Genomic DNA, 112,315 nt, shown 5'->3' with positions numbered 1-112,315 from the left:
CAACACAGAATCATCTGTGTTGCTCTGAGGTTTTAGAAGAAGCCCAGCGGATTGATGTCGTAGCTCACCAGCAGGTTTTTGGTCTGCTGGTAGTGGTCGAGCATCATCTTGTGGGTTTCACGGCCGACGCCGGACTTCTTGTACCCGCCGAACGCGGCGTGCGCCGGGTACAGGTGGTAGCAGTTGGTCCACACACGACCGGCCTTGATGGCGCGGCCCATGCGATAGGCGCGGTTGATGTCGCGGGTCCAGAGGCCGGCGCCCAGGCCGAACTCGGTGTCGTTGGCAATCGCCAGGGCTTCGGCTTCGTCCTTGAACGTGGTGATGCTCACCACCGGGCCGAAGATTTCTTCCTGGAACACACGCATCTTGTTGGTGCCCTTGAGCAGGGTAGGCTGGATGTAATAACCGGAGGCCAGATTGCCTTCGAGTTTTTCCACCTTGCCGCCAGTCAGCAGTTCGGCACCTTCGCCCTTGGCGATTTCCAGGTACGAAAGAATCTTGTCGAATTGCTGCTCGGACGCCTGGGCGCCGACCATGGTGTCGGCGTCGAGCGGGTCGCCACGTTTGATCTGGCTGACTTTCTTCATCACCGCTTCCATGAACTGCGGATAGATCGATTCCTGAACCAGTGCGCGGGACGGGCAGGTGCAGACTTCGCCCTGGTTGAAGAACGCCAGCACCAGGCCTTCGGCAGCCTTTTCAATGAAGCTTGGCTCGGCCTGCATGATGTCTTCGAAGAAGATGTTCGGCGATTTGCCGCCCAGTTCCACGGTGGATGGAATGATGTTTTCGGCGGCGCATTTCATGATGTGCGAGCCGACCGGCGTCGAGCCGGTGAAGGCGATCTTGGCGATGCGCTTGCTGGTGGCCAGGGCTTCGCCGGCTTCTTTGCCGAACCCTTGCACCACGTTGAGCACGCCCGGCGGCAGCAGGTCGCCGATGATTTCCAGCAGCACGCTGATGCCCAGCGGGGTTTGCTCGGCAGGTTTGAGCACCACGCAGTTGCCGGCGGCCAGGGCCGGGGCAAGTTTCCACGCGGCCATCAGGATCGGGAAGTTCCACGGGATAATCTGGCCGACCACGCCCAGTGGTTCATGGATGTGATAGGCCACGGTATTGCCGTCGATCTCGGCGGCGCTGCCTTCCTGGGCGCGCAGGCACCCGGCGAAATAGCGGAAGTGGTCGGCGGCCAGCGGGATGTCGGCGTTGAGGGTTTCGCGGATGGCCTTGCCGTTGTCCCAGGTTTCGGTGATCGCCAGCGTTTCGAGGTTCTGTTCGATGCGGTCGGCGATTTTCAGCAGGATCAGCGAACGTGCCTGGGCGGAAGTGGAACCCCAGGCATCGGCGGCAGCGTGGGCGGCGTCCAGGGCTTTTTCGATGTCTTCGGCCGTGGAACGCGGGAATTCGGCAATCGGTTGGCCATTCACAGGCGAGGTGTTGGTGAAGTACTGACCTTTGACAGGCGCGACGAACTCGCCGCCGATGTAGTTACCGTACTTGCTCTTGAACGAGACTTTGGCGCCGTCAGTACCGGGGTGAGCGTAACGCATGATGTTCTCCTTGGCTGTTGTATTTATCAGAGAGACGCGCATGAGCGCTTGCTATAAGCGTAGAGCAAAGGTCGGGCCATTGCCGTTCAGGTCAGGCAAATCAAGGCCTTGCGTGATTTCTGTCGGACAAGTGGCAAGCGTCTGTGACGGTATCGGTACAGGTCGAGTGACAGTTTGTACCGTTTCTGGCACACCCCGTGACCGGGCGGTCTTGCCAGCATTGCAAAGACCGGTTGGCTGGAGGATGCTGGGCACCACTTCACGCATGGGCCGATGAGCCTCGGGGAGAATAATAAGAAATGCACGACAACCATTTGAGTCGCCATGCCCAACAGGTTCTCACCGTCACCCAGGGCAAGCCGCACCTGCATGGCCCCGGTGCCGACCCGTCGATCGCCCGCTCGTGGCTGCGTTGTCTTGAGGACTATCACCTCGACCCGGCCCTGACCATGGCGCCGACCGTACTCGAACACGGTCGAGTCCTTGAAAGTCGCGAACGGCTGCAACAGGTGTTGCAGATCGCCGGCAATGAAATGAGCAGCCTGCATCAGCAACTCTCCGGCGCCGGCCACGCGGTGCTGCTGACCGACGCGCGCGGGGTGATCCTCAACTGCGTCACCGCTCCCGCCGAACGTAAGATCTTCGAACGCGCCGGCCTGTGGCTGGGTTCCGACTGGAGCGAGGCCTGCGAGGGCACCAACGGCATCGGCACCTGCCTTGTCGAGCGTCAGGCCCTGACGATTCATCAAGATGAACACTTTCGCGGCCGCCATACCGGCCTGACCTGCTCGGCGAGCCCGGTGTTCGACCCGCACGGCGAACTGCTGGCAGTGCTCGACGTTTCCTCCGCGCGGCATGATGTCTCGCGCCAGAGCCAGTTCCACACCATGGCGCTGGTCAATCTGTCGGCGAAGATGATCGAGAGCTGCTATTTCCTGCGCTGTTTCGATAATCAATGGTTGTTGCGATTCCATCTCCAGGCTGAGTCCGTCGGGTTGTTCAGCGAAGGGCTGCTGGCGTTTGACGGGGAAGGGCGGATCAGTGCGGTCAATCAGAGTGCCTTGAACCTGCTCGGCCATATTCGCGGTGGTTTGCTGGGCAAACCGGTGGAGGCGTTTTTCGATTGTTCGCTGGATGAGTTGCTGGGGCGTGCGAGTGCCAATGCCAGCGCCAGTTGGCCGTTGCGCACCCGCGATGGGCGGCATCTGTTTGCGGTGTTGCGCGGCGAAACTCGTCGGCCGCTGCCGGTAGCGCCGGTTCCCGCGCCTGTCGAAGCGCCGCGCCTTGCAGGTATTTGCCTCGGTGATGCGGCGTTGCAGGCGGATTTCCGCAAGTCGCTGCGGGTGTTCGAACGCGACGTGCCACTGCTGATCAACGGCGAAACCGGTTCCGGCAAAGAGGCGTTCGCCAAGGCTGTGCATAACGCCAGTCAGCGCGCCGGCAAAGCGTTCGTCGCCCTCAACTGCGCGGCGATTCCCGAAAGCCTGATCGAGAGCGAACTGTTCGGCTATCGCGGCGGCAGTTTCACCGGCGCACGCAAGGACGGCATGCGCGGCAAGTTACAGCAGGCCGATGGTGGCACGTTGTTCCTCGATGAAATCGGTGACATGCCCCTGGCCTTGCAGACCCGACTGCTGCGGGTGCTGGAAGACCGGCAAGTAGTGCCGATCGGAGGCGAGCCGGAAGCGGTCAACGTGCGGATCATCAGTGCCACCCACCGCAACTTGCTGGAGCGGGTGGGTGATGGCAGTTTCCGGGAAGACCTGTATTACCGGCTCAACGGGTTGGAAGTTGCGTTGCCGCCGTTGCGCGAGCGCAGCGACAAGTCGCAGTTGCTGGATTTCCTGTTGGCCGAAGAGGCGGGCGGGGAAACGATCCTGATCGAAGAGCCAGCGCGGCAGGCATTGCTCGGGTTCAACTGGCCGGGCAATGTGCGGCAGATGCGCAATGTGCTGCGCACGCTGGCGGCGTTGTGCGATGAGGGGCGGATCGGGCTGGATGATCTGCCCGCGATGTTCCGGCAGGTGCAGCCGCTGTTGGTCAAAACCGATGAAGCGTCATCCGGGCAGCCGCTTGAGGATGCCGAGCGGCTGGCGTTGCTCAATGCGCTGGAACACACGCGCTGGCACATGACCCACACGGCGCAGCAACTGGGCGTCAGTCGCAATACGCTCTATAGAAAGCTGCGCAAGCACGGGATCGCCCGAACCGCCTGAATCCCCTCCTGATCATTCCCACGCTCTGTGTGGGAATGCCTCCCCCGGACGCTCCGCGCCCGCTTTTGGACGCAGAGCGTTCTGCGCTGCATTCCCACGCGGAGCGCGGGAACGATCAAGGTCGGGTGATCAGCTAAAGAGTGCGATTTCCCCCTCCCTGCGCTAACCTGCGGCCATGTTTTACGAGGTCGACTATGCACATTCATATTCTGGGTATCTGCGGGACTTTCATGGGCTCGATGGCGGTTCTGGCCAAAGAGCTGGGCCATCACGTGACCGGCTCCGATGCCAACGTTTATCCGCCGATGAGCACCCAGCTCGAAGCCCAGGGCATTCAGTTGACCCAGGGTTACGACCCGGCGCAGCTTGATCCGGCACCGGATCTGGTGGTGATCGGCAACGCCATGTCCCGCGGCAATCCGGCAGTGGAATATGTGCTTAACAAGGGCCTGCCGTACGTGTCCGGCCCGCAATGGCTGGCCGACCATGTGCTGCAAGGTCGCTGGGTGCTGGCGGTTGCCGGTACGCACGGCAAGACCACCACCAGCAGCATGCTCGCCTGGGTGCTGGAACATGCCGGCATGAGCCCGGGCTTCCTGATCGGCGGCGTGCCGCAGAATTTCTCGGTGTCGGCGCGTCTGGGCGGCACGCCGTTCTTCGTGATCGAGGCCGACGAATACGACAGCGCGTTCTTCGACAAGCGTTCGAAGTTCGTCCACTACCGTCCGCGCACCGCGATCCTCAACAACCTTGAGTTCGATCACGCCGACATCTTCCCCGATCTGCCAGCCATCGAGCGGCAGTTCCATCACTTGGTGCGGACCATTCCGAGCGAAGGCCTGGTGATTCACCCGACCACCGAGCCGGCCTTGCAGCGCGTGATCGAGATGGGCTGCTGGACCCCGGTGCAAACCACCGGTGCCGGCGGTCAGTGGCAGGTCAAGTTGCTGAAAGACGACGGCTCGGCGTTCGAAGTGATGTTCGAAGGCGTGTCCCAAGGCGTGGTCGAGTGGGAGTTGACCGGTCAGCACAACGTCGCCAACGCCCTGGCGACGTTGGCCGCCGCGCGTCACGTCGGTGTTGTACCGTCAATGGGCATCGCCGGGTTGAGCGCGTTCAAGAGCGTCAAACGCCGGATGGAAAAAGTCGCTGAAGTGCGCGGCATCACCATCTACGACGACTTCGCCCACCACCCGACCGCGATCGCCACCACCCTCGACGGCCTGCGCAAACGCATCGGCGATGCGCCGCTGATCGCGATCATCGAACCGCGCTCCAACTCGATGAAGCTCGGCGCCCACCGTGACGGTCTGCCGGACAGCGTGGTCGATGCCGACCAAGTGATTTGGTACGCCCCGGCCAATCTCGGTTGGGATCTGGCGGGCACCGCTGCACTGTGCACCGTGCCGTCGATTGTCAGCGATTCGCTGGAAGGCATCATTGAACGCGTGAAGAGCCAGGCCCAGCCCGGCACTCACGTGGTGATCATGAGCAACGGCGGCTTCGGCGGCCTGCACGGCAAACTCGCCGAGGCGCTGAAATGAACACTCGTCTGGCGAGCAATGGCCCGGAACGCATCACGCTGGCGATGACCGGCGCGTCCGGCGCCCAGTACGGCTTGCGCCTGCTGGATTGTCTGGTGCGCGAGGATCGCGAGGTGCACTTCCTGATCTCCAAGGCCGCGCAACTGGTGATGGCCACCGAGACGGACGTGTCGCTGCCGGCCAAGCCGCAAATGATGCAGGCGTTTCTCACCGAATACACCGGCGCGTCCGCCGGGCAAATCCGCGTGTACGGCAAGGAAGACTGGATGTCGCCGGTGGCCTCGGGCTCCGGCGCTCCGGCCGCCATGGTGGTCGTGCCGTGCTCGACCGGCACCTTGTCGGCTATTGCCACCGGCGCCTGCAACAACCTGATCGAACGGGCGGCGGACGTCACCTTGAAGGAACGTCGCCAGTTGATTCTGGTGCCGCGCGAAGCGCCGTATTCGAGCATTCACCTGGAGCACATGCTCAAGCTGTCGAACATGGGCGTGACCATCCTGCCGGCCTCGCCGGGTTTCTATCACCAGCCGCAGACCATCGATGACCTGATTGATTTCGTGGTGGCGCGGATTCTCAATCTGTTGGGCATTCCCCAGGATATGCTGCCGCGCTGGGGCGAACATCACCTGAGCAGCGATGAATAAGCTGCTGGCTTCTGTGCTGCTGATGGCGCTGGCGCTGCAACTGACTGGCTGCGCCACGGCGCGAACGCTTGATGCGGCCAAGCCTGGCGCGCCGGTGGTGTATTCCGGCACGCGGTTGGATCTGTATGCGATGAATGGCGGATGTTGCGCGATGGACCGATTCGGCGCCGAGGCGCCGGGTTACCCCAGTGTGGATCTGCCGGCCAGCGCATTGCTCGATACGCTGCTGTTGCCGTTGTCGTTGCTGACGGTGATCGGCGTGGGATTCCAGGCAACTGGCGGACTCTAAAAAGATCGCAGCCAATGGCTGCGATCTTTTGTTTTTACTTGCCGAGTTTTCTCAATTCATCCGACTCGACGATCCGCACGCCATCCTGTTCTTCCAGTGCCAAGCGCCACATGGCGCGGGCCAGTTGGCAGGCTTCGATGCCGCGGTATTTTCCGGGAATCAGTTTCGAGAGCGGTGCGGCAAGTTGTTCGCCAAGACGGGGCTCGCTGCGCTCCCCGAGCAACAAGGATGGCCGGCAGATGGTCAGTTGCGGCCAGTCCTGCGCGCGCAATGCGTATTCCATCTCGCCTTTGACCCGGTTATAGAACACCGAGGATCGGCGATCGGCCCCCAATGCGCTGATCACGATCAGATGCCGTGCGCCCATTTCCCTTGCACGTTTGGCGAACGCCACCACCATGTCCAGATCCACGGCGCGAAAAGCTTCTTCGGAGCCGGCCTGTTTGATGGTGGTGCCGAGGCAGCAATAGGCGATGTCGACCCGACCGGCCAGTTGCGGCAGGAAGGTCTGTGGGTCGCCGACCGGGTTTTCCAGATGCGGATGCTCGGCCAGCGGCCGGCGTGAGGGGGCAAGGACGCGGCTGATCGTCGGCTCGTTGAGCAGGCGGTCGAGCAGATGTTCACCGGTCAACCCGGTGGCTCCGGCAAGCAAGACATGCTGAGGCGTCAAGTACATAGTGTCTCTCCCTTGATACTGTTCAGCTTAGTTGCTCTTTATCGCTCCGTCGTTCAACGCAGCACTTTGCAATGCTTTTCTCGCTTGCTGTTTACGTAGCAGTTGCCAATGGGCCAGCACGGTTTTCGGGGCCCAGATCTGCGGTTCAGAGGCTTCGAAGTTGTCCGCCAGTTCACGTTCGGCGACCGTAGCCTTGGCCAGCTTGAAGGCTTGCTCCAGGTCGTCGGTCTGGTTCAGCGCCTGTGCAAACAGGGCATCGCCGAAGTAAGTGAAGTTGGCCTCCTCGGAGCAACCGAACGACACGCGATCGGCGCGCGAGGCGGTCATGATCAGCGTGCGTTCATCCTTCAACGCCGGAATGAAGCCACCGGAATAGCACGAAGAGATGACAATGATCTTGTCGCGATTCTTCAGCGGTGCGAGCACGGCGGCGAGTTCGTCGGCGGGCAGGTCGGCCAGTTCCATGCGCGGCTGGTCGAGCACCAGTTCGTGCTCGGCAGTGCCATGGCTGGTCAGGTAGATGAAGACCAGGTCTTCCGGGCCGCTGCGTTCGGCCAGGGTCAGCGCTGCGCGGCGCAGGTTTTCGCGGGTGGCCATCGGCCGGTCGCCGAGGTGGTCGCGATGGTTGACCAGACGAATCTGGCCGAAGGCGCCGAAACGGCTGGTGAGCATATTGGCCACGTAGTCGGATTCGCGCAGGAACACGCTCTGCTTGCCATCGCCGCCGAGGGTCAGGGTGTACAGTTCCACCGCCGGGGTCGAGGCCGGCACATTGGCCAGCGCCTCGTCGAGCAGGCGACCCTGGGCCAGCAGGCCGAGTTCGAGGGTGTCCGGCAGCAACTTGCCGTCGGCATCGCGCACGCGCTGGCCGTTGATCCAGGTGCCGCTGAGCACGCTGCCATCGGTGAGCACCAGGGTGCCGCGTCCGGAATAGCTGTCGCTGTCGAATCCACCGACGTAGAAACTGCCATCGGACAGGTTCAGCCGGCCCTGACCGCTGAAGCGCCAGTCATTGAAGTAACCGATGTAGTGGCTGCCGTCGGCGCCGATCAGTTCGCCCTTGCCGGTCAGTGCACCTTCCTTGAACTGCCCGAGCCAGACATCGCCATCGGCGTTTTCGTAGCGGCCCTTGCCGTGCAGTTGATTGTTCTTGAAGCCGCCGACGTAGATGTCGCCGTCGGCACTGTTGAACGTGCCGTTGCCTTCGAGCTGGCCGTTGACGAAATGGCCAGTGAACTGATTGCCGCTGGCATCGCCGCGCTGGCCTTCGCCGTTGGGTTTGCCGTGGGCGAACTGGCCTTGATAGGAACTGCCGTCATCCAGCTCGAGGCGACCGAGCCCGGAATATTGGTCGGCCTTGAATTCGCCGCGATAGGTCATCGCGTTTTCTTTGAGGGTGCCTTCGCCGTCGCGTCGGCCCAGTTTGAAACCGCCAGTGTAGCTGCCGGCCGCGGTGGTCAGCGTGCCCTGGCCGTCGAACAGTCCTTGCTGGAAGTTGCCGCGATAGACCTCGCCATTGCTGCCGTGCCATTCGCCCTGACCATGCCATTGCCCCTTGTCGAACGCCCCGGCGTACCAGCTGCCGTTGGGATAGTCGACCCGGCCCTGGCCTTGCAGCAAGCCATCGACCAGTTCACCGCGATAGCGGCCGCCGTCGGGCAGGCGCGCATCCGGCGGCAACAGCGATTCGCCGTCGCCACACGCGGCCAGCAACAGGGTCAAGGCAATGGGAGCAAGAGGAGCGAATGAGCGCATAGCGGGATCCGGGCAATTAGGCGACCGAGTATGCCGCAGCTATGTGACCTTATACAGCCGGCAGGGAGGAGCGGATGCGAAACAGCGTGAGCCGCTTCGCATCCAGGCGCTTAAACGAAGCAGAGCGACAGCGGTTCGGCGATGTAGGCCGGTTTGTCCGAGCCTTCGATCTCCAGGGTGGCGGTGGCCTTGAGCAGCCACTGGCCAGGTTTTTTCTCGGTCACTTCACCGAGGTCGACCTTGAGCCGGACCTTGGAATTGACCTTGACCGGCTGGATGAAACGCACGCTGTCCAGGCCGTAGTTGACCACCATCTTCACGCCTTGCGGCAGGATCAGGATGTCTTCCATCAGTTTGGGGATCAGCGACAACGACAGGAAACCGTGTGCAATGGTGCTGCCAAATGGCGTTTGCGCGGCTTTGACCGGGTCGACATGGATGAACTGGTAATCCCCGGTGGCTTCGGCGAACAGGTTGATGCGCTCCTGATCGATGGTGAGCCATTCGGAACGTCCGAGTTCCTTGCCGACATAATCTTTGAGCTCTGCAACTGGAACATAGGGCATTGAGACTCTCCTTGGGTTCATCGGTTTTATAGTTTTTCAGGTGGGGGATTTGACCGCCCTGCGAACCACTGTAGATCATCATGGCGATTTGCTCAGGTCAACCGACCATGCTTTTGGCGAATGCCGATCCATAGCGCAGGCGTGCTTATAATGCCGGCGACTTGCGGGTTGGAAAGTAAGACGGAGATGACGGATGTTGCTACGTGGCCTTACCATGCTGGTGCTGTTTCAATTGCTCGGCACGGCCCTCAATCACTTGCTGTTGCCGGTGCTGCCGGGGCCGATCATCGGCCTTTTGCTGCTGCTGGTATTCCTGGTCGTGCGCGGTGAAGTCGGCGAGCCGCTGAACCTCGCCGCCGGCAGTCTGCTGCGTTATCTGCCATTGCTGCTGGTGCCGCCGGCGGTGGGCGTGATGGTGTATGCCACGGCGATTGCCGCGGATTTCTGGGCCATCGTCGGTGCGCTGGTGGTCTCGTTGATTCTGTCGACGGCCTTCGCCGGGGTGCTGATGCAACGGCTGGTCAAGCGTCACGGGCCGCATTCGGAGGAGTCCTGATGCTCTTCGATTGGCAAGGTGCCTGGGCGTCGGTGATTCACCATCCCCTGTTCGGCATCGGCATCACCCTCGGTGCTTATCAACTGGTGCTGGCGGCGTTCGAGAAGACCCGCTGGATCTTTCTGCAACCGGTGCTGGTCTCGATGCTGTTGGTGATTGGCGTACTGGTTGGTTGCGGCCTGACTTACGCCGAGTACCGCAAGAGCACGGAAATCCTCAGTATTCTGCTGGGCCCGGCAACCGTCGCGCTGGCGGTGCCGCTGTATCTGAATCTGCGGCGCATCCGCCAATTGTTCTGGCCGATTTTTACTACGCTGGTGATAGGCGGCGTGGTCGCCACGGGCATGGGCGTGGCGCTGGGCTGGTGGTTCGGTGCCGATCACATGATCCTGATGACCATGGCGCCCAAATCGGTGACCTCACCGATCGCCATGCTGGTGGCCGAGCAAATCGGCGGTGTCGCCGCGCTGGCGGCAGTATTCGTATTGATCACCGGGGTGATCGGCGCGATCTTCGGGCCGGCGCTTTTGACCCGCCTCGGCGTGCACAGCCCGGAAGCGCGCGGCATGGCGCTGGGCATGACGGCGCATGCGGTCGGCACGTCGGTGGCGTTGCAGGAAAGCGATGAGTGCGGCGCCTTCGCGGCGCTGGCGATGAGTCTGATGGGCGTGGCCACGGCGGTGTTCCTGCCGCTGGCGGTGTCGATGGTGGTGTAAGGAAATGTCTATGAGTCTGCCGCTTTTTCCGCTGAACACGGTGCTGTTTCCCGGCTGCAATCTGGATTTGCAGATCTTCGAGGCGCGCTATCTGGACATGATCGGCCGCTGCATGAAACAGGGCGGCGGGTTCGGCGTGGTGTGCATCCTGGAAGGCAGCGAAGTCGGCGTCGCGCCGGAAGGTTTCGCCATGGTCGGCTGCGAAGCGCGCATCACCGATTTCCAGCAGCAGGACAACGGACTGCTGGGCATCCGTGTGCAGGGCGGGCGCCGCTTCATCGTGCAGCGCACCGAAGTGCAACGCGATCAATTGATCATGGCCGAGGTCGAGTGGCTGGACGAAGAGCCCGAGCAACCGTTGCAGGATGAGGACGCCGATCTTGTTGCGCTGCTCAAGGCCCTGGCCGAACACCCGATGGTCGAGGCGCTGAACATGGGCGTCGAAGCGGCAGGGCAGCAATCGCTGGCCAATCAGTTGGCGTACCTGTTGCCGTTCGCCGAGGAAGACAAGATCGACCTGCTACAACTCGACGACCCGCAGCAGCGACTGGATGCGATCCAGGCGCTGCTCGACGAGTTGCAGGGAGAGTTGTTCGCCTAGAGGGGCTTATTCGGGCCAGACGATATCGTTGGCGAACCACTCCTTGCCCGTGTCCAGTGTCAGGATCGGCTTGCCTGCCCGGGCAACCTTGTCTATCAAAGCGTCATATTGATATCGGTTGTCGGCGCCATGGTGGGTCCGTTCCTCGATGTCTATTCGTGATTGATAGCCTGCTTCGTAGGCGACGTCGTCGACTTTCGCGGCGCGGGAGAGGGTTGAGTCGAGCAGCCAGAGACGCTCCGATTCGATGCCCCGTTTTGATGTTGAAATCAGCGCTTCGAGTTCATCTTCGGGAAACCACGCTCCCTTGTCTCGAGCGGCGGTATTGAGGAGGTGATTCTCCTCTCCCAGGACGATTTCCATTTTTCGCGTGTCGATGATGTAGGTGAATATGACCTGCTGATCGTGCCGGATGGTGTCGTAATTGCGCTCGGAATCCAGTTCCACGTCGGATACATCAGACCATTCGTTGTCGGACGTTCCCGACTCATTGTCCGATTCGCCGGGCTTGCGTCCGGGGTACTTGTTTTTCTGGTTGTTGTAGCGCAGGTATTCGGGATCGGGTGAATCGGTGCCTCTGCCGGCATATTGATGAACCAATTTGAGGCTGACTGTGGCACTGATCGGTTTTTCGGTCGTTGCCCCGCGTGGATGTTTCAGGCGCGGCAACATCCGGCCATCGTTGTAGAACTCGAACGGCGTGCGCTCATCGGCCCTGAACAGGGCCGGGATGTCTGTCCGGTACAAATAGTCGCTGGCGTTGCGCAGATAACCCAGGTTTGCCAGGAATCCGTCCAGAAATACGCGACTGACGCTCTCGCTGAAATCGCCATAGTCGCCGAGGCGACTGATCAACAACTTGCCGTTCCTCAGGGGGAGGAGTAAAGGTTCTATTTCCTCATGCAGAGCGTCGAAGCGTGAAGGGTTACTGGCATCGGGGGAGCTTGTCCTGTGCTGCGTTGCCCATTCGGGAAGTGCCGAAGGATTGTCGATCAGGTCGTCGCGCAACCGAATGTGTTGAAGGGGCGACAGGTTGCATGAGCGCAATTCCATGACTCGCTCACCGTGAGTCATCTGTGGATACAGCTGGGCGAAATACGTACTCAGCAATTCCGACGTGGCCACCTTCAAGTGCGCGGGCATCGATGTGATTCGCGGCTGTCTTGCGGGCACCGCCGATGCTCCGGCAGAGTTATCTGCATTCGGCCGTTTAAGCGGACTGTGTGTACCGCTCTGTCGAGCAGGGCTCCAGGTCGATTCATCGGCATTTCTGAAAAGCGCAGGCCCCGGCGCAAGCTTTTTGTACAGATCCATTGCCCGATAGGTGCCCAGGCTCGTATCGAACTCGACGTACACCGTGCCGACCTCTTTCACATCGACGAACTTGCGTCCGACCACATAACGCAAGCCCTCCTCATTGGCCGGTTGCATATTGCGCAGCAAACCGGGGTTCAACAGATAGCTGATCAGCGCGGTTGCCGAATCACGCGGCAGGCCGAGCAAGTCCGTGACTTCGATTCTTGAGGGGCCGGGTATTGTTGTGGGTGTCTGGCTGTGGCCCGGGTTTCGGGGCGCCGGGGAGGGAAGCGATTGATGTGTCTGCGGATCCTGGATCTGCGGTCGCAATCGGGGAGGCAGGGCCGATGGTCCGGCAGGCGTGTCGACCCGGGGCAGGGTTGGCATTGAGGGCGTTTTGGGACGCATGGTGTCATTCCTTGACGATGGTCAGGTGTTCGATCGATATCGAACGGGACGGGGCGTTTTCGAGTCTCCAGCTGTTGTTGAGGACGTTGTAGAGAATCCTCCCGGGAGCGGCGTCGAGCAGACGAGTGTTCAGAACCGGCACATCACTGGTTTCCAGCGCTCCACGTTGCTGGTGATCACGGATGTCCAGAATCAATGCCTGGATCGTTGGATAGCCCCGTGCATCGACGACATGGAGCCCGATCATTTCAAACAGGGAATTGACCCGGTAACGGTTTCCTGAATAGAGCACGACATCGATGGTTTCCAGCGGCAGCTGTAGATCGTTGCTGTCTGGCAGATGAACATGGATGCTGCCGATTTTGAGCAGATCGTCCTTGATGGAGAGATCGTCAAGGCTGATCTGCTCTTGCAGGTGTCGGGTGTGAATGAGCCAGGTAGAGGAACCCGAAACGATGGCGTCCGTTTGAGCGGTAGATAGCCGCATGGAAATTGCTCTGGCGGGATACAGCTCATAGGTCGCGGATCGCCCCTCCAGCCAGTAGCTGGTGTTGTGCTGGTCAGCCTGAAAGTCGACTCGCTGGGGAGTTGCCTTAAGGGTGCGCTTCGTGATGCCGGGCTTGAGGAATGTGTATCGTCCTGCACGCTCGCGCAGCGAGGCTCGGCTTTGAATAACGGTATAGCCGGCCTTTTTTGCATCATCGATATACGAGTTGCGTGGAAAATCGAGGTGGTAGGAAACACCGTCGCGCATTACCAGAACGATCGGATGAGTTACCGTCCAGCCGGAGGCCATGATGCCGCCCCCCCTGTCGGTTTTCTTGCCGGGCCGTTCTTTAATGACCCCGTGAAATGAAAGCAGGCCTGGCGGGTGAGTGAACGTGAGGGTGAAGTGGACGTCCGTGTAGCCAAGAAACGTGAATGCATCTGTCTCGGTTTTTGAAACTGTGTAAATGGCCCTGACTTCGCTGATTTCGGTGCTGTCATGTTCAACGTAGATCGTACTGGAGGCGGGCACTCCGTTTTGCGTGGCTATCAGCGTCGAATGACGGATCCGGCGGGAAATGAAGTAGGACGAATGTGCGCTTTTCGAAATCCTGCAGGGATAGTCATTGACCGGGATCGGGGGAGTCCTGCTCATGCCGGCTGTCAGGACAGAGACGCTGAGCGTCAGCTCGCCGGTTCCCACGATGTTGGCAGGCCATATCGGTTTCAGGTGGAAACCGTCCTGGGTAATGAACACCCATTTGTCATTGTGCAGCGAGCGTTTGCGACCGACGGTCCGGTAGACCCCTTCAAGCACCAGTTCCCGTCGCGGCGTTCCGGGCGAATCATCGCGCAGCGATTCGATCACCAGCGCATCATCGCGCAAGTACCAGCGCTGGATGGCTTCAAGCGTGACACCCAGATAGACCGTGCTCGGCTCTGCACCGTCTTCGGTGATGGACACGCTACGGCACATCGGGTCGAGAATATAGGTGTCGCTGCCGGGGCCCCCGACGACTGATCCGTGGATGCCGCGAACGGAAATCCGGTCATCTCCCGCACCTGCGTCAATGTGATCATCACCGTTGGCTGAAATGATGTCCGCCCGGTCGGAACCCGTCACGCGATTCGCCGCGCCGGCGAGCGTCTCGACCTTTTCGATGGACTTGAGCGTCGAGTGCAGCACAGGTTCAAGCGTCGGATTCGCGGGGCGCAAGATCAGCGTGCCTTTCTTCAGGTCAATGTCATAACCGAGATGGCGCGGTGGGTCGGGAATGTGATCGAGATGCCTGTGCGTGCCCTGCAGCCATAGCAGATCGATACCGTCCCCTCCCGACAGTTCGCTTGGCTTGATTGGATCGTATGAAAGTGCCTCTGAGGCTGACTGAAAGATAAAGGAGTCATCCTTGTCGCCGCCATGCAACACTTTTCGGCCCGTGCCATAGCTGAAGAAATTGGCTTTATCCCGCACGCCCTGTACGTTGTCATGGCCGCCGCCGAGACTCCAGAGCGTGCCCTTGGTCGAATCGCTCTTGGCGTTGGAAAGAACGGAGTCCGATGCAGGCAGACCACCCCTTGCGTCGTAAACGTCATCGGTGTCAACGATAACCGGCAGGTTTTCGGCCTTGTACGGCGACTCGCCCTTGGTCCACTCGTAGTAAGAGAAACGAGTGGGCTGCAGCCGGACCTCGAACCGGCCATTGACGATCACGTCGACGCTCTCTTTGAATTCATTGTCCAGCCAGCTGAGGCTGCGGGTTTTCAGAGCTTTGGCGTAGTCAGCAGTGGTCTTGGCAACCAGGTAGCGATCCATCAGCGCCTTGTCCTGGTCCTGACCGGTGAACGCAAACCAGCCGGCACGCCAGCGTTCGTTCACCGTCAGCTCTATGTAATCGTCGATGTCGTCGACGGCACGCACGGCACCATAGATTTTTGCCCCGACGATCATGATTGCGGCGGCGGCAATCCCTACCGGACCTGCGGCCTGGAAGCCCGCCAACGCTGCACAGCCGAGAGCCAGTGACAGCGCACCGCTGAATACACTCAATCCACCAGTGACATACAGATCCTGTGCTGCCTTGCCTTGAACCTTTGCAGCGTCATTGAAGGACTTGATGGCGGTATGGATATCGAAGGGGAGCGTCAGCACGCTGGCGATCAATCCGGCCCCGCGACACAGCCATTTGCCCATGGAGGTCTTGCCGAATTGTTCGAAGGCCATGGAACCCTGGCGGATCATTTGCTCGCCGGTTTTGCTCAGGGCGTAGTCGATCCCCAGTGAAGTTATTTCTGCGACGCCCCCGCCAACGTTGACGAATGCCTCACCGGTGTTGCCTTTCTTCAATGCGTCGATCGCACCGATGTACGCGCTGTAGAGCCCATATGCCTGCATCCCGACGCCCATGCTGCTCATTCCGCGGCTTTTGGCCTTGTCGATCCAGTCCGGCAAGTGGTCGGGCAACGGGTCTCGACGAATGTCCAGGCGTTGGGTGGCGTTCAGCAAGTGGTTGATCTTGTTCATGGCCTCAGCGAATTCACCGGCGGGCATTTCGCGCATGAGCGGCGCCGCTTCGGGAGAGCGTTGGGTGACGATTTCGTACAGAAGGGGCGGGATCTGCAGGTTTTCCGGCGAAGGGGCGGCTCTCATGCGCTGTTCCACCTGCGCGGTGTCGAACTCAAGCGCATCGATGAACGATTGATCAGGTTCGGAAAAGTAGGTGTTGGACGTCGAAATGGCTTGCTCATCGATGTGGCCGCCCAAGGCTTGTAGCGTCTGGCGACTGACACTGAATTCACCGATGCGCAAAGGGCCGAACAGAGTGTCCAGGTCTGCAAGCCCGGTTTTTTGGCCCGTGGGTTGGAGGGGCGTCTGCGGGGAGATGTTCAGGTCGGATATTTTGATCGGCGCTGACGGTCGGTCAGTCCGGGAAAGATTGTTCGGTTGATTCATCAAAGTCATTGCTCTTTTCACAAGTCCGTTTGTGGTGCAGCTGCCGGAATGTGGCATGGGGCACGGACTTGTTCATGAGCTTTTGCTTTGCCAGATATTTACCGGCGCTCACCGCACGACGTGCGCACCGGTGAGCGTTGGCCGCAGGCTTAATAGGCGTATCGCAACAAGGTGTGTGGCAAATGTCGCAATACAAAAAAACCGAACAGAGCGACCAGTGCCGGCAATATCAGCCACCAGACTTTCTGCGGCATCGCACCAAGGGGGGCATGGCGTTGACTCAGCCACAGGCCCGCTGCGCAGACGCAGGCGGCGAGCATGGCTCCGGCCAGAACATCGGTTGGCCAGTGCGCTCCCAGATAGACCCGTGACAGGGCAATTGCCAGCGCCGGTATGCAGCCGAGCAACAGCCAGGTCAGTCGCAGCCTCGGCGGCTGACCGCGTCCGGCTAGTACGGCAAGCGCCAGGAACAGAGCAAACGATCCGGATGCATGGCCGCTGGGCATGCTGTAGCTGGTGAGCGGATCGGTCAGCACTTCCGGGCGTACCCGGGCGAAGAACATTTTGGTCCCGGTGTTGGCCAATGCCGTGACGAGCAGGGTGCCGCCTACGAAGATAGCGTGTCGCCACTGACGGCACAGCAACAGCAGCGCTGTGAGGAGAGCGCTGAACAGCAGCATGTTGCGGAATTCGCCGATCAGGGTGAAAACGACCGCTACCTCATCCAGCGCGGGGCTGCGGTGTTCCTGCACCAGGGTCATGACGCCCTGATCGAGGGCGGTCAGGTACGGGTAACCGATGAACAGGCCGATCAGGATCAACAGGCTCATGCTGCTGATCCAGATGGTCGCCCGGCGATGACGGCGCAGGCTGCTGTTGGCGCTCAGGCCGACCATCACCGCGATGCTGCCGGCAACAATCCCGGCCTGCAGCCAGAAGCCTTCCGGCAACGGCAGACGAATCGCTGCCCCGGTGGCCCAGCCCGGAAGCAGGTACGCGAGGCTCCAGCCGGCCGCTGCCAGCAGACTCACAGCGGCGAAGCGCGGGAAGGGCATGTCGCACATGCCGGCGACCATCGGCAGCATCGGCCGCAGCGGGCCGATGAAGCGCCCGACCAGCAGGCTGGCGATGCCGTAACGCTGGAAATAGGTTTCCGCACCGGCCATCCATTCCGGGTGATGGCGCAGACCCGGCAGGCGCCGGATGTTCTGGTGGAAGTGGCGACCGAGGAAATACGAAATCACATCGCCGAGAATCCCGCCGAGGAAGCCCAGCAACAGGGTTTCACTCAACGACAGCGCTCCGCTGCCGGCCAGCACCGCCACGGCAAACAGCAACACCGTTCCGGGAACAATCAGGCCGGCAATTGCCAGACACTCCACAAACGCCACAATGAGCACGGCGGCCGCCAGCCACTGCGGATTGGCGGCCAGCCACCCGGTCACGCTATCGAGCCATGGGCCCATACAAACCACTCCATTTCATTGATGTCCCTGATCGGCGAGCCGAAGGGTGTGCATTCACAGCAGAAAATAATCGCGACCTTCGACCTGACCCCGGCGCAGCGGGTTCCGCGTGCACCACTGGGCATAAGCGGCATCGACGAAGCGATACATCAAGTGTTCGTCACGGCCATGGGGAATGCCCAGGCGGGTGGTCTGAATCACATGAGTTGGCGCAGGGCCGGTGTCTTCCACCAGCAGGATTTCGTGGTCGAAGCGCTTGGCATCCCACACCGGCACTTTCAGCCCCAGCGCCTTGCACAGCAGCGTCTGCCCGGCACAGAGTTTCTGCGACGGGCGCGGTCGGCCCTGGGCGTCGGGGTTGTTCAACAGCATCTGCGCCAGACTGGCCGGGCCGCTGATCTCGTCGACCCATGGATAGGCCGATTTGATCAGCACCGCATTGCCCGGACCCTGCGCGCTGAAGTTCAGCGAATCGCCACCACGGGCGTAGTACATATAGATGTGGCCGCCATCCAGAAACAAAGCCTTACGCTTTTCTGTGTAGCCGAGGGACGCATGGCTGCCTTTTTCCTCGCAGTAATACGCTTCGGTTTCGATGATTCGGGCGCTCAGCCACAAATCGCCAACGCGGTGGCGGATGACTTTGCCGAGCAGATCACGGGCTAGCGTCTGGGCGTCACGGTCGAAAAAGGCATCCGCAAGGCCGACAGGCTGGCGCGCGGAGGTGGCGCGAACGGTCAGGTTGGACATGGCAAACAGGGTTTATCCAGGCGGAGGAGGCCGTGATGATAACAATTCGCGGCTTAATCTCTGCTGAACGTCGGCAAATCGCAGTCCATTTCGACCATCCGCCCGTCACCGCTGTTAGTCCCGGGACGCGACAGCTATAATCTGCCGCTTTCCTCTTTGCCAAGACCCCAGCAGACCATGACTGAGTCCGTTCTTGACTACATGACCCGATTGGGTCGCGCCGCCCGCGAAGCTTCCCGCGTCATCGGCCGTGCCAATACCGCGCAGAAAAACCGCGCCCTGCTGGCTGCCGCCAATGCCCTGGACGCCGCCCGCGTCGAGCTTGCGGCAGCCAATGAACAGGATCTGGCCGCCGGTCGCGCCAACGGTCTGGAGCCGGCGCTGCTGGAACGTCTGGAACTGACCCCGGCGCGCATCGACGGCATGATCGTCGGCCTGCGTCAGGTCGCAGCGCTGCCGGATCCGGTTGGTGCTATCCGTGATATGAGCTTCCGTCCGTCGGGCATTCAGGTCGGCAAGATGCGCGTGCCGCTGGGCGTGATCGGGATCATCTACGAATCCCGTCCCAACGTGACCATTGACGCTGCGAGCCTGTGCTTGAAGTCTGGCAACGCGACCATCCTGCGCGGCGGTTCCGAAGCGATTCATTCCAACCGCGCGATTGCCGCCTGCATCCAGCGCGGTCTGGCCGAAGCCGAACTGCCGGCTGCCGTGGTGCAAGTGGTGGAAACCACCGACCGTGCCGCTGTTGGCGCGCTGATCACCATGCCGGAGTACGTCGATGTGATCGTACCGCGCGGTGGCCGTGGCCTGATCGAACGCATCAGCCGTGACGCCCGGGTGCCGGTGATCAAGCACCTGGACGGCATCTGCCACGTCTATGTCAGCGAACACGCCGACCTGCCGAAAGCCCAGCGCATCGCCTTCAATGCCAAGACCTATCGCTATGGCATCTGCGGTGCGATGGAGACCTTGCTGGTCGATCAAAGTGTTGCGAAGGATTTCCTGCCGCCGATGGCGAAGCAGTTCCGCGAAAAGGGCGTCGAACTGCGCGGTTGCGAACGCACCCGGGCGATCATCGAGGCCGTAGCTGCGACCGAAGAAGACTGGAGCACCGAGTACCTGGCGCCAATTCTGTCGATCCGCGTGGTGGATGGCCTGGATCAGGCCATCGAACACATCAACCATTACGGCTCCCACCATACCGACTCGATCGTCAGCGAAAACCTCGCCGACACCCGGCAGTTCGTGGCTCAGGTCGACTCGGCGTCGGTGATGATCAACACCCCGACCTGCTTCGCGGACGGATTCGAATACGGATTGGGTGCCGAGATCGGCATTTCTACTGATAAGCTGCACGCCCGTGGCCCGGTGGGCCTCGAAGGACTGACCTGCGAGAAGTACATCGTGGTCGGTGATGGCCAGTTGCGCGGCCAGGCGACGGTCTGACTTGTCCGACCTTGATCTGAAAGCGCCAAGAACCGGCAAGAAATCCCGTCCCCGGCGCATTGGCGTACTGGGCGGGACGTTCGATCCGGTGCACGTCGGCCATTTGCGTGGCGCGCTGGAAGTCGCCGAAGCGCTGGTGCTCGATGAGCTGCGCATGATGCCCAGCGCCCGGCCGCCGCACCGCGATACGCCGCAAGTGTCGGCGCAGGACCGGCTGGCAATGGTTGAATGTGCGGTAGCCGGTGTGCCGCCGCTGGTGGTGGACGCCCGCGAATTGCAGCGGGACAAACCGTCCTGGACCATCGATACCCTGGAGTCGCTGCGCGCCGAAATGGCCGCCGAGACCCAGGTTTTTCTGCTTCTGGGCTGGGACGCATTTTGCGGCCTGCCCACTTGGCACCGCTGGGAAGAGTTGCTCCAGCATTGCCACATCCTGGTGCTACAGCGCCCGGACGCCGACAGCGAACCGCCGGATGCCTTGCGCAACCTGCTGGCAGCGCGTTCGGTGAGCGACCCGCTGGCCCTGAAGGGGCCGAGCGGACAGATTGCATTCGTCTGGCAGACACCGCTCGCGGTTTCCGCCACCCAGATCCGTCAACTGCTGGCCAGCGGTAAGTCGGTACGTTTCCTGGTGCCCGACGCGGTCCTGGCCTACATCGATGCGCACGGTCTGTACCGTGCGTCGAACTGAACAAGGCGTGCTTCACTGATACGAATCCACGTGTCGCCAAGCCGCCGAATATATGAGCAAAACGAGTTTTATATGACTGACAAAGACCAAACCAAAGTAAAGCGCAAAGGCACATTCAAGAGCGCCCCGCTGCCAGAGCCGGTCAACACCAATGAACCGCTGAAGGGCGACGAGCTGGTCAAGGTGGCCGTTGCAGCCCTGGAAGACGTCAAGGCCCAGGACATCCAGATCATTGATGTGCGCGACAAGCAGAGCATCACCGACTACATGATCATCGCCACCGGTACTTCCAACCGCCAGATCAACGCGATGCTGGACAAGGTTCGCGAAGAGGTCAAAAAGAACGGCGCCAAGCCGCTGGGCGAAGAAGGCAAGGGCGACAGCGACTGGGTGCTGCTGGACCTGGACCTGGTGATCGTTCACATGATGACCGCCTCGGCTCGTCAGTTCTACGACCTGGAGCGCCTGTGGGCCGGTGCCGAGCAAAGCCGTGCGGCGGACGCCAAGCACCACAGCCCGGAAAACACCCACGAGCACTTCACCAAGCTCAACAAAGACCAGCTGTAAGGGATTGCTGTGCGACTGCGACTGATCGCCGTCGGTTCACGCATGCCCAAGTGGGTGGAAGAAGGCTGGCATGAATATGCCAAGCGTCTTCCGTCCGAGCTGGCGCTGGAACTGGTGGAAATTCCGCTCAATACCCGTGGCAAGAACGCCGACGTGGCCCGCTTCATCCGTCAGGAAGGCGAAGCCATGCTGGCCAAGGTCGGGCCGAACGAGCGGATCGTCACCCTCGAAGTTCATGGCAAGCCGTGGAGCACCGAGCAACTGGCGGTCGAGCTCGATCGCTGGCGCCTGGACTCGCGCACGGTCAACTTCATGGTCGGTGGCCCGGAAGGGCTGGCGCCGGAAGTCTGTGCCCGCGCGGATCAGCGCTGGTCGTTGTCGCCGCTGACGCTGCCGCACCCGCTGGTGCGGATCCTCATCGGCGAGCAGTTGTATCGTGCCTGGACCGTGCTGTCCGGCCACCCTTACCACAAGTAATCTGCCCTCATGTCTCAGCCGATCCGCATCAAGGACCACGAAAAAGACGCCCGTCTGGTGCGTGGTCGCGTCGTGTTCGGCGCAATTGCGGTGGTGGCGCTGATCTGCGTGCTGATTGCGCGGCTGTATTACCTGCAGGTGATTCAGTACGACTATCACTCGACCCTGTCGGAAAACAACCGGGTTCACGTTCAGCCGATCCCGCCGACCCGTGGCCTGATTTTCGACCGCAACGGCGTGGTGGTGGCGGACAACCGTCCGAGCTTCAGCCTGAGCATGACCCGCGAGCGCTCCGGCGACTGGCAGCAGGTGCTCGACGTTATCGTCGAGGTGCTGGAACTGACGCCGGAAGACCGGGTGATCTTCGAGAAGCGCATGCGCCAGGGCCGTCGGCCGTTCGAACCGGTGCCGATCCTGTTCGAACTGACCGAAGAACAGATCGCCCGGATCGCGGTGAACCAGTTCCGCCTGCCGGGCGTTGAAGTGGTCGCGCAACTGGTCCGTCACTACCCGCAGGGCGCGCATTTCGCGCACTCTGTGGGTTACATGGGGCGGATCAACGAGAAAGAGCTGAAGACCCTCGATCCGGTCAACTACAGCGGCACCCACCACATCGGCAAGACCGGCATCGAGCGCTTTTATGAGGCCGAGCTGCACGGTCAGGTGGGTTACGAAGAAGTCGAGACCAACGCCCGTGGCCGTGTCCTGCGCGTGCTCAAGCGTACCGATCCGGTGCCGGGCAAGGACATCGTCCTGAGCCTCGACATCAAATTGCAGGAAGCCGCCGAGGCCGCGCTGGGCGGTCGGCGTGGCGCGGTGGTGGCGCTCGATCCGAAAACCGGCGAAGTGCTGGCGATGGTCAGCCAGCCGAGCTTCGACCCGAACCTGTTCGTCACCGGCATCAGCTTCAAGGCATACGCCGAGCTGCGCGATTCGATCGACCGGCCGCTGTTCAACCGCGTGCTGCGCGGTCTGTACCCGCCGGGCTCGACGATCAAGCCGGCTGTGGCGATTGCCGGTCTCGATGCGGGCGTGGTGACGGCGTCGAGCCGGGTGTTCGACCCCGGCTATTACATGCTGCCCAACTACGATCACAAGTACCGCAACTGGAACCGTACCGGGGACGGCTTCGTCGACCTCGACACGGCGATCATGCGGTCCAACGACACCTACTTCTATGACCTGGCGCACAAGCTGGGCATCGACCGGTTGTCGGCCTACATGAACAAGTTCGGCATCGGCCAGAAGGTCTCGCTGGACATGTTCGAAGAATCCCCCGGCCTGATGCCGTCCCGCGAGTGGAAACGCGCGACCCGGCGTCAGGCGTGGTTCCCCGGCGAAACCCTGATTCTCGGGATCGGCCAGGGCTACATGCAATCGACCCCGCTGCAACTGGCCCAGGCCACGGCGCTGGTGGCCAACAAGGGCGTATGGAATCGCCCGCATCTGGCCAAGACCATCGAAGGCGAGAAGCCGAAGGATGAAAATCCGATGCCGGACATCATCCTGCGCGACCCGTCGGACTGGAACAAGGTCAACCACGGCATGCAGCAGGTGATGCACGGTGCCCGAGGCACCGCGCGCAAGGCCTCGATCGGCGCGCAATACCGGATCGCCGGCAAGTCGGGTACGGCCCAGGTCGTGGCGATCAAGCAGGGTGAGAAATACGACCGCTCCAAGGTCCAGGAGCGCCACCGCGACCACGCCCTGTTCGTCGGTTTCGCGCCGGCGGATGACCCGAAAATCGTGGTGTCGGTGATGGTCGAGAACGGTGAGTCCGGTTCCGGCGTCGCGGCACCGGTGGTGCGGCAGGTCATGGATGCCTGGCTGCTGGATCAGGACGGACGGTTGAAAGCCGAATACGCCAGCCCTATCAGTGCGGAGGCTACGGCCCGTGATGAATAATTTCGATCGCATGCTCTCCAGCGAGGATGTGATGCGTCGCCGGGCGACGCTGTTGCAACGTTTGCATATCGACGGCCCGTTGCTGGTGCTGTTGTTGATCCTGGCGGCCGGCAGCCTGTTCGTGCTGTATTCGGCCAGCGGCAAGAGCTGGGATCTGCTGGCCAAACAGGCTACGTCGTTCGGCATCGGTCTGGTGTCGATGATCATCATTGCCCAGTTCGAGCCGCGGTTCATGGCGCGCTGGGTGCCGCTCGGCTATGTGATCGGGGTGGTGCTGCTGCTGGTGGTGGACATCATGGGTCACAACGCCATGGGCGCGACCCGCTGGATCAACATCCCCGGGGTGATCCGCTTCCAGCCCTCGGAATTCATGAAGATCCTGATGCCGGCAACTATCGCCTGGTACCTGTCCAAGCGCACGCTGCCGCCGCAGCTCAAGCATGTCGGCATCAGCCTGTTGTTGATCGGTGTGCCGTTCGCCCTGATCGTGCGTCAGCCGGACCTCGGCACTTCGCTGCTGATTCTGGCTGGCGGCGCCTTCGTACTCTTCATGGGCGGGTTGCGCTGGCGCTGGATTCTCAGCGTATTGGCGGCGGCGATTCCGGTGTCGGTCGCGATGTGGTTCTTCATCATGCACGACTACCAGAAGCAACGGATCCTGACGTTCCTCGACCCGGAAAGCGATCCGCTGGGCACCGGCTGGAACATCATCCAGTCGAAAGCCGCCATTGGTTCCGGCGGTGTATTCGGCAAGGGCTGGCTGTTGGGCACCCAGTCGCACCTGGACTTCCTGCCGGAAAGCCACACCGACTTCATCATCGCCGTGCTCGGTGAAGAGTTCGGGCTGGTGGGTATCTGCGCACTGTTGTTGATCTATCTGTTGCTGATCGGTCGTGGCCTGGTGATTACCGCCCAGGCGCAGACGCTGTTCGGCAAATTGCTGGCCGGCGCTTTGACCATGACGTTTTTTGTTTACGTTTTCGTCAACATCGGTATGGTCAGTGGCCTATTGCCGGTGGTGGGGGTGCCGTTGCCGTTCATTAGCTATGGCGGAACTTCGCTGGTGACGCTGCTGTCAGCGTTTGGGGTTTTGATGTCGATCCATACCCATCGCAAGTGGATCGCACAGGTTTGAATAAGGTGAAGAGTTCAATGCAAGTAATGCGTGACTGGGCGACACGATACGCACCGTGGCTCGGCCTGGTAGGCATCCTTGGCAGCGCGCAGGAAGCGTTGGCCGGCGATTACGAAGGCTCGCCCCAGGTGGCCGAATTCGTCGGTGAAATGACCCGCGACTACGGTTTCGCCGGCGAACAGCTGATGGCCGTGTTCCGCGAAGCCCAACGCAAGCAGGCGATTCTCGACGCCATTTCCAAACCCGCCGAACGGGTCAAACAGTGGAAAGAATACCGGCCGATGTTCATCACCGACGCGCGCATTGCCCGCGGTGTGGACTTCTGGCGTCAGCACGAGGCCGCCCTGGCCCGCGCCGAGCAGGAATACGGCGTTCCGGCCCAGGTAATTGTGTCGATCATCGGTGTTGAGACCTTTTTCGGACGTAATACCGGCAATTACCGGGTGATTGATGCCTTGTCCACGCTGGGATTCGACTATCCTCCCCGTGCCGAATTTTTCCGCAAGGAGCTGCGTGAGTTCCTGCTGCTGGCACGCGAAGAGCAGGTCGACCCGCTGACCCTCAAGGGGTCCTACGCCGGGGCGATGGGTCTGCCGCAGTTCATGCCGAGCAGTTTCCGCGCCTACGCGGTAGATTTCGACGGCGACGGCCACATCAATATCTGGAACAACCCGGATGATGCGATCGGTAGCGTCGCCAGCTATTTCAAACGTCACGGCTGGGTCGCCGGCGAGCCGGTGGTCAGTCGCGCAGATGTACGGGGAGAGCAGGTGGATGAAGGCCTGACCACCGGTATCGAGCCGACGAAAACCGTCGGGGAGTTGCGAGCGCTGGGCTGGTCGAGTCATGATGCGCTGCGCGATGACATGCCGGTCACCGCATTCCGCCTCGAAGGCGACAATGGCCCGGAATACTGGATGGGCCTGAAGAATTTCTACGCGATCACGCGTTATAACCGCAGCGTGATGTACGCCATGGCCGTACATCAACTGTCTGAACAGCTGGTACAAGCACGGGGCGTCAAGTAATGCGGGCATTGCCTATCAATAAACCCCTGAAGCTGGTGGCTTTCGCTGCGTTGGCGGTGCTGGTCGCCAGTTGTTCGACCAGCCGTTCACCGAGCCAGAAGCCGACCACTGCCGTTCGTTCGCAGCCGGGCCTGGACATAAACCGGGCCCACAAGGATGGCGCGCCGTGGTGGGATGTCGACGTATCGCGGATTCCGGACGCGACGCCGACCCTGCACACCGGCCCGTACAAGGCCAACCCGTACACCGTGCTGGGCAAGACCTACTTCCCGTTGCAGGAATCCAAGACTTACGTGGCCTCCGGCACCGCGTCCTGGTACGGCACCAAGTTCCACGGTCAGAACACCGCCAACGGCGAGGTCTACGACCTGTACGGCATGAGTGCCGCCCACAAGACATTACCGCTGCCGAGTTATGTTCGGGTGACCAACCTGGACAACAACAAGAGCGTGATCCTGCGGGTCAATGACCGCGGGCCGTTCTATTCGGACCGGATCATCGACCTGTCCTACGCCGCTGCGAAAAAACTCGGTTATGCCGAAATCGGCACCGCACGGGTCAAGGTCGAGGGTATCGACCCGCAGCAATGGTGGGCCGCCAAGGGCCGTCCGGCGCCTTTGATGCTCAACGAGCCGCAAGTCGCGCAGAATAGCGCCCCGGTGATCACGGCCTCGGCCGGCACCGTGGAGCAATGGACTCCGCCGCCGCAGCAGCACGCCGCGGCCGTCGTGCCGGTTCAGCTCGATGCAAAAAAAAACGCTTCTGCACCAGCGTCTGGCCAGTATCTGCAGGTGGGCGCGTTCGCCAACCCGGACGCTGCAGAACTCCTGAGGTCGAAGCTCAGCGGGATGGTGAGCGCTCCGGTGTTCATCAGCTCGATCGTGCGCAATCAGCAGACCCTGCACCGGGTTCGCCTGGGACCGATCGGTTCGCCGGGTGAAATTGCCCAGGTACAGAACAGCGTGCGCCTGGCCAACCTGGGTTCGCCAAGTGTGGTCACCGAGTAAACGTAGGACTTGATTGACGGTTCACCAGCGATTGGGGGGTGAACCAGGTTGTTGGCTCGTCGAAGAACAAAAGCCCGGCAAGGGTGCCTGGAGTGAGCAACTGAACACGCGATGCTCGTAGGGTTCGCTCGAAAGCTCGCCGAGCGGCGATCAGGCAAGGCAAAAACAGGTGAGGAAGCGGAGTGTAGGGGACCTACATGAGCATTCCGAATCTGTTTTTAACGCAGCATGATCGTCGCGCAGGCAGGTTTCGGGCAAAGCCTGAAAGACATCTGATTAAATTTTGTCCGCCAGGACAGTTTCCATTAGCGATTTCGAGAGACGGATGAACATCACCACCTTTGCCAAACGCCTGTGTCTGCTAGTCCCGCTGCTCCTCTCGCCTGCCGCGTTCGCGGCCGAGATGATGCCGTCGCCACCACAACTGGCCGCCAAATCCTACGTGCTCATGGATGCCAACAGCGGCAACGTGCTGGTGGAGAACAACGGTGATCAGCGCCTGCCACCGGCCAGCCTGACCAAACTGATGACCGCGTACATCGCCACGCTGGAAATCCGTCGTGGCCAGATCGGTGAAAATGACCCGGTGACCGTCAGCGAAAACGCCTGGCGCACCGGCGGTTCGCGGATGTTCATCAAGGTCGGCTCGCAAGTCACTGTCAGCGACCTGCTGCACGGCATCATCATCCAGTCCGGCAACGACGCCAGCGTCGCGGTGGCTGAACACATCGCCGGCAGCGAAGACGCCTTCGCCGACCTGATGAACAAGACCGTCGCCGATCTGGGCATGACCAATACCCACTTCATGAACCCGACCGGTCTGCCGAACCCTGAGCACTACTCGTCGGCTCACGACATGGCGATCCTGGCGCGCGCGATCATCCACGAAGACCCGGCTCACTACGCGATCTACTCGCAGAAAGAGTTCTTCTGGAACGGCATCAAACAGCCTAACCGCAACCTGCTGCTGTGGCGCGACAAGACCGTTGACGGTCTGAAAACCGGTCACACCGACGAAGCCGGCTACTGCATGGTGTCCTCGGCCGTACGTGACGGCATGCGCCTGATCGCCGTGGTGTTCGGCACCAACAGCGAAGTGGCCCGCGCCGCCGAGACCCAGAAGCTGCTGACCTACGGTTTCCGCTTCTTCGAAACCCAGACCTTCTACCAGAAGGGCACCGAACTGGCTCAGGCCCCAGTGTGGAAAGGCACTACCAGTCAAGTCAAGGCCGGCCTGGCACAAGACCTGACCATGACCCTGCCTAAAGGCCAGCTGAAGAAGCTCGCTGCCAGCATGACCATGAACCCGCAACTGACCGCGCCAATCGCCAAGGGCGACGTGATCGGTAAAGTCGAAGTGAAACTGGACGACAAGGTGGTGCACAGCGCCGACCTGATCGCCCTGGACGCTGTCGAGGAGGGTGGTATCTTCCGCCGCATGTGGGATAGCATCCGTCTATTCTTCTACGGCTTGTTCAACTGATTTGAGTTGACCCGCATGGCCCCGCACCCATCCGGTGCGGGGCCTTGTTCGTTACCGGGCTTACGCTTACGAGGCCGTTACGCCATGACCGATACCGAAGTAAAGGCGCCAAAGATCGAATTTCCCCAGGTTGATTATCCGGTTAAGGTGATCAGCGATACGGGCGTCGGCAACAAAGACAAGATCATCGACATCGTCAAGAAACACGCCAGGATCAACGATGAGCGTGTGGACGAGCGTCAAAGCAGCAACGGCAAGTACACCACCATCCAGTTGCACATCGTCGCGACCGACCAGGATCAGCTGTACAACATCAACAGCGAACTGCGGGCTACCGGTTTCGTGCACATGGTGCTGTGATGCCGGGCACGCTGGGCTTTCGCGAGCTTGGCCAGATGGCTTACGAGCCGGTCTGGCAGGCCATGCAGCGTTTTACCAACGAGCGTGGCACCACGGCCCCGGACGAAATCTGGCTGGTCGAACACCCGCCGGTGTTCACCCAGGGTCAGGCCGGCAAGGCCGAGCACCTGTTGCTGCCGGGGGATATTCCGGTGGTACAGGTCGACCGCGGCGGTCAGGTGACCTACCATGGCCCCGGCCAACTGGTGGCGTACCTGCTGCTGGATGTGCGCCGACTCGGTTTCGGCGTGCGCGATCTGGTCAGCCGCATGGAGCGCTGCCTGATCGAACTGCTGGCCAGCTACGGCGTGACCGCCGTGGCCAAGCCGGATGCTCCCGGCGTCTACGTCGACGGAGCGAAGATCGCTTCTCTGGGTTTGCGGATTCGCCACGGCTGTTCATTTCATGGCCTGGCCCTGAACGTGGACATGGACCTGGAGCCGTTTCGACGGATTAATCCCTGCGGCTATGCCGGGCTGGCGATGACCCAGCTGAGCGAGCACGCAGGATCGATTGAATTTGCCGAGGTAAGTGCCCGGCTGCGCGCGCAGCTCGTCAAACACCTCGACTATGCTGAGCAGACGACCCTGACGGGCGGAATCGACTGATATGACAACTGATGCAGTGCAAACCATGATCCCGACGCTCGACGTGACCGAGCGCCCGGCCCCGCGTCCCAAGGTTGAAGCCGGCGTCAAGCTGCGTGGCGCCGAGAAGGTTGCACGCATCCCGGTGAAGATCATTCCGACCACCGAACTGCCGAAGAAACCCGACTGGATCCGCGTGCGCATCCCGGTTTCGCCGGAAGTCGACCGCATCAAGAGCCTGCTGCGCAAACACAAACTGCACAGCGTCTGCGAAGAGGCATCCTGCCCGAACCTGGGCGAGTGCTTCTCCGGCGGCACCGCGACCTTCATGATCATGGGTGACATCTGCACCCGTCGTTGCCCGTTCTGCGACGTTGGCCACGGTCGTCCGAAGCCACTGGACGTCAACGAGCCGGAAAGCCTGGCCATCGCCATCGCCGACCTGAAACTCAAGTACGTAGTGATCACCTCGGTTGACCGCGATGACCTGCGCGACGGCGGTGCCCAGCACTTTGCCGACTGCATCCGCGAAATCCGCAAACTGTCGCCGAACGTGCAGCTCGAGACCTTGGTCCCGGACTACCGTGGCCGCATGGACATCGCCCTGGAAATCACTGCGGCCGAGCCGCCGGATGTGTTCAACCACAACCTGGAAACCGTACCGCGCCTGTACAAGGCTGCGCGTCCGGGTTCGGATTACCAGTGGTCGCTGACCCTGCTGCAACGCTTCAAGCAGATGATGCCGCACATCCCGACCAAATCCGGCCTGATGCTGGGCCTGGGCGAGACCGACGACGAAGTCATCGAAGTCATGAAGCGCATGCGCGAACACGACATCGACATGCTGACCCTGGGCCAGTACCTGCAACCGTCCCGCAGCCACTTGCCGGTGCAGCGTTTCGTGCACCCGGACACCTTCGCCTGGTTCGCCGAGGAAGGTTACAAGATGGGCTTCAAGAACGTCGCGTCCGGCCCGTTGGTACGTTCTTCGTACCACGCCGACGAACAGGCGAAACTGGTCAAGGCCGAGCTGCTCGGTTCCTGATTCAGCGCTGAATGAGAAAATGCCCGCCGGGGTTTGCCGCCCGGCGGGCATTTTTTTGCCCGGCCTACACTCGTTACTGACTTTTCCTGCAACCTGCGGCGAGGCTGAGCCCCTTCTGTTTGTCGCCGTTCCTGACTACTGTGTGTGCATGACTTCACACAGGGAGATCCATGGATGACCGTTCGACCGACCCACACCCTTTTTCCGCACAAGCCTGTGCCGGCGCTGCCGTCGGAAGGGCTGATAGGTGTCATTGCACCTGCCGGCCCCGGCACGCTGGATACTGAAAAGGCTGTTCAGTGGATGCGCGCCCGGGGTTACGGTTTGCGAGTGTTCCCTGGCGTCTACGAGAAGGATGGCTATCTGGCCGGTAGCGACGAGGTGCGGCTTAATGACCTGCACGCTGCGTTCGCTGACGAAGAGGTCGATGCGATCATTTGCCTGCGGGGTGGATACGGCACGCCAAGGTTGCTCGACCGGATCGACTACGACTTGCTGAGCCGCCATGCCAAGCCCTTCGTCGGTTACAGCGACATCACCGCACTGCATCTGGCCATCAGCCGCTACGCCGGGTTCGTGACCTTTCACGGGCCACTGTTGAATGCCGATCTGCTGGGGGACAAGGAGCCACCAACGGTGACGTCGTTCTTCGCAATGCTGCGTGGTCATTTGAAGGCCGGAAGTGTGCTGAGTCATCCGGCGGCTTATCCATTGACCACTGTGGAGCCCGGGATTGCCCACGGGCGTTTGCAGGGCGGCAATCTTGCGATGATCGCCTCGACCTTGGGCACGCCTTACGAAATCGACGTCGAAGGGGTGATTCTGCTCATCGAGGACATCAACGAGCCGCTTTATCGGATTGACCGCTTGCTGACCCAGATGCGTCTGGCGGGCAAACTGGCCAGATTGCGTGGTGTGCTGGTCGGTGATGTGGCGGGTGTGGATGTCGAGGCCTTGAACCGCTTGCTCAAGCAGACCTTCGAACCACTGCGGATTCCGGTGCTGTCCGGCTGGCGCAGCGGGCACTGCGATCCGAACCTGACGTTGCCGCTGGGGGCGCTGGTTCGACTGGACGCAGGGAAGAAGGAGTTGATGCTGGAGCAGGATGTGGTGATCAAAGCGTAAAGCCTGATCGCCTGATAGTCAGTCATCGCGGGCAAGCCCGCTCCCGCAGTTTTCAGGTTGTACGCAGAACTGCGAACACCTCGAAACCTGTGGGAGCGGGCTTGCCCGCGATGCTTTTACTGGTTACGCAGGCTTTCCAGCAGCTTGTGTGTCGGATAACCGTCCGCCGGCCAGCCAAATGACTGCTGCGCAGCGCGAATCGCCTTGCGCGTATTGGCGCCGATGATCCCGTCTGCCGCACCGGCGTCGTAGTTGCGCGCGGTGAGCAGGTTTTGCAGTTCGATCCGCTCGGTGCGGCTCAGCGGCAGGTCATCCTTTGGCCAGGAGCCATTGATCAGGCCGCCACCGTTGAAGCGCTCGGACAACAGGCTGACGGCCAGTGCGTAGGACGACGAGTTGTTGTACTTGAGGATCGCCCGGAAGTTATCGAGGATCAGGAACGCCGGGCCACGGTAGCCAGCCGGCAGCAACAGGGCGGCGGACAGTTGCTCGGAGCCGGCCGGCACCTGGCCGCCGTTCGGCAGGATCACGCCCAATTGCCGCCATTCGGCGACGCTTTTACGAATCGCGCCGTCGGCCAGGGTGTAGTTGAAACCGCTCGGCAGTTGCACTTCGAAGCCCCACGGTTGGCCACGCTGCCAGCCAGAGCTTTGCAGGTAATGCGCGGTGGAGGCCAATGCGTCAGCCGGACTGCCCCAGATGTCGCGGCGACCGTCACCGTCGAAATCCACGGCATGGGTGTTGTAGGTGGTCGGGATGAACTGGGTCTGGCCCATCGCGCCGGCCCAGGAACCGAGCATTTTCTCTGGCGTGATGTCGCCCTGTTGCAGGATCTGCAGCGCCGCGATCAGCTGAGCATGGGCAAAGCCCGGCCGGCGACCTTCATAGGCCAGGGTGGCCAGCGAGTTGATGACTGACTTGGTGCCCTGGAACTGGCCGAAGTTGCTTTCCATCCCCCACACCGACACCAGTGCCTGGCGATCAACGCCGTAACGCTGTTCGATGCTTTGCAGGATGTCGGCGTACTGGCTGATCAGGGCCTGGCCTTTGCGCACGCGCAAGGGTGAAAGGGCACCGTCCAGGTATTCCCAGACCGGCCGGGCGAATTCCGGCTGGCTGCGGTCGGCGCGAATCACGCTGGCATCGAAGCTGACATTGGCGAACGCGCGGTCGAACAGGTCGGCACGGATGCCGGCAGCCAGAGCGTCCTTGCGAAAACCCGCCTGCCATTCGGCAAAGGTCTGGGTCGGTTGCAGGTCGAGGTTGTCACCGGACGGCACTACCGGCGGGATGACCGCTGGGGCTGTGGCAACGGGAACGGTCTGAAGCGGTTGAGCGTCGGCGGCGGTGGGTTTTTCCGCGCAGGCGACGAGCAGTACGAAGCTGGAGGCAGCGATCAGTTGGCGGAAGGGCCAACGGCGGGAAAGACTGAGGGGCATGCACAGGTCCAGGGAATACGAATCAGGTGCAGACCTTAACATGAGGAAGGGGTGCTGCGCTTCAAGCGGCCAGAAAGTAAGAAGCCTCCCAGCTGTCAGACTGGAAGGCTTCGCGGCGGTAGCTGCCTTTCCCCTTGGTTGGTCGTTCCTGGCGGCTGCGGAACAGGGGTTGGGCGACGATGGACTTGGCCTTGTTGTGGCCATGTTTCGATGGCTTTTTGCTCATGAGGATTCTCTCGATTGAGTGAGGTTTTGCGCGGCAGATAATCTGCCGATCTCGAGCGTCTGTCTATAGGACCGAGGGCGGGATGTTGTGTAGGAAATGGACTTGATAAAAAACGGGATCGCAGTGCGCGATCCCGGATTTCATTCGGCAGGCAATGTCAGACGCTGACCGGCCATCAGCAGCGCCAACCGGCTGAGGCTCATCCACGGCGAACCGGCCGCCTGGCCCTTGATCTGCGCATCGATGCGCTGGGCCTCTAGCAGCAACTGCGCCCAGCGTTGCGCCGAGTAGCGTTGCAGGGCCTTGCTCATCAGCGGTTTGCGCTTGTCCCAGACCGGCGGTTTGGCCTGACTGAAACACTTGTCCAGCGGCGTGCCCTGACTGTATTGCAGCGAGATATTGGCCAGCAGCCGCAGCTCCCGGGCCAGGGCCCAGAGGATCACCGGCGGCTCGACCCCTTCACCACGCAGCCCTTCGAGCATGCGCAGGGCGTGGGCCGGTTCACCGTTGAGCACCGCGTCGGTCAGGCCGAACACGTCGAAGCGCGCACTGTCGGCCACGGCCGCCTGTACGGTTTCGACGGTGATCTGCCCGCCCTCGGCCATCAGCTTGAGTTTTTCGATCTCTTGCGCAGCAGCCAGCAGGTTGCCTTCGACCCGCGCGGAAATCAGCTCGACCGCGTCCTGGCTGGCTGACAGGCCGGCCTGGGACAGACGCTGACGAATCCAGCTCGGCAACTGGTTGGCGTCCACCGGCCAGATCTGCACGAACTGGGTCTGCTGACCTTCGACCAGCGCCTTGCCCCACTTGGTCTTCTGCGCGCTGCCGTCCAGCTTCGGCAGGCTGATCAACAGCACCGTGTCTTCTGCCGGACGCGAGCAGTACTCGATGAGTGCGGCAGCGCCCTTGTCACCGGGCTTGCCCGACGGCAGGCGCAGTTCCAGCAGGCGCTTTTCGGCGAACAGCGACATGCTGGCACTGGCCTGCAGCAACGTCCCCCAATCGAAATTGGCGTCGGCGGCGAAGACCTGGCGTTCGTCGAATCCTTGCTGTCGGGCAGCGGAGCGAATGGCGTCGGCAGCTTCCTGGCACAGCAGCGGGTCATCGCCGCTGATGATGTAGACCGGCGCAAGAGCGCCTTGCAGGTGTTTGCCGAGTTGGGCGGGAGCGAGCTTCATAAGAGAGGGCGAACGGGGCGCCTGAGCGCCCCGAACGTCTTACTGCTGCGGCAGTTCGAGCGGCGACTGACGCGGGGTTTCCGCTTCAGCTTTCTGCGCCGCTTCGAGGGCGTCGGCTTCTGCCTTGGCACGAGCGTTGGCCGTCTGCTGAAGGGCATCCAGCTGAGCCGGCGTCAGCTGTTGCAGACGCAGCATCATGCGTTGTACCAGCTCGCGGCGGGTTTCCCGACGTGCATCGTTGGCTTCCTGGTCGGAACCCACCAGGTTGTTGCCGTCGTGGATGAACACTTTCTGCACTTCAAGCTTGTCGCTTTTGAGCAGCAGGTCTTTTTCGCCACGGATATCGTAGGTCAGCACGGTGCTTACCTGATACTCGCCAGTACGACCGGCGCCGGCGTAGCTGAGGATGCGCTGGGTTTCCTGTTCATCGGACAGGTAAAGTTTGTACGGCGCACCGGAGACGACCTTGACGCCGCTGGCTTCCAGCACCTGACGCAGTTGCGTCACGGTTTCGCCGTAGGCGTTGCGGGCGCTCAGATCGAGCTCCTTGATCGACAGTTCGTTGGTGCCGGTGCCGCGCAGCTGGAAACCGCAGGCGCTCAACAGGACGGCGAGGCCCATCACCAGCAGATTGCGTTTGATCATTGTGTTGCTCCCCTTGAAGCCAGGTGGGCCGACTCTGCGGCCCGAAAGGTTTTTCTGGGCGCCAGGCTAACCCGGCGCCCGATCCAATTAGCTGGCGACGATATTGACCAGTTTCCCGGGCACTACGATCACTTTGCGAATAGTCAGGCCGTCGACGAAACGCAGGACGTTTTCGTTGGAACGGGCAGCGGCTTCGATTTCCTCGCGGGTCGCGGCAGCCGGCATGTCGATCTGGCCACGCAGCTTGCCGTTGACCTGGATCACCAGCGTCAGGCTGTCCTGTACCAGTGCGCTCTCGTCGACCACCGGCCAGCCGGCGTCGATCACGGCATCGGCATGGCCCAGCTGTTTCCAAAGCTCGTGGCTGATATGCGGCGTGATCGGAGCCAGCAGCAGGGTAACGGCTTCCAGACCTTCGTGAACCAGTGCTCGATCCTGTTCGGTGCCTTGCGCGGCTTTTTCCAGCACGTTCATCAGCGTCATCACCTGGGCGATGGCGGTGTTGAATTTGTGGTTCTGACCGACGTCGTGGCTGGCCTGCTTGATGGCCTGGTGAGTCGCGCGGCGAACGGCTTTCTGCTCGTCGTTCAGGCTGGCGATATCCAGTTTGCCCGGCAGGCCCTGGGTCACGTGCGCCTGAGCAAGACGCCAGACGCGCTTGAGGAAACGATGCGAACCTTCGACACCGGAATCGGACCACGCTGCGCTCATGTCAGGCGGCGAGGCGAACATCATGAACAGGCGGCAGGTGTCTGCGCCGAACTGATCGATCATCGACTGAGGGTCGACGCCGTTGTTCTTCGACTTGGCCATCTTCTCGGTGCCGCCGATTTCCACCGGCAGGCCGTCGGTTTTCAGCTTGGCACTGGTCACGTTGCCTTTGCCGTCGCGTTCAAGATCCACGTCCGCCGGGTTGAACCAGGTGTAGGCGCCATTGGCTTCGCGACGATAATACGTCTCGGCGATCACCATGCCCTGGGTCAGCAGGTTCTTGAACGGCTCGTTGGAGCTCACCAGGCCTTCGTCGCGCATCAGCTTGTGGAAGAAGCGCGCGTAGAGCAGGTGAAGAATGGCGTGTTCGATACCGCCGATGTACTGATCCACCGGCAACCAGTGGTCGGCCGCGGATTTTTCCACAAGGCCGCCTTCGAAGTGCGGCGAGGCGTAACGGGCGTAGTACCAGGACGACTCGACGAAGGTGTCCATGGTGTCGGTTTCACGCTTGGCAGGCTGGCCGCATTTCGGGCAGTTGCACTCGTAGAACTCGGGCATGCGCGCCAGCGGTGAACCGGCGCCGTCCGGCACCACGTCTTCCGGCAGGACGACAGGCAGCTGGTCTTCAGGAACCGGCACGTCGCCGCAGCTGGCGCAATGGATGATCGGGATCGGGCAGCCCCAGTAGCGTTGACGGCTGATGCCCCAGTCGCGCAGGCGGAACTGGGTGCGCGAGGCGCCCAGCTCTTTCTTGATCAGGGCCACTTCCATGGCGTCGAACGCGCCGGCGAAGTCCAGGCCATCGAACTCACCGGAGTTGATCAGCGTACCGTGCTCGCCGTAGGCGTCTTGCCATGGCGCCGGGTTGGTTTCACCGGAGCTGGTGCGAACTACGGATTTGACCGGCAGGTTGTACTTGTGGGCGAACTCGAAATCGCGCTCGTCGTGCGCCGGCACAGCCATGACCGCGCCATCGCCGTAGTGCATCAGCACGTAGTTGGCGACCCACACCGGCAGTTTCTCGCCGGTCAGCGGGTGCTCGACGAACAGGCCGGTCGGCAGGCCTTTCTTCTCTTGAGTGGCGACGTCGGCTTCGGCGACGCTGCCGCCCTTGCATTCGGCGATGAACGCTTGCAGCTCAGGGTTGTTTTTCGCGGCGAGGGCGGCCAGGTGGTGCTCGGCGGCCACGGCAACATAGGTTGCGCCCATCAGGGTGTCCGGACGGGTGGTGAAGACTTTCAGGGTGCCGCTTTCGCCGATCGAATCGACGTTGTACGGGAACTGCACTTCCATCCCGCGGGACTTGCCGATCCAGTTGCGCTGCATGGTCTTGACCTGTTCAGGCCAGCCAGTCAGTTCGTCGAGGCTCTCCAGCAGCTCATCCGCGTAGGCGGTGATCTTGAAGTAGTACATCGGGATCTCGCGCTTCTCGATCAGCGCGCCGGAACGCCAGCCGCGACCATCGATCACCTGCTCGTTGGCCAGAACGGTCTGGTCGATCGGGTCCCAGTTCACGGTGCCGTTCTTGCGGTAGATCACGCCTTTTTCGAACAGGCGAGTGAACAGCCATTGTTCCCAGCGGTAGTAATCCGGTTTGCAGGTGGTGACTTCGCGCGACCAGTCCACCGCCAGGCCCAGGCTGCGCAGCTGGGACTTCATGTAGGCGATGTTTTCGTAGGTCCACTTGGCCGGGGCCACGTTGTTCTTCATCGCGGCGTTTTCCGCCGGCATGCCGAAGGCGTCCCAACCCATCGGTTGCAGAACGTTCTTGCCGAGCATGCGCTGGTAGCGGGAGATCACGTCGCCGATGGTGTAGTTGCGCACGTGCCCCATGTGTAGCTTGCCGCTGGGGTAAGGGAACATCGACAGGCAGTAGTAAGTCTCCTTGCCTGGCTGTTCACTGACTTCAAAGGACTTTTGCTCGTCCCAGAACGACTGGGCGGCGGCTTCGATTTCACGGGGTTGATATTGTTCGTGCATGGCTACTTTTGTACTGGATAGGGGTGGCCTAATCCTCTTCAATGCGACGTTCGGGGCGTGCCGGACGAGCTGGAAGTGGAGTTACAGGAAGCGCCGTAGCATACATGACCGCGCTCGGCCTAGGGAAACCCTGATTGCAGCCGTTTGACCGGCTGAAATCGCGGCGAGGGCCGTTGGTCGCGGCGTGCAGCCGGTTTGTGCAGCGAAGCTAAGCTCTAACTGGGGAGTGAGTCTTATCTTCAATGAGGTGAGGGATGGTGGAGTCACAGCAAAAAAACGTTACCAAACCCGAGTTGTACGAGCGGTTGATCGATCGTCTGGGTATGGCCCTGGACGCTGTAAAAACCGCTGGCCGGCTGCGCGACGAGCGCCCCCTGGAGCTGGAATTGCGTGGCTTGAGTCCCGCCGAGTTCAAACTGGTCAAGGCCTATCTGGATCGCAGTGAGCGTGAAACCCACGGATACCTGTCACAAGCAGTGAAACAACTCGATGCAGCCCATACGGCCAAAGTCATCTGGCTCAAGGACAAGGCGCCCGGCAGAGACTCCGTCAAGGTTCGGACTCTGCAGGCCAAGTAAACGCATGGCAGGTCAAAAAGCGGATCTTTTTCAACGGGATCCGACCCTACTGGTTGTCGCGCTGTATCAACCCACTTAGGCTTCGGGCATCTCTGGAGATGCCCGATGCCTTTTCGTTATTTCATTAAACAACTTCTATTGCCGCCCGGCCTTCTTTTGCTGCTGTTGCTGGCGGCCTGGTGGCTGCGTCGCTCGCGGCCACGGCTGGCCGGGTTGTGTTTTGCCCTGGGTTTTGGCGGCTTTTTGCTGATGAGTCTACCGGTGGTCGTGCAGTGGGGCGCCAAGGCCCTTGAGCGCGAGCCGCCGCTGTCCCGGGAAGCATGGACAAGTCTGGCGCAGCGTGCCGATGCGATTGTGGTGCTGGGCTCCGGTCGCGAGCGCGGCGATCTGGCCTGGGGTGAAGATCAGCCGACCGGTGTTGGACTGGAGCGCCAACGTTACGCGGCGCGACTGGCCAAGGCGTCGGGGTTACCGATTCTGACCAGCGGTGGCCTGCATTACGGTACGCCGCCGACTGAAGCCAAATTGATGGCCGACTCGTTGCGCGATGATTTCGGCGTGACGGTGCGCTGGCAGGAAGGGGAGAGCCGCACCACGTGGGAGAACGCCGAATTCAGCGCCAAAATGCTGTTGCCGGAAGGCGTCAAACGCATCGTGCTGGTGACCCAGGCCTGGCACATGCCGCGGGCGGTGTGGAGTTATCAACAGGCTGGATTTGAAGTGGTCCCGGCGCCGGTAGGTTTCCTCGGCACGGACAATGCCCGGCCGTTTGGCGGCTGGTTGCCGGAGTTCAAATCGATCTGGCAGAGCGGGCAGTTGATGAACGAGGCGGTGGGACAGATCGGTTATTCGCTGTTCTACCGAGGGGATGACAGAGCCGATTGACGCGGTGTCGTTGGTGGCGCCTTCGCGAGCAAGCTCGCTCCCACAGTGGTCACCTGTGGGAGCGCGCGATTTCTCAGAGAGTCTTGGACATCCGGTTGGTCATTAACGCCCAGCCGAACAGCACCACGCACAGGATGATCAGCGGCCACGAGCGCCATTGCAGATACGGCGTCAGGTTGTGCATCGGCACCACTTCGCCGTACAGCACGCCCTGTTCAAACTGCGGAATGCGTTCGGTGATCTGCCCGAACGGGTTGATCAGTCCGGTCACGCCGTTGTTGGTCGCGCGAATCATCCAGCGTCCGGCTTCAAGCGCGCGCATCTGCGCCATTTGCAGGTGTTGCAGCGGGCCGATGGACGTACCGAACCAGGTGTCGTTGCTGATCGTCAGCAGCAGATCGCTGCGTGCTGCCAGGCCCGCGGCGAATTCCGGGTAGACCACTTCGTAGCAGATGAACGGCGCGATCTGATATCCCTTCGCCTGCAACAGGGCCTGGTCGGCAGGGCCACGGGCGAAGTCGGACATCGGCAGGTCGAAGAACGCGATCAGCCCGCGCAGGATGTCCTGCAAGGGTACGTACTCGCCGAACGGCACCAGTTTCTGTTTCAGATAAGTGCCATCGCCTTCGCCGACCACGGTAATACCGTTGAAGAAGCGTTTTTCGTGACGGACCATTTCGCGGATCGGCACGCCGGTGATCAGCGCCGATTTACGCTCGGCGGCGAAGTTGCCCATCATGTTCAAGTAGCCCTCGGCGGACTCCTTGAGCACCGGGACGGCGGTTTCCGGCCAGATCAGCAGGTCGACCGGTTTGGAGCGGAAACTCAGGTCGCGGTACAGCGCCAGTTGCGCATTGAGCTCGGCCGGGTCCCATTTCATGCTTTGCGCGACGTTGCCCTGAATCGCGGCAACGGTCAGCGGTGCGCCGGCCGGGCTGGTCCAGGCATGGCCCTTGAGCGCAATGCCTGCCACCCATGGCCCGATCAGCAATACCAGACCGGCAGCGATGAAGGCTTTGCGGCGGGTTTGCAACAGACGCGATGCGTTGTAGATGAGTGCAGCGGTCAACGCCAGGACGAACGAAACCAGCCACATGCCGCCTACTGGAGCGAGCCCGGCCAGCGGGCCATCGAGCTGGCTGTAACCGGAATACAGCCACGGGAAACCGGTGAGGAACCAGCCACGGAACGCTTCCTGACCGACCCACAACGCCGCAAACGCCAGGGCGTCGGCCACCGGCGCTTCGTTACGCCGCAACCAGCGTGCCCAGAGCCAGGCGGGCAGGGCGAAGAACCAGGCAATCGCCGCCGTGAAAATCAGCATCAGGAACCCGGCCAGCAGCACCGAAGCGCCGCCGAAGTGGTGGATGCTGTAATAGATCCAGCTGGTGCCGGCGCCGAACAGGCCGAAGCCGAAGCACCAGCCACGCCCCAGGGCCTGACGCGGGCTCAGCTCGCGCAGTCCGGCATAGAACAGGCCGACCGCCAGCAGGGCCAGCGGCCAGAAATCGAACGGTGCCAGCGCGAAGGTGGTGATTGCACCGGCCGCCACGGCCAGCAGGTTACCGGGCCAGCCGGGGCGGGTTGTCCAGCGCATTTCAGTCCTTAAATTTACCGGGCGATTGGCGTGAGTCGCAGCAAATGAATCCGACGGCTGTCGGCGTTCAGGATGCGGAAACGATAGGCGCCGATTTCAGTGATTTCGTTGCGTTTTGGCAAGTGCCCGAACGCGCTCATCACCAGCCCGCCGACGGTGTCGAACTCGTCGTCGGAGAATTCGCTGTCGAAGAACTCGTTGAAGTTCTCGATCGGCGTCAGGGCCTTGATCAGGAAATCACCGCTGGGCAGCGGCTTGATGTAGCTGTCTTCTTCGACGTCGTGCTCGTCTTCGATGTCGCCGACGATTTGCTCAAGCACGTCTTCGATGGTCACCAGACCGGCCACGCCGCCGTATTCGTCGATGACGATGGCCATGTGGTTGTGGTTGGCGCGGAATTCACGCAGCAACACGTTCAGGCGCTTGGACTCCGGCACGAAGGTGGCCGGGCGCAGCAGGTCTTTGATGTTGAAGCTGTCGCCGTTCTCCTTGAGGATCAGCGGCAGCAGATCCTTGGCCAGCAGCACGCCCATCACGTCGTCATGGCTTTCGCCGATGACCGGGTAGCGCGAGTGGGCCGAGTCGACTACGGCAGGGAGGAATTCGCGGGGTGTCTGGGTCGCCTTGATGCTGATCATCTGCGAGCGCGGCACCATGATGTCGCGAACCTGCAGGTCAGCCACCTGGATGGCGCCTTCGACGATGGCCAGCGCTTCGCTGTCCAGCAGTTTGTTCTGATGTGCATCGCGCAGCAGCTCAAGCAGCTCCTGGCGGTTCTTCGGCTCGTGGGCAAAAGCCTGGGTCAGTTTACCCAGCCATGACTTTTGCCCGTTGCTCGATCGATCTTCGCTCATAGCGATTACTCTGAATCCTTTGTTGTAACAGTAGGGGATGTTTCGGTTTCGTCGTCCGCGTACGGATCGGGATAACCCAATTCGGCAAGCAACTCGCGTTCCAGTGCTTCCATTTCTTCGGCTTCATCGTCATCTATATGGTCGTAACCCAGCAGATGCAAGCAGCCGTGAATGACCAGATGTGCCCAGTGGGCCTTCAGTTCCTTGCCTTGCTCGGCGGCTTCGCGCTCAACCACCGCCACGCAGATCACCAGGTCGCCCAGCAATGGTATGTCGAGAAACTCGTCAGGCACTTCGGCAGGAAAGGACAGGACGTTGGTCGCGTAATCCTTGTGCCGCCAGGTGTGATTCAGTTCGCGGCCTTCTTCCTCGTCGACCAGACGAATGGTCATTTCCGAGTCGGCGGTGCGCTGGCGCAGGGCCAGTTCGCACCATTGGCGGAACTCGGCTTCGGTCGGCGCAGACGCTTCGGTCGCGATTTGAAGGTCAAGCTCAAGCATCGTGGCGGGTGTCCTTTGGCGCTTCATCAGCAACACGCGTCTCGAAGCGCTCGTAGGCTTCGACGATGCGTTGCACCAACGGATGGCGCACCACGTCTTTGGGCTGGAAGTGGGTGAAGCTGATGCCCGGCACATCTTTCAGGACTTCGATGACGTGATGAAGTCCGGATTTGGTGCCGCGCGGCAGGTCGACCTGGGTGATGTCGCCGGTGATCACGGCCGTGGATCCGAAACCGATCCGGGTCAGGAACATCTTCATCTGCTCGACGGTGGTGTTCTGACTTTCATCGAGAATGATGAAGCTGTTGTTTAGCGTACGGCCGCGCATGTAGGCCAGCGGCGCAACTTCGATCACCTGACGCTCGATCAGCTTGGCCACGTATTCGAAGCCGAGCATCTCGTAGAGTGCGTCGTAGAGCGGGCGCAGGTACGGGTCGATCTTCTGCGACAGGTCTCCGGGCAGGAAGCCGAGTTTTTCACCCGCTTCGACCGCCGGACGCACCAGCAGGATGCGACGGATCTGTTCACGCTCCAGCGCATCGACGGCGCAGGCGACAGCCAGATAAGTCTTGCCGGTACCGGCCGGGCCGATGCCGAAGTTGATGTCGTTGCCGAGGATTTCCTTCACGTAGCGCAGCTGATTCAAGCCGCGCGGGCGAATCATGCCTTTCTTGGTGCGCAGGGCGACGGAGGCTTCGGCGGGGGCGTGGTTGTCCAGTTGCTCGACGGCCGATTCCTGGAGGAACAGGTGCACCGTATCCGGCGACAGCTCTGAACCCTTGGTTTCCCGGTACAGGCGGCGAATCAGGTTTTCCGCAGAAGTGGTGTGCTTGGGTTCGCCGATCAGCTCGAACTGATTGCCGCGGTTGCGGATCTCGATGGCCAGGCGCTGTTCGATCAGGCGCAGGTGCTCGTCGAACTGCCCGCACAGATTGGCGAAGCGGCGAGCCTCAAAGGGCTCGAGGATGAAACGATGTGGTTCGATGGGTGCGTTCAAGGTCGTATTTAGCCGCCCTGGGGCAATTAGGATGAAATCAAGGATAACGCCAGTGGCGTGGGTGCGAAAGCTCTTAAATCGATGCGGTTCCTGTGGGAGCGAGCCTGCTCGCGATGGGTATGAATGCGGTTCATCTGAAAAACCGCGTCATCGTTCATCGCGAGCAGGCTCGCTCCCACAGTCGAACAAAGGGTGTTACTGGATCAGTGAGCCGCGCAGCGAGTGCGGTTGCGCCGCGTCGATGTGGACGTCGGCGAACTGGCCGATCAGGGTCGGATTATCGCAGCGGAAGTTGACGATACGGTTATTCTCGGTCCGCCCTTGCAACTCGCCCGGGTCTTTCTTCGAATAATCGGTCACCAGGATCCGCTGGATCGAGCCGACCATTTGTCGGCTGATCTCGAACCCTTGCTGATTCAAACGGTGCTGCAAGGCGTTCAGGCGTTCCTTTTTCAGTTCTTCCGGGGTGTCGTCGGCCAGATCGGCGGCCGGAGTGCCCGGGCGCTGGCTGTAGACGAACGAGTAGGAAAAGTCGAAACCGACGTCGGCAATCAGCTTCATGGTCTGTTCGAAATCTTTCTCGGTTTCCCCAGGGAAGCCGACGATGAAGTCCGAGCTGATGCAGATCCCCGGCACGGCGGCGCGCAGTTTGCGCAGCTTGGATTTGTACTCCAGCGCCGTGTGGTTGCGCTTCATCGCGGCCAGGATCCGGTCCGAACCCGACTGCACCGGCAAGTGCAGGTGCTTGACCAGTTCCGGCACTTCGGCGTGGGCCTGGATCAAGCTGTCGGAGAATTCGAGCGGGTGGGAGGTGGTGTAGCGGATGCGGTCGATACCGTCGACTGCCGCGACCACGCGGATCAGTTCGGCCAGGTCGGCTAGGCGACCGTCGTGGGTCAGCCCGCGATAACCGTTGACGTTTTGGCCCAGCAGGGTCACTTCACGCACGCCGTTTTCGGCCAGGTGAATGATCTCGGCGATCACGTCGTCGAACGGTCGGCTGACTTCTTCGCCACGGGTGTAAGGCACCACGCAGAACGTGCAGTACTTGCTGCAGCCTTCCATCACCGAGACATAGGCGCTCGGGCCGTCGATGCGCGGCTCGGGCAGGTGGTCGAATTTTTCGATTTCCGGGAACGAAACGTCGACTTGAGGCAGCTTGCTGATGCGCGCGGCGTCGATCATTTCCGGCAGACGGTGCAGGGTTTGCGGACCAAACACTACGTCGACGTAAGGGGCGCGATCACGGATCGCCGCGCCTTCCTGGCTGGCCACGCAACCGCCGACGGCGATCACCATGTCCGGGTTGGCCAGTTTCAGTTCGCGCCAGCGGCCGAGCTGCGAATACACCCGGTCCTGGGCGCGTTCGCGGATCGAGCAGGTGTTGAGCAGGATCACGTCGGCATCTTCGGCGCGTGCCGTGACTTCCAGGGCCTGGTGTTCGCCCAGCAGATCGACCATGCGCGAGCTGTCGTACTCGTTCATCTGGCAACCGTGGGTTTCGATGTAAAGCTTCTTGGCCATGGAATAGGGTCGTCACGTGGTTCAAAGAACCGCGCATTATAGGGAACATGTCCTCAGGTTCCTACCGCTGTGCGTCCGGTGGCTATGCTATAGTTCGCGCCCTCATTTTTACCCCGATGTCGTCCGCCCGCCATGACCAAACGCGAAGCTCCAATCTACAAGGTGATTTTCCTCAACCAGGGCCAGGTGTTCGAAATGTACGCCAAGCAGATCTATCAAAGTGATCTGTGGGGTTTCCTGGAAGTGGAAGAGTTCGTCTTTGGCGAGCGCACGCAAGTGGTCGTCGACCCGAGCGAAGAAAAGCTCAAGGCGCAGTTCGAAGGCGTGGTACGCAGCTTTGTGCCGATGCACTCGATCGTGCGCATCGATGAAGTGGAGCGGCTGGGGACGCCGAAGATCAGCGAAGCCCGTGGCGGCGTTGGCAACGTGATGCCGTTTCCGGTGCCGATGCCTGAGAAGTAAACCGTAAGATCGAGTCGCCTCATTCGCGAGCAAGCTCGCTCCCACAGGGATATTCATTCCGATGTGGGAGCGAGCTTGCTCGCGAAGAGGCCAGAGAAGTCGACGAAGAAATCAGGGCAAAGGCGAGAACGGCGTACGCCCGTCGGCGCTCTGCAGTTCCATCAGGTATTTACGGAAAATTTGCCCGAGCACCTGGGTCGCGGTTTCCAGATCTTCGCGGGACATCTTTTCGGAAACTTCGTCAGCGGTGTCGAGCGCGTCTTCGGCGCCGTTGACCGCCGCCATCTTCAGCACGATGTACGCCTGAATGTTGTTGGCCTGCACGCCTTCACCGTGGAAGAACATGGTGCCGAGCTTGAATTGCGCCTGGGCGTGGCCTTGCAGCGAGGCCTTTTCGAAATAGCTCAGGGCTTGATTGAGGTCGCGCGGCGCGTTCTTGCCGTCGTAGTAGAACTCACCCAACTCGTATTGCGCTTGCGCATCCCCCTCATCCGCTGCCTTTTGGCAGGCGGCGAGGGCCTGCGTGACATCTTGCGGCTGAGTATTGAGGGTGCAGCGACCCATCGCCGGGATCAACAACGAGTTGCCGCCTGCTTGTGCATGTGCGAGCAGCGGCTGAAGGAGCAACAGGCAGCCCAAGGCAAGGGTGCGGCCGGTGCGGTTCATGGGAATCGACTTACCTCTGAAGGGCGCGCGGACCCGTCTAGGGATCCAATAAGCGCGCATTATGAAATAAGCAGGGCCATCCTTACAAAGTCTTTACTCGATTTTCTGCTGCGCGGGAAATATATCGCCCACTTTATGGGAGATTTTTGGCAGGAGTGTCGGAAAAGGCGCGCGGATGTAGGAGAACACTGACGCTGGCAATGGCCAACGTCAGCGGCGGGGCGTTTTACTTCAACTGGGCGAAGGCGCGCTCAGCGGCGTCGAGGGTCAGTTTCAACTCGGCTTCGCCGTGGGCGATCGAGGTGAAACCGGCTTCGAAGGCGCTCGGTGCCAGGTACACGCCACCTTCCAGCATCAAGTGGAAGAAGCGGCCGAACAGCGCTGCATCGCTGGCCATCACGTCTTCAAAAGTAACAATGTCGTCGGCACCGCTGAAGTACAGACCGAACATGCCGCCCGCCTGGGTGGTCACGAACGGAATGCCGGCGGCATCGGCGCGCTGTTGCAGGCCGTCGAGCAGGCGCGTGGTGTAGTCGGTCAGCTCGGCGTGGAAACCCGGACGGCTGATCAGGCGCAGGGTGGTCAGGCCGGCAGCCATCGCCAGCGGGTTACCGGACAAGGTGCCCGCCTGATAGACCGGGCCGAGCGGTGCGATGCGCTCCATGATCGAGCGCTTGCCGCCGAAGCAGCCGACCGGCATGCCGCCACCGATGATCTTGCCGAAGGTGGTCAGATCCGGGGTCACGCCGTAGTAAGCCTGGGCACCGCCGAGGGCGACGCGGAAACCGGTCATCACTTCGTCGAAAATCAGCACCACGCCATGCTTGTCACACAGGCTGCGCAGGCCTTCGAGAAAACCCGGCGCCGGCGGTACACAGTTCATGTTGCCGGCCACTGGCTCGACGATGATGCACGCGACGTCCTGGCCGACTTCGGCGAGCATTTTTTCAACCGCGTCGATGTCGTTGAACGGCAGGGTCAAAGTGTGTTTGGCGAATGCTGCCGGCACGCCTGCCGAGCTCGGTACGCCTTGGGTCAGTGCGCCGGAGCCGGCCTTGACCAGCAGGCTGTCGGAGTGACCGTGGTAGCAGCCTTCGAACTTGATGATGCTGTCACGGCCGGTGAAACCACGGGCCAGACGGATCGCACTCATGGTCGCTTCGGTGCCGGAGCTGACCATGCGCACCATCTCCATCGATGGCACCAGCGAGCAGACCAGATCGGCCATCTCGGTTTCCATCGCGGTCGGCGCGCCGTAGGACAGGCCGTGCTGCAACTGGTTGCGCACCGCGTCCAGCACGTCCGGGTGGCTGTGGCCAAGGATCATCGGGCCCCAGGAACCGACGTAATCCACATAACGCTTGTTGTCTTCGTCAGTGACGTAGGCGCCTTCGGCGTGCTTGAAGAACAGCGGCGTGCCACCAACGCTCTTGAACGCGCGCACCGGCGAGTTCACGCCACCGGGAATGTGTTTCTGGGCGTTGGCAAACAGGGTTTCGGAACGAGACATGATCGGGCTCTCAGACTTTTAATAATTCATTGAAGGCGCGGGCGCGGCGGGTCACTTCGGCGGTGCTGTCGGCGCCGAACAGGCCATGGACCACGGCCAGCAGATCGACGCCGTGGGCCACCAGCGGCGCAGCGTTGTCGAGGGTGATGCCGCCGATCGCGCAGATCGGCAGGTGCAGGGTGCGTTTGGCTTCGTCGAGCAGATCGAGGCTGCAACTCGGTGCACCGGGTTTGGTACTGGAATTGAAGAAGCGACCGAAGGCGACGTAGCTCGCACCTTCTTTGGCGGCCTGTTCGGCCAGTTCAAGCTGTGCGTGGCAGGTCGAACCGATGATCGCTTTTGAACCGAGCAGGGCGCGGGTCGGCGATAGCGGGCCGTCGGTCTGGCCCAGGTGCACGCCGACGTTCAGGCGTGCGGCCAGTTCGGCGTCATCGTTGATGATCAGTTGCGTCTTGTAGCGTTCGCACAGATTGCGCAGGGCCTCGGCCTCACGCAAGCGGCGGGCTTCGTCGCTGCTCTTGTCGCGGTATTGCAGCAGGGTGACGCCGCCTTCCAGCGCCGCCTCCACGTAGGACAGAAACTTGCCGGCCAGCAACTGGCTGTCGGTGATGGCATACAGGCCACGTAGTTTCATCGCGCAGACCTCAGGCTCGAAACATCAGGAACAGAAATCCAGCGGCAGGCGACGCGGCACGAACTGGCCTTTGCCCAGCTGTTCGGCATCGCGCAGGGTGCGCCAGGTGTAATCCAGCGCAGTACGCACCGCGCTCGCGAGGTTTTCGCCCAGTGCCAGGCGGCCGGCGAGGGTGCTGGCCAGGGTGCAACCGGAACCGTGATAGCTGCCCGGCAGGCGCTGGCACTTGAAGGTTTCGCGCAGGCCGTCGCGACTGTACAGGCGATTGTGGATTTCGGTTTCGTCGCCGTGACCGCCGGTGATCAGCAGGTTCTTGATGTACGGCAACAGTTTTTCAGCGCACTCGTCCGCGGTGCCTTCTGGCAGTTCGGCGAGGATCCGGGCTTCGGGAAGGTTGGGGGTGGCGATGATCGACAGCGGCAGCAGGCGTTCGCGCATGGCGTAGCCGACTTCGTCCTTGCCAAGGCGTCCGCCGCCGCCGGCGCGCAGCACCGGGTCGCAGACCACTGGCAGGTGCGGGTGCGCCAGGAGCAGTTCGACGACGGTGTCGACCATTTCCAGGGAACCGAGCATGCCCAGTTTCACTGCCGCGACTTCGGAATCGTTGAGCACGGCATTGGCCTGGGCCAGTACCCACTCACGGTCGAGGACGCGGAAGTCAGTGACGTTGACCGTGTCTTGCACGGTCAGGGCGGTGACGGCCGGAGCCGCATGGCAACCCTGAGCGAGCAGGGCTTCGATATCTGCCTGCAAGCCGGCGCCACCACTGGGGTCGTGGCCGGAGAGACAGAGGACAACGGGGCGTGAGCTGTAGATATTCATGGTGCGCGAGCTTACCACCAAACCTGTTTTTCGGGTGTTGTGGCGCAGCGCCCGGCCGATAACACGGGTAGGTGGATCCGTACCGTCTGTCACAATCTGACCAAGCAAACAGCTCTAGCTCAACGTTTTGCTCTGGAACGCCCGTTCTAGAGCCTTTGTGGGAAAAATTTCCATGGTGCTCAATGGCCATCAACGGCTATGCTAGAGTGGATCCAAACCAATAACAGGTAATACCGGTTTTACGTCATCTCAAAGGGAATGGGGGGCTTCCTGACACAACCGGACAAGCCACGCTGGGGCTTCAATGCGCTATTTGTTGATGTTGCTGTTCTGCTTGCCCCTCCTGGCAAGCGCCGTCGAGTTCGACGAGTTCACCCAGAGCCTCCCGCTGGGTCGATCCCTGCAAGTGTTCGAAGACCCGAGCGGTCAGGCGAGCATTGCCGACGTCCGCGCGCAAGCCGCCGCCGGAAACTTCAAGCCCCATGACAAAGCCACGCTCAATGCCGGTTATTCGCGCTCGGCGTTCTGGCTGAAAATCGACCTGCATTACCGCCCGACCAATCCGTCGGCGCAGCGCAGCTGGTTGCTGGAGCTGGCGTATCCGCCGCTAGATCATCTGGACCTGTATCTGCCCGATGCCGCTGGCGACTACCGTCTGGTGCGGCAAACCGGGGACGCCTTGCCGTTCGCCAGTCGCGAGATCCGCCAGAACAATTACCTGTTCGACCTGGCGTTCAAGCCGGATCAGCAACGAACCGTTTATCTGCGGTTGTCCAGCGAAGGCTCGATCCAGGCGCCGGTGACGCTGTGGTCGAGCACCGCGTACCTCGAAGACCAGCCGGTGCGCCTGTACGTGCTGGGGATCATTTATGGCGTGCTGCTGGGGATGCTGGTCTACAACCTGTTCATCTACCTCAGCGTGCGCGACACCAGTTACCTCTATTACATCTTCTATATCGCCTCGTTCGGCCTTTATCAACTGTCGGTCAATGGCGCTGCGGTCGAGTACTTCTGGCCGGACAACCCGTGGTGGGCCAACGCCGCCACGCCGTTCTTCATCGGTTGCGCAGGGCTGTTCGGCAGCCAGTTCGCCCGCAGTTTCCTGCAGACCAGCAACCACAGCCGCTGGCTCGATCGCCTGCTGATCGCCCTGATCGCGTTCGGCGCCGTGGTGATCGGCCTGTCGTTGATGACCAGTTATGGCCTGGCCCTGCGTCTGGCAACGGCCCTGGCGCTGACCTTCACCGTGGTGATCTTCGCCGCCGGGATCCTGGCCTGGTGGCGCGGCCTGCGGGTGGCGCGTTATTTCATCATTGCCTGGTCGGCGTTCCTGATCGGCGGCATCGTCAACACCATGATGGTGCTGGGACTGCTGCCGAACGTGTTCCTGACCATGTACGCCAGCCAGATCGGTTCGGCCATCGAAGTGGCGCTGCTGTCGCTGGCGCTGGCCGACCGCATCAACGCGATGCGCGAGCAACAGGCGCAGACCCTGTTCGATGCGGGCCAGAAACTCGAAGTGCTGAACCAGCAACTGGCCCACAGCAACAAGCTCAAGGATGAATTCCTCGCGACCCTGACCCACGAACTGCGCACGCCGATGAACGGTGTGATCGGTTCGCTGGAGCTGATGCAGACCGTCGAGCTGGACCCGGAATTGGAGCAATACCAGCAGACCGCCGCCGGTTCGGCGCGGGACATGATGCGCATGGTCAACGGCATCCTGACCCTGACCGAATTGCAGGCCGGCAAGCTCAAGGCCACGCCGGGCAGTTTCAGCCTGCGCGGGGTGGTCGAGGCGTTGCGGATTCAGTTCGATGGCAATGCTTCGAGCAAGTCGCTGGACTTCAAGGTCGACGTGCTGCCGACCCTGCCGGATCGCCTGCATGGCGACAGCGCCAAACTTGCGCAATGTCTGGAATGCCTGCTGGACAACGCGATCAAGTTCACCCGCGTCGGCGGTCTGGCCTTGCGGGTCACCGGCAAACCGTCGACGGGCAATCGTCTGGCGCTGTCGTTTGCGGTGATCGACACCGGCATCGGTTTTACCGATCTGGGTGAGGCCACGCTGTACCAGCGGTTCTTCCAGCTCGACGGTTCCATGACCCGCGAATACGGCGGGCTGGGTGTCGGTCTGGCGATCTGCCGACAACTGGTCGAGCTGCTTGGCGGCAAGCTCACACATCGATCCGAGCCCGGGAGCGGCAGCCGCTTTCAGCTGGATGTCGAGTTTGAGTTGCCGGAAGTGGAAGCCGTGCCCGTGTTCAGCCGCGACACCGTGCGTGCGCCGCAGGACTGCACCGTGCTGTTGGTGGACGACAACAGCGTCAATCAATTGGTGATGCGCGGCATGTTGCTCAAGCTCGGATTTCGGGTGCGTACTGCTGAAAGCAGCGCAGCGGCCATCGATTACCTGCAGCGTGAAATGTTCGATGCAGTGCTGATCGATTGCCAGTTGCCACCGCTCGACGGGGCCTCGCTGTGTTGCCAGATCCGCGACTTGCCCGGATGTGCCCATATGCCGGTGTTCATGACCGCGCTGGCTACGGAGCGAGAGCATTGCGGTACAGGGGCGTTGATCGACTACCTGAGCAAACCGGTGAAATTCGAGGACTTGCAGGCCGCGCTGGAGCGGCGGGTATTGAGTTGATGACAGGGTGAAAGCGCCGGCATTTAGGCCGATATGACACTTTGATCGGTTCGGGGGCAGTGCTTAACTGAAGCTCTGGCCGATCAAGGAGCCCCCGTCATGAACCTGCATCAGTTCGCCGAAACCCACGAAGTGACCAACCAGCCACCGTCGCTCGACGGCACCAACCTGTACCGCATCGACCTGCCTTTGCAGGAGTGGTCGCGACGGTTCGGCGCTGGCTGGGCCGAGTCGCGGATCGACGCCTACGGCGCGCTGGCCGGCGGGCCGCTGATGGAGGCCGGGTTCCTCGCCAATCAGAACAAACCGGTGTTCGCCAGCCATGACCGCTACGGTCATCGCATCGATCTGGTGGAATTTCATCCGGCGTATCACGAGCTGATGCGCACCGCCATCGAACATGGCCTGACGTCGTTGCCCTGGGCTCATCCACAGGACGGCGCCCATGTTGCCCGCGCTTCCATGACCTACCTGCACAGCCAGGCCGAGGCCGGCAGCGGTTGCCCGCTGACCATGACCTTTGCCAGCGTGCCCGCGATGCGTTTGCAGCCGAATCTGGCCGAACTATGGCTGCCGAAAATCCTCGCCACCGAATACGATCCGCGCAATGTCGGCATGGCCCACAAGGCCGGCGTGACCATCGGCATGGCGATGACCGAGAAACAGGGCGGCACCGACGTGCGGGCCAACACCACCAAGGCTTATCCAGTCGGCACCAGCGGCCCGGGCCAGGCCTATGAACTGGTGGGCCACAAGTGGTTCTGTTCGGCGCCGATGTGCGATGCGTTTCTGACGTTGGCGCAGACCGACAAGGGCTTGAGTTGCTTCCTCCTGCCGCGCCATCGCCCGGACGACACGCGCAATCAGTTCTATATCCAGCGTCTGAAAAACAAACTCGGCAACCAGTCCAACGCCTCCAGTGAGGTGGAGTTCCGTGGCGCGCTGGCGTGGATGGTCGGCGAAGAAGGGCGCGGCGTGCCGACCATCATCGAGATGGTGGCCATGACCCGTTTCGATTGCATGGTCGGTTCCAGCTCGCTGATGCGTCAGGCGCTGACCCAGGCCAGCCATCACTGCGCCCATCGCAAGGTCGGCGGCAAACTGCTCAGCGAACAACCGCTGATGCAGAACGTGCTGGCCGATCTGGCGCTGGAAAGCGAAGCCGCGCTGGCCCTGAGCCTGCGCATGGGCAAGGCGCTGGATCATCTGGACGATCGCCATGAAGCGCAATTCGCCCGATTGGTGACGGCGGTGGGCAAGTACTGGATCTGCAAACGTGCGCCGGGAATGATCAACGAAGCCGCCGAATGCATGGGTGGCGCCGGGTATGTCGAGGAGAGCATCCTCCCGCGGCTGTACCGCGAGGCACCGGTGAACTCGACGTGGGAAGGCTCTGGCAACGTGCAATGCCTCGATGTGCTGCGGGCGTTGTCGAAAGAGCCGGGCGTGCTTGATGTGTTGTTCAGCGAGTTGGGCGACGGCCATGGCGACAAGCGACTGGCTGCGCACATTCAGCAATTGCAGGCGCAGTTCAAGGACACCAGCGACATTCAGTACCGCGCGCGGCAACTAACTGAAGACATCGCCCTCGGGCTGCAAGCGAAGCTGCTGCTGGAGGCCGGGAATTCGGCGGTCAGCGATGCGTTCATTGCCAGTCGTTTGAACGGGGGCGGACGGGTCTACGGCGCGTTGCCGCGTGGGCTTGATGTCGAAGCCATCGTCGCCCGTTCGACACCGCAAGGTTTCTGAAGCATCCCTGTGGGAGCGGGCTTGCTCGCGAAGGGGCCGGTACATTCAACATCAATGTTGGCTGTGCTGACGCCTTCGCGGGCAAGCCCGCTCCCACAGGCCCGCCTATACCTGTCAGATTGATGAATTGCCACAACGCCACTGTTTCCGTGACGCCACGATGCAGGCAAGATGAAGCTCTGCAAGTCAGAACACAGGAAGCTGATCGTGACCGAAGCGTTTATTGTCGTTCAAACCGCCGAACAGGCCGTGGATCGTCTCGCCGAGCTGCATGAGCGGGCCACCACGGCGCTGAACTCGGCGCTCAAGCGTTATCTCAAGGATCGCGTCGAGCCCGACGCCGAGCAACGTGCCCTGTTCCGTTATCCCGAACTGCGTCTGACCTACCACTGCCAGGGCGAAGTCCCGCAAACCACCCGCGCCTACGCCAAGGTGCAGTTGCCCGGCACCTACAGCGTGACCGTCACCCACCCGGCGGCGTTTCGCAAATACCTGCTGGAACAGCTCACGCCGTTGATGCATGACTTCACCGTGACCGTCGAAGTCGGGGTCAGCGAGCAGAACATTCCGTACCCGTACGTGGTCGAGCAGGGCGATGAACTGGCCGGCTCGGGCGTCACTGCCGCCGTGCTGGCGCGAGTCTTTCCGAGTACCGACCTGTCCGCCGCCACCGACGGCATCGCCGACGGGCTCTACGACTGGGAAAACACCGATCCGCTGCCGCTGGCGCTGTTTGACGCCGCGCGCGTCGACTTCTCGCTGCGTCGGCTGGTGCACTACACCGGCAGCGACTGGCGCCATGTGCAGCCGTGGATCCTGCTGACCAACTATCACCGTTATGTCGACCAGTTCATCGTCCATGGTCTGGAGCAATTGCGCCGCGACCCGCGTTTTGTGCGCATGGTGTTGCCGGGCAACGTGATCATCGAAAAGGGCATGGATCACGGTGAAGCATCGGCGATTGCGGCCGGCGTGGTCTGGCACCGCTACCAGATGCCGGCCTATCACCTGATCGCCAGCGACGGCCACGGCGTGACCCTGGTAAACATCGGCGTCGGCCCGTCCAACGCCAAGAACATCACCGATCACCTGGCCGTGCTGCGTCCGCATTGCTGGCTGATGATCGGTCACTGCGGTGGCCTGCGTCAGTCGCAGACCATCGGCGACTATGTGCTGGCTCACGCTTACATGCGTCGCGACGGGATTCTCGACCGGGTGGTGCCGCCGAACATTCCGATCCCGGCCCTGGCTGAAGTACAGCTGGCGTTGCAGCAAGCAGCGGCCAACATCACCGGCGAGAAGGGTGAAGAGCTGAAGAAACGCCTGCGCACTGGCACCGTGCTGACCTACGACGACCGCAACTGGGAATTGCGCTGGGCCCAGGAGCGACCGCTGATCAACCTGTCCCGCGCCGTGGCGGTGGACATGGAAAGCGGCACCATCGCCGCCCAGGGTTATCGCCTGCGGGTTCCGTACGGCACGTTGCTGTGTGTTTCGGACAAGCCGCTGCACAGTGAAATCAAGCTGCCGGGTTCGGCCAACGCGTTCTACGAACGTGCGGTCAGCCAACACTTGAAGATTGGCATTGAAGCGGTGGATCTGCTGCGCACCGAACTCAACTCGCTGCACTCGCGCAAACTGCGCAGCTTCGACGAGCCGCCGTTCCGCTAACGGTTTGTCGTGGTCATTTGGCGGTCGGGGCACTAGCATTAGCAGCCCCGACCGTTAGATGTTCTTTTCGCCATGTCCCGTCCCCAACGTCCACCTTCCCGCCGCCCCGGCGCGAAGCCGTCCTCTTCAGCCCCGCGTCGTGTCGCCAAGGCACCACCGGCCGAGCCGAAGCTGATCCTGTTCAACAAACCGTTCGATGTGCTGACGCAATTCAGCGATGGTGAAGGTCGGGCGACGCTCAAGGATTACATCGACATTCCGGGCATCTACCCGGCAGGACGGCTGGACCGCGACAGCGAAGGTTTGCTGCTGCTGACCAACGACGGCCAGTTACAGGCGCGGATCGCCGACCCCAAACACAAGCTGGCGAAAACCTATTGGGTGCAGGTCGAAGGCGTGCCGACAGCCGAGCAGTTGCAGCGCCTGCGTGACGGCGTCGAATTGAATGACGGCATGACCTTGCCCGCCGAAGCGCGGCAACTGGATGAGCCCGAGCTGTGGCCGCGCAATCCACCGGTACGCTTTCGCGCAACGATTCCGACAACTTGGCTGGAACTGGTGATTCGCGAAGGACGCAACCGTCAGGTGCGGCGGATGACGGCGGCGGTCGGGCTGCCGACGTTGCGGCTGGTGCGGGTCAGGATTGGTGACTGGACGATCGAAGGGCTCGATCAGGGCCAGTGGAAAGAAGTGCCGGCGCGCTTATAAGGCGCCGGATTCGATCAGGCCGATCACTACGCTCTTGATGATGAACGCGGCCACGCCCAGGCCCAGTACGAAGAACAGAATGAACGAGCCGAAGCGCCCGGCCTTGGACTTCTTCGCCAGATCCCAGACGATGAAGCCCATGAAAATGATCAGGATGCTGACCAGACCAGTCATCATCCACTCTTCAAATACTGCTGGATCCATCGGGCATCTCCGGCGCTGCGCGGCTGAAAGGGCGGCCGGGAGTATACGCCAGCGACGAACGACGCAGCATTGACCTGCGTCGGTGTGCCGCAGTCATTCGTCGCCTGCACCGGCTTCTTCGCGAGCAAGCTCGCTCCCACAGGGAAATGCATTTCAAATGTGGGAGCGAGCTTGCTCGCGAAGGCGGTTTCAGCTGCGCAGATGAGTCAGCGGCAATTCCGTGCTGTTGAGCACCTGATTCAGCACAAAACTCGAGCGCACGCTGGTCACGCCTTCAATCCGCGTCAGATGCCCCAGTAGCAGCTTCTGATAGTGATCCATGTCCGGCACCACCACTTTCAGCTGATAGTCGGCATCCACGCCAGTCACCAGGCTGCATTCCAGCACTTGCGGCAAGGTGCGGATCGCCGCTTCGAAGTTCTCGAAACGCTCCGGCGTGTGCCGGTCCATGCCGATCAGCACGTAGGCGGTCAGGCTCAGACCGAGCATCTTGCGATCGAGCAGGGCGACCTGACGGGAAATGTAGCCGTCGTCCTCCAGTTGCTTGACCCGGCGCGAGCACGGGGAGGGCGACAGACCGATGCGCTCGGCCAGTTCCTGGTTGGAGATGCGGGCGTCGCGCTGCAATTCCGCCAAAATACTGAGGTCGTAACGGTCGAGTTTGCTCATCAAACGGTCCTTTGTCTTAACTATTGCGGCGGATTATCTATCCAGGGTTAAAAATTGCGCAAGTGATGTTTATTTGAGCAATCTTCGCAATCATCTGTCGCGGCTCCAGGCCTATTCTTAACACCAGAATCACTGCTCGGTAACACAGTCCACTGCGGCCCGCCCAATCCGGCCCGCCGCGGCCGCCACCCCCACCGGGGTTGTGCCGGCCCCCGAGCTGCACACTGTCCAGAAGACGGCGTGAGGTGAGCCGACGTCAAAAGCGTCGAGCCAGGACGAAGTTCTCTAGAAGGGAGGCCGACGGGTCTCCCTTTTTTCTTGCCCGCGATTTGGCCCATCTCGCTCAATAAATAAATGACGTGACTGATAACCTGTAGCAGAACCCGGTGTGCCCATCCCCGGTCTTAGCTACACGCCCTCTTAATTTCAGGCTCTAGTCCGCAGTGAGGAATTTCATGAAGTCGCGCATCTGGCGTCTGGCCAGTGTTGGTTTGCTGTGTGTGAGTGTCGGTGCGCAAGCGCTGGCGGATGAGCCGCAGAATCGCGGCCCCGACGGCGGCGGACGCGGGCCGGAGCATCAGGGCAACAATCAGGGGCATGGCGGCGGTGATCAGCAGCACGGCCAGAACAATCCGCAGCGGCAGAACAACGACATCATTCGTGGCGACAACAGCCGCCAGTTCGAGCACAACGGCCAGCAGAACCACGGCCAACCGAACAATGGCCAGTGGCAGAATCAGAATCAGCCACGTCCGGCCTACAATCCCAACCCGGTACGCCAGCCGCCACCGCCGCCGCAACTGCCGGCCAATGACCTGCCGATCCAGCCGCGCCCCGACACCGTGCGCCAGACCCAGGAACCGCGTCAGGGTTATTACCGCGACGAGCGTCCGCAGAATGGCTATCACCAGAACTGGCAGACCGGCAACCGTCCCAACGACAACCGCTGGCCGGGTCGTCCCGATGGGCATGGCAATGGTTGGGGCCCTGGCCCGCAGTACCGACCGGGCCATGTGATCGACCGTTTCCCGGATCGCGACTACCGCGTGCCGTATCGCGGACAGGATTATTTCTACTCCGGCGGCTATTGGTATCGCCCGCAAGGTCCGCGCTACATCGTGGTTCAGCCGCCGCGCGGGATTCGTATCCAGTACTTGCCGGATTACGCCCGTGAGGTATGGATCGGCGGTTCGCTGCTGTTCCTCGCTGCCGGCTCCTACTATGCCTATCAGGAAGCAACGCAGGATTACGTGGTGGTCGAACCGCCGGTACAGCAGCCACCGCAGCCGACCGGCAATGGTTATGACGTGGAGGCATATCCGGCCAACGGCCAGTCACCGGAGCAGGTTCAGCGCGATGGCTACGAGTGTTATCAATACGCGGTGCAGCAGAGCGGCTTCAACCCGCGCACCGCGACTTATCAACCGGCGCCCGAAGTGGTGCAGGCCTACCGCCAGGCCCAGGGTAATTGCCTGAGCAGTCGCGGTTATCAGGTCAACTACTGAGCCCGAGCGGCCTTGACCACTTCCTGCGGGTCGGCGTGCACCAGCACTTCGGCCTTTGGGTAGGCTTTGTGAATGGCATCTGCGGCCTGATCGCTGATGCCATGGGCGACTGACAGCGTCAGCTCCCCCGGCAATTCCAGGTGCAACTGCACGAACCAGTGATTGCCGGAAATCCGCGTGCGCAAATCATGCGCGCCCAACACGCCTGGCACGCCGCACGCCAGTTCGAGCATGTGCTGACTGACATCCGTCGGCAGCTCTTCATCCATCAGCACCGAAAAACTTTCCCGGGCGATCTGGATCGCGCTCCACAAAATGTACCCCGCGATTCCCAGACCGAACCACGCATCCAGTTGATCGAACCCCAAGCCGGCCATCACCAGCGCAATCAGAATGCTGCCGTTGAGTAACAGGTCCGAACGATAATGCAGCGAGTCCGCCCGCACGGCGTTGGAGCCGGTCTGCCTGATGACCCGATGCTGCAGCATCAACAGCGCGACAGTCAGCAGCAGGGAAAACACGATCACACCAATGCTCAGCCACGGCGCGCCGAGTGGCTCGGGATTTTTCAGGCGCTCATAAGCCTGAAACGCGATCAGCACCGCACTGCCGCCAATGAACAGTGCCTGGGCCATGCCCGCCAGGGATTCGGCCTTGCCGTGACCATAACGGTGATCGTCATCCGCCGGGCGCAGCGCGTAATGCACCGCCAACAGATTGAGCAACGAAGTGACGCCATCGAGGGCCGAGTCGGTGAGGCCGGCGAGCATGCTCACCGAACCGCTCAGCCACCAGGCGATGGCTTTGGCGATGATCAGCGTACAGGCCACCGCCACCGAGGCGCGGGTCGCCAGCCGCAGCAGGCGGGCGTGTTCGGTGCTTGTGGTCATGGGTGCGTCAATTCCTTATGCGGCAGGTTGCAGGCCGAACATCGCCAGTTGTTGGGTGCTGCCCTTGTGCTGGATCAGGCGCGGATCGTCCAGCGGCAGATTGCGGCCCAGCTCGGTTTCGAGAATAGCCTGCAACTTCAAGTTATCGACCTGACCGTCCGGGCCGATGGCTTGCTTGAGCTTGGCCGGATCGACCTGCGCCATGTGGCCCGGTTCGAAGTAGATCGCGCCGGTGGCGAAGTCCACGGCAAACGCGATTACGCCTGGAAGGATATAGAACAGCAGGCCCACGGCATCGAGCACGGCAATCGCCGGGTCGATCTTGCCGTCGATCTGGCCGCGCCGGTCGGGATAGAAAATCGAACCGCACGCGGTGATCTGAGTGAGCAGGGTGGCAACCAGTACACCGCCGATCAGGCGAAAAGGTAAGCGCATGGGAATCTCCTGAGTCATCTATTAACGAAGCGTCATCGTGTGAAGTTAAGACCCTGACGAACGCTCAGCAGTTCGCCGTTATACTCGCGGCGGCAGGGCGTGCCCACAGTAAATTGCGGCCCCGTCTCACCCCTATCGAAATACGTTGAGGATTGAAGTTGTTTTCTCCAGATCCATACCGCGTGATGGCTACCGAATTCTCTCGGGGTTCGGCCCTCCGGGCTAAAGCTGTGAGCGCGCCATGCTGCGTTGCGGGACTTGGTAAGGAAACGACCCTTACCTTCGTCCCGCGCCTTGCCTGGCACGCTCACAGCTTTAACGCGACTCGCAAATTACTGTGGGCACGCCCTGGGGAGCCAGCATGATTTCTTTGCCGATCGATGACGTTTTACCCGCCCTGCGTGAAGCCCTCGCGACACGCCATGAAGCCGTGCTCGAAGCACCGCCCGGCGCCGGTAAAACCACCCGCGTGCCCTTGGCCCTGCTCAATGAAGCGTGGCTGAACGGGCAGACCATTCTCATGCTCGAACCCCGCCGGCTAGCCGCGCGCGCAGCAGCGGAACGGCTGGCCAGCGAGCTGGGTGAGAAGGTCGGTGAAACCGTCGGTTATCGCATCCGCCTCGACAGCAAGGTCGGCCCCAACACACGCATCGAAGTGGTCACCGAAGGCATCCTCACCCGGCGCTTGCAGGACGACCCGGCGCTGGAAGGCGTGGGCCTGCTGATCTTCGACGAATTTCACGAACGCAGCCTCGACGCCGATCTGGCACTGGCCCTCAGTCTGAACGGTCGCGAGCTGTTTCGAGCTGAACAACCGCTGAAGATTCTGCTGATGTCCGCCACCCTCGAAGGCGAACGTCTGGCCGGGTTGCTCGACGACGCGCCGATCCTGCGCAGCGAAGGCCGGATGTTCCCGGTAACGATGCGCTGGGGCCGGCCGTTTCAGCCCGGCGAATACATTGATCAACGCGTCACGCAAACGGTGCTCGAAGCCCTGCACGATGAAACCGGCAGCCTGTTGGTGTTCCTGCCGGGGCAGGCGGAAATCCGCCGTGTTCATCAACAACTGGCGGACGCCATCGGTGAGCGTAGCGACGTGTTGCTCTGCCCGCTGCACGGCGAACTCGACCTGAATGCCCAGCGCGCCGCCATCGACCCCGCGCCGGCAGGCCAGCGCAAAGTGGTGCTGGCCACCAACATCGCCGAGACAAGCCTGACCATCAACGGCGTGCGTGTGGTGATCGACGCCGGGCTGGCGCGAGTGCCGCGTTTCGATCCGGGCAGCGGCATGACCCGCCTCGACACTCAGCGCATCTCCAAAGCCAGTGCCACCCAGCGTGCCGGCCGGGCCGGGCGTCTGGAACCGGGCGTGTGTTATCGGCTGTGGTCGCAGGATCAGCACGAACAACTGGCGGCGTATGGCAGTGCGGAAATTCTCTCGGCGGATCTCGCCGGGTTGGCCTTGCAGCTCGGACGCTGGGGCGTGGCGCCGAGTGATCTGATCTGGCTTGATGTGCCGCCGGCCGCTGCTTATGCACATGCTCAGGACCTGTTGCAGCGCCTCGGTGCACTGGACGGTGAAAGCCTCAACCGTCACGGGCAGGCCATGGCTGAATTGCCGGCGCACCCGCGCATCGCTCATTTGCTGTTGCGCGGTCAGGCACTGGGTCTGGCGAACATGGCGTGTGATGTCGCAGCGTTGCTCGGTGAGCGCGACATTTTGCGCGGTGCGGGGGCAGATCTGCACAGTCGTCTGGTGCTGCTGTCCGGCGAAGAACGCGCGGCACGCGGTGCTCAGGGTGGCGTGCAGCGCGCCCGGCAACTGGCGCGGCAATATCGCGGTTACCTTCGCGGTAAGGCGAGCGAGCCGGTCGCCGACCCGGATCACCCACGTTGGCTCGGCGCCTTGCTGGCGCTGGCTTACCCGGACCGCGTCGCCCAGCAGCGGCGGGCCGGCGGCGCCGAATATCGTCTGGCCAACGGCCGCGCGGCGCTGTTCGCCGAAGCCGACAGCCTGATGAAGGAGCCGTGGATCGTCATCGCCGACCTCGGCAGCCGGCAAGGTCAGCGTGAAGAACGGATTTATCTGGCGGCGGATTTCGATCCGACGCTGTTCGATTCGGTGCTGGCCGAACAGGTGCACATCGTCGATCAACTGGACTGGGACGAACGCGAAGGCGTGTTGCGCGCCGAGCGTCAGCGCAAGGTTGGCGAACTGATCCTCAGCCGCGAACCACTGACCGGTCTCGACGAAAACGCCCGCAATCAGGCACTGGTCAATCTGGTGCGCCGCAAAGGTCTGGAACTGCTGCCGTGGACCCCGGAACTGCGCCAATGGCAGGCGCGAGTCGCGCTGTTGCGCCAGCTCGATCTGGACGCCAGGGGCGACAGCCAATGGCCGGATGTCAGCGACGCGACGCTGCTGAAAACCCTCGAAGACTGGCTGATGCCGTACCTGGGCAAGGTCTCGCGCCTCAGCCATTTCGCCAACCTCGACTTGTCGAGCATCGTGCGCAATCTGCTGCCGTGGCCACTGCCGCAACAGCTCGACGAACAGGCGCCGCACCACCTGAGCGTGCCGTCGGGCTCGTCGATTCGCCTCGACTACAGCGAGCAGCCACCGATTCTCGCCGTGCGCTTGCAGGAGTTGTTCGGCCTCGCCGACACACCGCGCATCGCCGGCGGCCGGCAAGTGGTCAAGCTGCACCTGCTGTCGCCCGCACGGCGGCCGGTGCAGGTGACCCAGGATCTGGCCAACTTCTGGCGCAGCACCTATGCCGAAGTGAAGAAAGATCTGAAGGGGCGGTATCCGAAGCATTACTGGCCGGATGATCCGCTGGTGGCTGAAGCCACTGCTCGGGCCAAACCGCGTGGTACCTGATCTTTAGCGATTTATTGGCAACCCGCCTGGTTATGCAAGGCGGGTTGCCTGGCCTCTCACCGTGGGTAGAAGCCGCTCCACCTAATAGCAAGCACGTCCACAAAAGGTGAGTGCCTCGACCTCCCCTTTTTTACTGCCGGACAGACGCCAACTGGTGAATTTTCCCGCTGGCAAATCTGTACGCTTGACGACTTCCATGTGGAGAGTACGAGCGTGAGGGTCATTGGTTTCCAGCATGATTTCATCTCCCTTCACTGAGAAATGATCATGTAGCAGGAGAACTCCAAAACGATTGATGTTCCCATGCCGTTCCAGCAATGCATGAAGCTCGCTAATGAAGGTTGTATCCTCCGGGCCAAGTGGTTTCGCCTCTGCGAAGGAAGGGGTGCTGGATTGAGTATCGTCATTCATGACATTTGACTCCCTAAAGTAATCAATGTGAGGACCGGTCAAATACATGGTCATAGGCTTACGCCGGCCATTGCAGTCCGGTTACATCGAGCTCCTTTCAGATTGTCGCGTCTACTGTCAGAAATAACAGGTAGGTCGATTTAGCGATCAGCGGTCGCTGATAGCGATCTTTTGATTTTGAGCTTTCAAGCATTCGCCTTCGCGGTCAGCTGCTCCCGGCAATAATCGGCAAACAACTGCGCCGGTTTGGTCAGTTGTCCGCGTTTGAGCCACGCCGCCACCAGACCAGACCCGGTGACATCTTCGACGATGTCCACGCATACGACTTTCTTGCCATCGTAGGTGCATTCCGAATGCGGGCGGGTGACCAGGATCGAGAAGCCGAAACCCTGGCCGACCATGCCGCGCACCATTTCGATCGAGGGCGAGCTGAACTCGATGCGTGGCGACAGGCCGAGTTCTTCGAACAGGCTGACGAAGTAGGTGCGGCTCGGTTGTACGTCGAGCAGGATCATCGGTTCCAGGCACAAGTCCCGTAACGACACCTGCTTGAGCTGGGCGAAGCGGTGATCGGCCGGGAGCAGGGCATAAGGCCGCTGGGCCGGCATCAGCGGTTCGGTTTCGATGGTGGCGTCGAGGTCGTGCTTGTACAGGATCGCCAGGTCGAAGGTGCCCGAGGTCAGGCCTTGCACCAGTTCCTGTTGTTCGCCGTCGCGGATGCGGATCTTCACCCCCGGATACAGCGCCGAGAAGCCGGCAATCAGTTGCGGCAGGTACAGCGGCGCGACGGTTTCGAAGCAGCCGATATCGATCTGCCCGGCCACCACGTCGTTGTCGGCGAGGGCATTCTGTTCGAACTCCTTGGCCATGCGCAGCAGTTCCTGAGCCTTGCGGAAGAACCGTGCGCCGCTCGGCGTCAGGGACACGCCCTGGGCGTGATGGCGGATCAGCAGTTGCACGCCGAAGCTGTCTTCCAGCCCTTTGATCGCCGTGGAAATCGCCGGTTGCGCGATGTACAGCTTGCGCGACGCCTCGGCGACGCTGCCACATTCGACGGTGGTGATGAAGTATTTCAACTGACGCAGGTTGTAAGCAGCCACGGTGAACCTCAAAGCGAACGGATTGCACATCCAAGCAATTTGTAAGCCGCCGGCCTCCGTTCTGTCGGCGGTTTTTTTTGTCCCTGAACAATAGCCCCATACGCGCGCGAAGGGGCCATCGGCTGGTTACCTTTTTTATTGTCTGCGAAGACATTTTTACTGGTTTTAGCGCGCACGGGCCTGAGCGACTATCGACCCCGCACTGTTCTCAAAAGAATAAAAGTCCAAGGAGCAACCACCGTGTTCGAGCTTGCAGACTGGCAGCGCAAGGCCGCTGAATTGAGCTATCCGTACCAGGCCGTGATCGACGGCAAATTGCGTGCGGCGCAGTCGGGGCAGACCTTTGCCGCGATCAACCCGGCCACCGGCCAATTGCTGGCAAACGTCGCTGCGTGCGGTGAAGACGACGTCGATGCGGCGGTGCAGAATGCGCGGCAGGTGTTCGAGGCCGGCACCTGGGCCGGGCGTTCACCGAGCGAGCGCAAGCAAGTGCTGCTGCGGCTGGCGGATCTGATCCTGGCCCATCGCGAAGAGCTGGCGCTGCTCGATTCGCTGAACATGGGCAAACCGGTGATGGACGCTTACAACATCGACGTGCCGGGCGCCGCCGGGGTGTTCCGCTGGTACGCCGAAAGCCTCGACAAGCTTTACGATCAGGTCGCACCAAGTGCTTCGAACGTGCTGGCGACCATCACCCGCGAAGCGTTGGGTGTGGTCGCCGCCGTGGTGCCGTGGAATTTCCCGCTGGACATGGCCGCGTGGAAACTCGCCCCGGCGCTGGCGGCCGGCAACTCGGTCATTCTCAAACCCGCCGAGCAATCACCGTTTTCCGCATTGCGTCTGGCTGAGCTGGCGCTGGAAGCCGGGTTGCCGGCCGGTGTGCTGAACGTGCTGCCGGGGCACGGCGAACAGGCCGGCAAAGCCTTGGGCCTGCACCCGGATGTCGATTGTCTGGTGTTCACCGGCTCGACTCAGGTCGGCAAATATTTCATGCAGTATTCCGCGCAGTCGAACCTCAAGCAGGTGTGGCTGGAGTGCGGCGGCAAGAGCGCCAATCTGGTGTTCGTCGACTGCAAGGATCTGGATCTGGCGGCGCAGAAAGCCGCGTTCGGGATTTTCTTCAATCAGGGCGAAGTCTGCTCGGCCAACTCGCGATTGTTGGTGGAGCGCTCGATTCATGACGCGTTCGTCGAGCGACTGAAGGCTCAAGCCGAACGCTGGCAGCCGGGCGATCCCTTGGACCCGGCGAGTGCGGCCGGGGCGATCGTAGACACGCGTCAGACCGAAAGCATTCTGCGTTTCATCCATCAGGCCGAACGCGAAGGCGCGACCCGCGCCTGCGGCGGGCGGCAGCTGAGTTTCAACGGTTCGGACAACTTCGTTCAGCCGACGATTTTCACCGACGTGCAGCCGCACATGAGCCTGTTTCGTGAGGAAGTGTTCGGCCCGGTGCTGGCGGTGATTCCGTTCGATGACGAGGCGCACGCCTTGCGACTGGCCAACGACAGCGTCTACGGTCTGGCGGCGTCGCTGTGGAGCGATGATCTGCACCGCGCGCATCGGGTGGCGCGGCAATTGCGAGCCGGTACGGTGTCGGTCAACAGCGTCGATGCGCTGGACGTGACCGTGCCGTTCGGCGGCGGCAAGCAATCCGGTTTTGGCCGCGATCTGTCGCTGCACTCGTTCGACAAATACACCCAGTTGAAAACCACCTGGTTTCAACTGCGCTCATGACAGCCGCTCACAACAAAAAAGGAGATCCGGCGATGACCACCTCACGTGAAACCCGCGACTACCAGGCCGCCGATGCAGCGCACCACATTCACGCGTTCGTCGACCAGAAGGCCCTCAACGACGAAGGCCCACGGGTGATGGTGCGCGGCGAACGCCTGCATCTGTGGGACAACGACGGTCGGCGCTACCTCGACGGCATGTCCGGGCTGTGGTGCACCAACCTCGGCTACGGGCGCAAGGATCTGAACGCGGCGGCGAGTCGGCAACTGGAGCAGTTGCCGTACTACAACATGTTTTTCCACACCACCCACCCGCAGGTGATCGAGCTCTCCGAGCTGTTGTTCAGCCTGCTGCCGGGGCACTACAGCCACGCGATCTACACCAACTCCGGCTCCGAGGCCAACGAGGTGCTGATCCGTACCGTGCGCCGTTACTGGCAGGTGCTGGGCAAGCCTGAGAAGAAAATCATGATCGGCCGCTGGAACGGTTACCACGGTTCGACCCTGGCGGCGACGGCCCTCGGCGGCATGAAATTCATGCACGAAATGGGCGGGATGATTCCCGACATCGCGCACATCGACGAGCCGTACTTCTTCGCCCACGAAGGCAACCTGACCCCGGCGGAATTCGGTCTGCGAGCGGCGCAGCAACTGGAAGCGAAGATCCTCGAACTGGGCGCCGACAAGGTCGCCGGGTTCATCGCCGAACCGTTCCAGGGCGCGGGCGGGATGATCTTCCCGCCGGAAAGCTACTGGCCGGAAATCCAGCGCATCTGCCGCAAGTACGACGTGCTGTTGTGCGCCGATGAAGTGATCGGCGGCTTCGGTCGTACCGGCGAATGGTTCGCTCACGAATACTTCGGTTTCGAGCCGGACACCCTGTCCATCGCCAAGGGTTTGACCTCCGGTTACATCCCGATGGGTGGCCTGATCCTGTCGAAGAAAATGGCCGACGTGCTGGTGGAGCAGGGCGGTGTGTTCGCACACGGCCTGACCTATTCCGGGCACCCGGTGGCGGCAGCGGTGGCGATTGCCAACCTCAAGGCCCTGCGCGATGAAGGCGTGGTGGCGCGGGTCAAGGACGACATCGGCCCGTACCTGCAACAGTGCCTGCGCGAAGTGTTCGGCAATCACCCGTTGGTGGGCGATATTCAGGGCACGGGCATGGTCGCGGCGTTGCAACTGGCCGAAGACAAGGCCACGCGCAAGCGCTTTGCCAATGAGAACGACATTGCCTGGCGCTGCCGCACGATCGGTTTTGAGGAGGGGGTGATCATTCGCTCGACGTTGGGGCGGATGATCATGGCGCCGGCGTTGATTGCCAGCCGTGAAGAGATTGACGAGTTGGTGGGCAAGACCCTGAAAGCGATTGATCGTACGGCGCAGGAATACGGTCGGCTCTGAGATATTCGTAAGGCTCAAGAGCCCCTTCGCGAGCAAGCTCGCTCCCACAGGTTTATCAGTCGTTCACAAAATTTATGAACGATACCGGTTCCTGTGGGAGCGAGCTTGCTCGCGATTTGCGTCACCCGATTCAACATCGTTTTATCTGCCTTGCACCCCCTCCGTGCACCCCCGCCCGACGCGCCCTTTCGCGGTGCGCACTACCCAGTTTTTTCATCGTTCGCGTCTAACTATTTCCTCGTTTTCCTGACGCCAAGCCTGGGTCAACATCGATTTCGCCAGCCAAGGCATTGCCCGCCAGAGTCCAGCAGAGACCGCAGCGTGCATCCGCGCCGACGAGGCTGGCCGTACTGCCCATGACAACTAAATCAACAGCGTTGGGAGTGCTCCATGAACAAGTCCTTGTTTACCCGTCTTGCAGGTTCTCTGGCGATTTCCGCCCTCACCGTCACCGCCGCCCAGGCCGGCACCTTGTCGATCGGCCACACCACGTGGGTCGGTTACGGCACCCTGTATCTGGCCCAGGATCTGGGCTACTTCAAGGAAAACGGCCTGACCGTCGAATTGCCGGTGGTCGAAGAAGCGTCGATGTACATGGCCGCTCAGGCATCCGGGCAATTGTCCGGCTCGGCGTCGACGATCGACGAAGTGCTCAAGTACCGCCCGCAGTTTTGCTTCAAGGCCGTGGCCGCGTTGGATGACAGCCATGGTGGCGACGGTGTGCTGGTCGGTAAAAATGTGAAGAGCCTGCAAGAACTCAAGGGCCAGGCCGTGGCCGTCAACGAAGGGTCGACCTCGCAGTTCTGGCTCTCGTACCTGCTGAAAAAGAACGGCATGAGCATGAGCGACATCACCGTGCAGAACATGACTGCCGACGATGCCGCCACCGCGTTCATCGCCGGTCGTGTGCCGGCCGCCGTGACCTGGGAACCGCATCTGTCGATGGTGCGCGACAAGCAGCAGGGCAAGGTGCTGATCGACAGCAGCAGTACGCCGGGGGTGATCGTCGATGTGGTGGCGCTCAATTGCACGGTGATCGAGAAGCAGCCGGAGGACGTCAAGGCGCTGGTCGCCGGTCTCTACAAAGCCGTGCAGTACACCAAGGACCATCCACAGAAAGCCTACGAAATCATGGCCAAGGGCGTCGGCGGTTACCTGTCCGATCCGAAGGAACTGGCCGCCGCCGCGCAAGGCGTTCGCTTCTACGATCAGGCCATGAGCGAAAAACTCCTTGGCTCACCGGGCAAGCCGGGTGACAGCGCACCGCTGATCAAACTGGCCAACGAAACCGCCAGCGAATTGCAGGGCAAGCCCTACAACGTCAGCAACGACGATCTGGTCGACAACCGTTTCGTCAGCCCGCTCTAGGAGACTGGTCATGTTCAAGCGCAATTCATGGCTGAGCCGCTGCATCACGCCGAAAACCGGACTGCCGGTGCCGGTGGTGTGGAGCGCCAGCGGTCTGGCCTGGGTGTTGCTGGTCGGCCTGTGGGCCGGGTTGTCCTACGGCGGCATCGTGCCGGGGATGTTCCTGCCCACGCCCGGCGCGGTGGTTGAAGCCGCCGTGCGCCTCAGCCGCGACGGCACCCTAGGCCAGCATGTCTGGGCCAGTGTCGAAGTGGTGATGGTCGGTTTCATCGTGTCGTCGCTGGTGGCGGTGCCGCTGGGCTTGCTGATGGGCAGCTTCCGCATCGTCCAGGCGTTCCTCGAACCGCTGGTCAACTTCATCCGCTACTTGCCGGTGACCTCGTTCGTGCCGTTGTTCATCCTCTGGATCGGCATCGGTCTGGAGCAGCGGGTTTCGGTGATCATTTTCGGTGTGTTCTTCCAGCAACTGGTGATGATCGCCGACGTGTCCAAAGGCATTTCCAAAGACTTGATCAACGCCTCTTACACCCTCGGTTCCAACCGGCGTGACGCGGTGCTGCACGTGATCGCCCCGGCGTCGTTGCCCGGCGTGCTCGACACCTTGCGGGTGACCATGGGTTGGGCCTGGACGTATCTGGTGGTCGCCGAACTGGTCGCCGCCTCGAGCGGCCTCGGCTACTTGAGCCTCAAGGCCATGCGCGGCTTTCAGGTCGACGTGATTTTTCTCGCCATCGCGATCATCGGCCTGCTCGGCCTGGTCACCGATCAACTGTTTCGCTTCTTGCGTTTGAGGATTGCCGCATGGGCTCAGTAACCGCTGCCAACCGTCGTTTCATCGAGCCGGTCGCCGCACCGGCGCACGCCGCGCCAAGGTTGCAGGTGGACAAGGTCAGCCTGCGTTACAGCAAGCCCGGCGGCGGAACCTTCACCGCGCTGGAAGAAGTGTCGTTCGAAGTGCCGGATCAGCAGTTCGCGGTGCTGGTCGGGCCGTCGGGCTGCGGCAAGTCGAGCCTGCTGTACCTCACCGCCGGCCTGGCCGAGCCGACGTCCGGCGAGATCTACGTCGGCGGTCAGCAAGTGCAGGGCCCCGGCGCGGATCGCGGGATGGTGTTCCAGAGCTACACGCTGTTTCCGTGGCTGACCGTGCGGCAGAACGTCGAGTTCGGCCTCAAGCGTCGTGGGATGCCGGCGGCCAAGCGCAAGGAGATTGTCGATCACTATGTGCATGAAGTCGGCTTGTCAGGATTTGCCGACAACTATGCCAAGCAACTGTCCGGCGGCATGATGCAACGGGTGGCGATTGCCCGGGCACTGGCCAACGACCCGCAGATCCTGCTGATGGACGAACCCTTCGGCGCCCTCGACAGCCAGACCCGTCTGCAAATGCAGCAACTGTTGCTGCGGGTGTGGGGCAACAGCAAGAAAACCGTGCTGTTCGTCACCCACGACATCGACGAAGCGATCCTGCTCGGCGATCGGGTGTATGTGATGGGCGCGAGGCCTGGACGGATCAAGCAGATTCTGGACGTGCCGATCGAGCGCCCACGTACGCTGGACATGGTGATGGAGCGCTCGTTCATCGACATGAAGCGGCAGATCTTCGGGCTGTTGCACGATGATCTCGAAGAAGCTCATTGAGACCATCATCCATCGTGTGGGAGCGAGCCTGCTCGCGATGGCGGAATATCAGTCAGAAAACCTTCGCCTGACACTCCGCTATCGCGAGCAGGCTCGCTCCCACAGAGACGGCAGTCAGTTGGGTGGCAGGAGGAACTTCGCAATCACCGGCAGATGATCGGAAATGCGCAATGTATCGTCCTGCCGCACCGTGGCTTCGACCCGTTTGATCTTCGGGCTGTAGAACAGGTAATCGACCGTGCGGTCCGGGCCGTTGAGGCCGGGATCGTTGGGGTAATGGGTCAGCCACTTGGCGCGGTCGATGCCGCTGGCTTCGTTGTTGGTCGGGATCATCGGGTATTTGTCCCACAACACATGCAGCGCACTGTCGGCGGAGTACGGCGTGCGCTGCTCGGTGGGCAGGCGCCGGTACTGGCCGAGCGGCAACAGGTTGAAGTCGCCGCCGATCAGCCACGGCGTGCCGTGGCTTTCGTGTTTGTCGAGGACCTTGGCCACCGCTGTCACCTGCGCCTGCAAGGTGTCGTCCGGTTGGGTCGCACGATCCAGGTGCGTGTTGAACACCACCAGTTGCCCGCCATCGCTGAGCGGCAGGGTGGTGGCGAGCAGAGCGTTTTTCGGCTGGAACTGACGGCTGATGATGTTCGACGGCTGCACCGGCAATTGCAGGCGCTCGGCGTGTTCGATGCGGTAGCGGCTGAGGGTGGCGAGTTGCCGGCCGACGCTGCCGAAGATGTGTGGATCCGGGACGAAATCGGCCTTCCAGTCGAAGGCGTGGGCGCTGCACGGGTAGAGGTCGGTGAGGCGTTCCCGCAATAGCTTGAGCTGGTTCTGATAGTCACTGGCCTTGGCGCCGTCATCCAGTTCCTGCAACAGCACCACGTCGGGCTGTTCGTCGCGGATCACCCGCGCCACTTCATCGAGGCTGAATGCCATGTCTTCCGGGGTCGGGGCTTCGTCGTCGCCTTGCGCCAGGTCATTCCAGAACACGTAGCGCTTGCCGGCCAGGTATTGCACGTTCCAGGTCATGACTTTCAGCGCCTGGCCGGGTACCAGCGTCGGCGGTTGCCCGGTGCAACTGACCGGCAGGGTTTCCCGGGCGTCGGGGCGCCAGGTCAGGCTGAAAATCATCACGCCGATCAGGGCAACGGCCAGCAGCACGGAGAGCAGGATGTAGCGCAGTAGACGGGTCATGGCTCGGCTTATAGCGATACGGAAGTGGTCCCGAGCATACCCGAGACCCATCGATCAGCCCAAGCGCGGCGCAGTCAGACTATTCCGTCACGTTTGTCGGGCAATTCGCTGATCAGCATGAACAGGCGGAACAGCACCACGCTGGTGAACAGTTGCAGGAAGCTGTGACCACTGTCGATCAGCACCGCAATCAATGGATTCTGCGGATCGGGATAGACCTGCAGGGTCAGGCCCTTGAGCAGCCACAACGGCCCCATCACACACAGGATGCACACCAGAATCCGCAGAAAATGCCCACGGCTCAGGCGCAGGCTTTCCTTCATCGCCTGCAACGGGCCGTAACCGCGCAGCACCAGCAGATACTCACCGAAGGCCAGAGTGACCATCAGCCACAGCCCCGGCAGGAAATACAGCGACAGACCGAGCAGGATCAACAGCGTGTTCAGCGCCGTCAGCAGGGCAAAGCGCGGCCATAGGCGAGCGGCCATCGCCAGCAGATCGCGGGTTTGCGGGGATTCGCCGCGGGTGCGGGCATCGAGAAACAGAATCAGCGCTGCGGTGTACAGCGGATAGACCAGCAGGCCGACGATGACGCTGATGGCCGAGTAACCGTCCGGGTCGCTGGCATGATCGACCACCTGTTGCAGCGCAGCTTCGAAAATCACCAGCGGCAGACACAACTGGACGATCCGGGCCAGATTGCGTTTGAAGAAATACAGGGAGTCGCGCAGCACATCGAAGGCATTCATCAGTCGGTATCGCAGGTCAAAAACAGTGGCCCACTTTAACCGATGATCCGTTTCGCTGCGCAAACGTAAACGTTCGGTAAAGGTCATTGAAACATCCGGTCACTGTCTCCATTACAGAGAGGCACCTCCTCCGACGTGGACGAGGGCAACGTTATCCCCGGCAATCTACGAGGTCGCCATGAACAGCGAAGAACAAACCCTGATCGATGGACTGTTTTCCCGGCTGCAACAGGCCGAAACGGAGGCAGCCCCGCGCGACGCCCAGGCTGAGGCGCGGATCAAGGAACACCTGACGCGCCAGCCGGCCGCAGGTTATTTCATGACCCAGGCGATTCTGGTGCAGGAGGCTGCCCTCAAGAGCCTCGACGAACAAAACAAGCAACTGACTCAACAGGTCAAGCAATTGCAGGCCGAACTGCAATCGGCCAAGGCGCAGAGCGCGCCGCCGGCCTCCAGCGGTGGTGGCTTCCTGTCGAGCATCTTCGGTGGCAGCAGCTCGCGCCCGGCGCCGACCCAGAGCGCCCCGGCCTCCACTGGCGGCTGGCGTGAACCTGCACCGCAGCAGAACTTCGGTGCGCCTGCGCCACAACAGAACTTCGGCGCGCCACCACCGGGTTATGGCCAGCAACAAGCGGCCCCGGCGGCGGGCAGCAGCTTCCTCGGCGGCGCCCTGAAAACAGCGGCCGGTGTGGCCGGTGGCGTAATGTTGGCACAAGGCATCAGCAGCCTGTTCCATCACAACCAGCAGCCGGAAGAAATCGTCGAAGTCATCAAGGAAGAGCCAGCTCAGGTCAACGACCAGAGCAACAACGGATGGGGCGATGACCAGCGCATGGCCAACAACGATTCCTACGGTAATGACCAGGGCGGCTATACCGACACCGACTACAGCGACGACAACTCATCGTTCTTCGATGACGACGATTCCTTCGTCTGATCCGTCTTCCAGGGCATGACATTGACCTGTGGGAGCGAGCCTGCTCGCGATGGCGTCCGTTCAGCCAATGTTTTCGGCGACTGAAGCGCCGCTATCGCGAGCAAGCTCGCTCTCACGGGACAAGTCTTCTCACCATTCGTCCGGGGCGCCTGATCGCCCCGGGCCGATTATTCGCGGAACCTTCCTTCGGGCTGGCATACTGAGCGCCTTTTTCGGGCCGTGGTGCCTGATCCGGCTCATGCGCGTCAGCGCTCACAGGAACTCCGGTGAAAAAAATCGCAGTGTTCGCCGATGTGCAGAACCTCTACTACACCGTGCGTCAGGCCTATGGTTGTCACTTCAACTACGCGGCGTTGTGGGCGGATGTCAGCCAGCACGGGCAGATCGTCGAGGCCTACGCCTATGCGATCGACCGGGGCGACAGCAAACAGCAGCAGTTCCAGCAGATCCTGCGCAACCTCGGTTTCACCGTGAAACTCAAACCCTACATCCAGCGCAGCGACGGCTCGGCCAAGGGCGACTGGGACGTGGGCATCACCCTCGACATCATGGACGCCGCCGACCACGTCGACGAAATCGTCCTGGCCTCCGGTGATGGCGATTTCGACATGCTGCTCGAACGCATCATCAACAAACACGGCGTGCAAGCGGTGGCCTACGGCGTTCCCGGCCTGACCGCCAACTCGCTGATCCGCGCCGCCAGCCGCTACGTGCCGATCGAAGGCGCGCTGCTGTTGAAAAATTGAGCGCAAGCTCAAGTATTGATTTGGACGGAGTACCACCCGGTTTGGAACGCATTGCAGTCATCGACTTTGAAACCACCGGCATCTCGCCGAGCAGCAACTGCCGGGCCACGGAAATCGCCGTGGTCATGCTGGAAAACGGCCGCATCGTCGAGCGTTACCAGAGCTTGATGAACGCCGGCGTGCGCGTCCCGGCCTTCATCGAACAACTCACCGGCATCAGCAACGCCATGCTGCGCACCGCGCCTTCGGCCGAAAAGGTGATGAACGAAGTCAACGAATTCGTCGGTTGCACACCCCTGCTGGCGCACAACGCCGCCTTCGACCAGAAGTTCTGGGACTTCGAACTGGGCCGGATCAAACGCACCCGTTTGCAGAACTTCGCCTGCTCGCTGCTGCTGGCGCGCCGATTGATGCCGGCGGCGCCGAACCACAAGCTCGGCACGCTCACCACGTTTGCCCAGTTGCCGCATACCGGCCAGGCGCACAGGGCGATGGCGGATGCGGAGATGGCGGCGAATTTGCTGGCGCATCTGGCGGATGAGTTGCGGCGCAAGCATGGGGTGCGCGAGCTATCGCACGACTTGCTGTGCAAATTGCAGAAAGTCCCGGCTGCTAAAGTCGGCGAACACTTGCAGCGTTATCGTTGACTTCAGGTCTCAGGGACCGCAGCCTGAGACAGCTCCCGGTTTGACGACTATCACGTAAGAGCTGTCGAAAGGTTGCGAACTTTCTGCGTCAGGCCAGACTGGCAAATTGTTGACTATCGACTTTGCTCACCGGCGTGAAGCCCGTTGTTTTCTTGAAGTTCATGGTGTGTACAAAGTTCTTCATCGAGTCTGAAGGGTCGATGCTTTGCATGTTGAGTTTGAACAGCGTGTCTCGAGAAATAGCGACACTGAGGATAGGTTGATCCTCCAGATGGCCAGTTGCGGAGTTAAGAAGTGAGTCAACGGCAGTCACGATGACCATGCGTTCTGGAAGGATACTGAGCAACTCCTGGCCTACTCGCAGAACGCAGCTACACACATAGTCCTGCAGCAGTTCGTTGAACTTGCTGATCGGCATCTTTTTAACGGAGATTTTCCCGCTCTGCAGCAGTGACTTGATCTCCTGTGGAATCACTTTCTCACCGTGAACCGAAAGCGTGCATTCAAAGATGCCGGTTTCTCCAACCGAGAAAGTGATGGAGGTGCCGAGGTGTGAGATATCCGTGAAAGGGTTCACTTGCATGACGGCATCAATCTTGGATTGGCCGTTACCGGCGAGCACTCCCGTCGCAAGATCGTAATCTTCCTGCCATTCGCGATGCTGCGCTTCCCACTCTTTCAATTTTTCAGCCAGTTTCTGCCTGTCTTTGGCCACTGCTGCGGGAATGGCTTCCTCAAGCTTTCTGCGCTTTCTGGCTTCCAGTTTCAAAGTGCGAATAATGAAGCCCGGTTTGTAATTGGAGTGTTTCTCTTTGGCCTGGATTTCGTGAGTATTGAGCTCTACGGGTTTGATCGGTGCCGGTTGGCTTACGAACTCACCCCAGTTGATCTGTTCGCCACAATCCTTGTGCACTGAAAGCAGCAGTTCAATGTGGTTTTCGTAGACTTCAACTTCATGCGCAGCCTGCTCGCGAGCCTCCATTTTCGCGAACTCTTTCTGTCGTACTTCCAGTTCACGTTGGCGTCGTTTCGAATTTCGTTCGGCTCTTCGCGCTGACGCTTGCATCGAGCGTAGGGTTCCCTTCCAAGTCATCGCTGAGTTCCTCTCTTTATTATTGAAATCTTGTTTTTACGAGCGCCGAAGATCGACCTTTTGCAGGACATTATCGGTCGGATCTGGCGGTGTCCATAGGCCACAGAAATCTCGTGTACATAGGCTGTTTAGCCGTGTGTAGCGTTTGCCGAAGTGTCCTACCGAATGTTAGGGATAATCTGTCTTGAGCTCCAACAAGCCCACCGATAACCTCTGTTCGTCGCTGCCAATTCAGCGACCGGGACTGCAAGCCCGCCGATAGTTTGTTAGGCACTGACCGGTGCACCTATAATCGCGTCGCTCTTTTGGCGACCAACGATTTTATGGTGGCTGTGTGCGGGAGACCTTCGGGTCTGCCGAGGTTGCCTAACGACTCGGTCTTGCAGACCCGTGCACAGCCGCCACCCATCATCTGCAAGTGATGCTGGCGGCTCCAACTTTCGTTAGGTGATTTGCCATGATCAAAGTAATTCCCAACGCTCCAAAAAAAACCGGCTCGTCATTCAGCCGTGAGTCACTCGTAAAACCCCAAACCTTCATCCGCCACCACATCCAACTGCAAGCCGCTCTGGTACATGGCGAAGCCTGGTTCTGTGCCCGAGGTATTGGTCGTCTCATGGGGCTGGAAATCAATGACCGGCAAGTGCTCAAGCTTGATTCGGATCAGCGACGTACGATTTGCCTCTCGGGACCTGATGACACTCAGGAAACCCTGATGCTCAGCGAGTCAGGTGTCTATGCAATGCTGGTTTATCACTACTCTCCGGAAAACCGCCATCTACGCCGTTGGCTGACTCATGAGGTAGTGCCGTTACTGCACGAGGATGTGTTGTCTTCTTTCAGTCCGCGCCCGCATCTGCAGTTGATGCTGTGTGCGGGGCAGACCTTGAAGCTGCTGCATTGGCGCAATGAGCCGTGGATACGCTTGCGGGATATGCCCAGTCTCTTGACTCAAGAAGGTTGCAGCTACAGCTGAAAAACTCTCGCCGTGATCCTTCTCATGCAGAGCGTGGGAAGGAGCGGCAGTAGGTGTAATTGCCTCAGGGTTTGCCATTCCCTTCGATATGCCCCAACGGCACCCGCTTCTCTATCGCACTCGACAACACGATCGACGTCTTGCTGAACCCGAATTTCGCCACCTGGTTGATCAAGTCCTCCAGCTCCGGCATCGAGCCGACGGCGGCCTTCATGATCACGCACGGATCGCCCGTCACTCGAAAGCACTCGGTCAGTTGCGGAATTTTCACCAGTTCGTCGTAGACCTTTTGGCTGCCGTTCTGGTGGAGGCGCAATTCGATCACGCACTGGATCGGCAAGCCGATTTTCGACAGGTCGATGTTCGCCTGATACCCGGTGATGACTCCGGCCGCCTCGAGTTTGGCCACGCGCTCGGCGACGGCGGGGGCGGAGAGGTTCACTTTGCGGGCGAGGTCGGCGTAGGACGCGCGACCGTTTTCGAGCAGGGCGCTGAGCAGCATGCGGTCGTATTTGTCCAAGGTCGTACTCCTGAAAATGCCAGACTTTCGAAATGACGGTTTCGGCCGTCAATCTCCGTGTTTTCAAAAGTGTACCGGCGCTATAAACAGGTTTTGTAACTTATTTTTAGCGGATGGCCTTTCTAGAATAACCCATCCCCTGAGTCTGACTTTCGAGCTGCCCATGTCTGCCTTGCGCCGTTTTTCCTTGCCGTTGATCGCTGCGTTTTTTGCGTTGTACGTGATTTGGGGATCGACCTATCTGGTGATCCGCATCGGCGTCGAATACTGGCCGCCGCTGATGCTCGGCGGCGTGCGCTTCGTGATTGCGGGCACTCTGATGTACGCCTTCTTGCGCTCGCGCGGGACACCGGCTCCGACCTGGGCGCAGTGGAAAGCGGCGGGGATCATCGGGATTCTGCTGCTCAGTTTCGGCAACGGCGCGGTGACGCTGGCCGAGCACAGCGGCGTGGCATCGGGTGTTGCTGCGCTGGCGGTGGCGACGGTGCCGCTGTTCACTTTGCTCTGCGGGTATTTCTGGGGCGCGCGCAACACCCGTCTGGAATGGGCCGGGGTGGCGATGGGGATTATCGGCATCGCGATGCTCAACATGGGTTCCAACCTGCAATCGAGCCCGCTGGGCGCGGCGCTGCTGATTTTCGCGGCGGCGAGTTGGGCGTTCGGTTCGGTGTGGAGCAAACACTTGCCGCTGCCTCAAGGCGCAATGGCCAGTGCCGTGGAAATGCTGGTGGGCGGCGTGGTGCTGTTGATCGGCAGCGCGGCCAGCGGTGAACACCTGCAAGCCATGCCGCCGCTGGAAGGCTGGCTGGCGCTGGCGTACCTGATCTTCTTCGGCTCGATCATCGCTTTCAACGCCTACATGTATCTGTTGAAAAACGTTCGCCCGGCAGCTGCCACCAGTTATGCCTATGTGAACCCGGCGGTGGCGGTGTTGCTGGGGATCGTGTTTGTCGGCGAGACCATCGGCATCGAAGAGGCGCTGGCGATGCTGGTGATCATCGGCGCGGTGGTGCTGATCGGTCTGCCACAGTGGCGCCGCCCACGGCAGCTGCCGGTGGTCACCGAACCTGCTGCCCCAACGACGGCCATTCCGACGGAGCAGCGTGCGAATTAGGGTAAACTGCGCGCCATCGCACACTTGCTCTGATTTATTCCTACGGTACTCCCATGACTTTCGCCACCCTTGGCCTGATCGAACCCTTGCTGCGCTCCCTCGAGAAGCTCGGCTACCAGACCCCGACGCCGGTGCAGGCGCAAGCCATTCCGGCGGTGCTGGCCGGTCGCGACCTGATGGCCGCGGCCCAGACCGGGACCGGCAAGACCGCCGGTTTTGCCTTGCCGCTGCTGCAATTGCTGGCGATGGAAGGGCCGAAAGTCGCTGCCAACTCGGTTCGCGCGCTGATTTTGGTGCCGACCCGCGAACTGGCTGAACAAGTCCACGAAGCCGTGCGCCAGTACGCTGAAAACCTGCCATTGCGCACTTACGCGGTATACGGCGGCGTCAGCATCAACCCGCAGATGATGAAGCTGCGCGGCGGCGTCGATCTGCTGGTCGCCACTCCGGGCCGTCTGCTCGACCTGTTCCGCCAGAACGCGCTGAAGTTCAATCAGTTGCAAACCCTGGTGCTGGACGAAGCCGACCGCATGCTTGACCTGGGTTTTTCCGAAGAGCTGGCGAACATTTACCGCGCGTTGCCGAAAAAACGTCAGACGCTGCTGTTCTCCGCGACCTTCTCCGATGACATCCGCCTGCTGGCCGGGCAGATGCTCAACGATCCGCAGAGCATCGAAGTCAGCCCGCGCAACGTTGCCGCCAACACCGTCAAGCAATGGGTGGTGACGGTGGACAAGAAGCGCAAGCCGGAACTGTTCGTGCACCTGATGCGCAAGAACAAGTGGAAGCAGGTGCTGGTGTTTGCCAAGACCCGTAATGGTGTGGACGCGCTGGTCGAGAAACTTCAAGGTCTGGGCGTGAACGCCGATGGCATCCACGGCGACAAGCCGCAGGCGACCCGGCAGCGGGCACTGGACCGTTTCAAACTGAGCGAAGTGCAGATTCTGGTGGCGACCGATGTTGCTGCTCGTGGTCTGGATATCGAAGACCTGCCGCTGGTGGTCAACTTCGATCTGCCGATCGTCGCTGAGGATTACATTCACCGTATCGGCCGGACTGGCCGCGCGGGTTCGACCGGTGAGGCAATCTCGCTGGTGTGCGCTGATGAAGTGAACATGTTGTCGGCGATTGAAATGCTGACTCGCAGCACGTTGAAGCGTGAGGTTGAGCCGGACTTCGTGCCGGAGCACCGCGTGCCGGACACCGATGCCAGTGGTCAGGTGATCAAGAAGCCGAAGAAACCGAAAAAGCCGAAAGCTTCCGGTGGTGGCGGTGGCAAGCGCAATCTGGGCAAGTGGGTGGACAGCGGCGAGACTCAGGCGCCGGAGCCTTCGATCAAGCCTGTGCGCAAGGTGCCGGTGTTCAATACCGGGCCGCGCAAGCGTAAGCCTTGATTTGAGTCGGCGGTTGTAAGGCCGCCTTCGCGAGCAAGCTCGCTCCCACATTGAGCTTCAGTGGTATGGAGATCACTTGTGGGGGCGAGCCTGCTCGCGAAAGCAGCGCCTCGGTTTTAACCTTTTCGCTGCAACCACTGCGCCATCCCAAACCCCGCCGCCCGGCCACTGGCAAAACACGCCGTCAGCAGATACCCCCCAGTCGGCGCTTCCCAATCCAGCATTTCCCCCGCACAAAACACCCCCGGCAACGCCTTGAGCATCATCCGCTCATCCATCGCCTCGAACGTCACGCCACCGGCACTGCTGATCGCTTCATCCAGCGGACGGGTTTTCACCAGCGTCAGCGGCAAGGCCTTGATCGCACGGGCCAGCAGCGCGGGATCGGCAAACGTCGCAGCATCAGTAAGTTCCCGCAACAACGCCGCCTTCACCCCATCAATCCCGACCTGACTGTGCAGATGCTTGGCCATCGAGCGCGAACCCCGTGGTTTGCTCAATGCCGCCTGCAATTTATCCACAGGCCGGCCGGGCAGCAGGTCGATGTGAATGGTCGCGGCACCGTGCACATTGATCGCCTCGCGAATCGGTGCGGACAGCGCGTAGATCAGACTGCCCTCGATCCCGGTCACGGTAATCACGCATTCACCCAGACGCGGAACATCGTCGTTCAAACCAATGGCGATATTTTTCAGCGGCGCGCCGGCGAATTTGCTGACCATCACTTCGCTCCAGGCCTGCACCTCGAAGCCGCAATTGCTCGGCTGCAACGGCGCCAGTCCTACGCCGCGTTGCTCAAGCGGCAGCATCCACGCGCCGTCGGAGCCCAGTCGCGACCAACTGCCGCCGCCGAGAGCGAGCAGGGTGGCGTCGGGGGTGAGGGTTTTCTCGCCTTCCGGGCTGTCGATGCGCAGCGCACCGTTTTCATCCCAGCCGAGCCAGCGGTGGCGGTTGTGGATAACCACGCCGCTGTCGCGCAGGCGCTTGAGCCAGGCGCGCAGCAGCGGTGCGGCTTTCATGTCGGTGGGGAACACCCGGCCGGAGCTGCCGATGAAGGTTTCGATGCCCAGTTCGTGAATCCACCGGCACAGCGCATCGGCGTCGAACGCGCGCAGCAGCGGGGCGATGTTCGGGGCGCGTTCGGCGTAGCGCGAGAGGAAGGCCGGCCAGGCTTCGGAATGGGTGATGTTCATGCCGCCAACTCCGGCCAGCAGGAACTTGCGGCCCACCGAGGGCATGCCGTCGTACAGGTCGACACGGACTCCGGCCTGGCTCAGCACTTCGGCGGCCATCAGGCCGGCGGGTCCACCGCCGATGATGGCGACGTGAGCGGGAGAGGTGGCGTGAATCTGGGTCATGGCGTGCGCTGCGGTCTGACGAAATATGGCGCGCATTCTAACAGCGCAAATCCCTTGTGGGAGTGAGCCTGCTCGCGATGCGGCGGATCAGTCGCCATCGATTCCGGATGAGAGGGTCTCATCGCGAGCAGGCTCGCTCCCACAGAGGCTTGCGGTGGCTCAAATCGCTGATCAAAAAACAACCAGCTCGCTGCAGGCCATGTTCAGTGTGGGCTGTAGTCCCTTTCGCTCAGGTTATCCACAGGCCGTTCCACAGCCATTGTGGGTAACGCAGCACAACTCAATGACAACCCGATGACTGCCAGACGCGCTGCGCACTGTGATGCAGGATGCCGTGGCGGCGGGCGAGAGCGTGGCGATCCTTGCTGTAACCGCCGCCGATCACCCCGACCACCGGGATGTCGCGGCCCAGGCAGTGGCGCATCACGCTTTCATCGCGGGCGGCGACGCCTTCGTCGGTCAGTTGCAGATAACCGAGGGCATCGTCCTTGTGCACGTCGACGCCGGCGTCGTACAGCACCAGATCCGGCTGATACAGCGGCAGCAGGTAGTTGAGCGCATCGTCGACCACTTTCAGGTAATCGGCGTCGCCCATGCCGTTGGGCAGCGGAATGTCCCAGTCGCTTTCGGCCTTGCGTGCAGGAAAGTTCTTTTCGCAGTGCAGGGAAACGGTGATCGCTTCCGGGGTGTTGTGCAGAATCCGTGCAGTGCCGTCGCCCTGATGCACGTCGCAGTCGAAGATCAGCACCCGGTTCACCCGGCCGCTTTGCAGCAGGTAGTGGCTGATGATCGCCAGGTCATTGAAGATGCAGAAGCCGGCGGGGTAGTCGTAATGGGCGTGATGGGTGCCGCCGGCCAGGTGACAGGCCAGACCATGTTCCAGCGCTTTCTCAGCCGCCAGAATCGAACCGCCGACGGCCCGCACCGTGCGTCGGGCCAGGGCTTCGTTCCACGGCAGGCCGAGGCGCCGCTGGTCTTCGCGGGACAACTCGCCGCTCATGTAGCGTTCGATATAACCGCGGTCATGGGCCAGGGCGAGAATGTCGGCAGGGCACAGTTCAGGGCGCAGCAGGTCTTCATCGCGGGTCAGGCCGCTGTCCACCAGGTGATCGCGCAGCAGGCGGAACTTGTCCATGGGGAAGCGGTGATCCGCCGGAAATTCCGGGCTGTAGTCTTCGTGGTAGATCAGCGGCAACGGCATGGTGGACTATTCATAAAGGCTGCAGGAAAGAGTGCAAAGCCTAACAGCGATGTAGACTGACGGCATCAAGCGGAGGGGCGGGATGGAACCGATACTGGAGCTGGAAAGCGCAAGGCTGCTGATGCGCCAATGGCAGGACGAGGATTTGCCGGCGTTTGCGGCGATGTGCGCCGACCCGCAGGTGATGCGCTACTTCCCCGCGCCCTTGAGCCGGCTGGAAAGCGCCGCGTTGATCGGTCGGGTGCGCGGGCATTTTGCCGAGCACGGGTATGGCCTGTGGGCGCTGGAGCGCAAGGACAGTGGCGAGTTCATCGGTTTTACCGGGCTCGGCGTGGTCGGCTTCGATGCGCCGTTCACCCCGGCGGTGGAAATCGGCTGGCGGCTGGCCAAGGAACACTGGGGCCTGGGTTATGCCAGCGAAGCGGCGTGGACCGCGCTGCGTTGCGGCTTTGACCGGTTGGCCCTGAAGGAGATCGTGTCCTTCACCGCGCAGAGCAATCTGCCGTCGGAAAAAGTCATGCAGGCGATCGGCATGCATCACGATCCAGCCGACGATTTTGATCACCCGAAACTGGCGGTCGACCATCCGTTGCGTCGACATGTGTTGTACCGCATTACCCGGGAGCAATGGCTGCAGACCTTGCATGGCTAAGCCGACACGGACGTTTACAATGGCGCGATCAGTGGCTCGCGCCAGAATCTGAATTGGCCGCCGCAGCCAAGACTGCGCGGCATAGCTTTGTGTGAGGAGAGTCTGAATGAGCCAAGTGTTGGAAGATCTGGTGGATCTGCTGACCCTCGAACCGATCGAGGAAAACCTGTTCCGTGGTCGCAGCCAGGATCTGGGCTTTCGCCAGTTGTTCGGCGGCCAGGTGCTCGGCCAGTCGCTGTCGGCGGCCAGTCAGACCGTTGAAGAAGCGCGCCATGTGCATTCGATGCACGGTTATTTCCTGCGTCCGGGCGATGCCAAGTTGCCGGTGGTCTACTCGGTTGACCGCGTACGCGACGGCGGTAGTTTCAGCACCCGTCGCGTGACCGCGATCCAGAAGGGCCACCCTATTTTCACCTGCAGCGCTTCGTTTCAGTACGACGAGGAAGGCTTCGAACACCAGAGCCAGATGCCGCAAGTGGTCGGCCCGGAAAACCTGCCGTCGGAGCTGGAACTGACCCAGCAACGCGCGCACCTGATCCCGGAACACATGCGCGAAAAGCTGCTGTGCCCGAAGCCGATCGAAGTGCGCCCGGTCACTGAAAAAGACCCGTACAACCCGCAACCGGCAGATCCGGTCAAGTACGTGTGGTTCCGCGCCGACGGCGCGTTGGCCGATATCCCGGCACTGCACAAATACCTGCTGGCCTACGCCTCGGACTTCGGTCTGCTGACCACCTCGATGCTGCCGCACGGCAAATCGGTCTGGCAGAAAGACATGCAGGTCGCCAGCCTCGACCACGCGTTGTGGTTCCACAATGACCTGCGTGCCGATGACTGGTTGCTCTACGCCATGGACAGTCCGTGGGCCGGCAATTCCCGCGGGTTCTCCCGTGGCAGCGTGTTCAACCGCGCCGGGCAACTGGTGGCGTCGGTGACTCAGGAAGGCCTGATCCGTCATCGCAAGGACTGGGCATGAGTCTGGCGGATGTGCGGCACTGGGTGTTCGACATGGACGGCACCCTGACCGTCGCCGTGCACGACTTCGCTGCGATCCGCGTGGCGCTGTCGATCCCGCCGGAGGACGACATCCTCACCCACCTCGCAGCATTGCCTGCCGAAGAAGCGGCGGCGAAACACGCGTGGCTGCTGGAGCATGAGCGTGATCTGGCGCTCGGCTCGACCCCGGCGGTCGGCGCGGTGGAGCTGGTGCGCGACCTGCACGCCCGGGGTTATCGCTTGGGCATCCTGACCCGTAATGCGCGGGAGCTGGCCCATGTGACGCTGGAGGCCATCGGCCTCGCGGACTGCTTCGCGGTGGAGGATGTGCTGGGCCGCGATGAAGCACCGCCAAAACCGCATCCGGGTGGCCTGCTGAAACTCGCCGAGGCCTGGCAAGTGCCGGCGAGCGAGATGGTGATGGTCGGTGATTACCGGTTTGATCTCGATTGCGGCCGGGCGGCAGGCACGCACACGGTGCTGGTGAACCTGCCGGATAATCCGTGGCCGGAGTTGACCGACTGGCATGCGAAGGATTGTGTGGAGTTGCGGCAGATGCTTTTGGCCTGAGACCTGCGTTGTCTGCACGGACGCTTTCGCGAGCAAGTCGAGTCGTCGCACCGCCGCTCCCACAGGGGAATGCATTCCAAATGTGGGAGCGGCGGTGCGACGACTCGACTTGCTCGCGAAGAGGCCCGACCCTCCACCCAACAACTTACTGCTCGAATAGAGCTTTCTGGCCTTCCGGCGAGGTCAGCATGCCGTCGCCGTCATGCCCGACGCCGGGTACTTCGATCAGTCGCTGATTCACCCCTTCAGGGTGACGACGCAGCAAGTAACCGAAAAACAGCTTCCCGCGCTCCAGTCGATAAGCCCCTTGGGCTTTGGCGGCGCAGCTCTTGTCCAGCGCCGGGTGTTGCGGGTCGGTGTCCTGCTGGCCCAGCAGATAAATCACCTCGCGTTTGACGTAACGGCCTTCAAGCTGCGCGGGCGTTTGCCCACCCGAGTAGATCGGCGGATCCACCAGACCGTACTTCCAACGGTTGAAACCCGGGCACTTCGCATGATCGAAGGCCACCGGGCGCTGCTCATTGAAGTAGGCGTACGACGACGGGTTGGCGACTACATAACGCAAGCGAATGCCCTCGGCCTTGAGCGCCGGTTGTTCCTGAGCCAGCAGCGCATAACGCTGCACCACCTGAGCGCCGCCGGAGTGGCCGAAAATCACGATCTGCTTCACGTCCGGAAACTGCTTGCGATCGCTCAGCCGCCCGACGATTTCGTCCAGTGCGGCGTAGGAACTCAGCGGGTTCGGCCCTGTGGATAACCCGCCGCCCATCCAGTCGTTGCCTTGCCAGCGCAGCACGCTGGCGGGCAGCGAGTAGAGCGACACATCGCTTTCGTTGAGAAACTGCGGGGCGATCACCAGGGTGTTGGCGGTTTGCCCGGCCAGTTCCGCCGCGACTTCGCCGCTTTTGCGATAGGTCTCGGCGTTGCGCAGACGGCCATGAATGACGATCAGCACGCGCTCGATTTTCGCCGGCGCCGGGCCGATGCCCACCGCCATTTCGCCGGCCTGCAATTGCAGGCGCCCGGGACTGATTGCGTCGACGCCGGCCGCTTGGGCGGTGCCGCCGATGAACAGTAAAGCCAACAGCCATTTATGCATTTACAGGTTTTTCGCCGCAAAGGTATCGCACTGGCCGACCTGGCCCTGGGCGAATCCGGTTTTGAACCAGCGCACCCTTTGCGCCGACGTACCGTGGGTAAACGAGTCCGGCACCACACGGCCCTGACCCTGTTGTTGCAGGCGATCATCACCGATCGCGTTCGCCGCGTTCAAGGCTTCTTCGATGTCGCCCGGTTCCAGCCAGTTCAGACGCTTCTGCGCGTTGTAGGCCCAGACTCCGGCCAGGCAATCGGCCTGCAGTTCCTGACGCACCAGCAGACCGCCGTCACCTTCCATCTGCCGGCCTTGCTGGCGGGCTGTCTGAATTTTCGCCGAGACGCCGAGAAGCGTCTGCACATGGTGTCCGACTTCGTGAGCGATCACGTAGGCCTGGGCGAAATCGCCGGCGGCTTTGAAGCGTTGAGCCATTTCCTGGAAGAACGCCATGTCCAGATAGACTTTCTGGTCCGCCGGGCAATAGAACGGGCCGGTGGCCGAGGTCGCCAGACCGCAGGCGGAATTGACCCGGTTGCTGAACAGCACCAGGGTCGGATCCTTATATTGCCGGCCGGCCTGCTGGAAGATCGCGCCCCAGGTGTCTTCGGTGTCGCCGAGGATCGAGCGCACGAATTCGGCCTGTTCATCGTTGGCCGGTGGTGCCTGACGGGTTTGCGAAGTAGGGGCCGATTGTTCGGTCATCTGCCCTGTGAGCTGGCCGAGGATCTGCAGCGGGTCCTGGCCGGTGATCCAGCCGATGCCGACAATCAGCAGGATCGCCCCGAGGCTCAGGCCCTTGCCGCCACCGAAGCGCATACCGCCACCACCGCCCATATCATCGCCACGGGCATCGACGACGTTGTCACTGCGTCGGCCTTTTTTCCATAGCATGTGGGAATCCTCTTTCTGATCGTGGTGATGAGTGTTGCTGGTGTGTGAGTGTGGCGCCAGTCCGGTCGTCCGTCTATTCGTACACACGCACAAAGGCCCGGCCTCGGGGTGACGAGGTCGGGCCTGTTATTGACGAGCACGAGCGCCGGGAATTCAATTCGTCGGCGGTTTTCTTTCGCCGGGTCAGGTGTCAGCGGTCGAAGGCATCCCACACTGGCGCAAAGTCCGGGCTGACCTGACGTTCGCGCTTGGACAACCCGGCGATCAACGCCCGGTCGTCATCGTCCAGTTCGACCTTCAATGACTCCAGGTTGGCCAGTTGATTGGTCTTGCTGCTGGCCTTGGGAATCGCCGCGACGTTGTCCTGATCCAGCAGCCACTTCAGCGCGACCTGAGTCGGCAGCACGCCGTGTTTTTCGGCTATCTGCTGAATCTGAGGAATCTCCGAGACCTTGTTACGCGCCAATGGCGTGTAGGCCGTCAGTGCCAGATCGTGTTGACGGGCGTAGTCGAGCAGGGCGTTTTGTCCGAGCAGTACGTGGTACTCGACCTGGATGGCTGACAGAGGGATGCCGTATTCCTCGACGACTTTGCGCAGCAGCGGCAGCGGAAAATTCGCTACGCCAATGTTGCGAGCCAGACCTTGCTCCTTGAACGAAGCGAGGGTTTCGAGGGTGCGCGGCAAATCCCAGTCGGTGGTCGGCCAATGAATCATGAACAGGTCGACGTACTCGCTGCGCAACGCCTTGAGGCTGCGATCCAGCGAGTGACGCATGGCGTCCGGTTGCAACTGGTCCCACCAGACCTTGGTGGTGACGTGAATCTGCTCGCGGGGTGTCGGCGTATTCGCCAAGGCCTGCCCGACTGCGTCTTCGTTGTTGTAGGCCGCTGCCGTGTCGATGTGTCGGTAACCGAGTTCCAGGGCTTGTTCCACGGCGCGGGTGCATTCGTCGCCGTGCATCGGCCAGGTGCCGAGGCCGAGTTTTGGCAGGTTCAGTCCTTGTCTGTTAACGATGTGCTGCATGGTCGATCTCCTGTTCGAAAGCCGTGGCGCCCGCCATGTGCCGGGCTGCGATGTAACCGAAAGTCAGGGCCGGGCCTAGGTTGATCCCGCCCGCCGGATAATGCCCGCCCATGATGCTGGCCATGTCGCCACCGGCAGCGTAGAGCCCGGCGATAGGCTGGTCTGCGGCGTCGAGCACTTGCGCATGCGGGTTGACCTTGAGCCCGGCGAAGGTGCCGAAGCAGCCCGGCTGCACCTTCACCGCGTAGAACGGGCCTTGTTCGATGGGCGCCACGCACGGATTGGGCTGTTGCGCCGGATCGCCCTGTTTGCGGTTGTACGGGGTCGAACCGCGACCGAACAGCGGATCTTCGCCGTGCCGGGCATGGTGGTTGTAGTCATGGAGAGTGGCGCGTAAACCGTTCGGATCGATGCCGCATGCGGTGGCCAATTCCTCAAGGGTATTGCCGGTTTTCAGATAGCCGCTGCGGATAAAACCTGACACCGGCACCGGAAACGGCCGAGACATGCCGAGCCCGTAACGCCGCTGGAACGCACGGGTGCAGATCAGCCAGGACGCAACCTCTTCGCCTTCTGGGGCGGCGGCGACCATGGCGCTGACATAGTCGTAATAGCCGTTGGCTTCATTGACGAAGCGCTGGCCGTTGCGCAGCACGCCAATGATCCCCGGTTTGCCGCGTTCGATGATGTGCGGGAAATGGCCGATGCTTCCGTCGGAATGCGGCACTTGCGAGACCGGTGCCCATGCCACGGGCGAGGCCACATCGGTATTGACCCGGGCTCCGACGGTTTCGCCCAGTCGCAGGCCGTCGCCATTGATTGCCAGCGGAGGCAGCGCCCAATGCTCATGACCGGTGGGCGTGCGAGGGAACAAGGCCTTGCGCCGCTCGATGTCGTTGGCAAATCCGCCCGCGGCGAGCACCACGGCTTTGCGGGCATGGACATTGACCGGGCCTTTTGCGGTGTTCACGCGAGCACCAGTGATGCGTGTTTCGTCGCGCAGTAGTTCGGTTACCGGCGCCGACTCCCACAGCAATACGCCAAGGTCCTCGGCGGATTTCGCCAGCCGCGCCACCAGCGCCACGCCGTTGACCAGTTGCATCGCCCGACCGTGCAGCGTCAGGTCCAGCAGGTGGCGAGCGAAACGCCGGGTCACGTGCCAGGCCGCCGACAACGAGCGGGTCAGATTGAGAAACGCCGACAGGTCCGCGCCGGCCATGATCGGCATGCCCATGAACGATGTTTCGCGCATGGTTGTGCGAAGACGCTTGAGCAGGCGCCCGACCTTTCGTCCGTCATAGGGGGCGGCAATCACCGAGCGTCCGCCGGTACCGGCGCCCGGTGTTTCGCCGTGGATGTCGGCGATGGCGTTGCCGTCGGCGAATTGCAGGGCGGTGTGTTGTTCGAAGAACGCCACCATGCGCGGGCCGGCTTCAAGGAAGGCGTTGATCATGGCCGGGTCGTAGTGCTCGCCGAGTTCGTGGCGCAGATAGGTGCGCGGCAGTTCCACGTCTTCCACGATCCCGGCGCGCCGGGCCAGCGGATTGCACGGCACCCACGCCCAGCCGCCGGACCATGCGGTGGCGCCGCCGAACACCGGATCCTTTTCCACCACGATGACCTTCAAGCCATGCCAGGCGGCGGTGACGGCGGCCGACAAACCGGCGGCGCCGGAGCCGACCACCAGAACGTCGCAGTCGATATCGGGAATGGCAGACATTAGCAAGGGCTCCAGCAATCAATTGTTTTTAGAATCATGTTCCAGAAAATAACCAGTGCGGGCGAAGCAGATCAACCGACTGACGTGCAAAGTGGGCGGTTATCGGACGTCGGGTTCCAGATTTCGCATTCCTCGGGATGTCTTCTAGAATCGGCGAAATTTCACCGAGAGCTCACTATGGCCGGCAGTCAAATCGAACGGGTTTTCAGCGTGCTGGAAAGCCTCACCAGTGATCCGCGCGGGCTGCCGATGCAGACCCTGGCCGAGCAACTGGACATTCCGAAGAGCGCGACGCATCGCCTGCTCGCCGAGCTGATCCGGCTGGGTTACGTGCGGCAGAACCCGGAGACGTTGCGTTATCACCTGTCGACCAAACTGGTTGCGATGGGCTTTCAGTACCTGTCGAGCAGCGGCGCCGACATCGTGCAGCCGGTGCTCGATAGGCTGGCCCAGGAAACCGGTGAGCTGGTGCGTCTGGGGGTGATCGACGGCGAACGCCAGACCTGGATCGCCAAGGCACAGGGCGCTCGCACCGGTCTGCGTTACGACCCGGACATGGGTCGCGATGCGCCGCTGTTCTACACCGCATCGGGTCATGCGTGGCTGGCGTGCATGAGCGACGCCGAGGCGTTGTCGCTGGTCGAACGCCAGGGCGCGGAGGTGCCGGCGGATATCGGGCCCAACGCGCCGCGTTCCAATATTGAACTGCTCGAACGCCTGCGCGTGGCCCGGGAACAGGGTTATGCCTGTGTGGAAGAAAGCTCGGCGGTGGGCACTTCGGCGATTGCTGCCGTGGTGAAACATCCTGCCGATGGCCGGGTGATCGGCGTGCTCAGCATCGCCGGGCCAAGCGCACGGATGCCGGGGGCACGATTGCATGAACTGGCGCCGTTGCTGCTGACATTCACTGAGGAGTTGTCGGCGGCCAGCCTGGCCTCGGAGTTGTTCGTTTAAACAAAGCTGTGCGCTGTTCGCCCACTTTTCAGTCGGGCGGGTGTGAGAATCTGGAACCTGGTTCTAAATTGTTGATGGAGTGAGTTTTCCCACAACAATCACAAGAGGATCGCACCTTGAACCCGCCCCTTCGAATCGCCCTGATCGGCGCCGGCAACATGGGCCAGCAACATTATCGGCACCTGAAAAATCTCACTGAGGCCGCGTTATGCGCCGTGGCCGATCCCGGCCCTCAGGCACCGGCCCTGGCGGCAGAGTGGGGTGTGGCGCATTTTCCCGATCACCGTCAGATGCTGGAGCAGAACCGGCCAGACGCCGTGATCGTCGCCAATCCGAATAATCAGCACGTCAGCACCGCGCTGGATTGCCTCGCCGCTGGTGTTCCGGTGTTGCTGGAAAAACCGGTGGGCGTAAACCTGGATGAGGCGCGGGAACTGGTGGCAGCGGTGAAGCGCAGCGGCGTGCCGGTGCTGGTCGGCCATCATCGGCGGCACAATCCGTTGATCGTGCGTGCCCATGAGTTGGTCAAGGAGGGAGCGTTGGGGCGGCTGACGCTGGTGACTGCGTTGTTCCAGCTGCGCAAGCCTGACCAGTATTTCGAAACCGCGTGGCGGCGCGAAGCAGGCGCGGGCATGCTGTTGACCAATCTGATTCACGACCTCGATCTGCTGCGTCACCTGTGCGGCGAAGTACGTTCGGTGCAGGCGATCACCGACCGTTCGGTGCGCGGTTTTGCCAATGAAGACAGCGCGGCGATCCTGCTGCAATTCGACGGCGGAGCGTTGGGCAGCCTGACCGGTTCCGATGCGGTGGCGGCGCCGTGGAGCTGGGAGTTGAACTCCGGGGAGAACCCGGTCTATCCGCGTCAGGCCGATCAGCCTTGTTACTTGCTGGCGGGAACAGCTGGAGCCTTGAGCATTCCGCAACTCAAGCGCTGGCATTACCGCGCCGATCAGGTGGATGCCGGTTGGCACGAGCCGTTGCTTTCGGTCGATGAACCGTTCACACCGGATGAAGCCCTGCGGTTGCAGTTGCAGCATTTCGTCCGCGTCGCCCGGCGGGAAGTCGAACCGCTGGTGAGTGCCGCCGATGCCGCCCGAACGCTGGCGCTGGTCGAGGCCATCCGTGAAGCAGCTGCCAGCGGCCGCGCCACCGAACCTGCGCAGATCGAGGCCTGAACATGAGCGAACGAATTCTGTCCCTGGCCAGCCTGACCGTGCTGGAGTTGTCGCCACCTGACATGGTCGAGGTCGCGGCCCGTGCCGGTTACAGCCATGTCGGCCTGCGTCTGGAGCCGGCGACGCCCGAGGAATATCACTTTCCGTTGGTAGCCGATGGCGGTTTACGGCGTCAGACACTGGCGCGTTTGCGTGACACCGGAATCGGCGTGCTCGACGTGGAAATCCTGCGCTTGAAACCGCAGACGGTGGTCGCGGATTTCGAGAAGCTGCTTAGCGTCGGCGCAGAGTTCGGCGCCAGAGAATTGTTGGTCGCCGGTAATGATCCCGACGAACAGCGGCTCACCGATAATTTTGCGGCACTCTGCGATCTGGCGGCGGCCTACGGTTTGCATCCGCATCTGGAGTTCATGCCCTGGACCGATGCGCGCAATCTCGAACAGGCGTTGCGCGTCGTCGACAACGCCGGGCGCGAAAACGGGGCGGTGCTGGTCGATGCGTTTCACTTCGACCGTTCCGGATCGCGGTTGGAAGATCTGGACGGTGTGCCGGCCTCGCGGCTGCGCTACGCACAGTTGTGCGATGTTGCCGGGCCGAGGCCGACGGAAATGGCCGAGATCTTGCGTCAGGCCCGCAATGAACGACGGTTTCCCGGCGAGGGCGATTGTGACTTGATCGGCTTGTTGCGCAGTCTTCCGGCTAACCTTCCCCTGAGTCTGGAAATTCCCACGGTCAAATTGCTGGAGCAAGGCGTGAGTGGATTGCAGCGAGCGCAAATGGCGATCGACCGGACACGGGAATTGTTGGCCCGGCTTTAAGTCTGCTTCAAGGGGCGGGGGCGCACGCGTCCTCGTCACCGTTTATTTTTCATTCAGAGAGAGCCAATGACCGTCAGCACTCCGCTTTCCGGCGTCAACCAACCCTTCAAGGGGATCTTGCTGATTGTCGTGGCAACCTTCCTGTTCTCCAGCCACGACGCGCTGTCGAAATACCTTTCGGGTTTTTATCCGATCGTCATGGTGGTGTGGGCGCGGTATCTGGTGCACACGCTGCTGATGGCGGGAATTTTCCTGCCGCAGTCCGGGCTGCGTGTGCTGCGCACCAAACGCCCGTTATGGCAGTTGGCGCGGGCGTTGTGCCTGTTGGGCACCAGCCTGTTTTTCACCACGGCGTTGCTGTACATCCCGCTGGCCGAGGCCACGGCAGTCAACTTTCTTGCGCCGGTGCTGGTGACGGCGCTGTCGGTGCCGCTGCTCAAGGAGCGGGTGACGGGCGGTCAGTGGATCGCGGTGGTGTGCGGATTCATCGGGGTGCTGATCATCGTCCATCCGGGCGGTGATTTGTTCACCCCGGCGATTCTGTTGCCGTTCTGCTCGGCGCTGTTTTTCTGCTTCTATCAGTTGCTCACCCGCAAACTCTCGGAAGTCGACAGCCCGACCACGAGCAACTTTTTCGCCGGGTTGTGCAACACGCTGGTGATGAGTGCGCTGGTGCCGTTCTTCTGGCAGGTGCCGAGCCTGGGGCATGCGTTGTTGATGCTGGCGCTGGGCAGTTGCGGAATGACCGCGCACCTATTTCTGACCCAGGCGTTCCGCCATGCTGCGCCGGCGTTACTGGCGCCGTTCGGTTATTGCCAGATCGTGTTCGCAGGGTTGTTGGGCTGGTTGCTGTTTGCGCACACGCCGACCCTGATGACGGTGATCGGGATTGCGGTGATCTGTTGCAGCGGACTGGCGGCAGCGTGGCAGCAGAGCCGGCGCTGAAAGGCTTTGTGGGAGTGAGCTTGCTCACGAAGGCGGTGTGTCATTCAACGTCAGTGCTGAATGTCAGTCCGCCTTCGCGAGCAAGCTCGCTCCCACAAGGAAGGGCAGGTTACTCGGTAACGGTAGGAATCTTGCGCGGTGCCACGAAGTACATCCAGGTCAGGGCAATGAAGTACATCGCCGGGATCAGGGTGAACAACACGGTGTAGTTGTTGTTGGTGACGGTCAGGATGTGGCCGACGATCTGGGTCATGAACATCCCGCCGATCGCCGCGCACATGCCGCCGAAACCGAAGACCGTGCTCATCATGTGCTTGGGCGTGTAGTCCATCACCAGGCTCCAGATGTTGGCAGTCCAGGCCTGATGCGCGCCGATGGCCAGGGAGATGGCGGCGACGGCGATCCACAGGTTGGCGGATCCGGCAGCCATCACCACGCCGATGATGCAGCAGGCGAACAGGAACATCGACAGCAGCCGCGCCTTGATCGAGTTCATGCCGCGACCGATCAGGAACGAAGACAGAATCCCGCCGCCCACGCTGCCGAAGTCAGCAGTGACGTAAATGATGATCAGCGGAATGCCCATCTGGGTGACGTTGATGCCCAGGTTGTATTGCTGATTGAGAAACGGCGGCAGCCAGTACAGGTAGAACCAGAACACCGGCGCGGTCAGCGCGTAGGCGAGGGCGAAGGCCCAGGTGCCGCGCATGCGCAGGATTCGCGAGAACGGTACGCGGGCCTGTTCCGGTTCGACTTCTTTCTGAATGTAGTCCAGCTCCGACTGCTTCACGCTCGGGTGATCTTCCGGGTTGAAATACTTCAGGCCCCAGAACAGCAGCCAGATCCCGCCCAGTGCCGACATGCACAGGAACGCGGCCTGCCAGCCCCACACGTGAAGGATCAGCGGCAGCAGCATCGGGGTGAACATCGCGCCGACGTTGGTGCCAGCGTTGAAGATGCCGGTGGCCACGGCGCGCTCGCCGGCCGGGAACCACAGGCGCGTGGTCTTCACGCAGGCCGGGTAGTTGGCCGCTTCGGTCAGGCCGAGGATGAACCGGCAGACCATGAAGCCCACCGCCGAGGTCGCCAGACCATGGGCGCCGGTGGCCAGGCTCCAGAGCAGCACCGCGCAGAAGAACACGCGTTTGACGCCGACCCGGTCGATCAGCCGTCCTTGCAGCACGAAGCCGATCGCGTAGCCGACCTGAAACCAGAAGTTGATGTTGGCGTAGTCCATCGCCGTCCAGCTCATTTCCTTGGCGAGGATCGGCTGCATGACGCCGAGGGCGGCGCGGTCGATGTAGTTCAGGGTGGTGGCGAAAAACACCAGCGCCAGCATGCCCCAACGGGTCTTGCCGACGGCCATGGCGCCGCGGATCTTGTCGCCGATGCCACCCGTGGCAGTGCTCATGGCCGGAGCCATGCGGGAAGTCTGTGAAGGAATCATGTGTTCCACCCGTTTTTGGATTTGTTATTTGGTGTGCTTTTGTTGTGCACGCTGCGACCGGTGGTTCAGTTCCGGACTCAAGGTGAGACGGATGTTGGGCAGTGGGCGAAAAATCGTCAATTCGCCAAACCGGCATTGTGTTCGATAATCGCACGCAAAACTAACCGGGTAGTACAGTTTAAATTGCTCAATGAAAAACCGGGACCAATAATTCGCTCACTCTATAAAAGCGGCGCAATTTCCGTAGCCGACGTCTCCACCGGGAGTTGAAACATGCAGCGATCCATTGCCACCGTCTCCTTGAGCGGAACCCTGCCGGAAAAACTCGAAGCCATTGCCGCCGCCGGGTTCGACGGGGTGGAGATTTTCGAGAACGATCTTCTGTATTACGACGGCAGCCCCCGGGAAATCCGGCAGATGTGCGCCGACCTCGGGATCGCCATCACGCTGTTCCAGCCGTTCCGCGATTTCGAAGGCTGCCGCCGTGATCGTCTGGACCGTAACCTGGAGCGGGCAGAGCGTAAGTTCGACCTGATGCAGGAACTGGGCACCGACCTGGTGCTGGTCTGCAGCAATGCCTCCCCCGACAGTATCGGCGATCAACAGATCCTCATCGACGACCTGCGTCTGCTGGCCGAGCGCGCCGGCGCTCGTGGTTTGCGCATCGGTTATGAAGCGCTGGCCTGGGGCCGTCACGTCAATACTTATCAACAGGTCTGGGACATCGTGCGTCAGGCCGATCACCCAAGCCTCGGCGTGTTGCTCGACAGCTTCCACACACTGTCGCTCAAGGGCGATCCACGGGCGATTGCCGAGATTCCCGGCGACAAGATTTTCTTCGTGCAAATGGCCGACGCGCCGATCCTGGCGATGGACGTACTGGAGTGGAGCCGGCATTTCCGCTGCTTCCCGGGGCAGGGCGAATTCGATCTGCCGGGCTTTCTCGCGCCGATCATCCAGAGCGGCTACACCGGGCCGCTGTCGCTGGAAATCTTCAACGACGGCTTCCGCGCCGCGCCGCCTCGGGCCAATGCGGCCGACGGTCTGCGTTCGCTGCTGTACCTGGAGGAGAAAACCCGCCAGCGTCTGGAGCAGGAAATCCGGCCTATGGATAACCGCGAAATCCTCTTCGAAACGCCGAAGGCCAGCGAATACAACGGCATCGAGTTTCTTGAGTTCGCCGTGGATGAAAGCCTGGGCGCCAAGCTGTCGAATTGGCTGGAACGGCTGGGTTTCGTCAAGGCCGGCCAGCATCGCTCCAAGAGCGTCAGCCTGTTGCGTCAGGGCGATATCAACCTGATTCTCAACTCCGAACCCTATTCGTTCGGCCACAGCTTTTTCGAGGCTCACGGCCCGTCGCTGTGCGCCACCGCCGTGCGGGTCAAGGACAGCGCCAGTGCGCTGGCCCGCGCTGTCGCCTATAAAGGTCAGCCATATCGCGGACTGGTCGGCCCCAACGAGCTGGAACTGGCGGCGGTGCGTGCGCCGGACGGCAGCCTGATTTATCTGGTGGATCAGGAGGCGGATGTCTACGGCACCGACTTCAACCTGCTGCCGGATGCAGTGGCGCGCGGCGGCCTCAAGCGCATCGACCACATGGCCATGGCGCTGCCGGCGGACAGCCTCGACAGCTGGGTGCTGTTCTACAAGAGCCTGCTGGATTTCGAGGCCGACGATGAAGTGGTACTGCCGGATCCGTACGGGCTGGTGAAGAGCCGAGCGCTACGTAGCCGCGACAGTTCGATCCGCTTGCCGCTGAACATTTCCGAGAACCGCAACACCGCGATCTCCCACGCGCTGTCGAGTTATCGCGGCTCCGGGGTGCATCACATTGCCTTCGATTGCGACGATATCTTCGCCGAAGTCAGCCGGGCGAAAGAGGCGGGCGTGCCGTTGCTGGACATCCCGCTGAACTATTACGACGACCTGGCGGCGCGTTTCGATTTTGATGACGAATTCCTCAGCGAGCTGGCGTACTACAACGTGCTGTATGACCGCGACGCTCAGGGTGGCGAGTTGTTTCACGTCTATACCGAGCCGTTCGAAGGGCGTTTCTTCTTCGAGATCATCCAGCGCAAGAACGGTTATGCCGGTTACGGCGCGGCCAACGTTGCGGTGCGGTTGGCGGCGATGGCCAAATCACGCAGTGGCGCAGTTCGCCAGGCGAAGTTGTAGGAAATTCGTAAACGCGGGATTAAACCCGGGTCGCGCGGCTTCCTTCACTGTGCCGCGCGGCCCATAATCGCCAGCCTGTGCAGTGATGGCCGTGAGCCCGCAATGACGATGACTTCAGAACTTTCCGCAGCCCCCGTTCTACCCGCGGTAGAGCCGCGCAAAAGTCGCAAGAACAACCCGGAAAAGACCCGCGAGAATATCCTGCAGGAGGCGATCGTCGAGTTCGTCCAGCAGGGTCTGTCCGGTGCTCGCGTGGACGCGATCGCCGAGCGCATTCACACCTCCAAGCGCATGATCTATTACTACTTCGGCAGCAAGGAGCAGTTGTATGTCGAGGTGCTGGAGAAGCTCTACGGTGATATCCGCAGTACCGAAAACCGCCTGCACCTGGCCGAACTGCCGCCGGTGGAAGCGATCCGGCGTCTGGTGGAATTCACCTTCGACCACCACGATCGCAACGTCGATTTCGTGCGGATCGTCAGCATCGAAAACATCCACAACGCCGAGTACGTGAAGCGTTCCGACGCGATCAAGGCGATGAACAACACCATCCTCGATTCCCTGGGTGAGATTCTGCGTCGCGGTGCTGAAGAAGGGGTGTTCCGCGCCGGGCTCGACGCGCTGGACGTGCATCTGTTGATCAGTTCGTTCTGCTTCTATCGCGTGTCGAACCGCCACACGTTCGGTGAGATCTTTCAGATCGATCTGCCGGACGAAAGCATCAAACAGCGTCATCGCGAGATGATTTGCGAATCGGTGCTGCGTTACTTGCAGGCGTGACGGCGCCCTTTGTGGGAGCGAGCTTGCTCGCGAAAGCGGTGTGTCAGACAGCACATTTATTGGCTGACGGTAAGCGTTCGCGAGCAAGCTCGCTCCCACAGGGAGCAGAGGTGCGATTCAGCCTTTCATGCTTTGAAAATGCGCGAGCATTCGCTGCGCATCCGGCACTTTGCCGCTGAACAGCTCAAACGCCTTCACCGCCTGAAACACCGCCATGTTGCCGCCATCCAGGGTTCGGCAACCCAAGGCGCGGGCGTTGCGCAGCAGTTCGGTTTCCAGCGGGAAATACACGATCTCCGCTACCCACAACTCGGGTCGCAGCAGCGCCGCTGGCACGGGCATGCCGGGTAATTTGGCCATGCCCATCGGCGTGGTGTTTACCAGGCCATTCGCCTGACTCAACGTGCTCGCCAGATCATGCCCGGCAACCGCCCGGCCAGCGCCGAAATGCTGGTTGAGGTTGTTGGCCAGACTTTCGGCACGCTCGACGTCCACATCAAAAATGCTCAGTTGTTGTACGCCTTCGCTCAACAAGGCGTGGGCCACTGCGGCGCCTGCGCCACCGGCGCCCATCTGGACTACACGTTCGCGGGCGACGTCTGGCAGGCCGCGACGAAAACCTTCGGCGAAACCCAGGCAATCGGTGTTGTGGCCGACACGTTTGCCGTCCTTCAGCACCACCGTGTTCACGGCGCCGATGCCTCGGGCTTCCGGAGACAATTCATCGAGTAGCGGGATGATTGCCTGCTTGCAAGGGAAGGTGATGTTCAGCCCGGTGTAGTTCATCCGCTCGGCGGCCAGCAGCAGATCGGGCAGGGCGTTGCTGTCCAGTTGCAGTTGATCGAGATCGATCAAGCGGTACAGGTAACGCAGGCCTTGTTCGTCGCCTTCGTGTTCATGCAGTGCCGGGGTGCGGGAGGCCTGGATGCCGGCGCCGATCAGCCCGGCGAGTATCACGTTGTTGCGATTCATGCGGATCACCCCTTCAGCCGTTGGCTGAAATGTTCCAGAGCCAGGCGATAACCGTGGCTGCCGAAGCCGCACATCACGGCCGTGGCGATCGCCGAGACGAACGAGTGATGACGGAACGGCTCGCGGGCGTGAACGTTGGACAGGTGCACTTCAATCACCGGCAATTCGCTGGCGACCAGCGCGTCGCGGATCGCGACCGAAGTGTGAGTCCAGGCGGCCGGGTTGATTACGATACCGGCGCAGCGCTGGCGGGCGCCGTGAATCCAGTCGAGCAATTCGCCTTCGTGATTGGTCTGGCGAAACTCCACGGCCAGGCCGAACTCTTCGGCGGCTCGCCCGCACAGGGCTGAGATGTCGGCCAGGGTTTCGTGACCGTAGGTCGCCGGTTCACGGGTGCCGAGCAGGTTCAGGTTCGGGCCGTTGAGCACCAGAACGATAGGGGGCATGGGGGCAAACTCCACTTATTGTTTTTGGCTTGGGCCGAGGTTTCGACCTGTGGAGTTAAATTGTACTAGATGGTTACTTTAATCAATTGCTCTGCATCGACAGCCCGGTTTTGTGTGCGGTGATCGCACACTGGTGCAATTCAGTGCGGCAACTGCTCGACCAGAAAATCGATGAAAGCCCTGACGCGCAGCGGCATGTGGCGATTCTGCGGGTACAGCAGCGTGAACGGCCGCGAGCGTCCGCTGTAGGGTTTGAGCACTTCTATCAACGAGCCGGCGGCCAGTTCTTTTTCGACAATGAAGCGATAGGTCTGGAACAACCCGGCGCCGTGCCTGGCCAGGGTCACGCCGCCAAGCACGTCATCGGAGCAGCAGAAGTTGCCCTCGGCGAGGATCTCCCGTGGCACATCCTCGTCATAAAACAGCCAGGTGATCCGCCGCCCACTGCTGGGCAATTCGTACTGGATGCACTCGTGCTGTTCGAGGTCTTCGAGGGTCTGCGGCGTGCCGGCGCGTTTCAGGTAATCGGGGCTGGCGACCATCACCAGCGCCGCGTCTTCCAGGTGGCGGGCGATCAGGCCGGAATCGGGAATCGCCCGCACGCGGATCGCCATGTCGTAACCCTCGCCGACGAAGTCGATGTTGCGATTGCTGATGTGCATGTCGACCTTCACCTGCGGGAATCGCGCACGAAAGGCTGGCAACAGCGGCAGGATCCGATGATGGGCGTAGGTCGTAGGAATACTGATACGCAGGGTGCCGGACGGTTCCTGCTGCTGCCCCATGACTTCCCGTTGTGCCTCGACCAGTTGCGCCAGCGCCTGGCTGCATTCTTCGTAGTAGCGCCGGCCGCTGTCGGTCAGTTTCACGCTGCGGGTGGTGCGTGCAAACAGCCGCACGCCCAAGCGTTCTTCCATGCGTGATACCGAGCGGCTCACCGCTGCCGGCGTCACCGAAGCCGCCTGCGCAGCACCGGTGAAACTGCCGCACTCGGCGGCCAGGCAAAACAACTCGATGCTGCCCAGCTGAAGATCGTCGAAGTGTCGATGCATGATTGATTACACCGGGGAATGAGTCTTCGTATGTAGCAAATGCGCGGCCTCTGCGAAAGAACTGCTTACCATTTTGCGCGGGGCTTTCCTGAATCCCGCACTAGGCTCGAAAACGTAATGACCATTTGAGGCAGCAATGCCGATGGTCGGAATTGTCAGGGAATGGCAGTTTTCGAAACTTTTAACCTAACGGATGGGTTAGCATGAAAGTGTGCAGTTACAAGGGATTGTCGGTGGTGATCATGCTGCGAGACGAACATTGTCCGCCCCATGCGCACGTTGATTCAGGTGCATGGAGTGCCCGCTTCAAATTCAGCTTCTGGCACAACGGCGTGGAGTTATGGGATGTGGTGCCCCTGTCGCGTCGACCACCGATTGCGGTGCTTGAGGGGCTACGCCAGTCGCTCCGTGAAACAAATCATCTGCGGAGGGCTCGCCGAATCTGGTGGACTCGTTTGCAGACGGCGTGTCTCGATAACCAATGGTGGGACGGTGACTCGAACGAAGTGGCCGTCATGCGTGAAGTGACCGGTGAGACCTTCAGGATCGGGTCGGCGTATTACGAACCAGAAGAAAACAAAACCCTGTTGGCCCTGGTCGGTGCTCAGGAAGGTGTGGAGATCGAACTATGAAAACAGTAAAGGCCGGCTTGCATGCTGATCGACCGGTTACGGAAAAGCGTCTCGATGAAGCTGTCGATCGCGGGGGGCTGCGCCGACACAGCAGCCTGCAAGCCGTGTCGGTGGCCTTTCAGAAACCGTGCCTGGTGATTCACTTCGAGGACGACAGCGGCGTATTACTCCCAGTGAATCTCTACCGCGAATTCGATGATTTTGAACCGGAGGACTTCACCGGATTGCACGTCGGCTTTGCCGGCACTGCCCTTTGCCATGAAGGCAGGGATCTGCAGGTTTCCATCGCCGGCATGATCTCCGCCAGTCAGCCACTGATGGCCATGGCTGCCTCGGTGATCGCTTCGCGCAATGGCCGCCAGAGCAGCACTGCGAAAGCTGAAGCTGCACGGGTCAACGGCAAGAAGGGCGGGCGCCCGCGCAAGATCGATCCCGTGCCATGAACAGGCACAAAAAAGCCGTCGATGAGGACGGCTTTCTTGTTTCTGGCACCTGCGATCAACGTCGGGTCAGCAGCACGCCGGATTCCATGTGGTGAGTCCACGGGAACTGGTCGAACAGCGCGCAGCGGGTGATGCGGTGCGTGTCGTGCAGTTGAGCGATGTTGGCCGCCAGTGTTTCCGGGTTGCAGGAGATGTACAGGATGTTGTCGAAGCGCCGGGTCAGTTCGCAGGTGTCCGGGTCCATGCCGGCCCGTGGCGGGTCGACGAACACGCTGCCGAACTCGTAGCTCTTCAGGTCGATGCCGTGCAGGCGACGGAACGGGCGAACTTCGTTCAGGGCTTCGGTCAGCTCTTCGGCGGATAGACGAACCAGGGTGACGTTATCCACAGCGTTTTCGGCCAGGTTGCTCAACGCCGCATTAACCGACGTCTTGCTGATTTCCGTGGCCAGCACTTTGCGCACGCGGGTTGCCAGTGGCAGGGTGAAGTTGCCGTTGCCGCAGTACAGCTCCAGCAGATCGTCGCCGCGATCACCCAGTGCTTCGTATGCCCAATTGAGCATCTTCTGGTTCACGGTGCCGTTCGGTTGGGTGAACGCGCCTTCCGGCTGGCGATAGCTGAACGTGCGACCGCCGACGTCGAGCTTTTCGACCACGTAGTCGAGGCCGAGTACTTCGCGCTTGCCCTTGGAACGGCCGATGATGCTGACGCCCAGATCAGCCGCCAGTTTGGTGGCCGCTGTATGCCAGTGCTCGTCCAGCGGGCGGTGATAGCACAGGGTGATCATCGCGTCGCCGGCCAGGGTGGTCAGAAACTCCACCTGGAACAGCTTGTGGCTCAGCGCCGCGCTGGCCTGCCAGGCAGCCTTCAATTGCGGCATCAACTGGTTGATGCGCAGGCTGGCGATCGGGAATTCTTCGATCAGGATCGGCGTGCGCTTGTCGTCCTGGGAAAACATCGCGTAATGCCGCTCACCGCCCTCGCGCCACAGGCGGAATTCGGCGCGCAGGCGGAAGTTCTGCAACGGCGAGTCGAACACCGCTGGTTCCGGTGCATCGAACGGGGCCAGCAGGTCACGCAGGCGCGTGACCTTGTCTTCGAGTTGTGCGGCGTAAGCCTGGGAATCAAAAGTCATGCGTTGAACCAACCCAGCTTGATCACGAACAGAATCGACAGGATCACCAGCGCCGGGTTCAGCTCGCGGGCGCGGCCGGATAGCAGTTTGATCGCAGTCCAGGCGATGAAGCCGAAGGCGATGCCGTTGGCGATGGAATAGGTGAAAGGCATCGCCAGGGCGGTGACCACGACCGGCGCGGCGACGGTGATGTCTTCCCAGTCTATTTCCGCCAGGCCCGAAGTCATCAGCACGGCGACGAACAGCAGCGCCGGCGCGGTGGCGAACGCCGGTACGCTGGCAGCCAGTGGCGAGAAGAACAGCGCCAGCAGGAACAGGATCGCGACAACGATGGCGGTCAGGCCGGTGCGGCCGCCGGCACTCACGCCAGCGGCGGATTCGATGTAGCTGGTGGTGGTCGAGGTGCCCAGCAGCGAGCCGGCCATTGCCGCGGTGCTGTCAGCGATCAGCGCACGGCCCATTTTCGGCATGTGGCCATCCTTGCCCATCAGGCCGGCGCGCTTGGCGACGCCGATCAGGGTGCCGGAGTTATCGAACAGGTCGACGAACAGGAAAGCGAAGATCACGCTGACCAGACCGATGTCCAGCGCGCCCTTGATGTCCAGTTGCAGGAAGGTCGGGGCCAGCGAAGGCGGCATCGACGTCACGCCGCCGAACGGGGTGAAGCCCATCACGATCGAGACGATGGTCACCGCCAGAATGCCGATCAGCACCGCGCCGCGCACTTTCAGGGCTTCAAGGGCAACGATCAGGGCGAAACCGAGGGTGGCGAGGATCGGCGCCGGTTGCTTCAGGTCACCGAGGCCGACCATGGTCGCCGGGTTGCTGACCACGATACCGGCGTTGTGCAGGGCGATCAGCGCCAGGAACAGGCCGATACCGGCGGCAATCGCCGAGCGCAGTGGCAGCGGGATGCTGTTGATGATCCATTCACGGATGCGGAAGATCGACAGCAGGAAGAAGCACACGGCCGAAATGAACACCGCGCCCAGCGCCACTTGCCAGGTGTGGCCCATGTGCAGCACGACGGTGTAGGTAAAGAAGGCGTTCAGGCCCATGCCCGGTGCGAGGGCGATCGGGTAGTTGGCGATCAGGCCCATGACCGTGGAGCCGATGGCGGCTGCCAGACACGTGGCGACGAACACCGCGCCTTTGTCCATGCCGGTCTCGCCGAGGATGCTCGGGTTGACGAACAGAATGTAGGCCATGGCCAGGAAGGTCGTGACGCCCGCCAGAATCTCGGTCCGCACGTTGGTGTTGTGTGCCTTGAGTTGAAACAGCCTTTCCAGCATGTCTGCTCCCCGTGGCGCGCGTGGCGCCGTGAATGTATCGACCTCAACAGCAAAGCACAGACCGTCGCAAGCGCCTGGAAAATTGTGGTGGGCCGGAAAAAGCCGCGCATCATACCAGCAGCGTGAGGAAGATGGCGGATGTTGGTGTCGATCGTCGGCGAAGTTTTGCACCACGGCCAAGTACGCCATACTGCGCGCTGTTTTTTCGGGGATGGATCGCATGAACAAGGGTTGGATGAAGAGCGCTGGATTGATGGCCTTGCTGCTGGCCGGTGTACCGGCGGCACTCGCGGCGTCGGCACCGCCATTGAGCGAGGTGAAAGTCATCAAGGTTCAGTCGTCGTCCTGCGGGCTCGAAGACATTACCGATGGCCAGGTGCAGACCCGTTGCGATCACAGCGCGCCGGGCATCAAGGTCTATGTGCTGGAAATCGGTTACGGCCAGAGCCAGCCTCAGGCTGCACTGGACGGCTTTGAAGTGAACGGCACCCGGAGTCCGGTCTGTGCCTTCGATAACGGCAACCTGACCGAATGCACGCCAGGCGCGAAAACCGTCGGTTCGCTGTACACCTTCGATCTGGCGACTCGTCAGGAAGGCACCTTTACCTTCAGCAACACATCGATCAACGCCCCGCGCAACACGATGTCGACCCAGCTTTACATCAAGTAACGGCTGTCGCCGAACGGGGCAGGGCAAAGCTGACTACGCTTTAAAGATCTCCCAGCGGATGGTGCCCATGACCTTTAGAGCCCTGATTACCCTCGCCGAGGGCATCGATGATCTGCAATGCGTGACCCTGATCGACGTGCTGCGTCGCGCCGGCGTCGAAGTGGTGGCGGCTAGCATCGAAGGCCGGCGCATGCTGACTTGTGCCCGAGGCACGCGACTGACCGCCGACGGCATGCTCATTGATGTGCTGGCCCAGACTTTTGATCTGATCGTCCTGCCCGGTGGCGCTGTCGGCGCGCAACACCTGGCCGCGCACCAGCCTCTTCAACAACTGCTAAAGGATCAGGCCAGCGCTGGACGCCTGTTCGCCGCGGTCGCCGAATCCCCGGCGGTCGCGCTGCAAAGCTTCGGTGTATTACGTCAACGCCGGATGACCTGCCTGCCCACAACCAGCCATCAATTGTCCGGTTGCACGTTTGTCGATCAACCAGTGGTGGTCGACGGCAATTGCATCACTGCCCAGGGTTCCGGCGCAGCACTGGCATTTGCGTTGACGCTAGTTGAGCAACTGGCGGGCAAGGCCGTCAGAGCGAAGATGGCGGGGGAGTTATTGGCCTGAGAAGGTCAGGCGTGGGCAGCGATTGGTTGAATGGCTGGCTGCTCACGATGTTCTGCTTGCCAAAGGTCGTAATCGGTTTGAACACCTAGCCACATTCGAGCCTTGCCAATCCCCGCGCGCTCCAGTCTTACGGCCAGATCCGGGCTGATCGGCGCATGTCCGTGCAAGACGCGAGATAGATGAGGACGAGCGAATCCCAGATGCCGAGCCAATTCGGTAACACTGATGCCAAGTTCCGGCAATACGTCCATCAGCAGTGTTTCACCGGGGTGTGGCGGGTTGTGCATGGGCATGAGCCTGCCTCCTGTCAGTGGTAATCCAGATAGTCGATCAGGTCGATATCCGAACCTGCAAATCGAAAGATAACCCGCCAGTTCCCGGACACACTGAGTGACCAGTACTCGCAAAGCTCCCCTTTCAGTGGATGCAGACGCCAACCGGGAAGATCCAGATCACCCGGAACAGCCGCCCGATCCATGAACTGCAGCATGCGCGACAGCCGTTTAGCGTGATCGGCACGAATCCCGCGAGTCGAACCGGTTTCATAGAAGCCGCGAAGGCCTTTGTGCTGAAAGGATTTGATCATGCGGCGAGTGTAAGGCGATACATTACACTCAATGCGGTATCTATGTACCGCATCTTTTCGAGTTGATTGTGCTTGGCGAGGTGGCTGCGCAGGTGGCAGCGGCGTAGCTAGGCCTTAACTTCTTCCACCGGCACATGCATCCGGTCGCGGTTGGCCAGGGTCGGGAACAGTTTGATCCAGGTCCCGGTCACCACCAGCGTACCAATCCCGCCCATCACCACTGCTGGCACGGTGCCGAACCAGTGGGCGGTAAGGCCGGATTCGAATTCGCCCAGTTGGTTCGAGGCGCCGATGAACAGGCCGTTCACCGCGCTGACCCGGCCGCGCATTTCATCCGGGGTTTCCAGTTGCACGAACGAGGCGCGGATCACCATGCTGATCATGTCCGCCGCGCCGAGCACCACCAGCACCGCCAACGAGAACCAGAACGAAGTCGACAGACCGAACGCGATGGTGGCGACACCGAATACGCCGACGGCCGTGAACATCACCCGACCGACGTTTCGCTCAACGGCAAACCGCGCCAGAAACAGCGACATCCCCAACGCCCCGACCGCCGGCGCGGAGCGCAGCAACCCCAATCCCCACGGCCCGGTCAGCAGAATGTCCTTGGCGAACACCGGCAACAGTGCCGTGGCGCCGCCGAGCAGCACCGCGAACAGGTCCAGCGAAATCGCCCCGAGAATGTCCGGGCGGCTGCGAATGAAGCGAATCCCCGCCAGCAACGAATCCAGTGTCGCCTTGCCTTTGTTCAGAGGTGTTTGCCGCGCGGGCAGGTTGAGCATCAGCGTGCAAGCGATGACGTACAGAACGACGGTCGGGCCATAGACCCACACGCTGCCGAAGGCATAGAGCAGGCCGCCGAGCGCCGGGGCGACGATGGTGGCCGATTGCTGCGCCGATTGCGCAGCGGCAACCGCCCGTGGGAACAGCGCGCTGGGCACGATACTCGGCAGCAGCGCCTGGGTGGTCGGCATTTCGAACGAGCGCGCGGCACCCAGCAGGAACGCCAGGATAAAGATCATTTCCCGGGTGACATGGTCAGTGGCGCTGCCGATGGCCAGTGCCAGGGCGATCAAGGCCTGCAACGACTGGCAGATCGCCGCGACCCTGCGCCGGTCGTAGCGATCGGCAACGTGGCCGGTGTGCAGCATGAACAGCACCCGCGGCGCGAACTCCACCAGCCCGACCAGACCCAGATCGAGCACGTTGCCGGTCAGTTGATAGAGATTCCAGCCGATCGCCACGGTGAGCATTTGAAAACCGCTGGCGGTGAAGATTCGGGCAAACCAGAAAGCAAGAAAGGGACGGTGGTGACGTAACAGCAAGGGCTCTTGGCTGGGCATTTGCGGGCCGGTCTTGATCGAGGGGAATCGCGAGATTATCACCAGTCTGTAACAGGAAGTTGCTATGACAGAAAATTTAGTTAGCCAGACATCGATTTTTCCCCGTCGTGGCGCGAGCACCGGCCACGGATGTATTTCAGAGCGTTGCCAGGCCTGTGAGGCAACTTGTCACGCGGCAAAAGACCACGCGGTTCTCCGTCGGAAATGGGACTACTCTTTCAACGTTGATTGATCCAGATCAAGACCCATCGCGGAACTGATCCCGGACCCGTCGGCAGACTCCCTGCGTCGCGATGCCTGTAAAAAGAAGAACGAATTCGAGTTCGCCGCACTCCATACCCGTGGGGGCAGTGGTTCAAGGCCGCCAGTCCTGGAACCGTTATCTGATAGAGGAAAGCTTATGTTCGGTTTAGAGGCCCTGGATCTCGCCCGAATTCAGTTCGCGTTCACCATCTCGTTCCACATCCTGTTCCCGGCGATCACCATCGGTCTTGCGAGCTACCTCGCGGTGCTGGAAGGCCTGTGGCTGAAAACCGGCAATGACACCTACCGTGACCTCTACCATTTCTGGTCGAAGATCTTTGCCGTCAACTTCGGCATGGGCGTGGTCTCGGGCCTGGTCATGGCCTACCAGTTCGGCACCAACTGGAGCCGCTTCTCGGACTTCGCCGGTTCCGTTACCGGGCCGTTGCTGACGTATGAAGTGCTCACGGCGTTCTTCCTCGAGGCCGGTTTCCTCGGCGTGATGCTGTTCGGCTGGAACAAGGTCGGGCGCGGCCTGCACTTTTTCTCCACGGTGATGGTGGCCATCGGCACGCTGATTTCAACCTTCTGGATTCTCGCCTCCAACAGCTGGATGCAGACCCCGCAGGGCTTCGAGATCGTCAACGGGCAGGTCATTCCAACCGACTGGCTGGCAATCGTTTTCAACCCTTCGTTCCCGTATCGCCTGATGCACATGGCGACTGCCGCGTTCGTCGCAACGGCCTTCTTCGTCGGCTCGTCGGCGGCCTGGCACCTGTTGCGCGGCAAGGATAACCCGGCGATCCGCACCATGCTGTCGATGGCGATGTGGATGGCATTGATCGTTGCGCCGATCCAGGCAGTCATCGGCGACTTCCATGGCCTCAATACCCTTGAACACCAACCGGCGAAGATCGCCGCGATCGAGGGTCACTGGGAAAACGTCGGCGACGAAGCGACACCGCTGATCCTGTTCGGCTGGCCGGACATGAAGGAAGAAAAGACCAAGTTTGCTGTCGAGATTCCATACCTCGGCAGCCTGATCCTGACCCACTCGCTGGACAAGCAAGTCCCTGCGCTCAAGGAGTTCCCGCCAGAAGACCGGCCGAACTCGACCATCGTGTTCTGGTCGTTCCGGATCATGGTCGGTCTCGGCTTCCTGATGATCTTCACCGGTCTGTGGAGTTTGTGGCTGCGCAAGCGTGACTCGCTCTACACCTCGCGGCCGTTCCTGTACTTGGCGCTGTGGATGGGGCCGTCCGGCCTGATCGCGATCCTGGCGGGCTGGTTCACCACTGAAATCGGTCGTCAGCCGTGGGTGGTCTACGGGCTGATGCGCACGGCGGATGCGTCGTCCAACCACAGTTTCATGCAGATGAGCATCACGCTGATCATGTTCGTGGTGGTGTATTTCGCGCTGTTCGGTGCGGGGCTGGGCTACATGATGCGCCTGGTGCGCAAAGGGCCGAAGACCGACGAAGGCAAGGAAACCAACGACGGTGGTCCTGGCCAGAAACGTACGCCGGCCCGTCCGTTGTCCGCTGCCGACGACGATGGCGCCGAACACGACCGCAGCCTGACCAAGGAGATTTGAGTCATGGGTATTGATCTTCCGCTGATCTGGGCCGTGATCATCATCTTCGGCATCATGATGTACGTGGTCATGGACGGTTTCGACCTGGGGATCGGGATTCTCTTCCCGTTCATCCCCGGCAAGACCGACCGCGACGTCATGATGAACACCGTCGCCCCTGTGTGGGACGGCAATGAAACCTGGCTGGTACTGGGGGGCGCTGCGTTGTTCGGCGCATTCCCGCTGGCCTATTCGGTGGTGCTGTCGGCGCTGTACTTGCCATTGATCTTCATGCTGATCGGGCTGATCTTCCGTGGCGTGGCGTTCGAGTTCCGCTTCAAGGCCAAGGATGACAAGCGTCACCTGTGGGACAAGGCGTTCATCGGTGGTTCGGTGGCGGCGACGTTCTTCCAGGGCGTGGCGCTTGGCGCGTTCATCGACGGCTTGCCCGTGGTCAACCGGCAATATGCCGGCGGTTCACTGGACTGGCTGACGCCGTTCACGCTGTTCTGCGGCGCCGCGCTTGTTGTGGCGTATGCGCTGCTCGGTTGCACCTGGCTGATCATGAAGACCGAAGGCAAGCTTCAGGAGCAGATGCATGACCTGGCGCGCCCGTTGGCCTTCGTGCTGCTGGCGGTGATCGGCATCGTCAGCCTGTGGACGCCGCTCTCTCACCCGGAAATCGCCGAGCGCTGGTTCAGCCTGCCCAATCTGTTCTGGTTCCTGCCGGTGCCGATTCTGGTGTTGGTGACGCTGTACGCATTGATCCGTGCGGTGGCGCGAAACGCCAACTACATGCCGTTCCTGCTGACCCTGGTGCTGATCTTCCTCGGCTACAGCGGTCTGGGCATCAGCCTGTGGCCGAACATCGTGCCGCCGTCGATCTCGATCTGGGACGCCGCCGCGCCGCCGCAAAGCCAGGGCTTCATGTTGGTGGGTACGCTATTCATCATCCCGTTCATCCTGGGGTACACCTTCTGGAGCTACTACGTGTTCCGCGGCAAGGTCACCCACGAAGACGGTTATCACTAATGGTGATCACGATGGCGCCGACCGCGGCGCCATCTCCCTCAATCGGAGGATGCAAGCATGACCGGCAAACATTCCCTGCACGACATTGAACAAGCCGAAAAAAAGCCGCTGTGGCAGCGGCTCGGCTGGTTGGCCATGATCTGGGTCGGCAGCGTCGGTACATTGTTCATCGTCGCCAGCCTGATGCGCATGTTCATGAACGCCGCAGGTCTGACCACGCACTGAGACTTCCCATCCCGCTGCCTTGCGGCACGGATTTTTGACCCTCCGACCGGAGGGTTTTTTTTGCCCGGATTATTTACGGGCCTTGAGGATCACGAACTTCGGCGTAGCCGCGACTTGCTCGACACCCCGGAACAATCGCGCCAGCTTGCTGTGATAACCCAGGTGACGGTTACCAACGATGTACAGCGCGCCACCGACCACCAGCGCTTCGCGAGCCTGCTGGAACATGCGCCAGGCGAGGAAGTCGCCAACCACCTGTTGCTGGTGAAACGGCGGGTTGCACAGCACCACGTCCAGCGATTGCGCTTCCTGGCCGGCCAGACCGTCGCCGGCGCGCACGATCACCTCACGTTCACCCAACGCTGCGCGCCAGTTCTCGGCCGCCGATTGCACAGCCATGAACGATTCGTCCACCAGTGTGTAATGCGCGTCGGGGTTTTGCAGGGCGCTGGCGATGGCCAATACGCCGTTGCCGCAGCCGAGGTCTGCGACTCGTGCCGAGCCGAGGTTTTTCGGCAGGTGCGGAAGGAAGGCGCGGGTGCCGATATCGAGCCCTTCGCGGCAGAACACGTTGGCGTGGTTGAGCAGTTCGATGGCCGGCTCGTCGAGGCGATAACGGGTCGGGTAGGGCGAGACGGCGGGTCCCTTGGCTTCGGGCGTGGCGATCAGCAAGCGTGCCTTCTTCACCGCCAGCGATGCCTGAACCGGACCGATATAGCGTTCCAGCAGATCACCGGCTGCGCGGGGCAAATGCTTGACCATCGCTGCGGCCACCACCTGTGCGCCAGGTGCCAATTGCCCTTGGAGGCGAATCAGTTGTTCTTCCAGCAGTGCCAGGGTTTTCGGGACGCGGATCAGCACCTGGTCGAACGGCCCGACCAACGGCTCGCTGGCAGGAATACCGCGAAGAGCATCAAACGCCTGGCCATTACGCAGCAGGTTTTTTTCCAGCCCCTGAAACGCCAGGAACGAATCACCGCTGGTGCTGACTTGCACCTTGCCCGTGAGGCTGATGGCCAGCGCGCCGAAACTGTCGTTGAGCACCAATACTCGGGTAACCGCCGGCAGATTCTGTTCGGCCAGATGATTGAGCAGGTATTCGTCGGCCGCGTCGAAGGCTTGCAGCGGTTCGTTCTGCTGTTCGGGCTGGCGAATCAGATCAAGCTGGGCGAAGGGCGTATCGAGCAAAGGCATGGTGCGGGACTCTGGGTAAACGACGGATATCCCGCGGCCCAGGTATCGTGCGGCGGAACCGACCGAGTGGACAACGTCGCGAGATATCGCGTCATCACTCAGGAAGGTCGCAAATGGTACTTTTTTTTCGACTGCAATACTTGTCTGTTTTCGGAGCTACCGGCTAGATCAGTCCTGCCTGGGTGGCGACTCTGACTGCAGAAATCTTGTTGCAAACATTCAACTTCGCCATGATTTTACTGATGTGGTAGCTGACAGTGCGTTCGGCGATATTGAGGACCCTGCCGGCCTCCCAGGCAGTTTTGCCGGAAGCACATAACTTCAAGACTTCTAATTCCCTTTGGGATAACCGTGGCTGTTGTAGCCCGGGCGGTCGGGCGGGGAGTGTGCGAGCAAAGAGGTCGCTCAGATGGCTGGCGATGTAGAACATGTAGCCAAAGTGTTCGTAAAGTTCCAGGGGACTGATTGGGCAATTCGGTCTGACCAGGCTGATAACGCTGCACAAACCGCTTTCTTCATGATGGAACGACTGAGACCAGCCATGTTGGAGTCCGTGATCCTCAAGTGCTTGCCATAGCTGTGGTGCTTTGAGGAACATCTCTTGGCACCAGATAATAGGTAGCATTGAATGATTGCAATGTGATTCTATCGGGTTCGTTTCATTGAAATTGTTTTCTAAATCCAGCTGTTTGAAATGTGCTGGGTAGTTATTGATATTAAAGGGTTTAATTGGCGGACTTCGCTGGGTTGAGGTTATCGAAACGGCACAAAAACGAAACCCTATGTTTCTCGAAAAATTTGCGAGAATCGGGTAGGCAGATTCAATGCAAGTCGCGCGGGTTAGTTGCTTTATCTGGGAGGCTATCCACTGTTCCATGATGAGTGCTCCGCGAAATTCCAAGGGGGGTGCTTTTTGGATCCAAGTCCAGCACCTCGACGAGTGTAGGAGAATTCCTACCTTCCGCTCTGATTATTTTGCTCTTGAAGTGCCGAGGATTTGTATATAAGGCAATTAGCCAGTGAATAGGTTGTATGTGGCCTGCAATACTAAAGAGTGTACGGGGCAGTTAATAATCAACCAGCACGGATGAAAATGACTAACCAATACAGAAGTTGCTAAATGCCATCATTTACTGTGGGTTTTTAAGCGTACAACTTTGCGCGACACTGGTAGCCTGTTGAAAGGAGTGCCTCATGACCGCCAGCGCAGAAAAGTTCACGTCTCAGACCTTGCTCGACGTGCGACCCTTGACCCCCAGCTTGTTCACGTTGCGTACGACGCGCGACGCCGGTTTTCGCTTTCGTGCCGGGCAGTTTGCCAGGCTTGGGGTGAACAGACCCGACGGCAGAACGGTGTGGCGTGCCTACTCAATGGTTTCCTCACCGTTCGACGAGTTTCTGGAGTTTTTCTCGATCGTGGTTCCCGGAGGCGAATTCACCAGTGAATTGAGTCGACTGAGGGTGGGCGATACCTTGCTGGTGGAACGTCAGGCATTTGGCTATTTGACCCTGGACCGTTTTGTGGACGGGCGGGATCTCTGGCTGTTATCCACAGGTACCGGTGTGGCGCCTTTTTTGTCGATCCTGCAGGACTTTGAGGTCTGGGAAAAATTCGAGCGGATCATTTTGGTCTACAGCGCGCGGGAGGGTCGGGAACTGGCTTATCAACAGCTGATTGCCGAGCTGACGCAACGTGATTATCTGGCTGAATTTGCCCACAAGTTCCAGTTCATTCCGGTGGTAACGCGGGAGGCGTATCCCGGAGCCCTCAGCGGGCGAATCACTACCCTGATCGAAACTGGCGAGCTGGAAAGGGCAGCAGGGGTCGAACTGGACCCACTGTGGTCGCGGGTCATGCTCTGCGGCAATCCACAAATGATCGATGACACCCGGGCGTTGCTCAAACAGCGCGGTATGGCGTTGAGCCTGACCCGGCGGCCGGGACAGGTGGCGGTGGAAAACTACTGGTAAGAAAACGGCGCCCTCACAGACTGTGTGAAAACCTAGCAATCTGTCCGGCCCTTTAAGAAAATGCTCCGTATCGAAAGATACGGAGCATTTTTCGTTATGGCCTACATACAAGGAG

Annotated in this window: 106 protein-coding genes; 57 read left to right on the top strand and 49 right to left on the bottom strand. The window is 61.2% G+C overall.

Annotation, left to right across the window (positions count from 1 at the left end; genetic code table 11):
* Positions 1-32: 32 nt before the first annotated feature.
* Positions 33-1,553 (bottom strand): aldehyde dehydrogenase family protein, encoded by a 1,521-nt coding sequence (locus CAF63_RS19550; RefSeq protein ID WP_085687971.1) that lies wholly within the window; start codon positions 1,551-1,553, stop codon positions 33-35.
* Between the two features lie 299 nt (positions 1,554-1,852).
* Here CAF63_RS19550 and CAF63_RS19545 point away from each other — a divergent pair, with 299 nt between their 5' ends.
* From CAF63_RS19545 to CAF63_RS19530, 4 genes are all read left to right on the top strand, one after another.
* Complete coding sequence (locus CAF63_RS19545; protein WP_085687968.1) at positions 1,853-3,769, top strand: sigma-54-dependent Fis family transcriptional regulator; 1,917 nt, start codon at positions 1,853-1,855, stop codon at positions 3,767-3,769.
* A gap of 194 nt (positions 3,770-3,963) precedes the next feature.
* Positions 3,964-5,313: a UDP-N-acetylmuramate:L-alanyl-gamma-D-glutamyl-meso-diaminopimelate ligase gene (gene mpl / locus CAF63_RS19540; RefSeq protein WP_007958628.1), complete on the top strand. Its 1,350-nt coding sequence runs from the start codon at positions 3,964-3,966 to the stop codon at positions 5,311-5,313.
* Entirely contained in the window at positions 5,310-5,957 is a 648-nt protein-coding gene (gene ubiX, locus CAF63_RS19535) for a flavin prenyltransferase UbiX (protein WP_007958630.1), read from the top strand. The genes mpl and ubiX overlap by 4 nt, the downstream gene beginning before the upstream one ends.
* On the top strand, positions 5,950-6,246 hold the full coding sequence (locus CAF63_RS19530; protein ID WP_085687966.1) for a YceK/YidQ family lipoprotein: 297 nt from the start codon (positions 5,950-5,952) through the stop codon (positions 6,244-6,246). Before ubiX ends, CAF63_RS19530 begins: the two co-directional genes overlap by 8 nt.
* A 34-nt stretch (positions 6,247-6,280) precedes the next feature.
* Here CAF63_RS19530 and CAF63_RS19525 read toward each other — a convergent pair whose 3' ends face one another.
* The 3 genes from CAF63_RS19525 to CAF63_RS19515 all read right to left on the bottom strand — a co-directional run bounded on the left by CAF63_RS19525 (position 6,281) and on the right by CAF63_RS19515 (position 9,243).
* Positions 6,281-6,922 (bottom strand): oxidoreductase, encoded by a 642-nt coding sequence (locus tag CAF63_RS19525; RefSeq protein ID WP_085687964.1) that lies wholly within the window; start codon positions 6,920-6,922, stop codon positions 6,281-6,283.
* 27 nt (positions 6,923-6,949) lie between these two features.
* Positions 6,950-8,677 (bottom strand): C13 family peptidase, encoded by a 1,728-nt coding sequence (locus tag CAF63_RS19520; RefSeq protein ID WP_085687962.1) that lies wholly within the window; start codon positions 8,675-8,677, stop codon positions 6,950-6,952.
* Between the two features lie 110 nt (positions 8,678-8,787).
* Positions 8,788-9,243 (bottom strand): MaoC family dehydratase, encoded by a 456-nt coding sequence (locus CAF63_RS19515; protein ID WP_007909575.1) that lies wholly within the window; start codon positions 9,241-9,243, stop codon positions 8,788-8,790.
* 193 nt (positions 9,244-9,436) lie between these two features.
* On the opposite strand from CAF63_RS19515, the gene CAF63_RS19510 reads away from it, so the two are divergent.
* The 3 genes from CAF63_RS19510 to CAF63_RS19500 are packed head-to-tail and all read left to right on the top strand — an operon-like array spanning position 9,437 to position 11,116.
* A complete protein-coding gene (locus CAF63_RS19510) occupies positions 9,437-9,799 on the top strand; it encodes a CidA/LrgA family protein (protein ID WP_085687960.1) in 363 nt (120 codons plus the stop codon).
* Positions 9,799-10,515 carry an LrgB family protein gene (locus CAF63_RS19505; RefSeq protein WP_007958637.1) on the top strand — a complete coding sequence of 239 codons (717 nt, stop codon included), beginning with the start codon at positions 9,799-9,801 and terminating at the stop codon, positions 10,513-10,515. The genes CAF63_RS19510 and CAF63_RS19505 overlap by 1 nt, the downstream gene beginning before the upstream one ends.
* Before the next feature lie 10 nt (positions 10,516-10,525).
* On the top strand, positions 10,526-11,116 hold the full coding sequence (locus CAF63_RS19500) for an LON peptidase substrate-binding domain-containing protein (RefSeq protein WP_085687958.1): 591 nt from the start codon (positions 10,526-10,528) through the stop codon (positions 11,114-11,116).
* 6 nt (positions 11,117-11,122) lie between these two features.
* Here CAF63_RS19500 and CAF63_RS19495 read toward each other — a convergent pair whose 3' ends face one another.
* The 4 genes from CAF63_RS19495 to CAF63_RS19480 form a co-directional block, all read right to left on the bottom strand.
* Entirely contained in the window at positions 11,123-12,820 is a 1,698-nt protein-coding gene (locus tag CAF63_RS19495) for a hypothetical protein (protein WP_085687956.1), read from the bottom strand.
* Between the two features lie 4 nt (positions 12,821-12,824).
* A complete protein-coding gene (locus tag CAF63_RS19490; protein ID WP_256574534.1) occupies positions 12,825-16,256 on the bottom strand; it encodes a calcium-binding protein in 3,432 nt (1,143 codons plus the stop codon).
* A gap of 149 nt (positions 16,257-16,405) precedes the next feature.
* Entirely contained in the window at positions 16,406-17,722 is a 1,317-nt protein-coding gene (locus tag CAF63_RS19485; protein WP_085687952.1) for a bifunctional DedA family/phosphatase PAP2 family protein, read from the bottom strand.
* 54 nt (positions 17,723-17,776) lie between these two features.
* Positions 17,777-18,472 carry a DNA-3-methyladenine glycosylase gene (locus CAF63_RS19480; protein WP_007958648.1) on the bottom strand — a complete coding sequence of 232 codons (696 nt, stop codon included), beginning with the start codon at positions 18,470-18,472 and terminating at the stop codon, positions 17,777-17,779.
* 177 nt (positions 18,473-18,649) lie between these two features.
* On the opposite strand from CAF63_RS19480, the gene CAF63_RS19475 reads away from it, so the two are divergent.
* The 13 genes from CAF63_RS19475 (at position 18,650) to CAF63_RS19415 (ending at position 31,370) form a co-directional block, all read left to right on the top strand.
* Complete coding sequence (locus tag CAF63_RS19475) at positions 18,650-19,921, top strand: glutamate-5-semialdehyde dehydrogenase (RefSeq protein WP_085687950.1); 1,272 nt, start codon at positions 18,650-18,652, stop codon at positions 19,919-19,921.
* Positions 19,890-20,612, top strand: a complete 723-nt coding sequence (gene nadD / locus CAF63_RS19470) for a nicotinate-nucleotide adenylyltransferase (protein ID WP_085687948.1) — start codon at positions 19,890-19,892, stop codon at positions 20,610-20,612. The genes CAF63_RS19475 and nadD overlap by 32 nt, the downstream gene beginning before the upstream one ends.
* A 72-nt stretch (positions 20,613-20,684) precedes the next feature.
* Entirely contained in the window at positions 20,685-21,179 is a 495-nt protein-coding gene (gene rsfS, locus CAF63_RS19465) for a ribosome silencing factor (protein WP_007958654.1), read from the top strand.
* 9 nt (positions 21,180-21,188) lie between these two features.
* Entirely contained in the window at positions 21,189-21,656 is a 468-nt protein-coding gene (gene rlmH / locus CAF63_RS19460) for a 23S rRNA (pseudouridine(1915)-N(3))-methyltransferase RlmH (protein WP_003185785.1), read from the top strand.
* A gap of 9 nt (positions 21,657-21,665) precedes the next feature.
* Complete coding sequence (gene mrdA / locus CAF63_RS19455; RefSeq protein WP_085687946.1) at positions 21,666-23,561, top strand: penicillin-binding protein 2; 1,896 nt, start codon at positions 21,666-21,668, stop codon at positions 23,559-23,561.
* Between the two features lie 31 nt (positions 23,562-23,592).
* Positions 23,593-24,696, top strand: a complete 1,104-nt coding sequence (gene rodA, locus CAF63_RS19450; protein WP_085688090.1) for a rod shape-determining protein RodA — start codon at positions 23,593-23,595, stop codon at positions 24,694-24,696.
* 17 nt (positions 24,697-24,713) lie between these two features.
* Positions 24,714-25,724 (top strand): lytic murein transglycosylase B, encoded by a 1,011-nt coding sequence (gene mltB / locus CAF63_RS19445; RefSeq protein WP_085687944.1) that lies wholly within the window; start codon positions 24,714-24,716, stop codon positions 25,722-25,724.
* Positions 25,724-26,731 carry a septal ring lytic transglycosylase RlpA family protein gene (locus CAF63_RS19440; RefSeq protein WP_011336096.1) on the top strand — a complete coding sequence of 336 codons (1,008 nt, stop codon included), beginning with the start codon at positions 25,724-25,726 and terminating at the stop codon, positions 26,729-26,731. Before mltB ends, CAF63_RS19440 begins: the two co-directional genes overlap by 1 nt.
* A gap of 325 nt (positions 26,732-27,056) precedes the next feature.
* Entirely contained in the window at positions 27,057-28,214 is a 1,158-nt protein-coding gene (locus CAF63_RS19435) for a D-alanyl-D-alanine carboxypeptidase family protein (RefSeq protein ID WP_011336095.1), read from the top strand.
* An 84-nt stretch (positions 28,215-28,298) separates the two neighbouring features.
* Positions 28,299-28,574 carry a DUF493 domain-containing protein gene (locus CAF63_RS19430; protein ID WP_011336094.1) on the top strand — a complete coding sequence of 92 codons (276 nt, stop codon included), beginning with the start codon at positions 28,299-28,301 and terminating at the stop codon, positions 28,572-28,574.
* A complete protein-coding gene (gene lipB, locus CAF63_RS19425; RefSeq protein WP_007958665.1) occupies positions 28,574-29,221 on the top strand; it encodes a lipoyl(octanoyl) transferase LipB in 648 nt (215 codons plus the stop codon). The genes CAF63_RS19430 and lipB overlap by 1 nt, the downstream gene beginning before the upstream one ends.
* 25 nt (positions 29,222-29,246) lie before the next feature.
* On the top strand, positions 29,247-30,245 hold the full coding sequence (gene lipA, locus CAF63_RS19420) for a lipoyl synthase (RefSeq protein ID WP_162130488.1): 999 nt from the start codon (positions 29,247-29,249) through the stop codon (positions 30,243-30,245).
* A 174-nt stretch (positions 30,246-30,419) separates the two neighbouring features.
* The gene (locus CAF63_RS19415; RefSeq protein ID WP_085687942.1) at positions 30,420-31,370 is read left to right on the top strand and encodes an LD-carboxypeptidase; all 951 of its coding nucleotides are present in this window, start codon (positions 30,420-30,422) and stop codon (positions 31,368-31,370) included.
* Between the two features lie 116 nt (positions 31,371-31,486).
* On the opposite strand, the gene CAF63_RS19410 is transcribed toward CAF63_RS19415, so the two are convergent.
* From CAF63_RS19410 to leuS, 5 genes are all read right to left on the bottom strand, one after another.
* Positions 31,487-32,809, bottom strand: coding sequence for a lytic murein transglycosylase (locus CAF63_RS19410; RefSeq protein WP_085687940.1), 1,323 nt, complete (start codon positions 32,807-32,809; stop codon positions 31,487-31,489).
* A 61-nt stretch (positions 32,810-32,870) separates the two neighbouring features.
* Complete coding sequence (gene arfA, locus CAF63_RS19405) at positions 32,871-33,035, bottom strand: alternative ribosome rescue factor ArfA (RefSeq protein WP_007958672.1); 165 nt, start codon at positions 33,033-33,035, stop codon at positions 32,871-32,873.
* Between the two features lie 140 nt (positions 33,036-33,175).
* The gene (gene holA / locus CAF63_RS19400) at positions 33,176-34,213 is read right to left on the bottom strand and encodes a DNA polymerase III subunit delta (protein WP_085687938.1); all 1,038 of its coding nucleotides are present in this window, start codon (positions 34,211-34,213) and stop codon (positions 33,176-33,178) included.
* A 39-nt stretch (positions 34,214-34,252) separates the two neighbouring features.
* The gene (gene lptE, locus CAF63_RS19395; RefSeq protein ID WP_085687936.1) at positions 34,253-34,858 is read right to left on the bottom strand and encodes an LPS assembly lipoprotein LptE; all 606 of its coding nucleotides are present in this window, start codon (positions 34,856-34,858) and stop codon (positions 34,253-34,255) included.
* Positions 34,859-34,945: 87 nt separating this feature from the next.
* On the bottom strand, positions 34,946-37,552 hold the full coding sequence (gene leuS, locus CAF63_RS19390; protein WP_085687934.1) for a leucine--tRNA ligase: 2,607 nt from the start codon (positions 37,550-37,552) through the stop codon (positions 34,946-34,948).
* A 254-nt stretch (positions 37,553-37,806) separates the two neighbouring features.
* Between leuS and CAF63_RS19385 the strand changes: the two genes are divergently transcribed.
* The gene (locus CAF63_RS19385) at positions 37,807-38,130 is read left to right on the top strand and encodes a hypothetical protein (protein ID WP_085687932.1); all 324 of its coding nucleotides are present in this window, start codon (positions 37,807-37,809) and stop codon (positions 38,128-38,130) included.
* A gap of 105 nt (positions 38,131-38,235) precedes the next feature.
* Complete coding sequence (locus tag CAF63_RS19380; RefSeq protein ID WP_085687930.1) at positions 38,236-39,015, top strand: YdcF family protein; 780 nt, start codon at positions 38,236-38,238, stop codon at positions 39,013-39,015.
* A gap of 73 nt (positions 39,016-39,088) precedes the next feature.
* Here CAF63_RS19380 and lnt read toward each other — a convergent pair whose 3' ends face one another.
* From lnt to miaB, 5 genes are all read right to left on the bottom strand, one after another.
* Entirely contained in the window at positions 39,089-40,612 is a 1,524-nt protein-coding gene (gene lnt, locus CAF63_RS19375; RefSeq protein ID WP_085687928.1) for an apolipoprotein N-acyltransferase, read from the bottom strand.
* A 14-nt stretch (positions 40,613-40,626) separates the two neighbouring features.
* Positions 40,627-41,466: an HlyC/CorC family transporter gene (locus tag CAF63_RS19370; protein ID WP_007909641.1), complete on the bottom strand. Its 840-nt coding sequence runs from the start codon at positions 41,464-41,466 to the stop codon at positions 40,627-40,629.
* Between the two features lie 5 nt (positions 41,467-41,471).
* Entirely contained in the window at positions 41,472-41,966 is a 495-nt protein-coding gene (ybeY, locus tag CAF63_RS19365; RefSeq protein WP_085687926.1) for an rRNA maturation RNase YbeY, read from the bottom strand.
* The gene (locus CAF63_RS19360) at positions 41,959-42,963 is read right to left on the bottom strand and encodes a PhoH family protein (RefSeq protein WP_085608754.1); all 1,005 of its coding nucleotides are present in this window, start codon (positions 42,961-42,963) and stop codon (positions 41,959-41,961) included. Before CAF63_RS19360 ends, ybeY begins: the two co-directional genes overlap by 8 nt.
* 195 nt (positions 42,964-43,158) lie before the next feature.
* Positions 43,159-44,487, bottom strand: a complete 1,329-nt coding sequence (gene miaB / locus CAF63_RS19355; RefSeq protein WP_064382169.1) for a tRNA (N6-isopentenyl adenosine(37)-C2)-methylthiotransferase MiaB — start codon at positions 44,485-44,487, stop codon at positions 43,159-43,161.
* A gap of 132 nt (positions 44,488-44,619) precedes the next feature.
* Here miaB and CAF63_RS19350 point away from each other — a divergent pair, with 132 nt between their 5' ends.
* Positions 44,620-44,949 (top strand): DUF1820 family protein, encoded by a 330-nt coding sequence (locus tag CAF63_RS19350; protein ID WP_007958692.1) that lies wholly within the window; start codon positions 44,620-44,622, stop codon positions 44,947-44,949.
* 111 nt (positions 44,950-45,060) lie between these two features.
* Here the strand turns inward: CAF63_RS19350 and CAF63_RS19345 are convergent, their stop codons facing one another.
* The 4 genes from CAF63_RS19345 to CAF63_RS19330 all read right to left on the bottom strand — a co-directional run bounded on the left by CAF63_RS19345 (position 45,061) and on the right by CAF63_RS19330 (position 48,581).
* Positions 45,061-45,615, bottom strand: a complete 555-nt coding sequence (locus CAF63_RS19345) for a tetratricopeptide repeat protein (RefSeq protein ID WP_003228518.1) — start codon at positions 45,613-45,615, stop codon at positions 45,061-45,063.
* Positions 45,616-45,841: 226 nt separating this feature from the next.
* Positions 45,842-47,125, bottom strand: a complete 1,284-nt coding sequence (hemL, locus tag CAF63_RS19340) for a glutamate-1-semialdehyde 2,1-aminomutase (RefSeq protein ID WP_085687924.1) — start codon at positions 47,123-47,125, stop codon at positions 45,842-45,844.
* A 10-nt stretch (positions 47,126-47,135) separates the two neighbouring features.
* A complete protein-coding gene (gene thiE, locus CAF63_RS19335) occupies positions 47,136-47,759 on the bottom strand; it encodes a thiamine phosphate synthase (protein WP_085687922.1) in 624 nt (207 codons plus the stop codon).
* A gap of 24 nt (positions 47,760-47,783) precedes the next feature.
* Entirely contained in the window at positions 47,784-48,581 is a 798-nt protein-coding gene (locus CAF63_RS19330; protein WP_085687920.1) for a hydroxymethylpyrimidine/phosphomethylpyrimidine kinase, read from the bottom strand.
* A 304-nt stretch (positions 48,582-48,885) separates the two neighbouring features.
* On the opposite strand from CAF63_RS19330, the gene CAF63_RS19325 reads away from it, so the two are divergent.
* The 4 genes from CAF63_RS19325 to CAF63_RS19310 all read left to right on the top strand — a co-directional run bounded on the left by CAF63_RS19325 (position 48,886) and on the right by CAF63_RS19310 (position 55,359).
* Positions 48,886-51,231: a hybrid sensor histidine kinase/response regulator gene (locus tag CAF63_RS19325; RefSeq protein WP_085687918.1), complete on the top strand. Its 2,346-nt coding sequence runs from the start codon at positions 48,886-48,888 to the stop codon at positions 51,229-51,231.
* Between the two features lie 99 nt (positions 51,232-51,330).
* Positions 51,331-52,980, top strand: a complete 1,650-nt coding sequence (locus tag CAF63_RS19320) for an acyl-CoA dehydrogenase family protein (RefSeq protein ID WP_085687916.1) — start codon at positions 51,331-51,333, stop codon at positions 52,978-52,980.
* A gap of 171 nt (positions 52,981-53,151) precedes the next feature.
* Positions 53,152-54,651 carry an AMP nucleosidase gene (amn, locus tag CAF63_RS19315; RefSeq protein ID WP_162130486.1) on the top strand — a complete coding sequence of 500 codons (1,500 nt, stop codon included), beginning with the start codon at positions 53,152-53,154 and terminating at the stop codon, positions 54,649-54,651.
* Between the two features lie 72 nt (positions 54,652-54,723).
* Positions 54,724-55,359, top strand: coding sequence for a pseudouridine synthase (locus CAF63_RS19310; RefSeq protein WP_085687914.1), 636 nt, complete (start codon positions 54,724-54,726; stop codon positions 55,357-55,359).
* Here the strand turns inward: CAF63_RS19310 and CAF63_RS19305 are convergent.
* Positions 55,354-55,563, bottom strand: coding sequence for a DUF2788 domain-containing protein (locus CAF63_RS19305; RefSeq protein WP_003228500.1), 210 nt, complete (start codon positions 55,561-55,563; stop codon positions 55,354-55,356). The two genes, CAF63_RS19310 and CAF63_RS19305, sit on opposite strands and share 6 nt — an antisense overlap.
* Positions 55,564-55,752: 189 nt before the next feature.
* Complete coding sequence (locus CAF63_RS19300; protein WP_007909658.1) at positions 55,753-56,232, bottom strand: Lrp/AsnC family transcriptional regulator; 480 nt, start codon at positions 56,230-56,232, stop codon at positions 55,753-55,755.
* A 455-nt stretch (positions 56,233-56,687) separates the two neighbouring features.
* Between CAF63_RS19300 and CAF63_RS19295 the strand changes: the two genes are divergently transcribed.
* Complete coding sequence (locus tag CAF63_RS19295) at positions 56,688-57,737, top strand: DUF6515 family protein (RefSeq protein WP_085687912.1); 1,050 nt, start codon at positions 56,688-56,690, stop codon at positions 57,735-57,737.
* Here CAF63_RS19295 and CAF63_RS19290 read toward each other — a convergent pair.
* Together CAF63_RS19290 and CAF63_RS19285 are read right to left on the bottom strand one after the other, a co-directional pair.
* Positions 57,731-58,627, bottom strand: a complete 897-nt coding sequence (locus CAF63_RS19290) for a cation diffusion facilitator family transporter (protein WP_085687910.1) — start codon at positions 58,625-58,627, stop codon at positions 57,731-57,733. The genes CAF63_RS19295 and CAF63_RS19290 overlap by 7 nt on opposite strands.
* 15 nt (positions 58,628-58,642) lie before the next feature.
* A complete protein-coding gene (locus tag CAF63_RS19285) occupies positions 58,643-59,062 on the bottom strand; it encodes a polyribonucleotide nucleotidyltransferase (protein WP_085687908.1) in 420 nt (139 codons plus the stop codon).
* A 361-nt stretch (positions 59,063-59,423) separates the two neighbouring features.
* Here CAF63_RS19285 and hrpB point away from each other — a divergent pair, with 361 nt between their 5' ends.
* A complete protein-coding gene (hrpB, locus tag CAF63_RS19280) occupies positions 59,424-61,943 on the top strand; it encodes an ATP-dependent helicase HrpB (protein ID WP_085687906.1) in 2,520 nt (839 codons plus the stop codon).
* A gap of 81 nt (positions 61,944-62,024) precedes the next feature.
* On the opposite strand, the gene CAF63_RS19275 is transcribed toward hrpB, so the two are convergent.
* Complete coding sequence (locus tag CAF63_RS19275) at positions 62,025-62,354, bottom strand: hypothetical protein (protein ID WP_143492474.1); 330 nt, start codon at positions 62,352-62,354, stop codon at positions 62,025-62,027.
* Positions 62,355-62,539: 185 nt separating this feature from the next.
* Positions 62,540-63,454 (bottom strand): LysR family transcriptional regulator, encoded by a 915-nt coding sequence (locus CAF63_RS19270; RefSeq protein ID WP_085612568.1) that lies wholly within the window; start codon positions 63,452-63,454, stop codon positions 62,540-62,542.
* A 240-nt stretch (positions 63,455-63,694) separates the two neighbouring features.
* Between CAF63_RS19270 and CAF63_RS19265 the strand changes: the two genes are divergently transcribed.
* From CAF63_RS19265 to CAF63_RS19245, 5 genes are all read left to right on the top strand, one after another.
* On the top strand, positions 63,695-65,188 hold the full coding sequence (locus tag CAF63_RS19265) for an aldehyde dehydrogenase (protein ID WP_085687902.1): 1,494 nt from the start codon (positions 63,695-63,697) through the stop codon (positions 65,186-65,188).
* Between the two features lie 32 nt (positions 65,189-65,220).
* Entirely contained in the window at positions 65,221-66,591 is a 1,371-nt protein-coding gene (locus tag CAF63_RS19260) for an aspartate aminotransferase family protein (protein ID WP_085687900.1), read from the top strand.
* Positions 66,592-66,981: 390 nt separating this feature from the next.
* On the top strand, positions 66,982-67,959 hold the full coding sequence (locus CAF63_RS19255) for an ABC transporter substrate-binding protein (protein ID WP_085687898.1): 978 nt from the start codon (positions 66,982-66,984) through the stop codon (positions 67,957-67,959).
* Between the two features lie 10 nt (positions 67,960-67,969).
* Positions 67,970-68,773: an ABC transporter permease gene (locus tag CAF63_RS19250; protein WP_007958721.1), complete on the top strand. Its 804-nt coding sequence runs from the start codon at positions 67,970-67,972 to the stop codon at positions 68,771-68,773.
* A complete protein-coding gene (locus CAF63_RS19245) occupies positions 68,761-69,597 on the top strand; it encodes an ABC transporter ATP-binding protein (protein ID WP_085687896.1) in 837 nt (278 codons plus the stop codon). The genes CAF63_RS19250 and CAF63_RS19245 overlap by 13 nt, the downstream gene beginning before the upstream one ends.
* Positions 69,598-69,711: 114 nt before the next feature.
* Here the strand turns inward: CAF63_RS19245 and CAF63_RS19240 are convergent, their stop codons facing one another.
* Together CAF63_RS19240 and CAF63_RS19235 are read right to left on the bottom strand one after the other, a co-directional pair.
* Positions 69,712-70,788 (bottom strand): endonuclease/exonuclease/phosphatase family protein, encoded by a 1,077-nt coding sequence (locus CAF63_RS19240; RefSeq protein ID WP_085687894.1) that lies wholly within the window; start codon positions 70,786-70,788, stop codon positions 69,712-69,714.
* A 74-nt stretch (positions 70,789-70,862) separates the two neighbouring features.
* Positions 70,863-71,537: a YciC family protein gene (locus CAF63_RS19235; RefSeq protein WP_085688088.1), complete on the bottom strand. Its 675-nt coding sequence runs from the start codon at positions 71,535-71,537 to the stop codon at positions 70,863-70,865.
* A gap of 178 nt (positions 71,538-71,715) precedes the next feature.
* Here CAF63_RS19235 and CAF63_RS19230 point away from each other — a divergent pair, with 178 nt between their 5' ends.
* From CAF63_RS19230 to CAF63_RS19220, 3 genes are all read left to right on the top strand, one after another.
* Positions 71,716-72,474: a DUF2076 domain-containing protein gene (locus CAF63_RS19230; RefSeq protein ID WP_085687892.1), complete on the top strand. Its 759-nt coding sequence runs from the start codon at positions 71,716-71,718 to the stop codon at positions 72,472-72,474.
* Positions 72,475-72,740: 266 nt separating this feature from the next.
* On the top strand, positions 72,741-73,220 hold the full coding sequence (locus CAF63_RS19225; protein ID WP_007958730.1) for an NYN domain-containing protein: 480 nt from the start codon (positions 72,741-72,743) through the stop codon (positions 73,218-73,220).
* Positions 73,221-73,261: 41 nt separating this feature from the next.
* A complete protein-coding gene (locus CAF63_RS19220) occupies positions 73,262-73,867 on the top strand; it encodes a PolC-type DNA polymerase III (protein WP_085687890.1) in 606 nt (201 codons plus the stop codon).
* Positions 73,868-73,955: 88 nt separating this feature from the next.
* Here CAF63_RS19220 and CAF63_RS19215 read toward each other — a convergent pair whose 3' ends face one another.
* On the bottom strand, positions 73,956-74,960 hold the full coding sequence (locus tag CAF63_RS19215; protein ID WP_085687888.1) for a hypothetical protein: 1,005 nt from the start codon (positions 74,958-74,960) through the stop codon (positions 73,956-73,958).
* 457 nt (positions 74,961-75,417) lie between these two features.
* On the opposite strand from CAF63_RS19215, the gene CAF63_RS19210 reads away from it, so the two are divergent.
* Positions 75,418-75,936, top strand: coding sequence for a Bro-N domain-containing protein (locus CAF63_RS19210; RefSeq protein ID WP_085687886.1), 519 nt, complete (start codon positions 75,418-75,420; stop codon positions 75,934-75,936).
* A gap of 64 nt (positions 75,937-76,000) precedes the next feature.
* On the opposite strand, the gene CAF63_RS19205 is transcribed toward CAF63_RS19210, so the two are convergent.
* Positions 76,001-76,456 carry an Lrp/AsnC family transcriptional regulator gene (locus tag CAF63_RS19205; RefSeq protein ID WP_085687884.1) on the bottom strand — a complete coding sequence of 152 codons (456 nt, stop codon included), beginning with the start codon at positions 76,454-76,456 and terminating at the stop codon, positions 76,001-76,003.
* 163 nt (positions 76,457-76,619) lie between these two features.
* On the opposite strand from CAF63_RS19205, the gene yedA reads away from it, so the two are divergent.
* Positions 76,620-77,570 carry a drug/metabolite exporter YedA gene (gene yedA / locus CAF63_RS19200; RefSeq protein ID WP_085687882.1) on the top strand — a complete coding sequence of 317 codons (951 nt, stop codon included), beginning with the start codon at positions 76,620-76,622 and terminating at the stop codon, positions 77,568-77,570.
* A 53-nt stretch (positions 77,571-77,623) separates the two neighbouring features.
* A complete protein-coding gene (locus tag CAF63_RS19195; protein WP_085687880.1) occupies positions 77,624-78,964 on the top strand; it encodes a DEAD/DEAH box helicase in 1,341 nt (446 codons plus the stop codon).
* A 116-nt stretch (positions 78,965-79,080) separates the two neighbouring features.
* Here CAF63_RS19195 and CAF63_RS19190 read toward each other — a convergent pair whose 3' ends face one another.
* Both CAF63_RS19190 and CAF63_RS19185 read right to left on the bottom strand, forming a co-directional pair.
* Entirely contained in the window at positions 79,081-80,322 is a 1,242-nt protein-coding gene (locus tag CAF63_RS19190; RefSeq protein ID WP_085688086.1) for a TIGR03862 family flavoprotein, read from the bottom strand.
* 280 nt (positions 80,323-80,602) lie between these two features.
* The gene (locus CAF63_RS19185) at positions 80,603-81,523 is read right to left on the bottom strand and encodes a histone deacetylase (protein ID WP_007958746.1); all 921 of its coding nucleotides are present in this window, start codon (positions 81,521-81,523) and stop codon (positions 80,603-80,605) included.
* A gap of 82 nt (positions 81,524-81,605) precedes the next feature.
* Between CAF63_RS19185 and CAF63_RS19180 the strand changes: the two genes are divergently transcribed.
* From CAF63_RS19180 to CAF63_RS19170, 3 genes are all read left to right on the top strand, one after another.
* The gene (locus tag CAF63_RS19180; RefSeq protein ID WP_064382143.1) at positions 81,606-82,175 is read left to right on the top strand and encodes a GNAT family N-acetyltransferase; all 570 of its coding nucleotides are present in this window, start codon (positions 81,606-81,608) and stop codon (positions 82,173-82,175) included.
* Between the two features lie 106 nt (positions 82,176-82,281).
* The gene (tesB, locus tag CAF63_RS19175; protein WP_007958750.1) at positions 82,282-83,151 is read left to right on the top strand and encodes an acyl-CoA thioesterase II; all 870 of its coding nucleotides are present in this window, start codon (positions 82,282-82,284) and stop codon (positions 83,149-83,151) included.
* Positions 83,148-83,741 (top strand): HAD family hydrolase, encoded by a 594-nt coding sequence (locus CAF63_RS19170; RefSeq protein ID WP_085687878.1) that lies wholly within the window; start codon positions 83,148-83,150, stop codon positions 83,739-83,741. Before tesB ends, CAF63_RS19170 begins: the two co-directional genes overlap by 4 nt.
* Positions 83,742-83,886: 145 nt before the next feature.
* On the opposite strand, the gene CAF63_RS19165 is transcribed toward CAF63_RS19170, so the two are convergent.
* From CAF63_RS19165 to CAF63_RS19150, 4 genes are all read right to left on the bottom strand, one after another.
* Positions 83,887-84,840, bottom strand: a complete 954-nt coding sequence (locus CAF63_RS19165; protein ID WP_085687876.1) for an alpha/beta fold hydrolase — start codon at positions 84,838-84,840, stop codon at positions 83,887-83,889.
* Positions 84,841-85,728, bottom strand: coding sequence for a neutral zinc metallopeptidase (locus CAF63_RS19160; protein ID WP_039771788.1), 888 nt, complete (start codon positions 85,726-85,728; stop codon positions 84,841-84,843). It abuts the gene before it with no gap.
* A gap of 190 nt (positions 85,729-85,918) precedes the next feature.
* On the bottom strand, positions 85,919-86,752 hold the full coding sequence (locus tag CAF63_RS19155) for an aldo/keto reductase (RefSeq protein ID WP_085687874.1): 834 nt from the start codon (positions 86,750-86,752) through the stop codon (positions 85,919-85,921).
* A complete protein-coding gene (locus tag CAF63_RS19150) occupies positions 86,736-88,472 on the bottom strand; it encodes an FAD-dependent oxidoreductase (protein ID WP_085687872.1) in 1,737 nt (578 codons plus the stop codon). Before CAF63_RS19150 ends, CAF63_RS19155 begins: the two co-directional genes overlap by 17 nt.
* A gap of 177 nt (positions 88,473-88,649) precedes the next feature.
* Between CAF63_RS19150 and CAF63_RS19145 the strand changes: the two genes are divergently transcribed.
* The 4 genes from CAF63_RS19145 (at position 88,650) to CAF63_RS19130 (ending at position 92,367) form a co-directional block, all read left to right on the top strand.
* Complete coding sequence (locus CAF63_RS19145; RefSeq protein WP_011336050.1) at positions 88,650-89,426, top strand: IclR family transcriptional regulator; 777 nt, start codon at positions 88,650-88,652, stop codon at positions 89,424-89,426.
* A 116-nt stretch (positions 89,427-89,542) separates the two neighbouring features.
* On the top strand, positions 89,543-90,604 hold the full coding sequence (locus tag CAF63_RS19140; RefSeq protein WP_085687870.1) for a Gfo/Idh/MocA family protein: 1,062 nt from the start codon (positions 89,543-89,545) through the stop codon (positions 90,602-90,604).
* Between the two features lie 2 nt (positions 90,605-90,606).
* On the top strand, positions 90,607-91,422 hold the full coding sequence (locus tag CAF63_RS19135; protein ID WP_085687868.1) for a sugar phosphate isomerase/epimerase: 816 nt from the start codon (positions 90,607-90,609) through the stop codon (positions 91,420-91,422).
* A gap of 66 nt (positions 91,423-91,488) precedes the next feature.
* Positions 91,489-92,367: a DMT family transporter gene (locus tag CAF63_RS19130; protein ID WP_085687866.1), complete on the top strand. Its 879-nt coding sequence runs from the start codon at positions 91,489-91,491 to the stop codon at positions 92,365-92,367.
* A gap of 109 nt (positions 92,368-92,476) precedes the next feature.
* Here CAF63_RS19130 and CAF63_RS19125 read toward each other — a convergent pair whose 3' ends face one another.
* Positions 92,477-93,814, bottom strand: coding sequence for an MFS transporter (locus CAF63_RS19125; RefSeq protein ID WP_085687864.1), 1,338 nt, complete (start codon positions 93,812-93,814; stop codon positions 92,477-92,479).
* 273 nt (positions 93,815-94,087) lie between these two features.
* On the opposite strand from CAF63_RS19125, the gene quiC reads away from it, so the two are divergent.
* Positions 94,088-95,989 (top strand): 3-dehydroshikimate dehydratase QuiC, encoded by a 1,902-nt coding sequence (quiC, locus tag CAF63_RS19120; protein ID WP_085687861.1) that lies wholly within the window; start codon positions 94,088-94,090, stop codon positions 95,987-95,989.
* 102 nt (positions 95,990-96,091) lie between these two features.
* Positions 96,092-96,769 (top strand): TetR/AcrR family transcriptional regulator, encoded by a 678-nt coding sequence (locus tag CAF63_RS19115; RefSeq protein WP_007958797.1) that lies wholly within the window; start codon positions 96,092-96,094, stop codon positions 96,767-96,769.
* Between the two features lie 117 nt (positions 96,770-96,886).
* Here the strand turns inward: CAF63_RS19115 and CAF63_RS19110 are convergent, their stop codons facing one another.
* From CAF63_RS19110 to CAF63_RS19100, 3 genes are all read right to left on the bottom strand, one after another.
* A complete protein-coding gene (locus tag CAF63_RS19110; protein ID WP_085687859.1) occupies positions 96,887-97,741 on the bottom strand; it encodes a shikimate dehydrogenase in 855 nt (284 codons plus the stop codon).
* 5 nt (positions 97,742-97,746) lie between these two features.
* Positions 97,747-98,187, bottom strand: a complete 441-nt coding sequence (gene aroQ, locus CAF63_RS19105; RefSeq protein ID WP_011336043.1) for a type II 3-dehydroquinate dehydratase — start codon at positions 98,185-98,187, stop codon at positions 97,747-97,749.
* Positions 98,188-98,327: 140 nt separating this feature from the next.
* Complete coding sequence (locus tag CAF63_RS19100; RefSeq protein WP_085687857.1) at positions 98,328-99,239, bottom strand: LysR family transcriptional regulator; 912 nt, start codon at positions 99,237-99,239, stop codon at positions 98,328-98,330.
* A gap of 203 nt (positions 99,240-99,442) precedes the next feature.
* Here CAF63_RS19100 and CAF63_RS19095 point away from each other — a divergent pair, with 203 nt between their 5' ends.
* On the top strand, positions 99,443-99,871 hold the full coding sequence (locus CAF63_RS19095; protein ID WP_085687855.1) for a DUF4160 domain-containing protein: 429 nt from the start codon (positions 99,443-99,445) through the stop codon (positions 99,869-99,871).
* Positions 99,868-100,314: a hypothetical protein gene (locus CAF63_RS19090; protein ID WP_085687853.1), complete on the top strand. Its 447-nt coding sequence runs from the start codon at positions 99,868-99,870 to the stop codon at positions 100,312-100,314. The genes CAF63_RS19095 and CAF63_RS19090 overlap by 4 nt, the downstream gene beginning before the upstream one ends.
* A 55-nt stretch (positions 100,315-100,369) precedes the next feature.
* Here CAF63_RS19090 and trmA read toward each other — a convergent pair whose 3' ends face one another.
* A complete protein-coding gene (gene trmA, locus CAF63_RS19085; RefSeq protein WP_085687851.1) occupies positions 100,370-101,449 on the bottom strand; it encodes a tRNA (uridine(54)-C5)-methyltransferase TrmA in 1,080 nt (359 codons plus the stop codon).
* A complete protein-coding gene (locus tag CAF63_RS19080; protein WP_064599583.1) occupies positions 101,446-102,741 on the bottom strand; it encodes an NCS2 family permease in 1,296 nt (431 codons plus the stop codon). The genes trmA and CAF63_RS19080 overlap by 4 nt, the downstream gene beginning before the upstream one ends.
* A 220-nt stretch (positions 102,742-102,961) precedes the next feature.
* On the opposite strand from CAF63_RS19080, the gene CAF63_RS19075 reads away from it, so the two are divergent.
* Together CAF63_RS19075 and CAF63_RS19070 are read left to right on the top strand one after the other, a co-directional pair.
* Positions 102,962-103,411 (top strand): DUF4879 domain-containing protein, encoded by a 450-nt coding sequence (locus tag CAF63_RS19075; RefSeq protein WP_085687849.1) that lies wholly within the window; start codon positions 102,962-102,964, stop codon positions 103,409-103,411.
* Positions 103,412-103,478: 67 nt separating this feature from the next.
* The gene (locus CAF63_RS19070; protein ID WP_085688083.1) at positions 103,479-104,030 is read left to right on the top strand and encodes a DJ-1 family glyoxalase III; all 552 of its coding nucleotides are present in this window, start codon (positions 103,479-103,481) and stop codon (positions 104,028-104,030) included.
* Positions 104,031-104,035: 5 nt separating this feature from the next.
* Here the strand turns inward: CAF63_RS19070 and CAF63_RS19065 are convergent, their stop codons facing one another.
* From CAF63_RS19065 to CAF63_RS19055, 3 genes are all read right to left on the bottom strand, one after another.
* A complete protein-coding gene (locus CAF63_RS19065; RefSeq protein WP_045121630.1) occupies positions 104,036-104,323 on the bottom strand; it encodes a HigA family addiction module antitoxin in 288 nt (95 codons plus the stop codon).
* Positions 104,324-104,337: 14 nt separating this feature from the next.
* A complete protein-coding gene (locus CAF63_RS19060; protein ID WP_085687847.1) occupies positions 104,338-104,616 on the bottom strand; it encodes a type II toxin-antitoxin system RelE/ParE family toxin in 279 nt (92 codons plus the stop codon).
* 107 nt (positions 104,617-104,723) lie between these two features.
* Positions 104,724-105,962, bottom strand: a complete 1,239-nt coding sequence (locus tag CAF63_RS19055) for an MFS transporter (protein ID WP_085687845.1) — start codon at positions 105,960-105,962, stop codon at positions 104,724-104,726.
* Between the two features lie 400 nt (positions 105,963-106,362).
* Here CAF63_RS19055 and CAF63_RS19050 point away from each other — a divergent pair, with 400 nt between their 5' ends.
* The 3 genes from CAF63_RS19050 to CAF63_RS19040 are packed head-to-tail and all read left to right on the top strand — an operon-like array spanning position 106,363 to position 109,035.
* Positions 106,363-107,799: a cytochrome ubiquinol oxidase subunit I gene (locus CAF63_RS19050; protein ID WP_085687843.1), complete on the top strand. Its 1,437-nt coding sequence runs from the start codon at positions 106,363-106,365 to the stop codon at positions 107,797-107,799.
* A 3-nt stretch (positions 107,800-107,802) separates the two neighbouring features.
* Entirely contained in the window at positions 107,803-108,810 is a 1,008-nt protein-coding gene (gene cydB, locus CAF63_RS19045; protein ID WP_039771762.1) for a cytochrome d ubiquinol oxidase subunit II, read from the top strand.
* A 57-nt stretch (positions 108,811-108,867) separates the two neighbouring features.
* Positions 108,868-109,035, top strand: coding sequence for a DUF2474 domain-containing protein (locus CAF63_RS19040; protein WP_085687841.1), 168 nt, complete (start codon positions 108,868-108,870; stop codon positions 109,033-109,035).
* 69 nt (positions 109,036-109,104) lie between these two features.
* On the opposite strand, the gene CAF63_RS19035 is transcribed toward CAF63_RS19040, so the two are convergent.
* Positions 109,105-110,229, bottom strand: a complete 1,125-nt coding sequence (locus CAF63_RS19035) for a class I SAM-dependent methyltransferase (RefSeq protein WP_085687839.1) — start codon at positions 110,227-110,229, stop codon at positions 109,105-109,107.
* Positions 110,230-110,392: 163 nt separating this feature from the next.
* Positions 110,393-111,106 (bottom strand): LuxR C-terminal-related transcriptional regulator, encoded by a 714-nt coding sequence (locus CAF63_RS19030; protein WP_085687837.1) that lies wholly within the window; start codon positions 111,104-111,106, stop codon positions 110,393-110,395.
* 317 nt (positions 111,107-111,423) lie between these two features.
* Between CAF63_RS19030 and CAF63_RS19025 the strand changes: the two genes are divergently transcribed.
* Complete coding sequence (locus tag CAF63_RS19025; RefSeq protein ID WP_085687835.1) at positions 111,424-112,200, top strand: ferredoxin--NADP reductase; 777 nt, start codon at positions 111,424-111,426, stop codon at positions 112,198-112,200.
* Positions 112,201-112,315 lie beyond the last annotated feature (115 nt).

The sequence above is a fragment of the Pseudomonas sp. B20(2017) genome (genome assembly GCF_002113125.1).
GTDB lineage: Bacteria > Pseudomonadota > Gammaproteobacteria > Pseudomonadales > Pseudomonadaceae > Aquipseudomonas.
This window is presented reverse-complemented; position numbering and strand designations above follow the sequence as displayed.

What these genes read in the sequence shown, in the direction of transcription:
- CAF63_RS19320 (WP_085687916.1), top strand. Translation starts at nt 51,331, where the DNA reads ATGAACCTGCATCAGTTCGCCGAAACCCACGAAGTGACCAACCAGCCA.
- CAF63_RS19440 (WP_011336096.1), top strand. Translation starts at nt 25,724, where the DNA reads ATGCGGGCATTGCCTATCAATAAACCCCTGAAGCTGGTGGCTTTCGCT.
- CAF63_RS19100 (WP_085687857.1), bottom strand. Translation starts at nt 99,239, where the DNA reads ATGCATCGACACTTCGACGATCTTCAGCTGGGCAGCATCGAGTTGTTT.
- CAF63_RS19515 (WP_007909575.1), bottom strand. Translation starts at nt 9,243, where the DNA reads ATGCCCTATGTTCCAGTTGCAGAGCTCAAAGATTATGTCGGCAAGGAA.
- miaB (WP_064382169.1), bottom strand. Translation starts at nt 44,487, where the DNA reads ATGGCCAAGAAGCTTTACATCGAAACCCACGGTTGCCAGATGAACGAG.
- CAF63_RS19170 (WP_085687878.1), top strand. Translation starts at nt 83,148, where the DNA reads ATGAGTCTGGCGGATGTGCGGCACTGGGTGTTCGACATGGACGGCACC.
- CAF63_RS19490 (WP_256574534.1), bottom strand. Translation starts at nt 16,256, where the DNA reads ATGAATCAACCGAACAATCTTTCCCGGACTGACCGACCGTCAGCGCCG.
- quiC (WP_085687861.1), top strand. Translation starts at nt 94,088, where the DNA reads ATGCAGCGATCCATTGCCACCGTCTCCTTGAGCGGAACCCTGCCGGAA.
- CAF63_RS19130 (WP_085687866.1), top strand. Translation starts at nt 91,489, where the DNA reads ATGACCGTCAGCACTCCGCTTTCCGGCGTCAACCAACCCTTCAAGGGG.
- hrpB (WP_085687906.1), top strand. Translation starts at nt 59,424, where the DNA reads ATGATTTCTTTGCCGATCGATGACGTTTTACCCGCCCTGCGTGAAGCC.
- lptE (WP_085687936.1), bottom strand. Translation starts at nt 34,858, where the DNA reads ATGATCAAACGCAATCTGCTGGTGATGGGCCTCGCCGTCCTGTTGAGC.
- yedA (WP_085687882.1), top strand. Translation starts at nt 76,620, where the DNA reads ATGTCTGCCTTGCGCCGTTTTTCCTTGCCGTTGATCGCTGCGTTTTTT.
- CAF63_RS19150 (WP_085687872.1), bottom strand. Translation starts at nt 88,472, where the DNA reads ATGTCTGCCATTCCCGATATCGACTGCGACGTTCTGGTGGTCGGCTCC.
- CAF63_RS19025 (WP_085687835.1), top strand. Translation starts at nt 111,424, where the DNA reads ATGACCGCCAGCGCAGAAAAGTTCACGTCTCAGACCTTGCTCGACGTG.
- ybeY (WP_085687926.1), bottom strand. Translation starts at nt 41,966, where the DNA reads ATGCTTGAGCTTGACCTTCAAATCGCGACCGAAGCGTCTGCGCCGACC.
- CAF63_RS19500 (WP_085687958.1), top strand. Translation starts at nt 10,526, where the DNA reads ATGAGTCTGCCGCTTTTTCCGCTGAACACGGTGCTGTTTCCCGGCTGC.
- lipB (WP_007958665.1), top strand. Translation starts at nt 28,574, where the DNA reads ATGCCGGGCACGCTGGGCTTTCGCGAGCTTGGCCAGATGGCTTACGAG.
- holA (WP_085687938.1), bottom strand. Translation starts at nt 34,213, where the DNA reads ATGAAGCTCGCTCCCGCCCAACTCGGCAAACACCTGCAAGGCGCTCTT.
- CAF63_RS19480 (WP_007958648.1), bottom strand. Translation starts at nt 18,472, where the DNA reads ATGTCCAACCTGACCGTTCGCGCCACCTCCGCGCGCCAGCCTGTCGGC.
- CAF63_RS19250 (WP_007958721.1), top strand. Translation starts at nt 67,970, where the DNA reads ATGTTCAAGCGCAATTCATGGCTGAGCCGCTGCATCACGCCGAAAACC.
- arfA (WP_007958672.1), bottom strand. Translation starts at nt 33,035, where the DNA reads ATGAGCAAAAAGCCATCGAAACATGGCCACAACAAGGCCAAGTCCATC.
- CAF63_RS19310 (WP_085687914.1), top strand. Translation starts at nt 54,724, where the DNA reads ATGTCCCGTCCCCAACGTCCACCTTCCCGCCGCCCCGGCGCGAAGCCG.
- CAF63_RS19160 (WP_039771788.1), bottom strand. Translation starts at nt 85,728, where the DNA reads ATGCTATGGAAAAAAGGCCGACGCAGTGACAACGTCGTCGATGCCCGT.
- CAF63_RS19510 (WP_085687960.1), top strand. Translation starts at nt 9,437, where the DNA reads ATGTTGCTACGTGGCCTTACCATGCTGGTGCTGTTTCAATTGCTCGGC.
- CAF63_RS19065 (WP_045121630.1), bottom strand. Translation starts at nt 104,323, where the DNA reads ATGCCCATGCACAACCCGCCACACCCCGGTGAAACACTGCTGATGGAC.
- CAF63_RS19155 (WP_085687874.1), bottom strand. Translation starts at nt 86,752, where the DNA reads ATGCAGCACATCGTTAACAGACAAGGACTGAACCTGCCAAAACTCGGC.
- mpl (WP_007958628.1), top strand. Translation starts at nt 3,964, where the DNA reads ATGCACATTCATATTCTGGGTATCTGCGGGACTTTCATGGGCTCGATG.
- CAF63_RS19350 (WP_007958692.1), top strand. Translation starts at nt 44,620, where the DNA reads ATGACCAAACGCGAAGCTCCAATCTACAAGGTGATTTTCCTCAACCAG.
- CAF63_RS19215 (WP_085687888.1), bottom strand. Translation starts at nt 74,960, where the DNA reads ATGACTTGGAAGGGAACCCTACGCTCGATGCAAGCGTCAGCGCGAAGA.
- CAF63_RS19475 (WP_085687950.1), top strand. Translation starts at nt 18,650, where the DNA reads ATGACTGAGTCCGTTCTTGACTACATGACCCGATTGGGTCGCGCCGCC.
- CAF63_RS19325 (WP_085687918.1), top strand. Translation starts at nt 48,886, where the DNA reads ATGCGCTATTTGTTGATGTTGCTGTTCTGCTTGCCCCTCCTGGCAAGC.
- CAF63_RS19495 (WP_085687956.1), bottom strand. Translation starts at nt 12,820, where the DNA reads ATGCGTCCCAAAACGCCCTCAATGCCAACCCTGCCCCGGGTCGACACG.
- thiE (WP_085687922.1), bottom strand. Translation starts at nt 47,759, where the DNA reads ATGAAACTACGTGGCCTGTATGCCATCACCGACAGCCAGTTGCTGGCC.
- CAF63_RS19095 (WP_085687855.1), top strand. Translation starts at nt 99,443, where the DNA reads ATGAAAGTGTGCAGTTACAAGGGATTGTCGGTGGTGATCATGCTGCGA.
- mrdA (WP_085687946.1), top strand. Translation starts at nt 21,666, where the DNA reads ATGTCTCAGCCGATCCGCATCAAGGACCACGAAAAAGACGCCCGTCTG.
- nadD (WP_085687948.1), top strand. Translation starts at nt 19,890, where the DNA reads ATGGCCAGTTGCGCGGCCAGGCGACGGTCTGACTTGTCCGACCTTGAT.
- CAF63_RS19210 (WP_085687886.1), top strand. Translation starts at nt 75,418, where the DNA reads ATGATCAAAGTAATTCCCAACGCTCCAAAAAAAACCGGCTCGTCATTC.
- CAF63_RS19035 (WP_085687839.1), bottom strand. Translation starts at nt 110,229, where the DNA reads ATGCCTTTGCTCGATACGCCCTTCGCCCAGCTTGATCTGATTCGCCAG.
- CAF63_RS19380 (WP_085687930.1), top strand. Translation starts at nt 38,236, where the DNA reads ATGCCTTTTCGTTATTTCATTAAACAACTTCTATTGCCGCCCGGCCTT.
- ubiX (WP_007958630.1), top strand. Translation starts at nt 5,310, where the DNA reads ATGAACACTCGTCTGGCGAGCAATGGCCCGGAACGCATCACGCTGGCG.
- CAF63_RS19345 (WP_003228518.1), bottom strand. Translation starts at nt 45,615, where the DNA reads ATGAACCGCACCGGCCGCACCCTTGCCTTGGGCTGCCTGTTGCTCCTT.
- CAF63_RS19165 (WP_085687876.1), bottom strand. Translation starts at nt 84,840, where the DNA reads ATGCATAAATGGCTGTTGGCTTTACTGTTCATCGGCGGCACCGCCCAA.
- trmA (WP_085687851.1), bottom strand. Translation starts at nt 101,449, where the DNA reads ATGACTTTTGATTCCCAGGCTTACGCCGCACAACTCGAAGACAAGGTC.
- CAF63_RS19275 (WP_143492474.1), bottom strand. Translation starts at nt 62,354, where the DNA reads ATGAATGACGATACTCAATCCAGCACCCCTTCCTTCGCAGAGGCGAAA.
- CAF63_RS19505 (WP_007958637.1), top strand. Translation starts at nt 9,799, where the DNA reads ATGCTCTTCGATTGGCAAGGTGCCTGGGCGTCGGTGATTCACCATCCC.
- CAF63_RS19485 (WP_085687952.1), bottom strand. Translation starts at nt 17,722, where the DNA reads ATGGGCCCATGGCTCGATAGCGTGACCGGGTGGCTGGCCGCCAATCCG.
- CAF63_RS19060 (WP_085687847.1), bottom strand. Translation starts at nt 104,616, where the DNA reads ATGATCAAATCCTTTCAGCACAAAGGCCTTCGCGGCTTCTATGAAACC.
- CAF63_RS19410 (WP_085687940.1), bottom strand. Translation starts at nt 32,809, where the DNA reads ATGCCCCTCAGTCTTTCCCGCCGTTGGCCCTTCCGCCAACTGATCGCT.
- CAF63_RS19135 (WP_085687868.1), top strand. Translation starts at nt 90,607, where the DNA reads ATGAGCGAACGAATTCTGTCCCTGGCCAGCCTGACCGTGCTGGAGTTG.
- CAF63_RS19145 (WP_011336050.1), top strand. Translation starts at nt 88,650, where the DNA reads ATGGCCGGCAGTCAAATCGAACGGGTTTTCAGCGTGCTGGAAAGCCTC.
- CAF63_RS19070 (WP_085688083.1), top strand. Translation starts at nt 103,479, where the DNA reads ATGACCTTTAGAGCCCTGATTACCCTCGCCGAGGGCATCGATGATCTG.
- lipA (WP_162130488.1), top strand. Translation starts at nt 29,247, where the DNA reads ATGATCCCGACGCTCGACGTGACCGAGCGCCCGGCCCCGCGTCCCAAG.
- CAF63_RS19080 (WP_064599583.1), bottom strand. Translation starts at nt 102,741, where the DNA reads ATGCTGGAAAGGCTGTTTCAACTCAAGGCACACAACACCAACGTGCGG.
- CAF63_RS19520 (WP_085687962.1), bottom strand. Translation starts at nt 8,677, where the DNA reads ATGCGCTCATTCGCTCCTCTTGCTCCCATTGCCTTGACCCTGTTGCTG.
- tesB (WP_007958750.1), top strand. Translation starts at nt 82,282, where the DNA reads ATGAGCCAAGTGTTGGAAGATCTGGTGGATCTGCTGACCCTCGAACCG.
- CAF63_RS19370 (WP_007909641.1), bottom strand. Translation starts at nt 41,466, where the DNA reads ATGAGCGAAGATCGATCGAGCAACGGGCAAAAGTCATGGCTGGGTAAA.
- CAF63_RS19305 (WP_003228500.1), bottom strand. Translation starts at nt 55,563, where the DNA reads ATGGATCCAGCAGTATTTGAAGAGTGGATGATGACTGGTCTGGTCAGC.
- CAF63_RS19530 (WP_085687966.1), top strand. Translation starts at nt 5,950, where the DNA reads ATGAATAAGCTGCTGGCTTCTGTGCTGCTGATGGCGCTGGCGCTGCAA.
- leuS (WP_085687934.1), bottom strand. Translation starts at nt 37,552, where the DNA reads ATGCACGAACAATATCAACCCCGTGAAATCGAAGCCGCCGCCCAGTCG.
- mltB (WP_085687944.1), top strand. Translation starts at nt 24,714, where the DNA reads ATGCAAGTAATGCGTGACTGGGCGACACGATACGCACCGTGGCTCGGC.
- CAF63_RS19245 (WP_085687896.1), top strand. Translation starts at nt 68,761, where the DNA reads ATGGGCTCAGTAACCGCTGCCAACCGTCGTTTCATCGAGCCGGTCGCC.
- CAF63_RS19055 (WP_085687845.1), bottom strand. Translation starts at nt 105,962, where the DNA reads ATGCCCAGCCAAGAGCCCTTGCTGTTACGTCACCACCGTCCCTTTCTT.
- CAF63_RS19285 (WP_085687908.1), bottom strand. Translation starts at nt 59,062, where the DNA reads ATGCGCTTACCTTTTCGCCTGATCGGCGGTGTACTGGTTGCCACCCTG.
- rsfS (WP_007958654.1), top strand. Translation starts at nt 20,685, where the DNA reads ATGACTGACAAAGACCAAACCAAAGTAAAGCGCAAAGGCACATTCAAG.
- aroQ (WP_011336043.1), bottom strand. Translation starts at nt 98,187, where the DNA reads ATGCCCCCTATCGTTCTGGTGCTCAACGGCCCGAACCTGAACCTGCTC.
- amn (WP_162130486.1), top strand. Translation starts at nt 53,152, where the DNA reads ATGAAGCTCTGCAAGTCAGAACACAGGAAGCTGATCGTGACCGAAGCG.
- CAF63_RS19255 (WP_085687898.1), top strand. Translation starts at nt 66,982, where the DNA reads ATGAACAAGTCCTTGTTTACCCGTCTTGCAGGTTCTCTGGCGATTTCC.
- CAF63_RS19435 (WP_011336095.1), top strand. Translation starts at nt 27,057, where the DNA reads ATGAACATCACCACCTTTGCCAAACGCCTGTGTCTGCTAGTCCCGCTG.
- CAF63_RS19545 (WP_085687968.1), top strand. Translation starts at nt 1,853, where the DNA reads ATGCACGACAACCATTTGAGTCGCCATGCCCAACAGGTTCTCACCGTC.
- CAF63_RS19230 (WP_085687892.1), top strand. Translation starts at nt 71,716, where the DNA reads ATGAACAGCGAAGAACAAACCCTGATCGATGGACTGTTTTCCCGGCTG.
- CAF63_RS19415 (WP_085687942.1), top strand. Translation starts at nt 30,420, where the DNA reads ATGACCGTTCGACCGACCCACACCCTTTTTCCGCACAAGCCTGTGCCG.
- CAF63_RS19180 (WP_064382143.1), top strand. Translation starts at nt 81,606, where the DNA reads ATGGAACCGATACTGGAGCTGGAAAGCGCAAGGCTGCTGATGCGCCAA.
- CAF63_RS19525 (WP_085687964.1), bottom strand. Translation starts at nt 6,922, where the DNA reads ATGTACTTGACGCCTCAGCATGTCTTGCTTGCCGGAGCCACCGGGTTG.
- CAF63_RS19195 (WP_085687880.1), top strand. Translation starts at nt 77,624, where the DNA reads ATGACTTTCGCCACCCTTGGCCTGATCGAACCCTTGCTGCGCTCCCTC.
- CAF63_RS19330 (WP_085687920.1), bottom strand. Translation starts at nt 48,581, where the DNA reads ATGAATATCTACAGCTCACGCCCCGTTGTCCTCTGTCTCTCCGGCCAC.
- CAF63_RS19110 (WP_085687859.1), bottom strand. Translation starts at nt 97,741, where the DNA reads ATGAATCGCAACAACGTGATACTCGCCGGGCTGATCGGCGCCGGCATC.
- CAF63_RS19090 (WP_085687853.1), top strand. Translation starts at nt 99,868, where the DNA reads ATGAAAACAGTAAAGGCCGGCTTGCATGCTGATCGACCGGTTACGGAA.
- CAF63_RS19385 (WP_085687932.1), top strand. Translation starts at nt 37,807, where the DNA reads ATGGTGGAGTCACAGCAAAAAAACGTTACCAAACCCGAGTTGTACGAG.
- CAF63_RS19040 (WP_085687841.1), top strand. Translation starts at nt 108,868, where the DNA reads ATGACCGGCAAACATTCCCTGCACGACATTGAACAAGCCGAAAAAAAG.
- CAF63_RS19430 (WP_011336094.1), top strand. Translation starts at nt 28,299, where the DNA reads ATGACCGATACCGAAGTAAAGGCGCCAAAGATCGAATTTCCCCAGGTT.
- CAF63_RS19235 (WP_085688088.1), bottom strand. Translation starts at nt 71,537, where the DNA reads ATGAATGCCTTCGATGTGCTGCGCGACTCCCTGTATTTCTTCAAACGC.
- CAF63_RS19125 (WP_085687864.1), bottom strand. Translation starts at nt 93,814, where the DNA reads ATGATTCCTTCACAGACTTCCCGCATGGCTCCGGCCATGAGCACTGCC.
- CAF63_RS19050 (WP_085687843.1), top strand. Translation starts at nt 106,363, where the DNA reads ATGTTCGGTTTAGAGGCCCTGGATCTCGCCCGAATTCAGTTCGCGTTC.
- rodA (WP_085688090.1), top strand. Translation starts at nt 23,593, where the DNA reads ATGCGTCGCCGGGCGACGCTGTTGCAACGTTTGCATATCGACGGCCCG.
- CAF63_RS19030 (WP_085687837.1), bottom strand. Translation starts at nt 111,106, where the DNA reads ATGGAACAGTGGATAGCCTCCCAGATAAAGCAACTAACCCGCGCGACT.
- CAF63_RS19115 (WP_007958797.1), top strand. Translation starts at nt 96,092, where the DNA reads ATGACGATGACTTCAGAACTTTCCGCAGCCCCCGTTCTACCCGCGGTA.
- CAF63_RS19295 (WP_085687912.1), top strand. Translation starts at nt 56,688, where the DNA reads ATGAAGTCGCGCATCTGGCGTCTGGCCAGTGTTGGTTTGCTGTGTGTG.
- CAF63_RS19240 (WP_085687894.1), bottom strand. Translation starts at nt 70,788, where the DNA reads ATGACCCGTCTACTGCGCTACATCCTGCTCTCCGTGCTGCTGGCCGTT.
- CAF63_RS19075 (WP_085687849.1), top strand. Translation starts at nt 102,962, where the DNA reads ATGAACAAGGGTTGGATGAAGAGCGCTGGATTGATGGCCTTGCTGCTG.
- CAF63_RS19290 (WP_085687910.1), bottom strand. Translation starts at nt 58,627, where the DNA reads ATGACCACAAGCACCGAACACGCCCGCCTGCTGCGGCTGGCGACCCGC.
- hemL (WP_085687924.1), bottom strand. Translation starts at nt 47,125, where the DNA reads ATGTCTCGTTCCGAAACCCTGTTTGCCAACGCCCAGAAACACATTCCC.
- cydB (WP_039771762.1), top strand. Translation starts at nt 107,803, where the DNA reads ATGGGTATTGATCTTCCGCTGATCTGGGCCGTGATCATCATCTTCGGC.
- lnt (WP_085687928.1), bottom strand. Translation starts at nt 40,612, where the DNA reads ATGCGCTGGACAACCCGCCCCGGCTGGCCCGGTAACCTGCTGGCCGTG.
- CAF63_RS19185 (WP_007958746.1), bottom strand. Translation starts at nt 81,523, where the DNA reads ATGCCGTTGCCGCTGATCTACCACGAAGACTACAGCCCGGAATTTCCG.
- CAF63_RS19550 (WP_085687971.1), bottom strand. Translation starts at nt 1,553, where the DNA reads ATGCGTTACGCTCACCCCGGTACTGACGGCGCCAAAGTCTCGTTCAAG.
- CAF63_RS19300 (WP_007909658.1), bottom strand. Translation starts at nt 56,232, where the DNA reads ATGAGCAAACTCGACCGTTACGACCTCAGTATTTTGGCGGAATTGCAG.
- CAF63_RS19260 (WP_085687900.1), top strand. Translation starts at nt 65,221, where the DNA reads ATGACCACCTCACGTGAAACCCGCGACTACCAGGCCGCCGATGCAGCG.
- CAF63_RS19190 (WP_085688086.1), bottom strand. Translation starts at nt 80,322, where the DNA reads ATGACCCAGATTCACGCCACCTCTCCCGCTCACGTCGCCATCATCGGC.